Annotated in this window: 133 protein-coding genes and 1 other RNA gene (1 of these 134 only partly in view); 62 read left to right on the top strand and 72 right to left on the bottom strand. The window is 61.6% G+C overall.

What is annotated here, in order from left to right:
- Together IPP68_06920 and IPP68_06925 are read left to right on the top strand one after the other, a co-directional pair.
- Nucleotides 1–673, top strand: partial view of a HAMP domain-containing histidine kinase gene (locus IPP68_06920; GenBank protein MBL0350087.1) — the 3' portion only. Its footprint begins 221 nt before the window's first position; 673 of the gene's 894 nt are visible here — the last part of the coding sequence; the start codon falls outside the window, past its left edge; its stop codon occupies nt 671–673.
- Nucleotides 674–698: 25 nt separating this feature from the next.
- Entirely contained in the window at nt 699–2,081 is a 1,383-nt protein-coding gene (locus IPP68_06925; GenBank protein MBL0350088.1) for a hypothetical protein, read from the top strand.
- 4 nt (nt 2,082–2,085) lie between these two features.
- Here the strand turns inward: IPP68_06925 and IPP68_06930 are convergent, their stop codons facing one another.
- A complete protein-coding gene (locus IPP68_06930) occupies nt 2,086–2,448 on the bottom strand; it encodes a hypothetical protein (protein MBL0350089.1) in 363 nt (120 codons plus the stop codon).
- Nucleotides 2,449–2,546: 98 nt separating this feature from the next.
- Between IPP68_06930 and IPP68_06935 the strand changes: the two genes are divergently transcribed.
- The 12 genes from IPP68_06935 to csrA are packed head-to-tail and all read left to right on the top strand — an operon-like array spanning nt 2,547 to nt 10,752.
- Nucleotides 2,547–3,254: a flagellar hook-basal body protein gene (locus IPP68_06935; GenBank protein ID MBL0350090.1), complete on the top strand. Its 708-nt coding sequence runs from the start codon at nt 2,547–2,549 to the stop codon at nt 3,252–3,254.
- An 11-nt stretch (nt 3,255–3,265) separates the two neighbouring features.
- On the top strand, nt 3,266–4,051 hold the full coding sequence (gene flgG, locus IPP68_06940) for a flagellar basal-body rod protein FlgG (protein MBL0350091.1): 786 nt from the start codon (nt 3,266–3,268) through the stop codon (nt 4,049–4,051).
- The gene (flgA, locus tag IPP68_06945; protein MBL0350092.1) at nt 4,044–4,751 is read left to right on the top strand and encodes a flagellar basal body P-ring formation protein FlgA; all 708 of its coding nucleotides are present in this window, start codon (nt 4,044–4,046) and stop codon (nt 4,749–4,751) included. Before flgG ends, flgA begins: the two co-directional genes overlap by 8 nt.
- A complete protein-coding gene (locus tag IPP68_06950; protein ID MBL0350093.1) occupies nt 4,748–5,335 on the top strand; it encodes a flagellar basal body L-ring protein FlgH in 588 nt (195 codons plus the stop codon). Before flgA ends, IPP68_06950 begins: the two co-directional genes overlap by 4 nt.
- Before the next feature lie 12 nt (nt 5,336–5,347).
- On the top strand, nt 5,348–6,346 hold the full coding sequence (locus IPP68_06955) for a flagellar basal body P-ring protein FlgI (protein MBL0350094.1): 999 nt from the start codon (nt 5,348–5,350) through the stop codon (nt 6,344–6,346).
- On the top strand, nt 6,343–6,663 hold the full coding sequence (locus tag IPP68_06960; protein MBL0350095.1) for a rod-binding protein: 321 nt from the start codon (nt 6,343–6,345) through the stop codon (nt 6,661–6,663). The genes IPP68_06955 and IPP68_06960 overlap by 4 nt, the downstream gene beginning before the upstream one ends.
- Nucleotides 6,660–6,959 carry a flagellar biosynthesis anti-sigma factor FlgM gene (flgM, locus tag IPP68_06965; GenBank protein ID MBL0350096.1) on the top strand — a complete coding sequence of 100 codons (300 nt, stop codon included), beginning with the start codon at nt 6,660–6,662 and terminating at the stop codon, nt 6,957–6,959. The genes IPP68_06960 and flgM overlap by 4 nt, the downstream gene beginning before the upstream one ends.
- Before the next feature lie 13 nt (nt 6,960–6,972).
- The gene (locus IPP68_06970; GenBank protein ID MBL0350097.1) at nt 6,973–7,467 is read left to right on the top strand and encodes a flagellar protein FlgN; all 495 of its coding nucleotides are present in this window, start codon (nt 6,973–6,975) and stop codon (nt 7,465–7,467) included.
- 55 nt (nt 7,468–7,522) lie between these two features.
- Nucleotides 7,523–9,151: a flagellar hook-associated protein FlgK gene (gene flgK, locus IPP68_06975; protein MBL0350098.1), complete on the top strand. Its 1,629-nt coding sequence runs from the start codon at nt 7,523–7,525 to the stop codon at nt 9,149–9,151.
- 13 nt (nt 9,152–9,164) lie between these two features.
- On the top strand, nt 9,165–10,040 hold the full coding sequence (gene flgL, locus IPP68_06980; protein ID MBL0350099.1) for a flagellar hook-associated protein FlgL: 876 nt from the start codon (nt 9,165–9,167) through the stop codon (nt 10,038–10,040).
- Nucleotides 10,037–10,507, top strand: a complete 471-nt coding sequence (locus tag IPP68_06985) for a flagellar assembly protein FliW (protein MBL0350100.1) — start codon at nt 10,037–10,039, stop codon at nt 10,505–10,507. Before flgL ends, IPP68_06985 begins: the two co-directional genes overlap by 4 nt.
- Nucleotides 10,468–10,752, top strand: a complete 285-nt coding sequence (csrA, locus tag IPP68_06990) for a carbon storage regulator CsrA (protein MBL0350101.1) — start codon at nt 10,468–10,470, stop codon at nt 10,750–10,752. The genes IPP68_06985 and csrA overlap by 40 nt, the downstream gene beginning before the upstream one ends.
- On the opposite strand, the gene IPP68_06995 is transcribed toward csrA, so the two are convergent.
- The 3 genes from IPP68_06995 to IPP68_07005 are packed head-to-tail and all read right to left on the bottom strand — an operon-like array spanning nt 10,691 to nt 12,704.
- A complete protein-coding gene (locus IPP68_06995; GenBank protein MBL0350102.1) occupies nt 10,691–11,224 on the bottom strand; it encodes a response regulator in 534 nt (177 codons plus the stop codon). The genes csrA and IPP68_06995 overlap by 62 nt on opposite strands.
- A 57-nt stretch (nt 11,225–11,281) precedes the next feature.
- On the bottom strand, nt 11,282–12,403 hold the full coding sequence (locus tag IPP68_07000) for a chemotaxis response regulator protein-glutamate methylesterase (GenBank protein ID MBL0350103.1): 1,122 nt from the start codon (nt 12,401–12,403) through the stop codon (nt 11,282–11,284).
- Entirely contained in the window at nt 12,387–12,704 is a 318-nt protein-coding gene (locus IPP68_07005) for a PAS domain-containing protein (GenBank protein ID MBL0350104.1), read from the bottom strand. Before IPP68_07005 ends, IPP68_07000 begins: the two co-directional genes overlap by 17 nt.
- 276 nt (nt 12,705–12,980) lie before the next feature.
- Between IPP68_07005 and IPP68_07010 the strand changes: the two genes are divergently transcribed.
- From IPP68_07010 to tadA (IPP68_07030), 5 genes are all read left to right on the top strand, one after another.
- A complete protein-coding gene (locus IPP68_07010) occupies nt 12,981–14,150 on the top strand; it encodes a response regulator (protein MBL0350105.1) in 1,170 nt (389 codons plus the stop codon).
- A 4-nt stretch (nt 14,151–14,154) separates the two neighbouring features.
- Entirely contained in the window at nt 14,155–15,321 is a 1,167-nt protein-coding gene (locus IPP68_07015; GenBank protein ID MBL0350106.1) for a hypothetical protein, read from the top strand.
- Between the two features lie 388 nt (nt 15,322–15,709).
- On the top strand, nt 15,710–16,666 hold the full coding sequence (locus tag IPP68_07020) for a GHKL domain-containing protein (GenBank protein MBL0350107.1): 957 nt from the start codon (nt 15,710–15,712) through the stop codon (nt 16,664–16,666).
- Nucleotides 16,663–17,091, top strand: a complete 429-nt coding sequence (locus IPP68_07025) for a response regulator (GenBank protein MBL0350108.1) — start codon at nt 16,663–16,665, stop codon at nt 17,089–17,091. Before IPP68_07020 ends, IPP68_07025 begins: the two co-directional genes overlap by 4 nt.
- Nucleotides 17,088–19,439, top strand: a complete 2,352-nt coding sequence (gene tadA, locus IPP68_07030) for a Flp pilus assembly complex ATPase component TadA (GenBank protein ID MBL0350109.1) — start codon at nt 17,088–17,090, stop codon at nt 19,437–19,439. Before IPP68_07025 ends, tadA (IPP68_07030) begins: the two co-directional genes overlap by 4 nt.
- Before the next feature lies 1 nt (nt 19,440).
- Here tadA (IPP68_07030) and IPP68_07035 read toward each other — a convergent pair whose 3' ends face one another.
- The 28 genes from IPP68_07035 to IPP68_07170 form a co-directional block, all read right to left on the bottom strand.
- A complete protein-coding gene (locus IPP68_07035) occupies nt 19,441–20,187 on the bottom strand; it encodes a GGDEF domain-containing protein (protein ID MBL0350110.1) in 747 nt (248 codons plus the stop codon).
- On the bottom strand, nt 20,184–20,792 hold the full coding sequence (locus IPP68_07040; GenBank protein ID MBL0350111.1) for a carbonic anhydrase: 609 nt from the start codon (nt 20,790–20,792) through the stop codon (nt 20,184–20,186). Before IPP68_07040 ends, IPP68_07035 begins: the two co-directional genes overlap by 4 nt.
- A 41-nt stretch (nt 20,793–20,833) precedes the next feature.
- A complete protein-coding gene (locus tag IPP68_07045) occupies nt 20,834–21,661 on the bottom strand; it encodes a FliA/WhiG family RNA polymerase sigma factor (GenBank protein ID MBL0350112.1) in 828 nt (275 codons plus the stop codon).
- A gap of 16 nt (nt 21,662–21,677) precedes the next feature.
- Entirely contained in the window at nt 21,678–23,750 is a 2,073-nt protein-coding gene (gene flhA, locus IPP68_07050; GenBank protein MBL0350113.1) for a flagellar biosynthesis protein FlhA, read from the bottom strand.
- Between the two features lie 15 nt (nt 23,751–23,765).
- The gene (locus IPP68_07055) at nt 23,766–24,827 is read right to left on the bottom strand and encodes an EscU/YscU/HrcU family type III secretion system export apparatus switch protein (GenBank protein ID MBL0350114.1); all 1,062 of its coding nucleotides are present in this window, start codon (nt 24,825–24,827) and stop codon (nt 23,766–23,768) included.
- A gap of 3 nt (nt 24,828–24,830) precedes the next feature.
- Nucleotides 24,831–25,592, bottom strand: coding sequence for a flagellar biosynthetic protein FliR (locus IPP68_07060; protein MBL0350115.1), 762 nt, complete (start codon nt 25,590–25,592; stop codon nt 24,831–24,833).
- 5 nt (nt 25,593–25,597) lie between these two features.
- Nucleotides 25,598–25,867, bottom strand: a complete 270-nt coding sequence (gene fliQ / locus IPP68_07065; GenBank protein ID MBL0350116.1) for a flagellar biosynthesis protein FliQ — start codon at nt 25,865–25,867, stop codon at nt 25,598–25,600.
- 4 nt (nt 25,868–25,871) lie between these two features.
- Entirely contained in the window at nt 25,872–26,606 is a 735-nt protein-coding gene (fliP, locus tag IPP68_07070; GenBank protein MBL0350117.1) for a flagellar type III secretion system pore protein FliP, read from the bottom strand.
- Nucleotides 26,596–27,009, bottom strand: a complete 414-nt coding sequence (locus IPP68_07075) for a flagellar biosynthetic protein FliO (protein ID MBL0350118.1) — start codon at nt 27,007–27,009, stop codon at nt 26,596–26,598. Before IPP68_07075 ends, fliP begins: the two co-directional genes overlap by 11 nt.
- A gap of 22 nt (nt 27,010–27,031) precedes the next feature.
- Nucleotides 27,032–27,394 carry a flagellar motor switch protein FliN gene (gene fliN / locus IPP68_07080; protein MBL0350119.1) on the bottom strand — a complete coding sequence of 121 codons (363 nt, stop codon included), beginning with the start codon at nt 27,392–27,394 and terminating at the stop codon, nt 27,032–27,034.
- A complete protein-coding gene (locus IPP68_07085) occupies nt 27,391–28,287 on the bottom strand; it encodes a FliM/FliN family flagellar motor switch protein (protein ID MBL0350120.1) in 897 nt (298 codons plus the stop codon). Before IPP68_07085 ends, fliN begins: the two co-directional genes overlap by 4 nt.
- Entirely contained in the window at nt 28,284–28,823 is a 540-nt protein-coding gene (locus IPP68_07090) for a flagellar basal body-associated FliL family protein (protein ID MBL0350121.1), read from the bottom strand. Before IPP68_07090 ends, IPP68_07085 begins: the two co-directional genes overlap by 4 nt.
- A gap of 16 nt (nt 28,824–28,839) precedes the next feature.
- On the bottom strand, nt 28,840–30,861 hold the full coding sequence (locus tag IPP68_07095; GenBank protein MBL0350122.1) for a flagellar hook-basal body complex protein: 2,022 nt from the start codon (nt 30,859–30,861) through the stop codon (nt 28,840–28,842).
- A gap of 73 nt (nt 30,862–30,934) precedes the next feature.
- Complete coding sequence (locus IPP68_07100) at nt 30,935–31,282, bottom strand: flagellar biosynthesis protein (GenBank protein ID MBL0350123.1); 348 nt, start codon at nt 31,280–31,282, stop codon at nt 30,935–30,937.
- Nucleotides 31,279–31,686: a hypothetical protein gene (locus tag IPP68_07105; GenBank protein ID MBL0350124.1), complete on the bottom strand. Its 408-nt coding sequence runs from the start codon at nt 31,684–31,686 to the stop codon at nt 31,279–31,281. The genes IPP68_07100 and IPP68_07105 overlap by 4 nt, the downstream gene beginning before the upstream one ends.
- Before the next feature lie 24 nt (nt 31,687–31,710).
- On the bottom strand, nt 31,711–33,177 hold the full coding sequence (locus IPP68_07110; GenBank protein MBL0350125.1) for a flagellar hook-length control protein FliK: 1,467 nt from the start codon (nt 33,175–33,177) through the stop codon (nt 31,711–31,713).
- Entirely contained in the window at nt 33,174–33,845 is a 672-nt protein-coding gene (locus IPP68_07115; GenBank protein MBL0350126.1) for a hypothetical protein, read from the bottom strand. Before IPP68_07115 ends, IPP68_07110 begins: the two co-directional genes overlap by 4 nt.
- 1 nt (nt 33,846) lies before the next feature.
- Nucleotides 33,847–34,290, bottom strand: coding sequence for a flagellar FliJ family protein (locus IPP68_07120; protein MBL0350127.1), 444 nt, complete (start codon nt 34,288–34,290; stop codon nt 33,847–33,849).
- Between the two features lie 21 nt (nt 34,291–34,311).
- Nucleotides 34,312–35,625 (bottom strand): FliI/YscN family ATPase, encoded by a 1,314-nt coding sequence (locus tag IPP68_07125; protein ID MBL0350128.1) that lies wholly within the window; start codon nt 35,623–35,625, stop codon nt 34,312–34,314.
- The gene (locus IPP68_07130; protein MBL0350129.1) at nt 35,618–36,199 is read right to left on the bottom strand and encodes a hypothetical protein; all 582 of its coding nucleotides are present in this window, start codon (nt 36,197–36,199) and stop codon (nt 35,618–35,620) included. The genes IPP68_07125 and IPP68_07130 overlap by 8 nt, the downstream gene beginning before the upstream one ends.
- Nucleotides 36,200–37,249 (bottom strand): hypothetical protein, encoded by a 1,050-nt coding sequence (locus IPP68_07135; GenBank protein ID MBL0350130.1) that lies wholly within the window; start codon nt 37,247–37,249, stop codon nt 36,200–36,202. It lies immediately after the preceding gene.
- 1 nt (nt 37,250) lies between these two features.
- On the bottom strand, nt 37,251–38,798 hold the full coding sequence (gene fliF, locus IPP68_07140; GenBank protein MBL0350131.1) for a flagellar M-ring protein FliF: 1,548 nt from the start codon (nt 38,796–38,798) through the stop codon (nt 37,251–37,253).
- 45 nt (nt 38,799–38,843) lie between these two features.
- The gene (locus IPP68_07145) at nt 38,844–39,143 is read right to left on the bottom strand and encodes a flagellar hook-basal body complex protein FliE (protein ID MBL0350132.1); all 300 of its coding nucleotides are present in this window, start codon (nt 39,141–39,143) and stop codon (nt 38,844–38,846) included.
- Entirely contained in the window at nt 39,140–40,447 is a 1,308-nt protein-coding gene (locus tag IPP68_07150; GenBank protein ID MBL0350133.1) for a hypothetical protein, read from the bottom strand. Before IPP68_07150 ends, IPP68_07145 begins: the two co-directional genes overlap by 4 nt.
- Nucleotides 40,444–40,854 carry a flagellar basal body rod protein FlgC gene (flgC, locus tag IPP68_07155; GenBank protein MBL0350134.1) on the bottom strand — a complete coding sequence of 137 codons (411 nt, stop codon included), beginning with the start codon at nt 40,852–40,854 and terminating at the stop codon, nt 40,444–40,446. Before flgC ends, IPP68_07150 begins: the two co-directional genes overlap by 4 nt.
- A 4-nt stretch (nt 40,855–40,858) precedes the next feature.
- Nucleotides 40,859–41,230, bottom strand: a complete 372-nt coding sequence (locus tag IPP68_07160) for a hypothetical protein (GenBank protein ID MBL0350135.1) — start codon at nt 41,228–41,230, stop codon at nt 40,859–40,861.
- 59 nt (nt 41,231–41,289) lie between these two features.
- Nucleotides 41,290–41,643 (bottom strand): hypothetical protein, encoded by a 354-nt coding sequence (locus IPP68_07165; GenBank protein MBL0350136.1) that lies wholly within the window; start codon nt 41,641–41,643, stop codon nt 41,290–41,292.
- Nucleotides 41,644–41,694: 51 nt separating this feature from the next.
- Nucleotides 41,695–43,071 (bottom strand): sigma-54-dependent Fis family transcriptional regulator, encoded by a 1,377-nt coding sequence (locus IPP68_07170; protein ID MBL0350137.1) that lies wholly within the window; start codon nt 43,069–43,071, stop codon nt 41,695–41,697.
- 148 nt (nt 43,072–43,219) lie between these two features.
- Here IPP68_07170 and IPP68_07175 point away from each other — a divergent pair, with 148 nt between their 5' ends.
- The 4 genes from IPP68_07175 (at nt 43,220) to IPP68_07190 (ending at nt 46,924) form a co-directional block, all read left to right on the top strand.
- Complete coding sequence (locus IPP68_07175) at nt 43,220–43,993, top strand: flagellar motor protein (protein ID MBL0350138.1); 774 nt, start codon at nt 43,220–43,222, stop codon at nt 43,991–43,993.
- A gap of 1 nt (nt 43,994) precedes the next feature.
- Nucleotides 43,995–44,843, top strand: a complete 849-nt coding sequence (locus IPP68_07180) for an OmpA family protein (protein ID MBL0350139.1) — start codon at nt 43,995–43,997, stop codon at nt 44,841–44,843.
- On the top strand, nt 44,830–45,393 hold the full coding sequence (locus IPP68_07185; GenBank protein MBL0350140.1) for a hypothetical protein: 564 nt from the start codon (nt 44,830–44,832) through the stop codon (nt 45,391–45,393). The genes IPP68_07180 and IPP68_07185 overlap by 14 nt, the downstream gene beginning before the upstream one ends.
- A 64-nt stretch (nt 45,394–45,457) precedes the next feature.
- Nucleotides 45,458–46,924, top strand: a complete 1,467-nt coding sequence (locus tag IPP68_07190) for a hypothetical protein (GenBank protein ID MBL0350141.1) — start codon at nt 45,458–45,460, stop codon at nt 46,922–46,924.
- Nucleotides 46,925–46,985: 61 nt separating this feature from the next.
- On the opposite strand, the gene IPP68_07195 is transcribed toward IPP68_07190, so the two are convergent.
- Nucleotides 46,986–47,303 (bottom strand): hypothetical protein, encoded by a 318-nt coding sequence (locus IPP68_07195; GenBank protein MBL0350142.1) that lies wholly within the window; start codon nt 47,301–47,303, stop codon nt 46,986–46,988.
- A gap of 332 nt (nt 47,304–47,635) precedes the next feature.
- Between IPP68_07195 and IPP68_07200 the strand changes: the two genes are divergently transcribed.
- Nucleotides 47,636–48,250, top strand: coding sequence for a hypothetical protein (locus tag IPP68_07200; GenBank protein ID MBL0350143.1), 615 nt, complete (start codon nt 47,636–47,638; stop codon nt 48,248–48,250).
- 15 nt (nt 48,251–48,265) lie between these two features.
- Here the strand turns inward: IPP68_07200 and IPP68_07205 are convergent, their stop codons facing one another.
- Entirely contained in the window at nt 48,266–50,356 is a 2,091-nt protein-coding gene (locus tag IPP68_07205; protein ID MBL0350144.1) for a sodium-translocating pyrophosphatase, read from the bottom strand.
- Between the two features lie 336 nt (nt 50,357–50,692).
- Between IPP68_07205 and IPP68_07210 the strand changes: the two genes are divergently transcribed.
- Nucleotides 50,693–51,958 carry a M23 family metallopeptidase gene (locus tag IPP68_07210; GenBank protein MBL0350145.1) on the top strand — a complete coding sequence of 422 codons (1,266 nt, stop codon included), beginning with the start codon at nt 50,693–50,695 and terminating at the stop codon, nt 51,956–51,958.
- 67 nt (nt 51,959–52,025) lie between these two features.
- Here the strand turns inward: IPP68_07210 and IPP68_07215 are convergent, their stop codons facing one another.
- The 8 genes from IPP68_07215 to IPP68_07250 form a co-directional block, all read right to left on the bottom strand.
- Nucleotides 52,026–52,766 carry an FAD-dependent oxidoreductase gene (locus IPP68_07215; GenBank protein MBL0350146.1) on the bottom strand — a complete coding sequence of 247 codons (741 nt, stop codon included), beginning with the start codon at nt 52,764–52,766 and terminating at the stop codon, nt 52,026–52,028.
- A 34-nt stretch (nt 52,767–52,800) separates the two neighbouring features.
- Nucleotides 52,801–55,389, bottom strand: coding sequence for a hypothetical protein (locus IPP68_07220; protein ID MBL0350147.1), 2,589 nt, complete (start codon nt 55,387–55,389; stop codon nt 52,801–52,803).
- Between the two features lie 11 nt (nt 55,390–55,400).
- The gene (locus IPP68_07225) at nt 55,401–55,697 is read right to left on the bottom strand and encodes a Dabb family protein (protein ID MBL0350148.1); all 297 of its coding nucleotides are present in this window, start codon (nt 55,695–55,697) and stop codon (nt 55,401–55,403) included.
- A gap of 63 nt (nt 55,698–55,760) precedes the next feature.
- The gene (locus tag IPP68_07230; GenBank protein ID MBL0350149.1) at nt 55,761–55,997 is read right to left on the bottom strand and encodes a hypothetical protein; all 237 of its coding nucleotides are present in this window, start codon (nt 55,995–55,997) and stop codon (nt 55,761–55,763) included.
- Nucleotides 55,998–56,325: 328 nt separating this feature from the next.
- Nucleotides 56,326–56,829: a hemerythrin family protein gene (locus tag IPP68_07235; protein ID MBL0350150.1), complete on the bottom strand. Its 504-nt coding sequence runs from the start codon at nt 56,827–56,829 to the stop codon at nt 56,326–56,328.
- A gap of 198 nt (nt 56,830–57,027) precedes the next feature.
- Nucleotides 57,028–58,545, bottom strand: coding sequence for a hypothetical protein (locus IPP68_07240; GenBank protein MBL0350151.1), 1,518 nt, complete (start codon nt 58,543–58,545; stop codon nt 57,028–57,030).
- Nucleotides 58,546–58,569: 24 nt separating this feature from the next.
- Nucleotides 58,570–58,737, bottom strand: a complete 168-nt coding sequence (locus IPP68_07245; protein ID MBL0350152.1) for a hypothetical protein — start codon at nt 58,735–58,737, stop codon at nt 58,570–58,572.
- Complete coding sequence (locus IPP68_07250; GenBank protein ID MBL0350153.1) at nt 58,734–58,874, bottom strand: hypothetical protein; 141 nt, start codon at nt 58,872–58,874, stop codon at nt 58,734–58,736. Before IPP68_07250 ends, IPP68_07245 begins: the two co-directional genes overlap by 4 nt.
- 151 nt (nt 58,875–59,025) lie before the next feature.
- On the opposite strand from IPP68_07250, the gene IPP68_07255 reads away from it, so the two are divergent.
- Genes IPP68_07255 through IPP68_07270 form a run of 4 tightly spaced genes read left to right on the top strand, consistent with a single transcriptional unit; the run spans nt 59,026 to nt 62,668 of the window.
- Nucleotides 59,026–59,631: a penicillin-binding protein activator LpoB gene (locus tag IPP68_07255; protein MBL0350154.1), complete on the top strand. Its 606-nt coding sequence runs from the start codon at nt 59,026–59,028 to the stop codon at nt 59,629–59,631.
- Between the two features lie 27 nt (nt 59,632–59,658).
- Nucleotides 59,659–61,047, top strand: coding sequence for a hypothetical protein (locus IPP68_07260; GenBank protein ID MBL0350155.1), 1,389 nt, complete (start codon nt 59,659–59,661; stop codon nt 61,045–61,047).
- 24 nt (nt 61,048–61,071) lie between these two features.
- On the top strand, nt 61,072–62,094 hold the full coding sequence (locus IPP68_07265) for an LPP20 family lipoprotein (protein ID MBL0350156.1): 1,023 nt from the start codon (nt 61,072–61,074) through the stop codon (nt 62,092–62,094).
- 31 nt (nt 62,095–62,125) lie between these two features.
- Nucleotides 62,126–62,668 (top strand): LPP20 family lipoprotein, encoded by a 543-nt coding sequence (locus IPP68_07270; protein MBL0350157.1) that lies wholly within the window; start codon nt 62,126–62,128, stop codon nt 62,666–62,668.
- Nucleotides 62,669–62,737: 69 nt separating this feature from the next.
- Here the strand turns inward: IPP68_07270 and IPP68_07275 are convergent, their stop codons facing one another.
- Nucleotides 62,738–63,850, bottom strand: a complete 1,113-nt coding sequence (locus IPP68_07275; protein ID MBL0350158.1) for a HEAT repeat domain-containing protein — start codon at nt 63,848–63,850, stop codon at nt 62,738–62,740.
- A gap of 64 nt (nt 63,851–63,914) precedes the next feature.
- On the opposite strand from IPP68_07275, the gene IPP68_07280 reads away from it, so the two are divergent.
- Together IPP68_07280 and IPP68_07285 are read left to right on the top strand one after the other, a co-directional pair.
- Nucleotides 63,915–64,859, top strand: coding sequence for a DUF523 and DUF1722 domain-containing protein (locus IPP68_07280; GenBank protein MBL0350159.1), 945 nt, complete (start codon nt 63,915–63,917; stop codon nt 64,857–64,859).
- The gene (locus tag IPP68_07285; GenBank protein ID MBL0350160.1) at nt 64,852–65,886 is read left to right on the top strand and encodes a class II aldolase/adducin family protein; all 1,035 of its coding nucleotides are present in this window, start codon (nt 64,852–64,854) and stop codon (nt 65,884–65,886) included. Before IPP68_07280 ends, IPP68_07285 begins: the two co-directional genes overlap by 8 nt.
- A gap of 1 nt (nt 65,887) precedes the next feature.
- Here the strand turns inward: IPP68_07285 and ccsA are convergent, their stop codons facing one another.
- From ccsA to IPP68_07330, 9 genes are all read right to left on the bottom strand, one after another.
- On the bottom strand, nt 65,888–67,735 hold the full coding sequence (ccsA, locus tag IPP68_07290) for a cytochrome c biogenesis protein CcsA (GenBank protein MBL0350161.1): 1,848 nt from the start codon (nt 67,733–67,735) through the stop codon (nt 65,888–65,890).
- The gene (locus IPP68_07295; GenBank protein ID MBL0350162.1) at nt 67,726–68,814 is read right to left on the bottom strand and encodes a cytochrome c biogenesis protein ResB; all 1,089 of its coding nucleotides are present in this window, start codon (nt 68,812–68,814) and stop codon (nt 67,726–67,728) included. Before IPP68_07295 ends, ccsA begins: the two co-directional genes overlap by 10 nt.
- Nucleotides 68,815–68,894: 80 nt before the next feature.
- Complete coding sequence (locus IPP68_07300; protein MBL0350163.1) at nt 68,895–69,605, bottom strand: hypothetical protein; 711 nt, start codon at nt 69,603–69,605, stop codon at nt 68,895–68,897.
- A gap of 46 nt (nt 69,606–69,651) precedes the next feature.
- Nucleotides 69,652–71,583: an ABC transporter permease gene (locus IPP68_07305; protein ID MBL0350164.1), complete on the bottom strand. Its 1,932-nt coding sequence runs from the start codon at nt 71,581–71,583 to the stop codon at nt 69,652–69,654.
- A 47-nt stretch (nt 71,584–71,630) separates the two neighbouring features.
- Nucleotides 71,631–72,620, bottom strand: coding sequence for an efflux RND transporter periplasmic adaptor subunit (locus tag IPP68_07310; protein MBL0350165.1), 990 nt, complete (start codon nt 72,618–72,620; stop codon nt 71,631–71,633).
- Nucleotides 72,617–73,870, bottom strand: a complete 1,254-nt coding sequence (locus tag IPP68_07315; GenBank protein ID MBL0350166.1) for a TolC family protein — start codon at nt 73,868–73,870, stop codon at nt 72,617–72,619. Before IPP68_07315 ends, IPP68_07310 begins: the two co-directional genes overlap by 4 nt.
- A 75-nt stretch (nt 73,871–73,945) precedes the next feature.
- Nucleotides 73,946–74,596, bottom strand: a complete 651-nt coding sequence (locus IPP68_07320; GenBank protein MBL0350167.1) for a Spy/CpxP family protein refolding chaperone — start codon at nt 74,594–74,596, stop codon at nt 73,946–73,948.
- 13 nt (nt 74,597–74,609) lie between these two features.
- Nucleotides 74,610–75,074, bottom strand: coding sequence for a zf-HC2 domain-containing protein (locus IPP68_07325; GenBank protein MBL0350168.1), 465 nt, complete (start codon nt 75,072–75,074; stop codon nt 74,610–74,612).
- Entirely contained in the window at nt 75,064–75,675 is a 612-nt protein-coding gene (locus IPP68_07330; GenBank protein ID MBL0350169.1) for an RNA polymerase sigma factor, read from the bottom strand. Before IPP68_07330 ends, IPP68_07325 begins: the two co-directional genes overlap by 11 nt.
- 109 nt (nt 75,676–75,784) lie before the next feature.
- On the opposite strand from IPP68_07330, the gene IPP68_07335 reads away from it, so the two are divergent.
- Nucleotides 75,785–76,984: a CapA family protein gene (locus IPP68_07335; GenBank protein MBL0350170.1), complete on the top strand. Its 1,200-nt coding sequence runs from the start codon at nt 75,785–75,787 to the stop codon at nt 76,982–76,984.
- Here the strand turns inward: IPP68_07335 and IPP68_07340 are convergent.
- From IPP68_07340 to IPP68_07415, 16 genes are all read right to left on the bottom strand, one after another.
- The gene (locus tag IPP68_07340) at nt 76,946–77,266 is read right to left on the bottom strand and encodes a GIY-YIG nuclease family protein (protein ID MBL0350171.1); all 321 of its coding nucleotides are present in this window, start codon (nt 77,264–77,266) and stop codon (nt 76,946–76,948) included. The two genes, IPP68_07335 and IPP68_07340, sit on opposite strands and share 39 nt — an antisense overlap.
- 57 nt (nt 77,267–77,323) lie before the next feature.
- On the bottom strand, nt 77,324–78,346 hold the full coding sequence (locus IPP68_07345) for an acyl-CoA desaturase (GenBank protein ID MBL0350172.1): 1,023 nt from the start codon (nt 78,344–78,346) through the stop codon (nt 77,324–77,326).
- Entirely contained in the window at nt 78,330–78,836 is a 507-nt protein-coding gene (locus IPP68_07350; GenBank protein ID MBL0350173.1) for a DUF2062 domain-containing protein, read from the bottom strand. The genes IPP68_07345 and IPP68_07350 overlap by 17 nt, the downstream gene beginning before the upstream one ends.
- Complete coding sequence (locus IPP68_07355) at nt 78,826–79,161, bottom strand: DUF1475 family protein (protein MBL0350174.1); 336 nt, start codon at nt 79,159–79,161, stop codon at nt 78,826–78,828. The genes IPP68_07350 and IPP68_07355 overlap by 11 nt, the downstream gene beginning before the upstream one ends.
- A 1-nt stretch (nt 79,162) precedes the next feature.
- On the bottom strand, nt 79,163–79,726 hold the full coding sequence (locus IPP68_07360) for a chalcone isomerase family protein (protein ID MBL0350175.1): 564 nt from the start codon (nt 79,724–79,726) through the stop codon (nt 79,163–79,165).
- Nucleotides 79,723–80,766, bottom strand: coding sequence for a class I SAM-dependent methyltransferase (locus IPP68_07365; protein ID MBL0350176.1), 1,044 nt, complete (start codon nt 80,764–80,766; stop codon nt 79,723–79,725). Before IPP68_07365 ends, IPP68_07360 begins: the two co-directional genes overlap by 4 nt.
- Nucleotides 80,763–81,524 (bottom strand): DUF1295 domain-containing protein, encoded by a 762-nt coding sequence (locus IPP68_07370; GenBank protein MBL0350177.1) that lies wholly within the window; start codon nt 81,522–81,524, stop codon nt 80,763–80,765. The genes IPP68_07365 and IPP68_07370 overlap by 4 nt, the downstream gene beginning before the upstream one ends.
- A 14-nt stretch (nt 81,525–81,538) precedes the next feature.
- Nucleotides 81,539–82,822 (bottom strand): class I SAM-dependent methyltransferase, encoded by a 1,284-nt coding sequence (locus tag IPP68_07375; protein MBL0350178.1) that lies wholly within the window; start codon nt 82,820–82,822, stop codon nt 81,539–81,541.
- A complete protein-coding gene (locus IPP68_07380) occupies nt 82,819–83,577 on the bottom strand; it encodes a DUF1365 domain-containing protein (protein ID MBL0350179.1) in 759 nt (252 codons plus the stop codon). The genes IPP68_07375 and IPP68_07380 overlap by 4 nt, the downstream gene beginning before the upstream one ends.
- Nucleotides 83,574–84,830 carry an FAD-dependent oxidoreductase gene (locus IPP68_07385; GenBank protein ID MBL0350180.1) on the bottom strand — a complete coding sequence of 419 codons (1,257 nt, stop codon included), beginning with the start codon at nt 84,828–84,830 and terminating at the stop codon, nt 83,574–83,576. The genes IPP68_07380 and IPP68_07385 overlap by 4 nt, the downstream gene beginning before the upstream one ends.
- 4 nt (nt 84,831–84,834) lie before the next feature.
- Nucleotides 84,835–85,473, bottom strand: a complete 639-nt coding sequence (locus tag IPP68_07390; GenBank protein ID MBL0350181.1) for a DUF1109 family protein — start codon at nt 85,471–85,473, stop codon at nt 84,835–84,837.
- Entirely contained in the window at nt 85,460–85,930 is a 471-nt protein-coding gene (locus IPP68_07395) for a sigma-70 family RNA polymerase sigma factor (GenBank protein ID MBL0350182.1), read from the bottom strand. The genes IPP68_07390 and IPP68_07395 overlap by 14 nt, the downstream gene beginning before the upstream one ends.
- A 250-nt stretch (nt 85,931–86,180) precedes the next feature.
- Nucleotides 86,181–86,528: a transfer-messenger RNA gene (gene ssrA, locus IPP68_07400) on the bottom strand.
- Between the two features lie 335 nt (nt 86,529–86,863).
- The gene (locus tag IPP68_07405; GenBank protein MBL0350183.1) at nt 86,864–87,199 is read right to left on the bottom strand and encodes a PilZ domain-containing protein; all 336 of its coding nucleotides are present in this window, start codon (nt 87,197–87,199) and stop codon (nt 86,864–86,866) included.
- Nucleotides 87,196–87,630 (bottom strand): tRNA adenosine(34) deaminase TadA, encoded by a 435-nt coding sequence (gene tadA / locus IPP68_07410; protein MBL0350184.1) that lies wholly within the window; start codon nt 87,628–87,630, stop codon nt 87,196–87,198. Before tadA (IPP68_07410) ends, IPP68_07405 begins: the two co-directional genes overlap by 4 nt.
- 20 nt (nt 87,631–87,650) lie before the next feature.
- Complete coding sequence (locus IPP68_07415; GenBank protein ID MBL0350185.1) at nt 87,651–88,667, bottom strand: integron integrase; 1,017 nt, start codon at nt 88,665–88,667, stop codon at nt 87,651–87,653.
- Between the two features lie 152 nt (nt 88,668–88,819).
- On the opposite strand from IPP68_07415, the gene IPP68_07420 reads away from it, so the two are divergent.
- The 24 genes from IPP68_07420 (at nt 88,820) to IPP68_07535 (ending at nt 104,780) form a co-directional block, all read left to right on the top strand.
- On the top strand, nt 88,820–89,155 hold the full coding sequence (locus tag IPP68_07420) for a hypothetical protein (protein MBL0350186.1): 336 nt from the start codon (nt 88,820–88,822) through the stop codon (nt 89,153–89,155).
- Between the two features lie 33 nt (nt 89,156–89,188).
- Nucleotides 89,189–89,581: a DUF3192 domain-containing protein gene (locus IPP68_07425; GenBank protein MBL0350187.1), complete on the top strand. Its 393-nt coding sequence runs from the start codon at nt 89,189–89,191 to the stop codon at nt 89,579–89,581.
- 88 nt (nt 89,582–89,669) lie between these two features.
- Nucleotides 89,670–89,876: a hypothetical protein gene (locus tag IPP68_07430; GenBank protein MBL0350188.1), complete on the top strand. Its 207-nt coding sequence runs from the start codon at nt 89,670–89,672 to the stop codon at nt 89,874–89,876.
- A gap of 98 nt (nt 89,877–89,974) precedes the next feature.
- Nucleotides 89,975–90,454: a hypothetical protein gene (locus tag IPP68_07435; protein MBL0350189.1), complete on the top strand. Its 480-nt coding sequence runs from the start codon at nt 89,975–89,977 to the stop codon at nt 90,452–90,454.
- Between the two features lie 84 nt (nt 90,455–90,538).
- The gene (locus IPP68_07440) at nt 90,539–91,192 is read left to right on the top strand and encodes a DUF4145 domain-containing protein (protein MBL0350190.1); all 654 of its coding nucleotides are present in this window, start codon (nt 90,539–90,541) and stop codon (nt 91,190–91,192) included.
- Between the two features lie 538 nt (nt 91,193–91,730).
- Nucleotides 91,731–92,564 carry a hypothetical protein gene (locus IPP68_07445; GenBank protein MBL0350191.1) on the top strand — a complete coding sequence of 278 codons (834 nt, stop codon included), beginning with the start codon at nt 91,731–91,733 and terminating at the stop codon, nt 92,562–92,564.
- A gap of 425 nt (nt 92,565–92,989) precedes the next feature.
- Entirely contained in the window at nt 92,990–93,418 is a 429-nt protein-coding gene (locus IPP68_07450; GenBank protein MBL0350192.1) for a hypothetical protein, read from the top strand.
- A 33-nt stretch (nt 93,419–93,451) separates the two neighbouring features.
- Complete coding sequence (locus tag IPP68_07455) at nt 93,452–93,688, top strand: transposase (GenBank protein ID MBL0350193.1); 237 nt, start codon at nt 93,452–93,454, stop codon at nt 93,686–93,688.
- A 1,007-nt stretch (nt 93,689–94,695) separates the two neighbouring features.
- Complete coding sequence (locus tag IPP68_07460) at nt 94,696–95,256, top strand: RDD family protein (protein MBL0350194.1); 561 nt, start codon at nt 94,696–94,698, stop codon at nt 95,254–95,256.
- A gap of 24 nt (nt 95,257–95,280) precedes the next feature.
- The gene (locus tag IPP68_07465) at nt 95,281–95,928 is read left to right on the top strand and encodes a hypothetical protein (protein ID MBL0350195.1); all 648 of its coding nucleotides are present in this window, start codon (nt 95,281–95,283) and stop codon (nt 95,926–95,928) included.
- Nucleotides 95,929–95,960: 32 nt separating this feature from the next.
- Nucleotides 95,961–96,638, top strand: coding sequence for a CPBP family intramembrane metalloprotease (locus IPP68_07470; protein MBL0350196.1), 678 nt, complete (start codon nt 95,961–95,963; stop codon nt 96,636–96,638).
- 69 nt (nt 96,639–96,707) lie between these two features.
- Nucleotides 96,708–97,334, top strand: coding sequence for a hypothetical protein (locus IPP68_07475; protein ID MBL0350197.1), 627 nt, complete (start codon nt 96,708–96,710; stop codon nt 97,332–97,334).
- Nucleotides 97,335–97,982: 648 nt separating this feature from the next.
- Nucleotides 97,983–98,267 (top strand): BrnT family toxin, encoded by a 285-nt coding sequence (locus IPP68_07480; GenBank protein ID MBL0350198.1) that lies wholly within the window; start codon nt 97,983–97,985, stop codon nt 98,265–98,267.
- Nucleotides 98,260–98,532, top strand: a complete 273-nt coding sequence (locus IPP68_07485; protein MBL0350199.1) for an antitoxin — start codon at nt 98,260–98,262, stop codon at nt 98,530–98,532. The genes IPP68_07480 and IPP68_07485 overlap by 8 nt, the downstream gene beginning before the upstream one ends.
- A gap of 81 nt (nt 98,533–98,613) precedes the next feature.
- Nucleotides 98,614–99,009, top strand: a complete 396-nt coding sequence (locus IPP68_07490; GenBank protein MBL0350200.1) for a signal peptidase I — start codon at nt 98,614–98,616, stop codon at nt 99,007–99,009.
- Nucleotides 99,010–99,146: 137 nt separating this feature from the next.
- A complete protein-coding gene (locus IPP68_07495; protein MBL0350201.1) occupies nt 99,147–99,662 on the top strand; it encodes a hypothetical protein in 516 nt (171 codons plus the stop codon).
- Nucleotides 99,663–100,296: 634 nt separating this feature from the next.
- Nucleotides 100,297–100,590, top strand: coding sequence for a hypothetical protein (locus tag IPP68_07500; GenBank protein MBL0350202.1), 294 nt, complete (start codon nt 100,297–100,299; stop codon nt 100,588–100,590).
- Between the two features lie 73 nt (nt 100,591–100,663).
- Nucleotides 100,664–101,134 carry a hypothetical protein gene (locus IPP68_07505; protein MBL0350203.1) on the top strand — a complete coding sequence of 157 codons (471 nt, stop codon included), beginning with the start codon at nt 100,664–100,666 and terminating at the stop codon, nt 101,132–101,134.
- A gap of 28 nt (nt 101,135–101,162) precedes the next feature.
- A complete protein-coding gene (locus IPP68_07510) occupies nt 101,163–101,378 on the top strand; it encodes a hypothetical protein (protein ID MBL0350204.1) in 216 nt (71 codons plus the stop codon).
- A gap of 98 nt (nt 101,379–101,476) precedes the next feature.
- Nucleotides 101,477–102,067: a hypothetical protein gene (locus IPP68_07515; GenBank protein ID MBL0350205.1), complete on the top strand. Its 591-nt coding sequence runs from the start codon at nt 101,477–101,479 to the stop codon at nt 102,065–102,067.
- Nucleotides 102,051–102,323, top strand: a complete 273-nt coding sequence (locus tag IPP68_07520) for a hypothetical protein (protein ID MBL0350206.1) — start codon at nt 102,051–102,053, stop codon at nt 102,321–102,323. The genes IPP68_07515 and IPP68_07520 overlap by 17 nt, the downstream gene beginning before the upstream one ends.
- A 123-nt stretch (nt 102,324–102,446) precedes the next feature.
- Nucleotides 102,447–102,908 (top strand): hypothetical protein, encoded by a 462-nt coding sequence (locus tag IPP68_07525; protein ID MBL0350207.1) that lies wholly within the window; start codon nt 102,447–102,449, stop codon nt 102,906–102,908.
- A 277-nt stretch (nt 102,909–103,185) separates the two neighbouring features.
- Nucleotides 103,186–103,899 carry a hypothetical protein gene (locus tag IPP68_07530; GenBank protein ID MBL0350208.1) on the top strand — a complete coding sequence of 238 codons (714 nt, stop codon included), beginning with the start codon at nt 103,186–103,188 and terminating at the stop codon, nt 103,897–103,899.
- Between the two features lie 410 nt (nt 103,900–104,309).
- On the top strand, nt 104,310–104,780 hold the full coding sequence (locus tag IPP68_07535) for a hypothetical protein (GenBank protein ID MBL0350209.1): 471 nt from the start codon (nt 104,310–104,312) through the stop codon (nt 104,778–104,780).
- A 24-nt stretch (nt 104,781–104,804) separates the two neighbouring features.
- On the opposite strand, the gene IPP68_07540 is transcribed toward IPP68_07535, so the two are convergent.
- From IPP68_07540 to IPP68_07555, 4 genes are all read right to left on the bottom strand, one after another.
- Nucleotides 104,805–104,984 (bottom strand): hypothetical protein, encoded by a 180-nt coding sequence (locus IPP68_07540; GenBank protein MBL0350210.1) that lies wholly within the window; start codon nt 104,982–104,984, stop codon nt 104,805–104,807.
- Nucleotides 104,985–105,111: 127 nt separating this feature from the next.
- Nucleotides 105,112–105,300: a hypothetical protein gene (locus IPP68_07545; GenBank protein ID MBL0350211.1), complete on the bottom strand. Its 189-nt coding sequence runs from the start codon at nt 105,298–105,300 to the stop codon at nt 105,112–105,114.
- 109 nt (nt 105,301–105,409) lie between these two features.
- Complete coding sequence (locus IPP68_07550; protein MBL0350212.1) at nt 105,410–105,571, bottom strand: hypothetical protein; 162 nt, start codon at nt 105,569–105,571, stop codon at nt 105,410–105,412.
- A gap of 55 nt (nt 105,572–105,626) precedes the next feature.
- Entirely contained in the window at nt 105,627–105,848 is a 222-nt protein-coding gene (locus IPP68_07555; protein ID MBL0350213.1) for a transposase, read from the bottom strand.
- A 525-nt stretch (nt 105,849–106,373) separates the two neighbouring features.
- Between IPP68_07555 and IPP68_07560 the strand changes: the two genes are divergently transcribed.
- From IPP68_07560 to IPP68_07585, 6 genes are all read left to right on the top strand, one after another.
- On the top strand, nt 106,374–106,859 hold the full coding sequence (locus IPP68_07560) for a hypothetical protein (protein MBL0350214.1): 486 nt from the start codon (nt 106,374–106,376) through the stop codon (nt 106,857–106,859).
- A gap of 49 nt (nt 106,860–106,908) precedes the next feature.
- Nucleotides 106,909–107,604: a hypothetical protein gene (locus IPP68_07565; protein MBL0350215.1), complete on the top strand. Its 696-nt coding sequence runs from the start codon at nt 106,909–106,911 to the stop codon at nt 107,602–107,604.
- A 10-nt stretch (nt 107,605–107,614) separates the two neighbouring features.
- Nucleotides 107,615–107,974: a hypothetical protein gene (locus tag IPP68_07570; GenBank protein ID MBL0350216.1), complete on the top strand. Its 360-nt coding sequence runs from the start codon at nt 107,615–107,617 to the stop codon at nt 107,972–107,974.
- Between the two features lie 86 nt (nt 107,975–108,060).
- Complete coding sequence (locus IPP68_07575) at nt 108,061–108,612, top strand: SMI1/KNR4 family protein (protein ID MBL0350217.1); 552 nt, start codon at nt 108,061–108,063, stop codon at nt 108,610–108,612.
- Nucleotides 108,613–109,106: 494 nt separating this feature from the next.
- Nucleotides 109,107–109,385: a hypothetical protein gene (locus IPP68_07580; GenBank protein ID MBL0350218.1), complete on the top strand. Its 279-nt coding sequence runs from the start codon at nt 109,107–109,109 to the stop codon at nt 109,383–109,385.
- Between the two features lie 596 nt (nt 109,386–109,981).
- A complete protein-coding gene (locus tag IPP68_07585) occupies nt 109,982–110,839 on the top strand; it encodes a hypothetical protein (protein ID MBL0350219.1) in 858 nt (285 codons plus the stop codon).
- Nucleotides 110,840–110,983: the final 144 nt, after the last annotated feature.

Here is a 110,983-nt window from a genome sequence, read left to right on the forward strand (position 1 = left end):
CTACCACCGGGAGAGGGAACGAAGCCTGGCCGATTTGGGCCGGGGAATGATTCATCAGTTCCGCAACCAGTTGTGCGTCGTGACCGGCGGCCTGCACGCGGGACTGGCCCACGCCACCCCGGACTCGGCCCGGGAGCTCCTTCTCCTGGCCGAAAACGCCACCCGCAAAATGGTGCGTCTCCTGGATGATCTGATGACCCTGACGCAACGCCCGAACCTTCAATTGACACCGCTGGTGCCCCGCCTGTTTTTTGATCGCCTATTGAAAATCGTCGAACCCCGGTTGAAGGCGCGGTCCATTCATCTGGAACGTCGATTCGCGCCCGGGCCTCCGGCCTTTTGGGGCGATCCGGCGACTCTCACCGAAGCCTTCGAGGGGTTGATTCAGAACGCCCTGGAGGCCCTGCCCGCGGGCGGGCGGGTCCTGCTGGAAACCCGCTGGTCTCCCGGCGCTGGATTTCTGAACGTTCGACTTTCGGACAACGGCCGCGGCATGTCGGCGGAGGAGCGGGAGCGCGCCTTTCAACCCTATTTCACCACCAAAACCGGCGCGGGGGGGCTGGGCCTCACGCTGGCGCGCCGCGTCATGGAATTCCACGGGGGGACCGTGCGGCTGGACAGCGCGCCGGGCGAGGGAACCACCGTGTCGCTCTTTTTTCCCGTTCCCGGTTGACCGCCTTTTCCGTCCCGAGGATTCGATGAGCCGCCTCCCCAAGCGCCCTGGATTCTGGCGCCGGGGGGCGCTGGCCCTTTTGGTGTTCACCCTGGGCGCCGGACGGCGCCCCCACCGACTGACCCCCCGGGAATGGACGGCGCTTAAAGAAAGCGGCGCCTACCACACGGGCGAGGGCTGGGCGGAAATTCACGGCGACCGCGGCGCGGCCCGGGAGGAAGCCCAGAACCGGGCGCTGGCGGACTTGTCCCGGCATCTTCGGGTGGCGGTGCGCGCGTCGGTGATCGACCGCCTGGGCCAGTCGGCGGGCCGGACCGAGGAGCGTCTGGAATCCCGGGTGGAATCCTACACCGAACTGGTCTTGAAGCAGCCGCTGGATCGCCGGGAAATTTTCCTCAATTGGCCCAAAGGCGGCGTATTGACCGCCGTGGTCGCGCTTTCCAAGGCCCGTTACGCGGCCGCCGTCGACGCCGACCTCGAAGCGAAGAAAGAAGGGCTCCTGGCCCTCTACCGAGCCGGTCGAACGGCCGAAGACGGCGGGCGTCCGGCCGACGCCCTCCGGGCCTACGGGCGCGCCCGTCGGGACGCCCGAGCGGCCCTGGACGGCCTTCCGCTCCGCCTATCGGACGACGAAAGCGGGCAAGACTTCGTCGGCGCCCTGGAGCGGCGGACCGACGCCCTTTTGAGCCAATGGACGTTGGATTGCGGGGACGCCGGCCGGGCTTACGACGGCGACGGCGCCTCGGTGAACGTCCCGATCCGGTTGCGCTCCACCGCCGGGGCCCCGCCGGCGCCCAACGATTTTCCCCTTCGCGCGTTCTGGACTCACCGGCCGCGTCGCCCCGCCGCTCGGGCCCGAACCGACGGCCGGGGCGCGGCGACTCTGTCCGTACCCCTCGACGCCTTCGTCGACAATCCCCGGCTTCGGGTCGAGCCCGACTGGGACGAGCTGAACTTTCTCCCCCCCCCGCCGGGCCCCGCCTGCGAAGCGTCTTTCCACCCCCGCCGCGCCCTGCGGTTTTCGGTGATCGCCGAACGCGCCGACGGGGCGGAGCGCTTGGCCGGGGAATTGACGCGGGTCCTGGGCGCGCTCCCCTGGACGGTCGACCGAGCCACGGTGAATTTTCCGGGGGAAGTTCTCGGCGCGACCGCGAGAAGCGATTTCGGTTTGGAGGTGCGTTGCGCCGAGAAATGGCAAAAGCACCCGACGGCGGAATTCTATTTTGTCCGGCTTTCGGGCGCGGCGCGCCTCTACGATTTTCGGGAAAACCGGTGGGTCTTTCGGGAATCCCTTCCGGAGGAGCGGGGCGACGGCGCCTCGACGGACACCGCCCGGAACGCCGCCTGGAACCGTTGGGCGCCCGCCGTCGCGGCCCGTCTGCGGGAGAAATCCGCGGCGCTCCCGTGAGCCTTCAGGCGGCTTGGCGGGCGTTTCGGACGGCCTGGGAAATCTGAACCTGCAAATGGCCCAATTCCCGGGACAAAAGCTCCACGTGGCCGTGAAGTCGCCGGCACCGGTAAAGGGTGAGGGCGATGTCCGGACGGGTGTCCGCCGTGCCCACGCCGGCGCCCAGGGCCCGGGTTTCGGCTTGCCGCCGCAGCGTTTCGGCCTGGCTCAGTTGGCGGTGAAGCCGCTGCAATTTGGGTCCCAAACCGGGAACTTCCGCCTTTTGAAGAAGGGCGTCCCGCTCTTGTTTGGAAAAGGCGACCAGCCGGCGAAGAAGCCGGGCTTGAACGTGCAGGCATTGTTCCAGGGAAACCAGTTCAAATCGCATGGGCGTATCCTCCGGGGGAATTATTGGCGGGCGCGCTCGAAACTAAACGGGGGAAAGCTTCGCACGCTTTTTGCATCTGGAACGACGAGGAGGAACCCATGATTCGAGGCATCCAAGCGAACGCCCAGGCCATGAACGCCCTCATGCTTCAACAGGACGTGGAAGCCCACAATTTGGCCAACCAAAACACCACCGGTTTTAAAAGGGACCAGGTGCGCTTTGAACTTTTCAGTCAAATTCTTCGGGGGCAGGAGACCCTTGCGCCCAAGCCGGTGGTCACCACGGAACGCACCCAGGGCGCCTTAACGCGAACCGACAATCCCCTGGATCTGGCTCTGCAGGGATCCGGTTGGTTCTCGGTGGAAACCCCGGAAGGCGTCCGTTACACCCGGGATGGCTCCTTTAAATGGGACGCGGCCGGCCGCTTGGTGGACGCCGAAGGCCACCCGGTGCAAGGGGCCTCCGGCGTTTTAAAACTGGATCCAGAGGCCCCGGGCGCGGTGATGGTGGGCCGCGACGGGACCTTGACCGCCGGATCCACTCCCCTGGGCCGGCTTAAAATCACCCATTTCGCTCCCGACGCGCCCCTTCAACGGGTGGGCGGGGGCCGTTACGCCGCCGGCGACACGCCCGCCGTCGGCGGGACCAGCGAAGTCTGGCAAGGTTATTTGGAATCCTCCACGGTCAATCCCGTCGAGGGGATGGCGGAGATGATGAGCACCTTGCGGCTGTTTGAAGCCAACCAGAAGGCCTTCCGGATTCAGGACGAATCCCTGAGCCGGGCCCTTCAGGAATTGGCGCGATAAGGAGGAACCTCATGTTGCGCGCACTGTGGACGGCGGCGTCGGGGATGTCGGCTCAGCAATTGAACGTCGACACCATCGCGAATAATCTAGCGAACGTGAACACCGCGGGGTTCAAGAAACTGCGGGTGGATTACCAGGATTTGTATTACCAGACCCTGAAGGAACCGGGCGCCAGCGAAGAGGGCGGCGTGTCCCCCACGGGTTTGGAGGTCGGCATGGGAACCTACCCCGTGGCCACCCAGAAGATTTTCACTCCCGGGGACCTGGAGAACACCGAAAACCCCCTGGATTTGGCCATCGAGGGCACCGGGTTTTTCCAGGTGTCTCTGCCCGACGGCAGCAAAGCCTATTCCCGGTCCGGCACCTTCCGACTGGACGCCGAGGGCCGCGTGGTCACGGCCGACGGTTATTTGCTGGAACCCGCCCTCACGGTCCCGGCCGACACCCAGGAGATCAGCGTGTCCCTGGACGGGACGGTGTCGGCCAAATCGGCCGCTTCCCCCGTTCCGGCGGTCATCGGCAACTTGGAGTTGGCGACGTTCTCCAACCCCCCGGGCCTCAAATCCCTGGGACACAGCCTCTACGCGGAAACGGCGGCTTCGGGAACGCCCCTCACGGGCACGCCCGGCGCCCAGGGCGTGGGATCGGTCCGGCAAGGAATGCTCGAAATGTCCAACGTGCGGGTGGTCGACGAAATGGTCAACATGATCACCGCCCAACGGGCCTACGAACTGAGTTCCAAAGCCATTCAGACGGCCGACGAAATGATCCGCCTGTCGAACAATCTCCGTGGGTAGAAGACTCTTTTCATTCGGTTGGGCGGCCGTCCTCGCGGGGATTTGCCTCCCCCTGCGGGCCGCTTCCGTACGCCCGATTTTGGACGCGGCCGACCGGGCGTTGTCCCGGGCTTTTCCATCAACGTCGGGCGAGTGGCGTTGGGAGCTCCTGGGCCCCGCGCCGGTCGTTCCGGCGGAGGTTGTCGACGTCGCGGCCGAAGCGGACCCCGTGGACCCGACGCCCCGCGCCCTCGTGTCTTTGACGGTGCGGCTGACCCGCAACGGCCGGCGGGTTCGGACGGTGTTGCTTTCCTATCGGCTTCATCGGACGGCCGCGGTGTGGGTCACGCGCCGCTCCGTGGCGGCCGGCGCCCCCGTTTCGATCGACGACCTGATTCAAGAACGCCGGGAGATTTCCCCGGCGGAACGACTCCTGGCCCCCGCCGACACGCCCGACCATCTTTGGGCGCGGCGGCTCCCGGCCGGAACGCCGCTCGCCGCCTCGATGGTGGTTCCCCGCCCCCTGGTTAAAAACGGCGAAACCGTCCGCGTGACCGTGACGGCCGGAACCCTTCGACTGAGCGCCACGGGACGGGCTTTGCGGGACGGCCGCTCCGGCGACGCCATTCCGGTGTGGCTTGCCTCCACCCGCCGCCCCGTCACGGCCACCGTGCGCGGGCCCGGACAGCTCGATTTGACCGCCCCCGGGGCCGCCCAGTGAACCGCTGGGTCCCGCTGGCGCTGTTGTTCGTCGCGGGTTGCTTCGGTCGCCGACCCACGCCACCGGCGCCGCCGCCCATCGCCGAAACGCCGCTATTGTCCCTCTTTGCCGACACCCGGGCCGGTCGCGTCGGGGACCTGGTCACCGTGCAAATCATGGAAACGTCCAAGGGTTCCCGTCGAGTCACCTCCCGCGCCGACAAAGAGGGCGATTTGTCCGTGGATTTAAAAACGAACACCGGCGGCAAAGCCGCCCGCTCCTCCCTGGGTCTTAAGACGACCAACGACACCAACGCCGAATCGGGCCTGGAGCGCCGGGGGTCCTTGATCGCCAACATGACGGCTCGGGTGATCGACATTCTGCCCGGCGGTTTGCTCCGACTCGAAGGCGAGCAGACCATCGTTCTGGAGGGCGGCGAACAAACCATTCGGTTGAAGGGCCTCGCCCGGCCCGCGGACATTGGGCCCGGAAACACGATTCTCTCCACGCGGCTGGCCGACGCCCGCATTGAATACAAAAGCCGCCGGGAACCCTCCGTCCACCATCGGGGTCTTTTGGCCTGGCTGGTCGGGATCGTTTTCTAGCGGAAGGATGACATGAAACCAGGCTGGTTTTTGTTGTTGGGAATCGCGGGGGCGTTGAACCTCTCGGCGGCCGAAACCCGGGTGAAGGACGTCGCCCGGGTGGGCGGCGTTCGAGACATGGAACTGGTGGGGTACGGGCTGGTAACGGGCCTGCGCGGAACCGGCGACCGGCCCGGCTCCGGACCGGCGGCCCAATCCCTCGTCAATTTATTGAATCGATTGGGGGTCGCGGCCTCGCCCCAGGAACTCCAATCCAGCAACATCGCGGCGGTGGCGGTCACGGCCCGGGTGCCGGCGTACAGCCGGCCGGGCGCGGCGATGGACGCCCGGGTTTCGTCCTTGGGGAACGCCTCGCGGCTGGAAGGCGGGACACTGCTTTTGACGGCCCTTTTGGGCGTCGATGGAAAAGCCTACGCCACCGCCCAGGGACGATTGGCGGAGGAACCGGAATCGGGCGAGGACCGAAAAGGTTCCGCCTCCGCGGGCGGGGCGACCACGGCTTTTCTGCCCAGCGGCGTGCTGCTGGAGAAACCCCTGGGGGGGCCCGCCGCCGAAACCGACGGACATTTGGCCGTCACGCTGGATCGACCCGACGCGGTGACGGCCGAACGCATCGCCCAGGCGGTCCAGGAAACCCTGAAAGCGCCCTCCCGGGCCACGGACCCGGGCCGGGTGGACGTGGAAATTCCCGACGATTTTCGGGAGGACCCCGTGGGATTCGCGGCGCGCGTCGAGCGCGTGGCGGTCACCCCGGACGAAGCCCCCCGGGTGGTTTTGAATGAACGCACGGGGACGGTCATTGCCGGGCAGGGGGTTCGCATCGCGCCGGTGGCGATCTCCCACGGCGGCGTCAAAATCGAAATCGGCGGGGGGCCGGCCCGGGCCGAGGCCGACGTCACGTCGCTGGTGGACCTCTTAAGCGGGCTGGGCGTGCGCCCCCGGGACGTGGTCGTTATTTTCCAGATGCTCAAGCGTCTCGGCGCGCTCAAGGCCGAACTGGTGCTGATGTGAAACTTTCCCGAACCGCGCCCCCCGCCCCGCCGCCGACCCGTTCCAACGATCGCCTGAAACAGGCCTGCCGGGGTTTCGAGGGCATTTTCCTGCACGCGCTTTTAAAAGAAATGCGCTCCACGGTGGACGCGACCGCCCTCGGCGGGTCCGGTCCCGCCCGGGAGATCACCCAGGACATGTATGACCAGTCGCTGAGCGAGGAGATGTCCCGCGCCGGCGGCCTCGGCGTGGGTCCGATGCTCTACCGCCAGTTGAACCGGGCTCAAGTTCCCGCGCCCGGGGCCGATAAAGGAAGTGAGAGGAGGATACATCCATGATTCCATCCATTGGTTCCTCGGGGCCCCAGGGCTCCCGGGGCGCGTCCGCCGCCGATGAAACGGCCAAAACGGGCGCCGCCGCCAAAAAACGTCCCGCCGCCGCGTCGGAGGCTCAGGATCAGGTGACCCTGTCGCCCGTGGCCCGGGACCTGCAGGTTCTGCGGGCCCACGTGAACGACGGCGCCGCCGACCGGGCCGCCAAAGTGGCCGCGTTGAAAGAACGCGTCGCGCGCGGCGATTACCGCGTGAGCACCGATGACCTGGCCGCCCGAATCCGGGACGCCTGGTCCGCCTGACGCCTTGACGGCCGTGGCCGCCGACACCCCCCTCGCGCGGATGGAATCCGCGTTGGAGGAGATTACGCGTCTGTGCGGGGAACTCCGGGACATCATGACCGAGGAACGAACCGCCCTGGTCGCCGCCCGGCGGGACGCCCTGCCGGAACTTCTCCGAAAAAAGGCCGACGGCCTTCAGCGCTTGGCCGACGCCGACGAACGACGGCGACGGTGCGCCCTTCAATTGGAACGATCCTGGGGCTGGGCCCCGGTGGACCGCCCCCTCTCCCAACTCGCCTCGCGCCTGGACGCCCCCACCCGGGAACGTTTGGTTGGGAAAAAAGACCGCCTGCTCCAGGTCATGCGCGACTTGTGCGCCTTGAACGAAGCCAACGGCCGGTTGATCCGCCAAGCCGTCACGGTGGGCCGCCGCCTTTTGGACTGGGCCACGGCCCCCCGCGAATTCATTTACGGTCCGGCCGGGCTTGAACGCGACGCCGCCGGGCGCGTCGTCCACCAACGTGCGTGACCATCGACCCGGGGGGTTTGCCCCGGCCCCCGATCGCACGGCGGGGAATTGACCCGTGTCTCTTCTCGCCAGTTTTGAAATCGGCACCCGGTCCCTTCGCACCTTTCAAACCGCCATTCAGACGGTCTCCCACAACATTTCCAACGTCAACACCCCCGGATACTCCCGCCAACGAATCGTGTTGACCACGGAGCAACCCGATCTGACGGACCGCTTCGACGTCGGCCGGGGCGTCCGGATGATGGGCGTCGAGCGCCTGCGGGACGCTTTTTTTGAAGCCAGCTGGCGTCGCGAAACCACGGGACAAGGACAGGCCGAAGCCCTGGCCACGGCCTACAAGTCGGCGGAATCCCTTTTTCCCGAGCCCAACGGAGACGGTCTGTCGACCCGCATGGACAAGTTTTGGTCCGCCTGGCAAGAATTGGCCAACCACCCCACGGACCCGGGAATCCGCGCGGTGGTCTTGACCCGGGGCGCCGACTTGGCCGCCGGGCTCAACCAGACTCTTCAGGGACTGACGCAACAGCGGGCCGATGTGGACAGCGAAATGGCCGCCGTGATTCCCCAAATCAACGCCACCGCCCGTGAAATTTACCAGCTGAACGACGCCATCAAAACGGCCCTGCTGAACGGCCAAACCCCCAACGACGCTTTGGACCGCCGGGATTTCCTGGTGGGCCAATTGTCCCAGTGGACGTCGGTTCAGGTGGTGGACCACGCCGACGGCTCCGTGGCGGTTTACGCCGGAGGGGCGCCGTTGGTCGAGGAAGGCCGCGTGGGGTCTCTGGAAACGTTCCCCCGGGCGGGAGACCCCGAAGGCCACCTGGCGATCCGTTGGAAAGAAACCGGGGACGCCTTTGAGCCCGTGGGAGGGCGCTTGGGGGGCCTCGTGGCCGCCCGGGACACGGTGTTGACCGGGCTCACCCAATCGTTGAAGGACTGGTCCCGGACGCTCCGGGACGAAGTCAACGCCCTGCACCGAACCGGCGTGGGCCTGGACGGCTCCACGGGCCTACGGGGCGCGGTGAATTTCCCCGGAACTCTGGCGGCCGACGCCACGGTGTCGTTGAACGGCGTCGACATCGCCCTCACGGCCGGGGACGACCTGGCCACCGTCGTTTCCCGTCTCAACGCCCAGGAAGCCGCCACGGGCGTCCACGCCGCGGTGGACGGCGCGCGCCTGGTGCTGGCCCCGGGCGGCGCTTCCCCCCAAACCGTTCGAATGACGGGCGACCCCGACGGCGCCTGGAAAACCCTGGGCATCGTCAACGACTTTTTCGCCGGGGAACCCGGCGCCCTGGGGTTATCGGAGGCCGTCCAAAACAACCCGGACGCCGTCGCGGCGTCCGTGTCCGGCGCCCCGGGGGACAACGCCCTGGCCCGCGCTTTGGCCGGTCTCCGGGAGAAAAAGGTTTTTTCCGACGGCCACGCGAGTTTCGACGGCTCCTACCAGGGGTTTCTGGCCGACCTGGGCGCGCGGTCGGCCGCCGCCCAAGCCACCCACGACAACCAAACCTTTTTGGTTCAACAAATCGATCAACTGCGGGAATCCGTCTCCGGCGTTTCTCTGGACGAGGAACTGACGGATCTAATCCGCTACCAGCGGTCCTACGAAATGGCGGCGCGGTCCATCCAAACCGCCGACGAAATGTTGAGCACGTTGCTCGACATGGTCCATCGATAACCGGGAGGTTCCTGTGCGCGTCACCGAACGATTGATCCACCGCGGGGTCGTGGACGAAATCCACGGCCATCTGGCCGCCATGGCCAAACTCCAACAGCAAATCGCTTCCGGCAAGCGCCTCACGGGCCTGTCCGAGGAGCCCATCGACGCCGCCCGGTCGATCCGCCTCCAAGCGTCGGCCGCGGGGCTCGATCAATTCAAGAAAAACACCCAGGAAGCCCTGGCCTGGATGAACGCGACGCTCGGGGCCCTGAGCCGGGTTCGCGAAGTTCTCCAGGAAGCCCGGACCGACGCCCTGGAGGGCGGAACGGACTCCACCCCGACGGACAGCCGGCACGCGCTGGGCGAAAGCGTCGCGCGACTTCGGGAATCCCTGGTGGAATTGGCCAATTCCAAGTGGGAGGGCGCTTCCCTGTTCGGCGGCCACGCCACGACCGCCGCGCCCTTTGCCGCGGACGGGACGTACCGGGGCGACACCGGAACCATCGGACGCGACATCGCCCCGGGGGAAACCACCACGGTCAATTACAACGGCGACGAGGTGTTCCGGAACGGGACGAACCTCTTCGCCGCTCTGGACGCCCTTCAAACCGCCCTCCAAAACGACGACCCCGCGGCCGTTCGCGGCGCCGTGCCGGCCCTGGACGACGGAATCAAGAAAGTGCTCCGGATGGAGGCGTCCCTGGGGGCCGAAACGGAACGCGTCACTCTGACGCAATCCCGGTTGGACGAGATGAACGTCACCCTGACCAAACGCCGCTCGGAAAACGACGACACGGACATGGCCCAAGCGGCCATGGACCTGCAAAGCGAAAACAACGTCTACCAGGCCTCCTTGGCGGCTTCGGCGCGCCTGTTCGGCGCCTCGCTGCTGGACTTTCTCAAATGACCCGGCGCGCGCGACCGCCCCTGACCACCACGCGCTTCGGCGTCCTTCGGCCCGACGCCGCCTCGGTTTTGACGCTGGTCGGCGGCTTGGTGGGTTTCCCCGGCCAACGGCGGTTTCTGTTGTTGGACCACGCGGGCCGGGGCGATTTCGGCTGGCTGCAAAGCGCGGACGACGGCAGCCTGGCCTTTCCCGTCACCGATCCGCGGCGCCACCTGCCCGATTGCCGTTACGTTTTTGGCCCGGCCGACCTGGCGGGATTGCGGTTGGGCTCCCGCGCCCTCCCCGACGTTCTGGTCACCGTTTCCGTCACGCCCGACGGCGGCGTGCGACTCAACTTGTCCGGACCGCTCGTGTTTAATTTCCGCCGGCGCCTCGGGCGCCAGCTGGTCCAATCCCCGGTCGGCGACCCGATCCCCGTGACGCTCCCGTGCTCCTTCTCTCCCGTCGAAAAGGCGAAAGCCTCCTGATCGGCGACACCGTGGAAATCACGGTGCTCGCGGTGGAAGGCGGAAACGTTCGGTTGGGCATCCGCGCCCCCGGCGCGGTGCCCGTTTATCGGCGGGAACTCTACGACAGCATTCGAGCGGAGAACCGGGATTCGGCCGCCGCGGGGGTGGAGGATTTGTCCCGGGCCTTGGCCCGGGGCGGTTCTACGCCGACGTCGGCGGCGCCGTCACCGTTCCGGCGGCCCCCCCGGGGCGCTCGACCTTAACGGCTTTCGGTCGCCCCAATTCCTTTTTTAATTTCCGTAATTCGGCGTCCTTCAATTCCAATTCCTGCTTCATAAGGTCGTTCTCGCGCAGAAGCCAAAAGCGGTCCACCGCGTGGGACACGACCGCCAGCACCTCGTCGTCGTTCCAGGGCTTGGTGAGAAACCGGAAAATGCGTCCGTCCAACACCGCGGCGGTGAACACCGAGGAGTCCGTGTGCCCGGACAGCATGAGCCGCACCGTTTGGGGCCACCGCCGTCCCACTTCCTTGAGAAGTTCAACCCCGTTCATGCCGGGCATCCGGTAATCGGAGATGATCACGTGGGCGGGGCCGGTGTCCCGCAGGAGGCGCAGGCCTTCGTCGCCCGACAACGCCGTGAGCACTTCCACGTCTATTTTTTGGAGCAGACGGCGAAGGGATTTGACCACCCCCTGATCGTCGTCAACGCACAACACCCGTATGTTGGACACCATGGACATCCTCCCGTCAGACTCCGCGACTCAAATCGTTTCCGGGGTCCCGGCCGCGTTTTAGCGCGGCGGATCCGTCTCCAGGCACGTCACCGCGTTTTCCAAAATCCAGGCCGGCAATTTGGACAGGGGCACGGCGTCCCGGGCGGCCCCGCTTTCGACCGCCAGGCGCGGCAATTCGGCCGCGAAACAGGTGGAGCCCTCCTGCGCCGCCGTGCGGGCGCCCCCCGCCCGCAGGACCGCAAGGCCCGCCACGCCGTCCTCCCCCAGGCCCGTCAAAAGAACCCCCACCGCCCGAGCCCCCGCGGCCAAGGACGCCGATCGAAACAAGACGTCGAAGCTGGGCCGATGGCCCCCCACCAACGGTCCCTCCACGATTTCCACGTGGGGGGCCTTGGCCGAGGCGGCCAGCAGGGCGTGGCGGTTGCCCGGAGCGATCAGTATCTGCCCCGGGCGAAGGACGTCGTTGGGCACGCCTTCTTTGACTTCCATGCGGCAAACGCCCGCCAGCCGCCGCGCGAAGGCGCCGGTGTGGGATTGGGGCAGGCGCGTCGCGACCAACACCCCGGGCGTGTCTTCGGGCAGGGCCTTGAGAATTTCTTGAAGCGCGGGCGTGCCCCCTTCTCCGGCGGCCAGGACGATCACCGGCGAACCGCTCCGTTTCGCGCCGGTCCGCCACAGGTCCCGCGGGAGCGCCTCGATGGGGGTCCGCTTTCGAAAACAATCGAACGACAGGCTGGCGGCCGCCGCCCGGTGAATTTCGCCGATCAAAAGGGTCGGGACGTCGCTCAAATCGTCGCCCGACCCGGTGGAAGGCGACGGCAAGGCGGCCACGGCGCCGCGTTCCAAGCAGCGCAGAACCGAATCGCCCTCGTCGTCGCCGCCGCAAAGGACGACCGGCAGAGGGTCCGTGTCCATTAGGGTTTCCAAGAAACGGGACCCGTTTCCGGCGGCGGTGCCCATGGTGAGGACGAGGACCTGGGGGTCGAAGTCCCGGCGAAGGGGGTCCCACCCCTCGGGACCCGCCAGGGATTGAACCCGAACCCCTCCCTGGCGTTGAAGGAGGTCGGCCAAGCTCCGCCGACCGGCGGCCGAGGCGTCCATGACCAGCACCCGAACCGGTCGCGGCGGAATCAGGGACGCCGACCCGGTCGATTCCGTTTTTTCAGCGGGTGGCGACACACGCCCCCCCGTCGCTCGAACGAACCGATCGATCCACATGAAAAACGACGGCGCTTCGCCAGGGCGGCCGCGGGCTCACGGCCCAGCGGGCCCGCACCACCTCCCCGGTGGGGGTGGTCAGGGGGGTTTCCCATTGTCGTCCGACCACCGGACACCCCCCGGCGGCGGCCGCGTCTTGGAGGTCTTTGATAAAAGACGCTCGGTTGGCGGGTTCCACCAGGGTTTCAATAAAATCCCGCCCCAAAAGGTCCCGACGCGGCCAACCGAAAAGACGCTCGGCTTCGTCGTTCCATTCAAGCACGTGACCTTCCCGTGAAATCAGCGCCCAACCCCGAAATCGTCCGGCCAGTTCAAACATCGCTCGGCCTCCCTTTTTTCACACTATCGGAAGGAATTCAAAGAACCACAGCCCCTTCCGGGTTGGCACACTTTTTGCATATGGGTATAGTGTGAACAGGATTTACCGTAAAAGTAAAAATGTGTATTATAAATATCCTTCAACACTGCGACGTGCTGAAGCGCACCTCGAGGGTCACGGCTCGTTCGGAACACCGGAAACGATTTTCGGGAGGCCCCATTGAGCGACACCACGCCGTCGTTGATTGAAACGCAGTCCGCGTCTTTCACCACCCGGGCCCGCCCCTTGGCCATGGACGTGGCCCACGAGCTGAGCAACGTGTTGGGGTGCCTCACCATCCTTCCCGACGTCATGATGCGCCACATCCCCGCGGACAGCCCTCTGCGGCGGGATTTGGTTGAAATGCGTCGCGCCGTCCAACGCCTGGACGACTTGGCGACCCATTTGTCTCTTTTGTCCTCGGACCGAACCAACATCGGGCCGCTCAACCTTGGGGATCTCGTGCGGGTGACGCTCGCCAAAGAACCCCTCCGCCAAATCCTCCAGGACTGCCCCTCCGTTCGATCGGATTTTCAATTTGAAGAAGGGATTCCCCCGATTCAAGGTTCGGCGGATTGGATTCCCGTCATACTCCGAAACCTGGCGCGCAACGCCCTGGACGCCATGATCGGCGGCGGGCGATTGTCCGTCGCCGTGCTTTTTCGGCGGCTCTCCGCCGACCACCCCGGGCTGGACCGGGTGCCGGGAGGCGATTACGTTGTTTTGAGCGTGGGCGACTCGGGCCCCTTGCTGACGGCCGATCAGCGGGCCAGCCTGTTTGAACCCTATTTCTCCCAAATGGTCCTGGCGCGTCCTTCCGGGGGCGGGTTGGCCCTCATGGTGGTCCGGCGGCTGGTCCGCCGCCAGGGCGGCTTCGTGGACGTTCGCTCCGGTCCCGGGGGTTCCTTTTTCGACGTGTATTTTCCCGCCCTGCGGGATTCGGTGCAAAAACCGGACCCCCCCCCCGTCCCGCGGCGGTCCCGTTTGGTGATCGTCGACGACCGACGCGACCAGCGGGAACTGTTCGGGCGGCTGCTGGAAAACGCCGGCCACGACGTGGTCACCGTGGCCAACGAATCGGAAGCGCTGGAGGCCCTGGCCCGCCAGAACGCCGACGTCGTTCTGCTGGACATCTCCCTGCGCAAACAACACGACGGACTCGACCTTTACCAAACCCTGCGGGCCCGTTGGCCCGGGCAAAAAGTGGTCTTCGTGAGCGGCCACGGCCGCGAGGAATACGCCGAGGCTCTGCCGGATTTGATGGAGGCCCCGTTTTTGAAAAAACCCTTTACGGCCAAAACCCTCTTGGCCACCGTCGACGATCTCCTGGCGGCTTCCGACCCTCGGTGATGCGATGACCCCCGGCCCCCGCCTCACCGGTTCCGCGGCGCCTCGAACGCTTCAGCGCCTCATTCCCCGCCTGAAGCTGGCCCATTTGATGGCCTTGCCCGAAGAAAACTTCGGCAAATTGGTCCTGACCGTGGAGCGTCATCCGCTCTTTCAAAAATATCTCTACACCAGCGACCCTCACCGGCAACTCTTCTCCTACGGACGTTTTCAGCGGAGCGGGGTGGCGCCCCGCTTTCTCCAGATCAACGAGGACATCGCCCCCGCCGCGGGGGGGCTGGACGTCGAGTCGCTCCTGGACGAAAAACGGTCCCTGATCGCCCTCTGCCGGCGCATCGGGGAGAAAAACTTCGAGCGCTTTTTCCTGTACGGCGAGGGGGGCCGCTCCCTGGACGACATCGCCCGGGAATGCGGCGTCAGCTTGGAGGACGCCCAGCGGGCTCTGGATTTGGTGACCCGGGTGGGGGTTCAGTCCGAATTTTACGAGCCCCCCTCCCCGGCCATGTCCCCCACCAACACCCGCATCGCCCACATCGAACCCGACGGGGAGGGGTCCTTCGCGATCCGCTACACCTCCCTCAAATACGCCCGCGGCCGTTACGTCATCCATTACGACCGGCTCAATTCCCTCAAACGCCTCCCGGGAATGACCCTCGAAGAATTTCGCCAAGTTAAAAAACTGGTCAAAACCATGGAATTCGTCAACGCCCGACGCTCCACCGTGAGTCGCGTGCTGGAAACCATCGTCCAACGGCAGGACGGGTTCCTTCGCTCCGGCCACCAGGAAGATTTAAAGGACCTCACGCAGGAAGAATTGGCCCACCAATTGGGAGTCCATTCCAGCACCATCAGCCGCATCGTGGCCTCCAAATCCGTTTTAACGCCCTGGAACGAAGAACGCCGAATCAAGGATTTCCTAGGCCGACGGTCGGTGGAGGGCGTTCTGGCCAAAATCCAGGACCTGGTGGAGGAGGAAACCCGGCTGATTCGTTCGGGCGCCCGTCCGACTCCATTTCGCGACGAGGAGCTTTGTCGCGCCCTGGCCGAGCGCCAGGGACCGCGAATCGCCCTTCGCACCATGTCGAAATACCGTTCCCTGCTCCACATCCCCAACGTCTACGACCGGGCCCGCGCCATGGCCCGGCCGATCCCCCCCCCGCTTAAGTCTTCTTAGCCTGAACCGATAATTCCCCTGACTACGCGGCCTGGGCCGTCGTCGTCTATTCGTCGGCCGATCCGGACGAACGCGCCGATTTCGAGGGGGAAGGATGTCCACCACACCGGTTCCGATCCTGCTGGTCGACCACGACGAAAAAGATTTCAACGACGCGCGGGCCCTTTTGGAGCAATTTGAATCCGCCACCTATTGCCTGGACTGGGCGGCCGATTACGACGCGGGTTTAAAAGCCCTTTCCAAGGGAGCGTACGCCTTGGTCCTCGTGGAATACCATCTGGGCGACAAGACGGGCCTCGATTTCCTTCAGGCCCTAAAAGACCGGGGCCCCGAGTCTCCGGTGATCGTTTTGACCGAAAAAGGCGACCGGGAAGTGGATCTGCAGGTCATGCGGGAAGGCGCCTACGACTTCCTCGTCAAAGGCGAATACGACGCCTCGCTCCTGGAACGCACCCTCCGCTACGCCCTGAGCCGGCGAAAAACCGAAGAACATCTGCTCCACACCGCCCGGGAACTCGAGCGAATGAATTCGACGTTGAAGGAAACCCAGTCCCGCATTATTCAACAGGAAAAGATGGCGTCCATCGGCCAATTGGCGGCGGGCGTGGCCCACGAAATCAACAACCCCATCGGGTTCGTCTCCTCCAACCTGCGCACCCTCGCCAAATACGCGGACAGCGTCACCGGATTTTTCAAAGACTTGCAGCGTCTCCTGGCCGAGGCCCCGGCGGGGACTCCGCTCCACGCCCTCAAAGACCAGTGGCGGGACCGCCAACTGGATTACGCCGTGGAAGACATGATCGACTTGATTCAAGAGTCTCTGGAAGGGACGGACCGCGTCGTTAAAATCGTCAAGGACTTGAAGAATTTCTCCCGGGTGGACGAGGCGGAACACCAGCACGCCAACATCAACGATTGCCTGGACAGCACGATCAACATCGTCTGGAACGAATTGAAATACAAGGCCCAGCTCACCAAGGAATACGGGGCCCTGCCGCGCATCAAATGCTTCCCGCGGCTGCTGAACCAGGTGTTCATGAACCTGCTGGTCAACGCCTCCCACGCCATTGAGAAACAAGGCGTGATCACGGTTAAAACCTGGCAAGACAACGGCTCCATCGTCGCCTCCGTTTCCGACACGGGGTGCGGGATCCCCGAACCGATTCGCAAGAAGATTTTCGAACCGTTCTTCACGACCAAAGAAGCCGGCAAGGGAACGGGCTTGGGCCTTTCCATCGCCTACGACATCGTGGCCCGCCACAAAGGCGAAATCTCGGTGGACAGCGAAGTGGGCCGGGGGACCACCTTTACCGTGCGCGTTCCCGCCCTGGAGCCCCAGGCATGACCTCCATTCGCCTCCTCTGCGTCGACGACGAACGCAACGTCCTGCGCGCCCTTCAGCGCGTGTTTCGTTCCGAGCGATTCCAATTGACCACGGCGCTCTCGGGCCCCGAAGCCCTGGCGCTCCTCGAAAGGGGCCCCGTCCCCGAGGTGGTGTTGGCGGACTACCGCATGCCCGGGATGAACGGCGTCGAACTTCTCCATCAAGTCCACGAACGATGGCCCGAAACCATCCGCATTATTTTGTCGGGATACGCCGAAGCCACCGCCGTGGAAGAAGCGCTCCGGGAGGGGAAGGTTTTTCGTTTTTTCGCCAAACCCTGGGACGACCAGGAACTGATTGCCGCCATTGAGCAGGCCGTCGACCACCCCGTGTGCCGTTTGGATTGGCGCCGGGGCCGCGCCGGGGTCCCGCCCCCCCTCCCATGACCACCGCCCCGGCCACCCTGCTGTTTGTGGACGACGAAGTCAACACCTTGAACGCCCTGCGGCGGGTGTTCGCCGATCCGGGGTATCGGGTGTTGGTGGCGGCCGGTCCGCCCGAGGCGTTGGACGTGCTGTCCCGGGAGCCCGTGGATTTGATCTGCAGCGATCAGAACATGCCGGGCCGCACGGGGCTGGACCTTCTACGGGAGGTGCGCGAGCGGTGGCCGCACATCAAGCGCCTGATGCTGACGGTGGTCACCGACGCCAAGGTCATGCGGGAAGCGGCGGAGCGGGGCGCGGTCTACAAATACCTGAACAAACCCTGGGACGACGACGATTTAAAAATGACCGTGCGGCGGGCCCTGGAACACGGCACGCTCGAATCGGCCCACCACCGGCTGCAAGACCGGTCCTGCGCCCAGGACGAATTGGTCGAAAAAATCGACCGCTTGTGGGACCGGCCCCGGGGCACCCTCGGCTTCGTCCTTGAGAAAGCCGGGCTCGTGACGGCGGACCAGGCCGCCGCGGCCGGACGGGAACGCCGGGCGCCGGAATCCCTGATTGAAACGCTCGTACGGATGGATCGGGTGACCGAGGCCCAGGTGCTCCGGGTGGTGGCCGACGCCCAGCACGTCCCCACGATCGAACTGGACGGCGTGGCCCTGGCCGCCGAGGCCGTTAAAATGGTGCCCCGGGAGATCTGCGAAAAAGGGCGTTTGGCCCCCGTCCGGATCGAAAACGATCGACTGGTGATCGCCTTCGCCGACCCCACCGACGTGGTCAAAATCGAAAACCTCGCCATCGTCACCGGACTGCCCGTCACGGCCCTGGCCGCGACGCCTTCCGGCATTTTGAAAAGCTTGGACCGATTTTTTGGGGACTCCCCGGCGTACACGTCGCTTCAGGATTTTGAAAAGCAGGTCCAATACGACCAGGGCGGCCGGTTCGACCTCGTGGTGGAGGAGGAAGAACCCAACGCCCTGGACAAACTGTTCTCGGGAACCGACGAAGCCTCCGTGGTCCGCCTGGTGAACGCCATCGTCTTCGAAGGGCTTAAAAGCCGGGCCTCCGACATTCACATCGAACCCAAGGCCCGGGTGTCCCTGGTCCGCTACCGGGTGGACGGCATGCTGCAGACGCGGTTAAAAATCCCCGGACCCCTCCACGCGCCCACGATGTCCCGCCTCAAAATCCTGGCCAAGCTGGACATCGCCGAACGGCGGCGCCCCCAGGACGGCCGGCTGACGCTCAAGGCCGGACCCCGGTTGATCGACGTGCGTCTTTCGACCATGCCCACCGTCGAAGGGGAGAAAATGGTCCTCCGCATTCTGGACACCTCCGGGGCCGTCAAGAAAGTGGCGGACGTGGGCTTTGCGGCCGCCGACCTTCTTCGTCTCTCCCCCCTGCTGCGCCGCCCCCAGGGCATCGTGCTGTCCACCGGCCCCACGGGGTCGGGAAAAACCACCACGCTCTACGCCATTTTGAACGAAACCTTGAGCCCCTATAAAAATTACGAGACCATCGAAGATCCCGTGGAATACCGGCTGGAGGGGGCCAATCAAGTGCAGGTCCGGGAGAGCCTGGGGTTGTCCTTCGCCGCCACCCTCCGCTGCACCCTGCGACAGGACCCGGACGTCATTTTGCTCGGCGAAATCCGCGACGAGGAAACCGCCGACGTGGCTTTCAAAGCCGCCTTGACCGGCCACCTGGTTCTTTCGACGCTGCACACCAACAGCACCGTGGCGTCCCTCACCCGTTTGATCGACATCGGCGTCAAACCCTACCTGCTGGCGTCGGCCCTGGAAGGGATCATCGCCCAACGGCTCGTTCGCCGGATTTGCGAAAGCTGCCGGACCCGGGTGGAGCCCGCCGCGGATACCCTGGGGCTCCTCCGCCTGCGGCCCGAAGATTTTCCGACCGTTTTCGCGGGAACGGGCTGCGATCGATGCGACCACTCGGGCTACCGGGGCCGGACGGGGCTTTTTGAAGTTTTGGTGGTGACGGACGAGCTGCGGCGGGGAATCGCCGGCGGGGTGGAGGAATCGGCGGTCGCGGGCCTGGCCCGGGCCGCCGGAATGCGAACGCTGTTGGAGGACGGGTTGGAAAAAGCCCGCGCCGGAATCACCACCCTGGAGGAGGTTCTTCGGGTGATGGGGCCCCCCACCCGCTACGAAGAACCCTGCGGATCCTGCCGACGCCCCTACGAGGTCACCCACGGGTTCTGCCCATTTTGCGGCGCCGAGCGCCGAAACCGGTGCGGGGGGTGCCACCGGACTCTGGAGCCCCTGTGGAGTCATTGCCCCGGGTGCGGCCACAAACGGACCACGCCCGCGGCGCGGCCCGTTCTCTAATTTAAGCGACGGCCGGGGCCACGTTCGCCCGCAGGGGACGACCCCAGGACGGCCAGTCCAGTTCCACCCGGTTTCGCCCCCGGGCTTTCGCCCGATAGAGGGCCTGGTCCGCGGCGGCCATCAGATCCAAAGGCGCGGCTCGACCGTCGGGAATCCACGAGGCCACGCCGACGCTGACCGTCAAGCCGGCCCCTTCGATCGACAACCTCCGCACCGTTTTGTGCACGGCCTGTCGAAGGCTTTCGGCGACCAAGGCGGCCCCGGGCACGTCGGTGTGGGGCAGTACGACGGCGAATTCCTCTCCGCCGTAACGCGCCACCAGGTCGCCGGGCCGTCGCGCCGTTTCCATCAACGCCCGGGCGACGTTTTTAAGCGCGTCGTCCCCCGCCAAATGGCCGAACCGGTCGTTGAAGGCTTTGAAATAATCGATGTCGACCAACAGCAGGGCCAGCGGGTAGGAACCGCGCCGCGCCCGGAACCACTCGGCCCGCAACCGTTCGTTGAGGGCCCGCCGGTTGGCCACCCCCGTGAGGCCGTCCAAAGACACCAACGTGCGCAAACGCCTGTTCCGCCGCCTCAACCGCCGCACGGCGTGAAACAACCGTTCCTCCCGCTCCCGACGACGGGCCCCCCGCGATCGGCCCGCCCAAGGCCAAAACGTCCATCGGCCCGGACGAAGCCATTGGGCCAAGGCCCCCCCCGTCCACCACCGCCCCCCCAACCGCGGCCAAAGGACGCGGACGTTCACGGCAGTTTCTCCACGCGGCCGGTGGTCAAATCGTAGAGGGCGGGAATGACCAGGAGTTTCCCCGACGCCACCCGCTCCCGAAGGAGCGGACTTTCCAAAAGGATGTTTTGAACCGCCTCCCGAACGTTGGATTCCTCCGCCAATCGGGCCCGGTCGCCGGCCTTGGTTTTGGCATCGGGCAAGGCGGGGCGGATGCGTTTAACGATGGCGTCCAGATTCGGCGTCGGCATCGGCTCGCCGGACAGGGCCGCCGCCACGGCCCCGCACTTCCGGTGCCCCATCACCACCAAGACCCCCACCCCCAAATGTTCGGCCGCGTATTCCAGGCTGCCCAGAGCCACGGGGTCCACCACTTCCCCGGCGCTTCGGACGACGAACAGATCCCCCAACCCCTGGTCGAACAACAACTCCGGCGGGGTGCGGCTGTCCGAGCAGGACAACACCATGGCGCGGGGGTGCTGCCCTTCGACCAACTCCCGGCGGCGGGCGACGGTGACCCGCGGCCGAAGGACGCCTTTGACGAATCGATGATTTCCATCGGACAACGCGCGCCAGACCCGGTCGGCCGACGCGGGCGCGCCGGCGGGCTCCCCCGCGTGTACCAGGGCGCCGGCGAGGATCAAACACCCCCCCAGAACCCGGACGTTCACGACGGACACCCCGCCGGGGTGGCCCGGGGCGACGCCAGCCAGTGCTCGATGATCTTGACCGCCCGCGCGTGGATCTGGCACACCCGGGACTCCGAGACCCCCAGCACTTCGCCGATTTCCCGAAGGGTCAGTTCTTCGAAATAATACAGGGACACCACCCGCCGTTCCTTCTCCGGCAAGGCGTCAACGCCTTCGCGCAGACGTCGGATCACTTCCTCTTTTTCCAGGCAGGAGAGGACGTCCGGTTCGGCCCGGGCCGCCAGCAGGTCGGGACCGCCGCCGTCGCCGTCTTCGTTTCCTCGGGGGCCGCCGTCCAGAGACATTTCGCCGTCGTGCACGACCTCCTGGTGCAACCCGCGCATGTCCGCCGGGCTCAATCCCAGCGCCCCGGCGATTTCGAGATCCGAAGGGTCCCGCCCCAGGCGTTCCCGCATTTCGTTTTTCGCGGCTTTGTAGCGCTCCACGCGCCGCCGGCCTCCGCGGCTCAAGGGGTCCAACCGGCGCAAATGGTCGAGCACGCTTCCCTGGATCCACCGGTAGGCGAAGGTGTCGAATTTAACGTTCCGGCCGGGATCAAAACGGTCCAGCGCCTTCAACAGGCCGATGGCCCCCGCGCTTTCGAGGTCGTCCCGATCCACCTGGGGGACCAACGCCACCGGCATGCGGCCGACCACGTGGCGCACCAACGGCGCGAATTGCGCCAGAATGGTTTCCCGCGCCGAAAGATCGCGGTCCACCAAAAACCGCCGCCAGGCGTCCTCCAAAACGGCGGGCGTGGCGGAGGCGCGACCCGCGATTCCTTTTTCCGACGTTGCGTTCCTCATAACGTTCCTCCCGGGATCACGACGCCACCGGCAGGGGCGACTCGACGCCCACCACGCCGATGGATTTCACGCGCGTGTCGGCGGTGATCTCGTTGTAGGAGAGCACCGTCAACCGCGGCACGAACCGTTCAAAATGCCGACGCACGACCGCCCGCAGGGACGCGGAACACAAAAGCACCGGTCGGTCGGCCGCCCCGGCCGGGGCACTGAACAATTCCAGGAGCCGGCGGGCGACGTCGTCCGACAAGGCCGGGTCCAGCACCAAGCGCGCGGTGCGCTCCCCTTTCGGCATGGAATCGTGCAGCCGCCGCTCCAGGTCCGGCGAAAGCGTGGCGCCGTAAAGCGTGCCTTCCTCGTCCCGATACTGTTGGGAAATTTGCCGCGCCAGGGACGCTCGGGCGTATTCGGTCAACAGGTCGGGGTCTTTCGTCAGGCCGGCCGCTTCGCTCAGGGCTTCGAGGATTTGCAGAAGGTTTCGAATGGACACTTTTTCGTTCAACAGATTCTGGAGAACCCGATGCACCGCGCCCGCCGAAAGAACCCCCGGAATCAATTCGTCGATGACGGCCGTTTGGCCCCGGGCCTTCAGGTCGTTCAAAAGGGTTTGGACCTCCTGGCGGCCCAATATTTCGTGGGCGTGGTCCCGCAGGACTTCGGTCAAGTGCGTCGCCACCACCGACGCGTTGTCCACCACGGTGAGACCCTCCATTTCGGCGGTCCGGCGGTCGCTCTCGGCCACCCACAGGGCCGGAAGCCCGAAGGTCGGTTCCTTGGCCGGCAACCCCCGGACGTTTTTGATGCCGTCCCCGCCCATGGCCAGGCAGTATCCCGGCATCAAATCCCCACGGGCGACTTCGGCCCCTTTGATTTTAATGACGTAGGTGTTGTTGTAGAGGGCGCTGGAATCCCGAATCCGCACCGGTGGGAGGACAAACCCCAATTCCCGCGCGCACCGGCGCCGAATCGACACGACGCGGTTCAACAAATCCCCGCCTTGGCCCGTGTCGACCAAAAACAAAAGCCCGTACCCCAATTCCAATTCCAAGGGTTCGACGGCCAAAAGGGACGAAAGATCTTCGGCGGCGCGTCCGGCGTCTTTTTCCCCGCCCGCGGGGGCGGCGGCGGGCGTCGGGACGGGCCGGGCCCCCGGACGGGTGACCCAGGCCATGGCCGCGAGGGTCCCTCCGACCACCAAAAAAGGCACGACGGGCAATCCCGTGAACAGCCCCGTCACCCCCAACAGCGACATGGTGAAACCCGCCATGCCCAGGGCCCGGGGGTTGGCGGATATTTGGCGGGCCCACTCCTGCCCCAGCGGCGATTGAGTCGCCGACCGCGTGACCAAGACGCCCGAAGCGGTGGAAACAATCAACGCCGGGATTTGATGAACCAGGCCGTCGCCGATGGACAAGACGGTGTAGGTGCGCAACACGTCGGCCAGGTCCATGTGCCGGCGCCAAAATCCCAGGATCGCTCCGCCCAGGATGTTGATGCCGACGATCATCATGGCCGCGATGGCGTCGCCGCGGACGAACTTGGACGCGCCGTCCATGGCGCCGTAAAAGTCGGCCTCCCGTTGGATGTTCTGCCGCCGTTGGGTGGCCGTTTTCTCATCGACCAGCCCGGCGTTCAGTTCCGCGTCGATGGCCATTTGCTTGCCGGGCAAAGCGTCCAACGTAAAACGGGCCGCGACCTCCGACACGCGCTCGGCGCCTTTGGTGATGACGAGAAACTGAACGACGACCAAAATAAGGAACACCACGAACCCGACGACCGCGTCCCCCCGCACCACGATTTGACCGAAGGCCTCGATGACGGCGCCGGCGTCTCCCGACATGAGGATGCGCTTGGTCGACGCCACGTTGAGCGCCAGGCGAAACAGGGTGAGACCGAGCAGGACCGACGGAAAAATGGAGAAATCCAGGATTTCCCGGATGTTCAGGACCACCAACAGGACCGTGACCGACATGGCCAAATTGAGAATCAACAGGAAACTGAGCAACCAAGTCGGCAGCGGCAAAATCATGGTCGCCAGGACGCCCAAAATCCCGAAGGCGGTCAGGACGTCCAAGGTTCGTTTTTGAATCATGGCTTCGGCCACGCGTTACCTCCGAGGATTCTTCAAGCGGTACACGTAGGCCAACACTTCGGCCACCGCCTGGTAGAGGGCCACGGGCACGGGGCTCCCCACATCCACTTTCTGATACAAGAGTTGTGCCAAGGGTTTGTTTTCAAGGAGCGGCACCCCGTTCGCCCGGGCCAATTCCCGGATGCGTTGGGCCACCAAATCGGCGCCCTTGGCGACCACCTCCGGCGCGCTGGTGCGGGGCCGGTAGCGGAGGGCCACCGCCAGGTGGGTGGGGTTCGTAATCACGACGTCGGCTTTGGGCACCTGGCTCATCATGCGGCGGGAGGCCCATTTTTTGCGCAAGCTTTTAAGGCGCGACTTCACCTGGGGGTTGCCTTCCATTTCCCGGTGCTCTTCCTTCATTTCTTGCTTGCTCATGCGGAGATCGCTTTCCCAACGACGGTGCTGTTGGTAATAATCCCAGGCGGCCAAGGCGGAAAAGAAAAGGACGGCGTCCCAAAGAACTTCCGAGAACCGGGCCCCCACCTGGGCCGTCATGGCGGGCAATCCCCGGCCCAGGTCCGCCGGCGATTTGACCGCCAGCGACCACACGGCGCGGCCGGCGATCAAGGCGAACCCCGCGGCTTTCAAGAACGTCTTCAAAGCGTCCGCGCCGTTGCGGGGGCTCAGAAGCCGTCGGGCCCCGGACAAGGGGTTGGAACGGGACCAGTCGAATTTCAAGAGAGTCGGCGCGAAAAGGCCCCGGGTTTGGGCCGCTCCCAGGGCCAACGCGCACAAAGCCGCGGCCGCCAGTACCGGCAGGATCAACACCGCGCCCCCCTTGAGGGCCAACATCGCCGCGGCGTTTAACGGCACGCTTTCCGTGGCGGATTTTCCCGCCAACGACACCGTTTCCCGCCAGAGCGCCCCCCAGCGGGCCCCCCACTGGGGCCCCTGGGAAATCAACACGCCGGCCGCACCGACCAGAGCGGCCACGGCCGGCACGTCCCGGCTCTGGGCGATTTGCCCTTCGCGTCGGGCCTTTTGAAGTTTGTGGGGAGAGGGCTTTTCGGTTTTCTGATCGGACCCGGGGGCCACGGCTTAGCCCCCCAGGTTTTTCAAAAACCAGGACAGTTGGTCGAAGGCGCCCGCGGCGGTTCCGGGGAAAAACCGAATCAAAGCGGCCACCCCGACCCAGAGGGACGCGAACCCGATCAGGGCCCGGGCGGGGAAATCAATGGCGGCCAGATTCATCTGGGGCGCCGCGCGAACCAGGAACCCGATCAAGAGGGAGGACAGCCACAGAGCCCCCACTGTCGGGGCCGCGGCCGCGGCGGCCAGGGCCATGGAGCGACCGACGCTCTCCACCCACAGGCCGGCGAGGCGTCCCGTCCACAAGGCTTCCCCCGGTCCGATTTTCTCGAAGCTCCAAACCGTCAGTTTCAAAAGCCGCCAGGGACCGTCCAAAATAAAAAAAAGCAGGAGGGCGAGGCGGTGGTAGAGTTCCGCCAAATCGTCCACCGATTCGTTCGTGCGGGGGTCGAAAAAACCGGCCCAGCCGAACCCCATTTGATTCCCGATTAAATGGCCGGCGGTTTGATACGCCGAGAAAAACAGCGCCAAAAGGCCCCCCAGGGCCGCTCCAACGCCGGTTTCGGAGATCACGGCCAACCCGACCCCCCAGGCGTCGGTCGCCAGGGGCGGCGCGCCCCGAGCCCAGGACACCACCAAAGCGCTCACCCCCAGGGCCGCCGCCAAACGCGCCACCGGAACGCCGCGCCCCGCGAAGGGAGGCGCCACGGCGAAAAGGCCCAACACCCGGGCGAACACCAAGACGAATCGAAGGGGATCGGGGATCGCCACGGCGTTTAACGGGCGGCCTGGGGCAGGGCGCTGATCATGCGCTCGGCGAATCGAACAAGAGCCGCCCATTGCCAATGGCCGAGCACGGCCGTCACCAGCGCCACGAGGAGCAGTTTGGGAACGAACACCAGGGTCATTTCGTGAATCTGCGTCGCGGCTTGAAACAAACCGATCACGATGCCCGCCGCCAAGGCCACAAGCAAAACGGGCCCCGCCGCCAGGAGGACCGCCCAAAAAGCCTCCCGCAACAACGACGCGACGGTGTCCGCGCTCATCCCGTCACCGAACGCTTTCCACAAGCCCTTGGACCAACAACGCCCAACCGTCGACCATGACGAACAACAGAAGTTTGAGCGGAAGCGCCACCATGTTGGGCGGGACCATCATCATTCCCAGGGACATCAACACGCTGGAGACTCCCAAATCGATGACCAGAAAGGGGATGAAGAGCAGAAACCCCATTTGAAAAGCCGTCTTGAGTTCACTCAGCACGTAGGCCGTGGTCAAAACGTGAAAGGGCACGTCCGCCTCGGTTTTGGGTTCCAGGCGTGCCATTCGGACCGCCAACGAAAGTTCCCGCCGGCGGGTTTGCTTCAACAGAAACACCCGAAGCGGGGCGGCCCCCTTTTCCAGGGCCTCTTCAAAACCGAGGGTCCCCTTGCGGTAGGGTTGCACCGCGGTGTCGTTGATGGTTTTGAGAGTCGGTCCCATGACGAAAAATGTCAACACCATCGCCAGGCTGATCAACACGTGGTTCGGGGGCGTTTGCTGGAGGCTCAGGGCCTGCCGGGCGAAACCCAGGACGAGGGAGAACCGGAGAAAACAGGTGGTGAGGATCAGGACCGACGGGATCAGGGACAGGAGCGTGAGGACGACGACGGTTTCCATGGCGGACGACAGGCGCTTGGGTTCGCCCAAGGTTCGGAGAAGACCCTCCGCCGGTCCCGCCGCCGCGAGGGCGGGGCCGGCCGCCAGAAGGAGCAGAAGGACCCAGGGAAACCGCTTAACTTTCATGAAAAAAAACGTTCGGAACGTCGACCCGAAGCGCCGGGGTCCGGGAACGGATCGGCGCGGCGTCCGGGGGCTCTTCCCATCGGGCGATGGGATGAACCCCGTTTTCGCCGAACCCGACCAAAAAGCGCCGGGAACCGACGGCCACAAACCCGACGCCGCTTTTGGGACCCAACGGCAGTTTCCCCAGGAGGGCCAACGCCTCGGGGCGGTTTCCCGTCCGGGCCCGCGATCGCCCCAGCCGTTTGGCGGCCACCACGAAACCGACCGTGATCAGCAAAAGCGCCGCAAGACGGAACCACGGGAACGGGGTTTCCGGGACCGGCGGGGTCGAAAGCCAATCGCCCTCCGCCGCGCGGACGGCGGACACCCACCCGCCGATCGCGGCCCACGCCCCTCCTTTCATTTCCCGACTTATCGACACGGTCTTAAGCCGCCGAGGTCTTGGGCGCGGCCACCAGCTCCACCACCCGGACGCCGAAGTCTTCCCCGACGGCCACGATTTCCCCCCGAGCGTAAAGGCGGTCGTTGACCAGCACGTCAATCGGTTCGCCCGCGCTGCGGGACAATTCGATGACCGAACCGGTGCCCAGCCGGAGCAAATCCCCCAGGGACATACGTGTTTCGCCCAACAGCACGCTCACTTTCAAGGGCACGTCCATCAACGGGGCAATGTTCACCGGCAAAGGTTCCACGGGTCCGGCTTTCGGCACCTCCCCCAATTGCACCGGCCGGGCTTCCGGCGCGGCCCCCGGGGTCGAGGGTTCGGGGGGTTTTTCAGAATCCGTCACGTCGCGCTCCTTCCGTTTCCCGCCAAGGCCAGCACGCGCACGGCCAACCGGCCGTTGAACACGCCGGCTTTGGCGTGGAACAAGGGAATCTCACCGATTTTGACGACGGCGCTTTGGTTCACGCTGCCCAAGCGCACGACGTCGCCCACTTCCAAATCCGCCATCTCCCGCACCGGGATGTCCGATTCCACCAAACACACGCGCAGGGGAAGGGACACCCCCTCCGCCCGTTGGCGGAGCACCGGACGCATTTTGGGGTCGGTCCAGAGCGCGTTGGATTCGCCCCGGGCTTTTTCGAGTTCGCCCAAAAAAGGGCGGGCAAAAGAGAGCGGCAGGCCGGCCTCCAGGCGCCCCGTGGTTTCGCCCACGGACCAGTCGAAGGACGTCAACAAATGGGGTTCCCCGGCGGCGTTGGCGAAATGGGCGCCGGCGCCGCCGATCTCGTCGGCGTTAAAGGCGCATTCGCCGAAGGCCTCCCAGAGGGCGTTCCATTCGCTTAAGAAAACACGCAGGGGCCAGACCGCGGACCGCCGCTCGACGTCGGTCAGCGGGGCGCCGGCGGTGTCCGGTCGTCCCGGCCCGCCAAAGGAAACATCGACGAAGGCCCGGGCCCCCTCGGCCGAAAGCCGCAGAAAACCGAACCCGTCGCCGGGGGTCAGGGAAAAAGGGAGAATCGCGGCGTTGTCCTTTTCCCCCGGTCGGCATTGGGCCCAGGACACCGTCGTCAATTCCCGGAAAATCAGGCGCAGGGAAATCCCCAAGCGGTCCGGGAAGATCGAAGCGGATTTTTGGGTGAATTCTTTGTGAATGCGGGCGAGTTGGTCGCGGGTGCCCTTGACGAGGCCTCCGCCTTGCCGCGGGTCAAACCGTGGGAGACCCGCGGGATCGGTCATTGGACGAGGAACTCGGTGAGGTAAACGCTTTTGACGCCCGCGCTGTCGGGCAGGAGCCGATTAAGTCGCTCGCGGATGGAGTCTTTGAGCCGTTCCTTGCCTTCGTCCGTCGCCACGTCCTGGGCCCGGACGTTTCCGAGGATCTCGATCAACGAGTCGTACACCTGGTGGTCCATTTCCTTCAACCGGTCGACGGTCGCGGCGTCGTGGCCTTCCAGCGTGATGGAGACTTTGGCGAACCGGTGGTCGGAGTCGCTGGCCAGGTTGACCACGGTGGTCTTCAGCGGGTAGGCCACGCCCGTTTCGGCGCCGTGGGCCGGCGCCGCTTCGCCGTGGCCGCCCCCGCGTTCCGCCCCCTGACCGCCGCCGTGGGCCGGCCCCGGGGCCGCCGCCGCGGGGATCGGCGCGGCGCCGATGGGCGCCAACGCCCGGGCCACGACGACCCGGGACGCGGCGATGCAAAGAACCCCGGACACGGTCATGAGCAGGACTTCCCCCACCCCTTTGACGATCGTTTCTTTGCTTACCAGCGCCACGACGACCCTCCCGGTGCTACCGTTTTAAATTGACCAACTCTTCCAAGAGCTGATCGGACGCCGTGATCACCCGCGAATTGGCTTGAAAGCCGCGCTGGGTCACGATCATGTCCGTAAATTCCCGGGCGACGTCGACGTTGGACATTTCCAACGTCCCCGAGACGATGAGCCCCCGCCCGTTGATCCCCGCCACGCCGGCCGAAGCCACCCCGGAGTTGGGGGATTCCACGTAGAGATTCCGTCCTTCCCGGAGGAGCCCCGACGGGTTCCGGAAAGAGGCGATGGCCAATTGCCCCAGCGCCACGTTTTTCCCGTTGGAGAACACGCCGGTGACATCGCCGGCCTGGCCGATGGAAAACCCGTTCAAGGTGGAGCTCGCGTAGCCGTCCTGGCTTTTGAGGACCACCGAGGAGGTGCCGGCGAATTGGGTCGTGCCGGCGAAGTCCACCCCGACCGCCAGGGGCGACGCGGCGCCGTTGGTCAAGGGAATCGACACGCTGCCCGTGGGGGTGGTCAATTGGCCGTCGGTGCCGAAATTCAAGACCCCGCTGCCGACCGCGTTGCCGCCGTAGGTGGCGTCCCATTGCCAGGAATTGTTGGCGGTCTTGGTGAACCGGAAATCGACGTTCAAGGCGTTGCCCAGGGAGTCGAAGATTTGGGGCGCGGTGCGGAAACTCGTGGCGTCCAAAGCCTTCTGCGTTTCGGCGAAGGACTGGGACGTCGAAAACGCGGACCGCTGGTCATCGCTGGGGTTCGGTCCCGCGCCGAGAACAATGCCCGTGACGGCCTCCGACGCGCCCGCGGCCCCGGTGATTTGAAGGGCGCCGTTCGCTTGAATGGTCACGTCCTCCCCCAAGGCGGGCGAGGCGGTGAAAAGAGCGTCCCGAAGCGCGTCGCGGTAGTCGGCGTAGGTGGTGGCCCCGGTGATGTCGGCCAGGAGGGCCACGTCGGACAAAATCGCGCCTTTGGCGCTCGCGGACACCAGGGTCACGTCGTCCCCGACCTGCAGGCCCAGGGCCGTGCCCGTCGAATCGTACAAATCCACCATCGCGTCCGTCGCTTGAGCCGACCGGCGCAGGGTGTCGGAATCGCCGGTCAAACCGCCGCCCGCGATGTTGACGGGGAAACGCAGGGCGTTGTTGAACAGCGTGTTCCCGGCCACCGTCATTTGGAGATTCGCCACGTTGTTCGTCCCGTCCGAGGTCACCCGGAGCGACCCGTCGCTTTGCACGGCGACCGTTTCGGTCAAGTCCCCGTCGGGCACGGACCGGAGGGCCGCCTGGAGGGCATTGGCGACGTCGGTCAAGGTGGTTCCGGCGTTCACCGTCAAGGTCGCACCGGCGATCAGCGTGCCGCCCACGCTTCCCGAAATGGCGATCACGTCGCCGGCGTTCAAACCCAGAGTGCCCCCCGTGCTGTTTTTCAAGCCGGTCGCCAGCGTGCCGCCCGCGGCGGCCGCCAACAGCGCGTGGCTGTTTGAAATCGTTCCCTGGGCCACGTTGCCGGTGGCGTTCAGGTTCCCGTTGAAGGTCAGGTGGGTGGTTTGCTGAGCCGGCAAGACGTCGCCCACCGGAATGTTGATGGTGGTCAGCGGCCCCGAATTGTCCACGACGCCGTTGACCGCGTTCCACCCCATGAAATTGAGGCCGTCGGCCGGATTGACCAGGGAGCCGTTCAGCCCCATGACCATGATGCCCGCCCGGGTGTATTTGTTCTGAGCGCCGTCGTTCAAAACGAAGAATCCTTCCCCTTGAATGGACAGGTCGGTGTTTCGCCCGGTGGATTCCAAATTGCCCTGGGTGTTCACGACGTCGACGCTGTGGACCAGGGACCCCAAACCCATTTGAACCGGGTTGGATCCGCCCACCGACTGCGGCGCGGAGGCGTCCCGAATGGTTTGATAGACCAAATCGCTGAAGCTGACGCGGCTGTATTTAAAGCCCACGGTGTTCACGTTCGCCAAGTTGTTTCCAATCACGTTCATTCGGAACTGGTGGTTACGAAGTCCTGAAACTCCTGAGAAGAGAGCCGGCATCATCGGGGGATTCCTCCTAATTTAGAATGCGCTTCGCGGTGTGGCATTGTTCCAAGTTGCAAAAGCCGTGCCGTTGTCAAAGAACGACGGCGCTGTCGATGCGCGTGAACACGTTTTCCTTGAGTCGATCCCGGCTCATGGAGGTGATCACGATTTTTTCTCGAACGTTGGCGATGAAGGCTTTGTCGTCCAAAAGAAGGAGCGCCTCCTTGGCGCCCTTGGCCGCCGCGCGGTCCATGCCGGACTGCAGGCGTTCCCGCTCGCTGTCGTTTAAGGCGATGCCGTCCCGCACGAGACGGTCCTCGGCGTGCTTGGAAAACCGGACGGTCTCCTGTTTTAGGATCGCGTCGAACCCGTCCCGGGGGCCCGTGAAGGAGGGGCGGTCGACGGGGCGTTCACCGACGCGGCCGATCCCGGGGGTCACGCGAGCACCTGAACCAAATTGGCCAGCGCGACGTCGTGGGTGCCGACCCGCAGGCGGAGCGCGTCGCCGTCCCAGCCAAGGCCCGTGACCACGCCCGAAACGGCGGCGCCGCTGTCGTCCACGGCCTGAACCGTGCGGCCCATGAGCGACAATCCCTGATTCCAGGCGTTGGTTTTGGAGAGGGACGTCAGCTGACCGACCATCTGGGCCGACTGTTCCAGCGCCGTGAATTGGGCCAAAGTCGCCACCATCTCTTCCTGGGACGACGGTTTCATGGGGTCCTGATTTTGAAGCTGGGCGGTGAGCAGTTTGAGAAAGTCCGACTTACCAATGTTTCCGAGGCCGCCGTTGTTGGCGGTGTACTGCGTGGGATCCGTGCTGTCGACGCCGGAGGTGGTGGTCATGGGGGTTCTCCTTTTTAAGATGCGCTACGCAACCAAATCGACGAGATATCGGGAGGGCCGTCGGGTCGCCTCCTCCCGCCGCGGGGACGGCGTCCGCGGGTCGGCCGGTGGACGGAAGGGGGACGGGGAACCGTCGGCCGAAGGTCGGCCGCCGGAATCGGGGGACCCGGCGCCCGCGCCCGCCAGGGCCACGCGAACGTCGTCCACCCGCCAACCCAGCTCCCGCAGGGATTGGGTCAGATCTTCGGAACGGTGGGCCAACCCGGTCCGGGCGGCCTCGTTGTCCACTTCGAACCGAACGGTGACGGCGTCGTTGAACGTTTCCACGCGGACCGACACCCGGCCGAATTCCCGGGGATGCAGGGCGATGGTCACATCGCCCTTGCCCTCCCGCCAATGCCAATCTACGCGCTGGACCAACGTGCGCCATTCCACGGGCAGACGCGACGCCGCCGGTCCCGGGCCTGGCGTGGACGGGGGGGCTTTTCCCTCCGCCGGAGCGGCCGGGGGCGCAATCCCCACGTCCGCCGGGGCGTTTATCTCTTTTGAAACAGAAATCTCAAGCGCGGCGGTGTCCTTTGTTTCCGGACGGGAACGATCGTTGGGTCCGAGGGACGGGACAACTTCCCCCCCCCGGTTCGGATTCGAAGGGGAAGCGGTTTCGCGCCCGCCCGCGATCGGGGAGCCGTCCACCGATAAACCGACCGGAACGGCGGCGTGACCATTTTTGGCGGAGTCCGGCGTCGCGCCGGGGGCCGTGGACGCCGGACCGGAGAGGACGGCGCGTTCCTCGGGTTTTTCGGGGATTAACGGAACCGCGAAAGCGGCCTTTTCGGTCGCGGCGTTCACCGGGAGAGCCTTGGCCGGGGGTTCCGACCTCGGAGCGGGGACCCGCCGTTCGATCCCCGGCGTCGATCGTTTCTCAAGCCATGGCCCTGTTTTGGGAATCTCGGAATCTCCGGGAGGATTCGGTTTTCCCGCCATCGGAACGGTTTTTTCCCGCCAAAGAGATTTCGAGGCCGGGGCGGAAATCGAACCCGCGGGGTCCGTCGGGTCCGGAACGGCTTTCGCGTCCGAAGCGACCATCGGGTTCTCGAAACCCCCGAACGCCGACGAAGGGTCCGGGGAAGGAACCACCGATGCGCCATCGATTTCTTTTGAAGCCTCCGGGGCTTCCGGCTCGACTTTTTCCGAGAGAAGAGGCGGCGGGGCGGCCGGCGGGAACGCCAAAAGCGTCCAGGAAATCGCCGGGACATCCTCCGAAGTCGCCTTTTTGCCGGACGGCTCATCCGTTTCGGCCGGTGGGTTCGCCGGGTCGACCGAAAGGGACGGTGAGCGTTCTCCAGTCGGTGTTTCAATGGAGGGAATCAATCGAGCCAGGAGCGCCTCGAACCCCGCCACGTCCAACGGCGCGCCGTTGATCGCCCCCTCGGGAGCGATCGGCGCGAACCCCGGCGTGGGGGAAGGGGCGGCGGGGTCGATTGGATTCACGGGGTTTTCACGCGAAATTCGGCCATGCGCTCGGTCAATCCGGCGGCCCGTTTCGGCGGTAGAAGAGCCAGAACCCGGGCCACGTCGGGCTCCTTCATTTGGGTCAAAAGACCGACGGCCGCCACATCGTCCAATTCCTGAAGCAAATCCGCCGCCTTGCCGGCGGGCATGTTGGCCACCATTTTCCCCATTTTCTTGGCGGCCAATTTTTCCGCTTCCTGCCGCGCCTTAAGAGCCGATTCCACGGTTCGCACCTTTTCGGACAAGGATTGGATTTCCGCTTTCAACCGCAAATCTTCCGCTTCCGTTTCCGTGTGCTTTTTTTCCATGTCGTCCACCCGTCTGCTCCACCGTTCCTGGGACTCGCTCAACCCCACCAAAACGCGGGATTGTGCCGCCAACGTCGTCCCCAACCGCCGATCGTTCCCCCCCCCGCCCGGGACGTCCTTGGGGGCTTCGGGAAGGGCTTCAAGCGACGGCGCTTCTTTTTTCAGCGTTGCAATGTCCGTGCCAAGGCGGGCGGCAAAAGCGGTTTCTTCGGCCTGCCGGGCCGCCGCTTCGGCTTGGTCCCGTTGCACTATTTTTTCTTGGATGCCGACGGTCAAAAAATAGGTCGTGGACAAGGACGTCACGACGGCAGGCCAGAGGAGGGATCGGGCGATCGACACGTCAAACGCCCCGGCGAACCGCCGTGGCCCCGACAAAATCAAAAAAAGACGTTTCGGCCCGGCGTCGCAGGGCTTGATGCTCCAAATGCTTGATGTCGCGCAGCCGTTCCAGGGTTTTGCGTTCCCGGGCCGCGTCGTGGTATTTGCGCAGGCGCGCGGTGAGTTCGGTTTCCAGGAGCCGCAGGTCCGTTCGGCGCAGGGAAACGGCGGTCAGAAGTCGGCCAAGATGATCCAACCGATTTTCCGTCCGCGGCAAATCAAGGTCCCCGGCGAGGGCGGTGGCGGTCACTCGGGACTTTTCGCGCCATTCCTGATCCAAACGCTCCAGGTCCTGCCGGGCCTGAGCCACCCGGCGCTGGCACTGGGACAGCGCTTGCGCCTGCTTTTCCTCCTCCCGAACCCGGAGTTTCAGGATGGTTTCCAGCCGATAGCGAAACTTCTTCATGGTGTCGCCTCCCATCCTTCTCTATGCAAAAAGCGCGCCAAGCTTCTCCCGGGTGGCTGAAAATCCGCATTTTTCGTTCAATTCCTGCTTGAGAAAGGCTTTCACCTTTTCCAAATGGGCCAAAGCGAAATCGATTTTGGCGTCGCTCCCCCGGGCGTAGGCCCCCACCCGAAGCAAATCCTCCGCTTCCCGGTGGGCCGCCAGGACTTCCCGAAGAATGCCCGCCGCCCGTTTTTGGGGGGCCTCCGTCACGTCCACCATGAGGCGGCTCAGACTCTCCAGAACGTCCACGGCCGGGTAGTGGTTCTGGGTGGCCATGCGACGGGACAAGACGACGTGTCCGTCCAAAATGGACCGCAGGGTGTCCGCCACGGGGTCGTCCATGTCGTCGGCCTCCACCAGCACGGTGTAAATGCCGGTCACGCTCCCTTTGGCAAAATTCCCCGCCCGCTCCAGGAGCCGGGGGAGGAAGGAAAACACGGAAGGGGTGTACCCCTTGGTGGTGGGCGGCTCGCCCAAGGCCAGGCCGATTTCACGCCCCGCCATGGCCAAACGGGTGACCGAATCCATCATGAGCAGAACGTCTTTGCCTTGCTCGGCGAAATACTCCGCCACGGCGGTGGCCCCGAGCGCCGCGTGCAGGCGGGCCATGGGCGGCTGGTCCGAGGTCGCCACGACGACCACCGACCGGGCCAACCCCTCGGGCCCGAGGTCTTTCTCAATAAATTCGCGGACTTCCCGGCCCCGCTCCCCCACCAGCGAAATCACGTTCACGTCGGCCTGGGTGCCCCGGGCGATCATGCCCAGCAACGAACTCTTTCCAACGCCGCTGCCGGCGAACAGCCCCAGGCGCTGCCCTTTTCCGCAGGTCATCAGGCCGTCGATGGCCCGGACCCCCGTGGCCAGGGGTTCGGAAATGCGCCGGCGGCTCATGGGGTCCGGCGGGGCGGTGCGGAGCGAGCGCCGCTCCCGCAGAGTCAAGGAACGACCGCCGTCCAGAGGCGCGCCGCGGGCGTCCACCACCCGTCCCAAGAGCGCGTTGCCCACCGGGACCGACACGGGGCCGATCCCGTCCATCCAAAAACTGCCGGGGCCCAGCCCTTCCACGTGCCCCAGGGGCGCCATGACGATGCGGTCGTCTCGAAACCCCACGGCTTCCGCCCAATAGAATCGCTGGCCGGCCTTGTCCCACACCCGGCAGACTTCCCCCAAACTCACGTCCGGCCCGATTCCCTCCAGGAGACCGGCTGTCACCCGGGTTAAACGGCCCACTTCCCGGGCCAGGGACCGGCCTTGAAGCGCTTCGCCGTATTTGGCCCAGTCGATCTCACTCACCGGAACCGCCTTCGGAAAGGGCGCGCAGCGGCCGTTCCACCTCCTCCAACCGCGTGGCCAGCCGGGCGTCGAACCGCGTCGTCGGCGTGTCGATCACGGCGTCGCCCGGTTCCCGGTCGGGGTTTTCCTCGACGGTCACGCCCGGGCGGCGAACGTCGTCCAGGGCCCGAACGGCCTCGGCGTCCCGGGGATGCACCGAGACGACCCGCGGCCCGGCGCCCCCCAATCGCTGAAGCCCTTCCCGCACCCAGGCCGTGGCGATCGCCGCCCGCTCCGCCGATTCGGTTCGACAGATCTTGGCCACGAGGGTCAACACCAGTTGAACGAGCGACGGCTCCTGTTCGGCCAGCCAACGCCGACGTTCCTCCTCGAAGGCCCCCTCGGCCGCCCGCCGGTCCCGGGCGACCCGTTCTTCGAATTCGGCGGTCAACCGTTGCCGGAGGTCTTCCTCCATTTTTTTGAGAACCTCGGGGGGCACGACGGGGGCGGCCGCTTCACGGACGGGCGGCGGCGGTTCCTGGACCCGGAGGGTTCGGGTGGAGACGGCCGGTTTTTTAAAAACCCGGGGGGACATTTAAACGAGCTCCTCCGCCGGGGCGCCGTCGTTTTTGGACGCGGCGACCCGCTGGGGCGTCACTTCGCCCTTTTGAACCAAATCCCGGATGAAGACCGCGATTTTCCGCTGGGCCTCCTCGATGACTTCTTTTTTTTGCGGGGGGGTGTTTTGAATGTCTTCTTTGAGGGCCGCCGACATCCGATCCGACATGTTTTTAAACACTTTCTCGCTGATCTCGGCCGGGCATTTGCGAAGAGCCATTTTCAAATCGACGCCGTTGAGCTTCGGGAGAATTTTTTGCACGTCGCGGTCTTCCAAGCGCGTTAAATCCTCAAAGGTGAAGAGGGCCTCGGCGATCCGCTTCCCGACCACCGGGTCCCGCTGGGTCAGGTCGTCCAAAATTTTTTTGGCGGTTTCGGCCGGCAATTGGGAGATGAGTTCGGCCGTGGCGGCCAATTCCACGGGGTCCAGGGGCGGGGCGGCCCGGCGGCGTTCCTCCAAACGGGCCCGCAACCCGTCCCGCACGCGTTCGGCCATTTCGGGCCGGGGTTTGGCGGCGCGGACCCGGGCGATCATGACTTGGGCCCGCGCGGCGTCGGGCATCGCCGCCAGCAATTTGGCGGCGGTGGCGGGCGGAAGCTCCGCCAGGGCGAAGGCGGCCACGGCCGGCAATTCCCGGGCCATTTCCTCCGCCGCCGCCGCGATTCCCACCGCGTCGATCAAGCCGGTCAAGGACGGGGGCGGGACCGCGGATTCCTTCATGCGGCGAATGATCTCCCCCGAGCGCCGCACGCCGTAGAGCCGGGCCAGGACCCCTTCAATGTTTTCCACGGGCGGGCGGACGGTCGCCGCGCTCAAATGGTCGTTGAATTCTTTCAGAAGTTGAACCCGGGTTTCTTCCGATACGACCGGGGGGTTCATCATTTCCCGGCAAATTTGCTCCACGTCCCCTTCGGCGTAGTTCTTGAGGACTTCCACGCACTGGTCGTCGGGCAAGGCCCGCAACAGCACCGACACCTTTTGAAAAGGCGTCAGGGTCGGAACCGCGAGGGGGGTTTTGTCGGCCACGTCAGGAAGCGTTCGTCAGGAATTGGCGCTGCATGAGCTTGGCCAGGTCCGCCGGATTCTGCCGGGCCGTTTTGAGGATCAGGGCCTCGGCCTCCGCGTGATTAAAGGGTTTTTCCGTTCGAGCCGGCGGCGTTTCCACCGGCGGCGGGGGCGGGGGCGACGCCGCGGCGGGCAGCGGGGCGGGGACCGGAACGGGGCGGGATTCGCCCTTCACCAGACGGAACAGCGCCAGCACGATCAATCCCATCCCGAGCGAGGTTCCCAGGTGCTTGGCCACGTCCACGTACTGGGCCCGCTGGCGGTCGCGGCGCATCTCTTCCTCGTTTAGGCGCCGCTCCTTCATCGTTTCGTCGTTTCGGCTGGTGTCAAAAGGGATGTTGCGTATTTCCAGCTGATCCTCCCGGTCCTCGCTGAACCCCACCGCTTCCTTCACCAGCTGGGCGATGGTTCGCAGTTCTTCTTCCGATCGGGGCTTGTAGACGCGTTCTCCGGGCTTGTTCGGATCCTCCACGAAAGTGCCGTCCACCGCCAGGCTGATGTACATCCGGTTGACGGCCCCGGGGCTGGCGACGATTTCCTTCATTGTGCGCCCCACTTCATAGTTCTTGACGGTCGAGGGCCCCGTCCCGCCGCCCGCCACCGTCTGCTCGCTCCGAACGGGACCGGTGGGGTCGTAACGCTCCGTTTGTTCTTTGATGATTTGCGCGTCCATATCGACCCGGATGCGGACCAAGGAGCGGCCCGCGCCCAGCAATCCATCCACGAGCGACGACGCCTTCTCCTCCAAGTAATGTTCGGCTTCTTTTTGCAATTCCAACAGGTCGTTGCCCTGGGAGAACATGCTGTCGCTGGCCCGCCCCCCGGCGAGCAATCGTCCCTGGGCGTCCACGATCGACACGTTTTCGGGTTTCAGGCCTTTGACCGCGCCGGAAACCAAGTGCACGATGCCCCGGATTTGGTCCTTTTCCAAGGTGGACCCCGGATGGAGCGTCACGACCACCGACGCCCGGGCTCCGTCGGGGGAGTCCAAAAAGGGCGAATCTTCCGGAAAGACCAAGTGGACCCGAGCCGACGACACGTCGCTCAGCGCCGAAATCGTCCGGGCCAGTTCGCCCTGCAGGGCCCGCTGATAGCCGACCCGCTGAACGAAATCGCTGGCCCCGAGGGCCGCTTTATCGAGCAGTTCCAACCCCTGATTGTCGCCTTTGGGCAGGCCCTCCTGGGACATCTTGAGGCGTAGGTCGTAGACCTGCCCGGAGGGCACGCTCACGGTTTGGCCGTTGTTGGACAAGGCGTAGGGAACGCTTTCGTTGCGGAGTTTCTCGACCACGGCGGCGGCGTCTTCGGGGGACAAGCGGGCGTACAGGGGTACCAGGTCGAGTCCGCGCATGGGGAGCGAGAGGCGATGCAGGAAGAGGGACGACACCCCGATCAACGCCACCGCCAGGAATTTCTTCCCCGTGGGCCAGGCCAAAAATGAGTCTTTAAACCGGTTGAGCGATTCCAAGGCGTCCTCCCGTTGCGCGTTGCGTGGGGCGCCCCGGGTCACGGGGCGTCCGCGGCCTCCTCACAGAGGTCCAGCCGCCGAGCGCTTTTAGAGAGGCATGCGCATGATTTCGTTGTATGCGTCCATCACCCGATTGCGGACTTGAACGGTCCACAACAGGGCCAAATGGGCTTCCTCCATTCGAATCATCACGTCGTGGGGGCTTTCGGCCTTGCCCGCCATGAGGGTGTTCACCGATTCTTCCGCCGAACGGGCCGGGGCGTCGGCCCGGGCCAGGGCTTGGCTCAAGGTCGCGGCGAATCCGGAATCCTTTCGGGGCGCGGAAAGGGCGGGTCCGCCGCTCCCCCCCGCCTGGAGGGCGCCGCCGATTTGATCCAGGGGCATCACGCGGGGGCCCCCTCCGAATTCGTCCATTGGGCCTGGGCCAGAACGGCGTCAAAGACCCGTTCGGTCAAAAGCGCCGCGCCGATTTCCTCCCGCCGTTTTTCGAAAGGGATGCGGGCGCGCTCGCGCCACTCGCTGGGAAGGGCCGCGACCTCGCGCTCAAAAGCCTCGGCGGCGTCCGCGGGCGTCACCCGAAGACCCTCCTCCGTCGCGATGCGCGACAACAAAAACGTCAACGTCAGGTTCCGGGCGGCTTCGGCCCGCACCGCGGCGGCGTCGGCGGACGCGGCGGCGCTCCACGGCGCCGACGGGCCCCGAAGCGCGGCCCACAACCGGCGGCATTCCTCCTCCACCAAGGTCGGCGGAAGCTCCACCGGGTGGGTTTCCAGCAACCGGTCCGACATTTGTTTTTCCAGGGAGCGCCGCCGCCGCTCTTCGGCGGCCCGGTCCAAGGCCGCGCGGGCGGCGGCCCGCAACGCCGCCACGTCCGCAAATCCCAGTCGTTTGGCCCAGGCGTTGTCCATCGTCGGCCGAACCCGCTGGCGAATCGCCCGCACCGTCAACGCCACGGCGTGGCTTTTGTTTTTCCCTTCGCCGTCGGAACCGGGGATCGCCACCGCCACTTCCCGGGCGTCCCCCACGCCGGCCCCGGCCAAGGCTTTGCGAACCGCGGGATCGGCCCGGGTCGTTCCCAAATCAATGTCCCAAGGGCCCTGGCCGGCCAACGCCGCTTGAGCCGCGGGCGTTTTGCCCCGCGCTTCCACCGTGACCACCTGGTCCGCGCCGGGCACCACCACGGGGGCGGGCTGCAAATCCGCCGAAGCCCGGCGTTGGTCTTCCAGCAACGACTCCACCGCCTCCCGCTCCACGCGAACCCCGGGGTCCGTCAAACGGAGGCCTTTCCATTCCACGGACGTCAAATCCGGAGCGCATTCCACGGAAATTCGAAAACGCACCCGGGTCTCCTCCAAAGCGACCTCGTCGACCAGGGGGAGGCCCACGGCCTCGATGGCGTGCCGGGCGAGAACGTCGGGCGTCCGATCCTGAAGCAGTTGGCGGAGCCCCTCCTCCCGCGCCTGGGCGCCGAACCGTTGGCGGACTTTGTCCAGGGGCACGCCGCCGCGCCGAAATCCGGGCCAGCGGGTGTTTCGACGGAATTGCTCCAGGGCGGCTTCCTCCGCCCGCTGAAAATCACTCAACGGCAGCTCCGCGTGAAGGACGGCCACGCCGCCCGCCCGGCTTTGAACGCGCGAAATCAATTCGATTTTTTCTCGGCGGAGACCGGCGTCCGATCGCGCGGGGGTCATCGTCCGACCTCCAAGGCTTTCACAAACATGGACTTGGCCACCCCGAAAGCGGCGGCGTTGGCCTCGTACGCCCGGGAGGCCACGGTCAAATCGGCCATTTCCTGGACCGGATTCACGTTGGGAAGGGCCAGAAATCCCCGGGCGTTGGCGTCCGGATGGGCGGGATTAAAAACTTGAGGAAACGGGGCCGGGTCGTTGGCGACGGTCGCCACTTTGACTCCCAGGGGGTCCGCCGTCCCGGCGGTTCGCAGGGCTTCGGCGAAGACCACGGCTTTTCGCCGGTAGGGTCCGCCCGTCGGCGTCCGGGTCGTGTTGGCGTTGGCGATGTTCATCGCCGCCGTTTCCATCCATTTACGATGGGCCGTCAGGCCCGAACCGCTGATGTCCAAACCGTCGAAAACGCCCATCGCGTCACCGTCCTTCCAAAGCCGTGCGCGTCAATCGATCCCGACGGTTCACGACTTCCAACAAGGTTTGATAAAACATCTGATTCTTGGAAAGCTCGGCCATTTCCGTGTCCGGCGACAAATCCTCCACCGGCACTTTCTGAAAATCGGATCCCGCGTCCTCGGGAAGCAGGGACAAGTGGTTTTCGTTCGTTCGCTCCAACTCCTGGCCCAGCAAATCGGCGAAATCTTCGGTCGGGTCCGGGGCCAGGCGGTAGCCGCGGTAACCGGGGGTGTGGAGGTTGGCCAAATTGCGCGCGGCGGATTGTTCGTTGAACCACGATCGGTCCAATTCCCTTTCCAGCCCGCCGGCGATGTTAAAAAAGGATGAAGTCATTTTTGTCCTCGCCTTCCCAAGATGCAAATCCCGTGCCGACCAAAGCGTCGGAGGAGATCTTAAGAAGAAGACCCGCCATAAGCTCGACGGGCCCGGCCCAGACGCCTTTCCCGGTCCAATCGATCGCGGACCTCCTGGGTCAGCGTTTTCAGCCGGGCGGCGTTTTCCTCGACCCGGCGCCGGATCCGCGTCAAAGCGGCTTGGCCGTCCGGGGATTGAAGATAGGCCGGGTGGTTGGCGAGGCGGGTCCAAAACCGGGCGATTTGACGTTGAAGGGGAACCAGCTTATTCCAGGATTCCCGGCGGAGGACGGCGGCCTCTCCATCGAGCAAATCTTCCAAACGGGCCGCGGTTTTTTCCGGCGAATCGGACTTTGCGGGAATGTCGGTGGGGAGAGGGGACGGAGAATCCATGGCGCTTTCCCAACAGCAGGAAACGTGCCAGGCGTCCCGAAAGAGGCGGCGCTAATTCAAGGGCGAGGGAGGGAGGGGGGCGGAGTCCCGGTAGCAGGCCAATCTCGCTTGCAGATCCGCTTCCGTGATTCCCAGGGTTTTTGTCGTTTGATGGACGTCGCCACCCAAGGCGGCAAAAACGCGCTCCACGTGACGGCGTTCCACCGCCGCCAGAGGTTCCAAACAGGCCACGCGGCGTCCGGCCAACACGTGGGGGGGCAGATCGGACGGGGAAATCACTTCCGCGTCGGAAAAAACGACAACGTGTTCCATCACGTTGTGCAATTCACGGACGTTGCCGGGCCAGGGGTAGGCGGTCAAATGCTCCAAGGCGCCCGGCGAAAGGGTTTTGGCGGTTCGCCCGGCGGTCAATCCTTTCAGGAAGAAATCCGCCAAAGGGGCAATGTCTTCCCGGCGCTCCCGGAGCGGCGGCAAAACGAGCGTAAACACGCTTAACCGGTAGAACAAATCCTCCCGAAACTGCCCTTTTCGAACCATCTCCTCCAGGTCGCGGTGGGTGGCCGCCAAAAATCGGACATCGACGGCGTGCTCCACGGTGCTCCCGAGGCGGCGGAAGCGCTTGGTTTCAACGACCCGCAAAAGCTTTGCTTGAAGGGCCAACGGCATATCGCCGATTTCGTCCAAAAACAGCGTCCCCCCACCGGAGACTTCCAGGAGTCCCCGTTTCAGCCCCGTGGCGTCCGTGAAAGCGCCTTTTTCGTGGCCGAAGAGCTCGCTTTCCAGCATGGTCTCCGGCAGGGCGCTGCAATTCACCGCGATGAAGGGACCGTCGCGGCGGGGGCTGCGGTTGTGAATGCCGTGGGCGGCGATTTCCTTGCCGGTGCCGGTTTCCCCCCGGATCAAGACGCTGGAGGTGACGGACGATATTTTCTGAATGAAGGCCGAGATCCGCTTCATCCCCTCGCTTTGCCCCATCAAATCGGGCACGGTGAAAAGCGCGGACAGCGGCCGGTCTTTTCCGGGCCCTTTGGATTTTTGGCGTTTTTGCCGGAGGCGGCCGATCACGTCCTCGAGCGCCTGCCATTGAATGGGTTTGGGAAGGAAATCGAAGGCGTCCAGCTGGAGGGTGCCCAGGGCCGCCCGCATGCCGCCGGCGCCGGACATGGTGACCACGTCGATCGCGGGATGGCGGCTTTTGACCTGGCGGAGCATCTCGGTCCCGTCCATGCCGGGCATGACCAGGTCCAGCAGAACCACGTCCACGGGGGCTTCTTTCAGGCTTTTGAGGCCTTGCTCCGCGGAAAAAGCGTAGGCGACTTCGTGGCCGTTTTCCGTGAGCGCCCGGTCCAGGGCGTAGGCGGCGGAACGGTCGTCGTCGACGATCAGGATTTTCAGGGCGACGTCGGCGGGGGTCTTGGTGGCGGTCATGGTGTTCCTCGGGGTCCGGGCGGCCCGTTCCCTCGCGCGGGCCGCGGTCTACAAGAACCTATATACCCCCCCGGCGCACCGCTGTCAAGGCGGCGCCTCAATAACGGCGCCGTACGGCCGATAGTGTGGGGCAAGGACAGGAGGCGGCATGCAACCGGATTTGGCGTCCATCATCGGCGTGCTCGCGGGGTTCGGCCTCATTTTGTTGGGCCAAATCCTGGAGGGCGGTCACGTCTCCTCGATTCTTCAACCCACGGCGGCCCTCATCGTCTTTGGCGGTACCTTGGGCGCGACGATGACCTGTTTTCCCCTGTCGGTGGCCATCGGCGCGTTGAAGCGGTTCATGTCCGTTTTCTTCGGCGCGCACCACAACGCCGCGACCTTGGCCAAGGAACTCCTGGAATACGCGGCCTTGAGCCGAAAAGAAGGCCTTCTGGCCCTCCAAAAATTCCAGCCGAACATCAAAGAGGAATTCCTCTCCAAAGGGCTTCAACTGGTGATCGACGCCGTGCCGGAAAAGGCCCTGCGGGAAATGATGGAACGGGAAATGACGGAAGCCGAACAACACGACGAGCACCCGGTCAAATTCTTCGAGGCCGCGGGGGGGTTCGCGCCGACGGTGGGCATCATCGGGGCCGTGCTGGGGCTCATTCACGTCATGGAAAACCTCGCCGACCCGTCCACGCTCGGGGCCGGCATCGCCGTCGCCTTCGTGGCCACCATCTACGGCGTGGCCTCCGCCAACCTGCTCTTTTTGCCCGCCTCCGCCAAACTCAAGCACCACAAAGAAGCCAACAACCGGCGCCGGGAGTTGATTTTGGACGCCTTGGTGGCCATCCAACAGGGCGAAAATCCGGCCCAACTCAAGGAACGGCTAAAAGGCTACCTGTCCCACGCCGAACGGGCCGCCCTGGAGAAATGACGTGGCCCGAAAGATCAAACACCCGGAACACGTCAACCACGAGCGCTGGCTGGTGAGTTACGCCGACTTCATCACTCTCCTCTTCGCCTTTTTCACCGTCCTCTACGCCACGGCCCAAACCGACCAGGGAAAAGTGAACAAATTGGTGGGGGCGGTGGAAAAAGCCTTCACCGCGGGCATTTTTTCGGCGGGGAGCGACCAACTGATGTTCAACGACCAGGGCACCGCCCGGGGAAGCGGCCTGATGGACTTGGGCATGAACCTGCGGGAAATCGAGAGCCAATTGCGCCTTTCCATCGGGAAGGAAGGCGGCGGGGGGGCCCTCCGCCTGGAGCGTCACGCCGACGGATTGACGCTGATCCTCCAAGCCCGGCAATACTTTTCCCCCGGCTCCGCCACCCTCCGCTCCGAAGCGCTGGAACCCCTGCGGCGGGCCGCGCGCATCCTGCGATTGATCCGTCATCGGCTTCGGGTGGAGGGGCACACGGCGTCCACGGGCGGGTCGGATCGAACCCGGTTGAATTGGGAATTGTCCACGGCCCGGGGGCTGTCCGTTCTCCGCTGGCTGGAGGAGCAGGGCATTTCCCCCCAACGCCTTTCCGTGGCCGGTTACGCGGAATTTCGGCCCCTTCAGCCGAACACGACGGCCGCCGGACGGGCCCGCAATCGGCGGGTCGAAATCGTCATCCTGGACGAAAAACCCTCGTTCTGGAGTTCCTTAAAACCAACGACGGACGCGGCGACCCGCCCGGAGGAAGGGTGGCGTCCCTGGATCTCCGAACGTCGGGTCGTCGGGTCGGCGCCGGCGGTGGCGCCCCCTCCGGCGGAGGCCCCCCATGTCGGCCCGTGAAACCCACGGTCTGGAAGTGACGGCCCACCTCCCGGGGGAACTCCGGCGACTTTCGACCGTCGAGGCCGAGCGGGTTCGATCCCAAATTCTGGACGCCGCCGTTTGCCGGGCCCAGGCTTCCCCGATGGATTCCCCCCTGGAGGTTCCCGAGGGCCTGGAGTCTTTCGCCCACCGGCTCGCCCAATTGGAGGAACGGATCCGACGATTGGCCGAGCGTTTGGAAAAACCCAAAGACCGGCCCCTCCCGCCGTTGCCCCTGCGCCTTCGCCCCGACGGATTTTCCCCCTTGGGGGGGGAATTCAACCCGCCCCTGGGGGACGGGGATTGGGTGGAGGTCAAATTGATCCTCCCGCCCGGCCACGAGGATCCGCTTTGGATTTTGGGTCAGGCGACCCGGGGCCCGGAGGGGTCCAGCGTGGCGTTTCGGTGCGTGGCCCAGGATCAAGCCGACCTTTTGGTGCGGTACCTGCTTCACCGCCAGCGATTGGATCAAACCCAGCCCGCGTTCACCGAACCGGCCCGGACCGCCCCGGGGGGTTCAGTTCGATGATTTTCGGCCGATACCATCAGAGACGCTTTGGCGTCGGATCCGATTGGTTTGGGGAGGAACGCGTATGTTGAATCGTCGTGCCGCCGTCGCCGTTGTGTCCCTTTTGCTCGCCCCCGCGCTCCGGGGCGCCGTCTCCACGTCGACGTTCACCGTGTCGCCCTACGCCTCCTTCGAATATTTGGGCCAACAGGCCAAAAACGAAACCGATTTCGACAACGCCGAAAACGACGAACGGGGCAACACCGTCGACCGCATTCGCCTGGGATTGAACATCGGATTTTCCGACCAGCTTCGGGGCGGCGTCGAAGTCGTCCGGGCCCCCTTCATCGCGGGGACCGCCAACCAGGACGCCCAATTCGGGAACCCCCCGCGCTCCGTTAATTCGGAATTGAGCAATTTCTATTTGGAAAACGCTTTTCTCGAAATGGACAATATCCTGGGCTTTGATTCGGTGCGGGTCGGGCGGCAATACATCGGCCGGCCGGGGGATTTCATCGCCTATTACGGCCCCCTGGAGGACAACCAGCTTTCGGTGCGTTCCCTGCAAGGGGTGTCGGTCCGGGAACAGATCGGCTTGGTGTGGGGCCAGTTCGCCTTCGGCACCCCCGTGGACGACGACGCCATCCCGCAGGCGGGCGCCGCCGGAGACGCGGCGACCAACAAAGACGACTTCGTCGACGGCGGCGACGTGAGCTTAACCTACGGGTTCTTGAACTCGGACGGGTTGTTCAAAAAGGGCTGGGGCAAATTCGAACTGGAAGCGGGCTTTTACCAGGCGGTGGACCAGAACTCCGGGCTTTCCCGGGACTCCAACAAGCTCCAAATCTACGATTCCCGAGCGCGTTTTTACGTGCCCGTCGACGGGCGGGACGCGGTGTCCCTCTCCTTGGAATGGGCGGTCAACGGCGGCGCGGACCGGGGTCCGCTGTTCGACAATTTGGGAACCTTGATCAGCAGCGGCGTGGCCCGGGATTACAAGGGCCAGGCCTTTGTGGCCAAAGCGACCTACGATTGGCGGGGCATGATCCAGACCCACGCCCTTTACGCCTGCGCTTCCGGAGACGACGACCCGACGGACTTGAAAGTGTCGGCTTACCGGGATTTTGCCTCGGTGGGGTTTCCCGGGTCGGATTTTCGCCACGGCGAGATATTCCACGGAAGCGCCAATTTGGGATTCACGGCCGGGTTGGACACCCACGCCGTGGGCGATTTGGGCACCCGCCTGTTGAACGTGGGTTTCGCTTTTTCGCCGGTGCTCTGGGGAAAGCAATTCGCCTTTAAAACGGATTTCTTTTCCGCCTGGACCCAGCACTCCATCAACGACGTCAGCAAGAATTTAATGAACGAGTTGGATTGGACTCTGCGTTACGACCATTCGGAACCGGTGTCCATCGAGATCGGCTACGCGCGCCTCCACCCCTTGGAACAACTCCGCCTCATCCGGGGCGTGGCGGGGAACGACGACATCACCCAGAGCCACATCAAGCTCAACATCCGCTTCGGGATTCCGCGGCAGGTCGAAATTTACTAATCGGGCGGGCCGACGCGGAAGGCGGGCCGATCTCTTTATTCGATGTTGTTGCCGAAAAAATCTAACCCGCGTGCCGGGCGAAGTAATACCAACCGGCCACCGCGGCCAACAGCAAAACCAAAAACACATCCAAAATATACCGGGTCACCCGCACTTCCGTCCGAAGCTTTTGAAGGCGCCGCTCGTGGGCTTGGAGAATCGTCAGGGCGTCGACGCGCCATTCCTGTAAATCTTCCACCTGGCGGGTCACCGCGCCAAGGGATCCGGCGGGGGTTTCCCGAACCAGAGGCGGGGGTTTGCGGTTCATCCACTTCTTAAACACGGTGCCCGCGCCGGCGCCCAATATGGGCGACACCACAATCGACAACCATTCAATCAAAGGGAACCTCCCAAATTCCCCTCCAGTATGCGGTGTCTTTTCGCGGTTTGCCAGCCCCATCGCGGAGCAATGGGGCTGGGGGATGACACACACACAACCACGGCCCCCCCCGCAGCGTACAGCCCTGGGACCGGGGGGCTGCCGCACAGCGGCGGAAACCCCCCCCGGCCCCATTGCACAGCCCTGGGACTGGGGGCGGCCGCACAGCGGCTGAATTCCCCCCTGCCCCTTGAATTTCCGACGATGGGGGGGTAGGCTTAAGGCGGAGAAAGACTCGACACCGCGCGCGGCTTCCCGATGGGGGATCAGCACCCCGATCGGGGGATCGTGCCATGAAAAACGCCAACCGATGGACCGTCGTTCGAGCCCGTGGGCCGCTCGGAGCCCTGGGCGCCGGACTTCCCTTGTTGCTTTTAACTGGGACTCTTTCGGCCGAACCAACCCCGACCGACGCCCCTCCCCCCGTTCCCACGGACGAAACCGCAACGCCGTCGCCCGACGCCGTCCGCGTCGAGCGCCCTCAACTGTTGCCCGGGGCCTTTTCGCCGCTGGAAAAATCCGCCGACGTCATGGTCACGGCTCTCTTTCGCCTGATGCCGGGGCGGCGACATCTCCCGTCCCACCTTCAAAAACGGGAGCACGACGATTATCCGGCGGTTTTCCGCTGGATGCCGCGCTCCTGGACTTCTTTCGGTTGGGGTCGGCCGCAACTGCTGGTCGGCAATCAAAACACCTGGTATGAAGGAGCGCCGAAACCCGTCGGTGAAAAGGGCACGTTCCAAATCTCCCGCTATCCCGATTTGCCGCCGCCGCTCTGCTGGCTTCCCCTCTATTTTGCGGTGACGACGCCCAACGGGATTCACCTGCGCTTGGGGGCCCGCTGGGACGACGTGGACGCGTACGTGCAATTTCCCTCCATTGCCTGGAAATTGGACGTGAAGGAATGAACCCGGACGATGGGGTTAAACGAAGAGCGGGGCGAAGACGAGGGTGATGGTGGAGAGGAGTTTGATCAGCACGTGAAGGCTGGGACCGGCGGTGTCCTTGAGCGGATCTCCGACGGTGTCCCCCACGACGGCGGCCTGGTGGGCCAGGGAGCCCTTGCCGCCGTAAATTTCGTTGGTTTCGACAAATTTTTTCGCGTTGTCCCAGGCCCCGCCGCTGTTGTTCATGAAAAGCGCCATCAAAATACCCGTGATGGTCCCCACCATAAGGAAGCCGGCCACCGTCTCCGCCCCCACGCCGAACCGCTTAAAAATCAACCCCACCGCCACCGGCATGCCGACCACGAGGACTCCGGGCCACACCATCTGTTTTAAGGCGCCCGAAGTCACGATGTCCACGCAGCGGGCGTAGTCCGGGTCCTGGGTGCCCTGAAGGATGCCGGGGCGTTCGGAAAATTGGGAGCGCACTTCGTTGATCACGTAGGTCGCCGCTTTTCCCACGGCCCGGATGGCCAGAGCGCTAAAGAGCAGCACCAGCATCGCGCCCAACAGGGCCCCGACGAAAACTTCGACTTTGGCGATGTCCACCGTTTGGAAGGGTTTACCGATCAAATGGGAGATTTCGTCCAAATACGCCGAAAAAAGGAGAAAGGCGGCCAGGGCGGCCGACCCGACGGCGTAGCCTTTGGTCAAGGCCTTGGTGGTGTTGCCGACCGCGTCCAACCGGTCCGTCCGGCGCCGGATGGAGTCGGGCTGGTGGCTCATTTCCACGATGCCCCCGGCGTTGTCGGTGATGGGGCCAAAGGTATCCATGGCCAACACGTAGCCGCAGGTCGAGAGCATCCCCATGGTGGCGATGGCGGTGCCGTAAAGGCCCGCGGCGGTGGGCGTGGCCGCGGTCCCCGCCAGGGCGTGTACGCCGCAATGGTAGGCGCCCACCAGGGCCGCCGCAATGGTCAAGACGGGAAAAGCCGTGCTTTCCAGCCCGATGCCGAGCCCGGAAATGATCAGGGTCGCGTGCCCGGTCAGGGACGACCGGGCGATTTCCTTAACGGGTCGGTACCGGGATTCGGTGTAGTACTGCGTGATCCAGACGAAAAGGTAGGACGCCGCGATGCCGATCAAGCCGGCCACGAAAAGCCAGGGGTTGTTCTTCAGCAGGATTCGCACCGTCAAGTAAAACCCCCCCACGGCCAGGAGGCTCGTCACCATATAGCCCCGGTTTAGGGCTTTCATGGGGTCTTCGGTTTCGCTTTTAAGCCGCACGGCGAACACCCCGCCGATGGCCGCCAATAGCCCCATGGCCCGGGCCACCAGGGGAAAGAGAATTCCGTAGACGCCGAACACGGGATACAAGGAGGCCCCGAGTATCATGGCGCCGATGTTTTCGGCGGCGGTGGATTCAAAGAGGTCGGCGCCGCGGCCCGCGCAATCGCCCACGTTGTCGCCCACCAAATCGGCGATGACGGCGGGGTTCCGGGGGTCGTCCTCGGGAATGCCGACTTCGATTTTACCGACGAGATCGGCCCCCACGTCCGCCGCCTTGGTGAAGATCCCCCCGCCCAGCTGGGCGAAGAGCGCCACAAAGCTGGCGCCGAAACCAAACCCCACGATTTTCAGAGGAACGGTCTGGGGGTCCGTCAACCCCCCCATGAACCAGAAAAGCCCCCCCACCCCGATCAGACTTAAAGTCACCACGGCCAACCCGCTCACCGCCCCGCCTCGAAGAGCCAACACCAACGCTTCCGAAAGACTTCGGCGCGCGGCGGAAGCCACCCGGATGTTCGTGCGAATGGACACCTGCATGCCGATCAAACCGGCCAGGAGGGAGGTGCAGGAACCGAACAAGAAGGAAAAAGCCGCGTCCAATCCTTCGGAGGCGTCCCGACGAATCAGGGCGTAGAGGGAAAAGATGCCGCCCGCCACAATGAGGAAAAGGAGGGTGATGGTTTTGTTTTGACGGTGGAGGAAGGCTTCGGCGCCGGTGCGGATGGCGTCGGCGATGCGGCGCATTTCGGGAGTGCCCGTGTCCCGGGCCAACACGTATCGGGTGAGGTAAGCGGCCACAACCAAGGACAACGCGCACACGCCAAAGACGAAGGTCATCATGGTGTGGCGCATTTTAGCATTTCACGCGTCGGCGTCCGCAAGCCTCGCCGCGCGGGGCCTTCTCGGCCGTCCAACCGGCCCGCGGCGGCGATGGGGGTGGACACGGGTTGGGCCGGCCGGTCGGACGGGCCGAAATCCCGCTCGGCCCTCGGGCACAGCCCGAGGACGGCGCCGACAGGTGCCGTCCCAGTTCGTCGGATGGGACGGCGCTCCCGCCCGATGATTGGCGGGACCCCCCGCGCCGCCGTTTCCGGAGACTCCAACGACCGCGCTCGCCCCAGAGGGTCGACCCCCCGCGCCGTTGACAGTCACCGACGAGGGCCCTATAATGTCGCGGTGCGGGAAAAATTAAATCAGTTGTTGGCCTCGCCGGGCGGACAGGAAGCCCTACGCCTGGCGGCCTGGGTGTTGGGTCTTTCGGCCGGGGGCGTCCTCCTTCTCTGGACCTTGTCCACCCGGGGCCGCTTGACCGTGCCGATTCCCTTGGTCACGGAAGCCCCCCGTCTTTTCCCCTCGTCGGCCCCCGAGCGCGTGACCGAAGGCCGGTTCACCCGCGGCACCATGCTCTACACCGTCTTGAACGCCGCCTCGCTCCCCCCTCAAAAAGCCCAGGCCGTGGCCAGCGCCCTGACCGGCGTGCTGGATCCCCGGACCCTCAACGAGTCCGACCGCTACGAATTGATCCATTCCACCGCCGGGGATTTCGCCCGGCTTTCCATCGTCCGCAAATTGGAGCGGTTCGTGGTCGAATCGGCGCCCCAGGGCCTGGTGGCGCGCAAGGAACCCCTGCCCCTGGCCGCCCGGGAAAAATCCGCGGCCGGAACCCTGAACGATTCGCTTTGGGCCAGCATGACCGCGGGCGGGTTGGAGCCGGCGGTGATATTGGCTTTTTCGGATATTTTCGCCTGGAACATTGACTTTCTGACGGAACCCCGCCAGGGCGACCGCTACGCCCTGGCCTGGAAAGAAGAGCGCACCCCCGACGGGCACCTGACGAACGTGACGATCACGGCGGCGATTTACGACGGAGAGGAAACGGGCCGGCACACGGCCACCTTCTTCGCGGGGGACTACTACGAAGAAGACGGGGCGTCCCTGCGGAAGGCGTTTCTGCACGCGCCGCTCAATTTCCGGCGTATTTCCTCGGGCTTCACCAACCGGCGATTTCACCCCATCTTGCGGAAATGGCGCGCCCACCACGGCACGGACTACGCCGCCGCGATCGGGACGCCCGTGGTCAGCATCGGCGACGGCGTCGTGATTTCCCGGGGATGGAACAACGCCCTGGGAAACCTGATTAGAATCCGCCACAACGGGATGTATACGACTTACTACGGACATCTGTCCCGCTACGCCCCGGGACTGGCGGTGGGCAACCACGTCAAGCAGGGGCAGTTCATCGGCCGCGTGGGTTCCACGGGCTACTCCACGGGGCCGCACCTGCACTTTCAAATCATGAAAAACGGCTCCCTCGTCAACTTCCTCACCCTCAAGATGCCTTCCATCGGCCGACTGGCCCCGGGGCGCATGAAGGCCTTCCTCGAGCGCCGCAACAAAGTTCTTCCCCCCTTGGAAGAACTTCGCCCCGCCCCCGCGGCCTGACCCCCGCCCTAAAAAAATCCCCCGGAGCCGCGTCGCGGCTCCGGGGGACGAAAACCCGTTATCGGGACTAGTCGTACCGCTCGAAGTGAATTTGTTCCTTGGGAACGCCCAGGGCGAGGAGCCGGTCATTGACCGCGGTGATCATGTTGTTTAAACCGCAGATGAAAAAATTCTTTTCTTTCAACGCCGGAACGAACTTCTCGATTTTCTCCTGCACATACCCCCGCTCGCCTTTCCAGTTGGTGTCGCGGCTCAACGAAAAGAGGACGTGAAAATTCGGGTGCTTTTGGACCGTGGCTTCCCATTCCGACCGGTACAAAAGGTCCGGTTCGTAGCGGTGGCCGTAAATGAGATACAGGTTTTTCTTCGTCCCCTTGGCGAGTTGGTCCTGGATGATGCTTCGGAAAGGCGCCACGCCGGACCCCGTGGAGATGAACACCATGTCCCGGGATTCGTCTTTGAGCGTGAAGGTGCCCAGAGGCGCCATGGCCTGCACTTTGTCCCCGGGTCGGAGCTTGTGAAGGAAAGTCGACGAGACCCCGCCGTCCACCAGGGTGACGCACAGTTCGAAGTAGTCGGTGTGCTGGGGGCTGGAGGCGATGGAATAGCTCGTCCGCCGGATCTTGCCTTCGTGGGGCACGAAAATCTGGGCGAACTGGCCGGCTTTGAATTCGAGTTTTTTGCCCCCCTGGATGTCGAAGCGGATGTGCCGGTTTTTCGGGGTGATTTCCTCGGTGGAGATCACCAGCAAATCGTAGGTATCAAAGGCGCGTTTTTTCTCGGGGCTGGGGGCGGGGGCGTCGGACATGAAAGTTCTCCTTGGGTGGCGTGCCTCTATTTAACTATTTTTTACCACCGGTGTTCCAGCGGGGGGCCGTTGAAAAAATGTAAAGGAACCGGTGGCGCACCCGCCCGCCCCGGGCGTCCCGGGCGTAGAGCCCGCCCAGCACGTCGAAATACCGGTCCCCGTCGGTCGTGCGGGTCGCGGAAAAAAGGGGCGCCAACCCCACCGTGCGGGACCCGCCCGCCGCCCCGGCGGTTTTCACCCGAAACCAGGGGCCGTAAACCGCCACGTCCTTGGTGGATTGGTCCGCCCGGGGGGCCGTGACCACCCGCCAATAAAACGGGAAGAAAAGTCGGAATTTTCCCCCGGCCGCGGTGTCGGCGCTCCACCCGAGGGGCGTCACCACCCGGAACCGGCGATGGCGATCGGCGGTGCCGGTGGAAACGGTCTCATCGAAGCGCCCGTAAATCGGCGGCACAAAAGCGTAGGACCGGGTGGCGTTGGCCCCGCTCCAGTAAACCGGGAAAAAAGCGCTGGACCGTTCCGTGAGCGCGCCCCGCCGCGGGACGGTCCCTTCCTCCACCGCGTAATGGGCGGACCGGTACCAAAGCGGAAAAACGAAATCCCAATCCAAGGCGGCCGTTCGCCGCCAACCGTAGGGGAAAAGATATCCGAGCCGCGACTCCCCCCGCCGTTCCCAGGCAATGAGAGGCAAAATCCGGGGCGCCCAAAAGTTTCGAAAGCCCCCCTCCCGGGTGAATTGGTAAAGCGGGAAGAACCCATGGGAAAGATCCGGCCCTTTGTGGTGCACGGAGCCCAGTATCAAGTAGTTGACGTGGCGCTCCCGGTCCGGCGTGCCGGTTTTGCTCTGGGCGACCGAAGTCAGCAGCAGCGGAAGAACCAGGGAACCGTTGCCTTTTCCATCCCCGGAAGACCAATAGAAAGGCAGCAGATAACTGCCCGAAGATTTTTCGGAAAAAAACCGCCCCCATATTGGGAAAAGGCCGTAGGTCCGTCCCTCGGCGTTTTGATGGTGGTAGCCCAGGCCCACCACGGTCCATCGGCTCTCGGGGGTGCGCGCGTGGCCGTAGAAGGGCACCACGAAGGTCCGGGCCTTCTCCCGGCTGGCGTACCAATAGGCCAGGGGCAGGGCGCCTTCCCGGGACGAGGCGCTTCGCCGGGACCAGAACACCGGGGTGACCACGGTCCACCGCCGGGGCCCCCGCTCCCGGTAGTAAAAGGGAAAGAGCAGGTCGGCCTTCCTGGGGCCGAAATCGTTCCGCCAATAGAGGAACAGCCAACTCCAGCTTTCCTTTCCTTCTCGACGGGCGTGGACGAAAAAGGGCGAGGCGGTGAGGGAGAGGGGCCCGTCCCGGTAGTGGAAGTAAAGCGGGAAAGCCAAATCCATTCCCCAATCCGGGGGGCGTTTGTAATGCCAATACAGGGGGAACAACACCCGGGTTTCGTTGCCGAGGCTGTCGTTTTTCCAGTGGTAGAGGAAGGCCCATCCGCTGGTCGAGGTCCCCCGGGAAATGCCCTCCGCCGTCAAGAGTTCGGTCCGACGACGCCAGATTCCCCAGGAAAGAAATCGCGACCCCCCCGAATTTCGCCACCGCCCGTACAGGGGGAACACGGTTTGAAACCGGTCGTCCCCCTCCCGTCGATCGTAAAAATTCAACACCTGGGTGGCCCGGGAAAAACCGTCGGCGCTGGTTCCATGATAAAAAACGGGGAAAACACCGGCGCCGCTCTGGTCCGGGTCCCGATCGTAGTAATAAAGCAACAGATGGCCACGGCGGCGATCGGCGATTTTCTCCCGGCTGGCCAGGATCGTCAGCCAAAGGGAGTGATTCGGCTCCCGATCGTAAAAGTAAACGGGGAAGAGGTAGTGGCTGCTTACGGCGGTGGAGGCCAACGTCCCCCCCGCGCCCGCCAGGGGGAAGAGACCGGCGTAACGGCGGTCACCGTCTGGGCGGGATTCCCATCGGCGGTAAAAAGGGCCCGCCACGTCCGTCCGCCGTTCGGGAGAATGGGTGTGCCAATAGAGCGGGAAGAGCGTTCGAAACCCTTCGTCCGGCGCCCGGGCCCAAACGTAGTTTAAAATCCATCCCCGGGTTTCCGTGCCCCGAACCCGGCGAAAACCCACCGGCCAAACCTGGTCGATTTTGGACCGGTCGGCGTTCCGGTAATCGTAAAAGAGAAAGGGCAAAAACGTCGTCGCCCGCCCGCCGCCCAACCGGGTTTGTTGCCAGTACACCGGGAAAAGGGCCGTACGGGCGAAAACCGCCCCGCGGGATCGATACCAGGGCCCGGCCGCCAGCCAACGTTCCGCGCCCCGCCGATAGGCGGCCACAAAGGGCAGGGACACCAGGAGGGAGCGGTCGGTTTCCCGGCCGCTGTAAAAAAGCGGGAAAAGGAGTTTCTGGGAGGCGTCGGTGTCCTTCCAATCCCAGTAAATCAGGGACGCCATCAGAAACCGGCGGTCGCCCTCCCGTTCCCACCAAAAGAGCGGCGGAAAGCGAATGGGCCTCTTTTCCCACAACGTGGCGTCGGCGGTCGTGGAGTCAACGGCGGGGACGGAGGGTTCGACGGCGCCCAGAAGGGCGGGAAGGGAAAAGAGGAAAACGAGAATCCCGCGGGCGCGCACCGGCGGGGGCCTTACTGAAATTCGTAATCGAGGGCCAGCACGCCCTCGCTGATGGGGCGCACGTGGTTTTCCACCACCGCCTGATGGGCGGGGTGGGGCAAATAGGCGTCCAGCGCGGCGCGATCGCGAAAGCGCACCACAAAACCGTGGGTGTAGCCCTGGGCGCGGGCGCTGAAATTGACGCCCGCCGACACCCCGAGAATGCCCGGAATCCGGTCTTTGAGCCCCGTCAACTGCCGGAGCATTTCGGCCTTGCGCTCGTCGGGCGCCTCGGCCTTGAGTTTAAAGAGGACGACGTGTTCGATCACGGCCACACTGTACCATAGACCGATGGCCGACGCCAAGGGCGCCGCGTTCCCGCGCCGCCGGCCTCACGGTTTCCACCGCCGGGGCGTTTCGCCCCGAACCGGGCGCGCGGGGCCCGCCGTCGCGGCCAAAGCCACGGCCGCCCGGGGCACCGCCAGGGCTTCGTTCAGGGTCCTTCGCAGATAAAGCGCCTCGGTCTCCAATTCCCGGATCCGGGTGTCTTTTTTCTCCAGCGCTTCTTTCAGGATGGCCTGTTCGGCCAATCGCAATTCCCGCACGTTTTTTTCCAGCTCTTCCTCCACGTTAATCTCCTTTTTACTGAGGGGGTTTATCCCCCCTTCCGACTGACAGGGGCGTTGCCTTTCCTCTTGGCCCCTTCCGACTGACAGGGGCGTTGCCTAGCGGCAACGAAAAAACCCACGATCCGTTGGGACCGTGGGCGCTTGAACTTCGGTGATTCGAAGGATGGCTTAGGAGGCCGATCCTCCGACGCCAAGCGCCCGGGTCCCGTGGTCCCGACGGGTCGACACCCACGGGGCCATGGACGAGCAAAGATAAATAGCCTTGGCGAAATTGAATTTCATAACGAGGTCATTATACCACAAAAATCGGAACGGCGGACGGGGCCGCTCACCCGCCTGTGTCCACGGACGGCGACCGCGACACGACCGACTCTCCAATCCCGGCCCACCCGCCGGCCGGCGCTTCCGGGGAGGAAAACACGCCGCTCCCCGTCGACGCGGCGCGAAAATAGGCGGCCAGAGCCAGGTCGTGCTCCAGGATGTGGCCGGTGATCCACCGGGAGATCAGGTCCGAAATCTCCCGCCACAAATCCCGTTCCCCCCTTTGAAAGCGTTTGCTGAGGGCCCTGATTGTTGACGAAAAATCGTCGTGCAGGTCTTTGTGGGCGTCCCGGTGGGGGTAGCCGACGCCGGCCATGGCGTCTTCTTCGCATCGGAAATGCATCAAGGTGTATTGGATCAGGAAAGCAAGGGCCTCCCCGGTCAATTCCGGACGATTTTGGGTGGCGGCGGCGTCGTGCAGGTCGTTCAACCGCTGAAAAATCCCCCGGTGCTGCTCGTCCACTTCCGGATAACCCGTGAGGTATTTATCGTCCCAAAGAAGGCGCGCCATGGTTTAGCTCCTGAAGGTCCCTGGATTTGGAATTTATCCCACAGAAACGAAAAACCCACCGTCGAACCGCATCCCAACCCGCACCGGGAGCGAGACGGGTGGTCCCGCCGATCGTCCCGGCGAAACGACCAAACCCTACTTCTATTATCGGCACAAATCCATGATGCCCATCATGCCGGGGAATCCTCGGGATGGCGGCTACGGTCGGGAACGACGCTTCAACAAACGCGCCTTGTCCAGCTCGACGCGGAGGACTTGGCGGAGGCGGGGGAGGGATAAACGTCGAAGCCGATCGGGGGGCATTCCGCCGTCATAGTAGGACGGCGCGAATCCTTCGTAATATTCAAGAATCGACCGGAGAGTTTGGGTCAAGGGAATCCGTTTCTTGGCCCAGGGGGCCCGGGCGAAGGCCCGGAAATCGCCGTCGACGACAATCGTGTGTCGAAGGAAAAACCGGATCATCCAGGCTTCGGCCTCGGCCCAACGGCCCAATCGGGCGCAAACGTCCACCAAATTCCGGTAAGGCGTCGAATAATACCCTTCGCCGGCTTTTTCGGCCTTTAAACTCATCTCCAATCGCCGCCGATCCCAGGGGGTCGACGGGTCCTCGGCCAAAAGAACGTCCCGGTTCTTTTCCAGGAATTCGACGGCCAAATTCAACTTGGAAAACCACGTCGCGGACTTGAGCTTCAATGGGGTGGAATACGGCACCGGCTGCTTGACCGTCGATTCGATGGCGGGCCATTGCTCCCGAATCATCCGCCGGTAACGATTTTCGCTTTCCGGCCGACTCCATTCCGCCAGGGCGGTTTTGGTCCGGTTCAAAGAATAAAGAGCGCCGGCAGGGGCTTTATCCCACTGTTTTTGGTAACACCCTTGGGCGCCGATCAAATAGCGGACGTCTTTGAAGTGATCGTACGCCCGCCGAAAAACGTCCCCCCGTCGGTACAGAACCTGGGGCGTTTCCGCGTCCCGGGGCCAATCGGAAAGGCAACGATCCAACCAAAACCGGCGCTCGGCCCGCCACCCGGCGGGGACATCGGCCCCGTGGGCCAGTTCGTGGAAGGCCTCCGCCAGGACGAAGGGGTTCAGTCGACCCGCGGACCACTCCCGCCCGGCCAGGACGCAAAAATCTTTTTCGCCCCGTTTCAGGATCAATTTTTGCGACGCGGGAATTCCTTTGGCCACGCGTTTCAAGTGCGAGAGCCAAAGGCCCCAAAAGGCCTTGGCGCCCAACCGACCCGCCGTGACCCGATGAAAATCCAGGAGACGCCGGAGGGCCGCCGTCTTTCGATCCACGAGGCAATCCCGGCAAAGCGCTTCGGCCTTTTTCTGGAGGGCGACCGGGTCGCCGGGACGGCGGGCGAGCCAACGGTCCGCCAGGGACCGGAGAATCCCGGCCCGTTTTCGACGAAGGGCCCGGGGGGCCCGGGGAAACATTCCCAAGGTCAGGAGTTGGATGTCCCAGCGGCTCTCAAAATCCGACCGATCCCACAACCGATCGAGCGTCCGGGCCACCCGATCGAACAAAAGATCGGCCCGGGGCCACTTCAATTTCCCCTCCGCCAGGGCCATGGCGATGTCCTGATAGATCGAGTAAATGGCATCGACGAGGATCTTCCGATGGGCCGCCGGGGCCCGTGGAACGGCGTCGATCAGACCTTCAATATCGTTTTGTTGAATGAGCGCGGCGTAGGGGCTCGAAGGGGCTTTCACGGGACCATCATCGGTTTTTTTGATTCAAAGTTCAACGCCGCCTTTCGCCGAGCGGTCTTTAAGCTCGTCGGGGGTGTTTTCGGGGTCCAGCGTGTCGACAATGCACGGACCGGGCGCGTTGGGCTCGAAAATGATTTGGTAAGCCACCAAGACGGCGGCCCGCTCTTTCTCGTCCCGGGACGGGCGAATCACCACGTACCGCCCGGAGGGAAACCCCCGGAAGAGGCCGGGGCCAGGACTTCGCAGGATCCGCAGGCGATGCAACAGGCGGTGGTGTAAAAACGCCCGGGAACGTTCCTCCCCGCTTTTCGCAAATCGACGTTGGTCATGGCCTTCTCCTCGCCCGGGCGAAACCTCGGGCGCTCTCCTTTTACTTTTGGAAGCCCGCCGCAAGAGCCCGGGGAGAAGGCGATCGCGTCCGGTCCTTGCGCCCCGGGACTTCATGAACTAGACTTTCCCTATCCCTTTTAGGAGGAACTCATGAACGACGTTCGCCTTTCCATCGTTTTGTCCGCCGCCCTGGTGTTTGGGGTCGGCTGCGCCACCGCCCCCAAGGTCCAACGCACCGAGGTGGACCAGACCATCGATCTTTCCGGGGACTGGAACGACACCGACTCCCGCATGACGGCCGAGGAGATGGTGAAGGATTCCCTCTCCCGCCCCTGGTTGGGCGAGTTTTCGGGCGCCAAGGGCGTCAAACCCCGCGTCATCGTGGGGACCGTCTTGAACAAGAGCCACGAGCACATCAACACCGAGACCTTTGTGAAGGACCTCGAACGCGAACTCACCAACTCGGGCCAGGTGAAGTTCGTCGCCGCCAAGGATCAACGGGACGAAGTTCGCGAGGAGCGCCTGGATCAGGCCAGGAATTCCTCGGTCAAAACCGCCAAAAGCATGGGCCAGGAATACGGCGCCGACTTCATGCTCAAAGGCCAGATCAACACGATCATGGACGGCGCGGGCAAGCAGGAAGTGAAGTATTACCAGATCGAGTTGGAAATGATCGACATGTCCTCCAACGAAAAAGCCTGGATCGGCCAGAAGAAAATCAAGAAACTGGTCACCTACCGCAAGAAAAAGTTTTAACCCGGAGGATTCGGGAGGCCTTTCCCCGTGCAACGGCGAGGGGCGCTTCCGCTGCTTCTGTTGGCCGCCGGCTGCGCGGCGGGGTTCGGCGTTCGCGAGTTGAACGGGATGGTCGGCCGGGGCGAGTTCGCCCAGGCGGCGGCCCGCGTGGAAGGCGCCAAGGATTCCTACGGCGCCAAAAACGCCCTGCTCTTTGAATTGGACCGGGCCTTTCTTCTTCAACTCGCGGGCGACTGGGCGGCCAGCAACAACGTCTTTGAGCAGGCCAAGCGCACGGCCAAGGACCTCCTCACCAAAAGCGTCACGACCGAAGCCTCCACGTTCCTCGTCAGCGACAACATGCGGCCCTACTACGGCGAGGATTTCGAGCGGGCCCTGATTCACGTGTTCAGCGCCGTCAATTACGCCCTTCTCGGCCAGCCCGCCGAAGCCCTGGTCGAGTGCCGTCAGGTGGATTTCTACCTCAAAACCCTTCAGGTGGATTTCGGCCGGAAAAACGCCCACACCGAAGACGCCTTCGCCCGCTACCTCGCGGGTCTTTTCTACGAAGACGCCGGGGAAATCAACGACGCGTACGTCTCTTTTTTTAAAGCTCTGGAAGCGTACGACGGTTACGCGAAGAAATACAAAACGCCGCGACCCGAGGGCCTCGTGGCCGACGCGCTCCGGACCGCCAAAGCCCTGGGCTTCCGGGACGAAATGGCCGATATCAAGAATCGGTGGGGCGACGCCCCCCCGGCCCGAACGGGGAACGAGGGCGAACTGATCGTGCTGGACTACAACGGCTTCGCCCCGCAAAAGATGGACTCGTTTTTTGAAATCAGCGTCACCAACGGGTGGGTTTACGTCGACCAGCTTAAGGCGGGCAGCGAGGCCGACGCCAAGGTGGACGAAGCCCGCGCGGTTCTCCGGGGCATCGCCGCCGACAAAATGATTCGTCTCGCGGTGCCGGTGTACCAGGACACGCCCTACACCGTCCGCGGCCTCCGGGCCTCGGCCGTCGGCGTCCAGGCCGCCGGCGCGCTGGTCGAGGACGTCGGCGCCATCGCCAAGCAGAATTTGAAGGACCGCATCGCCCGCACCCGGGCCAAGGCCATCGCCCGGGCGGTCGTCAAATATTTGATCACGCAGAAAGTGTCCGAAAAGGTGGAGAAAAAAAACAACGGCGGCGCCGGGCGGCTGGTCAAGGCGCTTCTTCAAGCGGCCGTGGCGTTGACCGAAACCGCGGACAAGCGGTCCTGGCGGACCTTGCCCGATCAAATTTTAATGGCGCGACTGCCCCTGCCCGCGGGGGACCACGACGTGACGGTGGATTTTCTGAATGGATCCGGCGGGGTGGCGCGGAGCCGAACCCTGGCCGGGGTCAAAATCACCGCCGGACGCCGGACCTACGCCATGGTTCGATCCGCGGAATAATTTTCTAAGATGGAGGAGGCATTCATGACGAAACGCATTGGGACACGATCGTTGATCGCTTTGGGTTTGTTGGGGGCCGCGCTGGCGGCCTCGGCGGCCAAGGTTCCCGCCTGGGTGCGGGGGTCGGACCGCGCTTACCCCGAATCCAAGTATGTGGTCGGCGTGGGGGTCGGGTCGGATTTGGACGCCGCCCGCACCAACGCCCGGGCCGAAATTTCAAAAACCTTTCAGGCGCGCGTTCAACAAACCATGAAAGACACCCAGACGGAGCAATCCTCCGCCGCGGGCAAACGCCGGGGCCCCGCCCTGGGCACCCAAAAAAGCGAACTGAACACGACGGTTTCCACGGACAACTTATTGGAAGGCGTCGTCATCAAAGAAACCTGGTTCGATAAGAAGGGCAAAAAATATTACGCCCTGGCCCTTCTGGACAAAGTCACCGCCCAACGCTCGCTGAGCACCCAGATCACCGACCTCGAGGAAACGATCAACGCCCGCCGAAACGAAGCCCGCCGGGCCACGACGCCGTTGGCCAAATCCCGGGCGTTGGCCCAGGCCCTCACGGTGTCCCGGTCCCGGGACGAACTGGCCGCCCGGCGCCGACTGGTGGACCCCGCGGGCATGGCGGACTTGAACGGCAACACCTCCACCGCCCTGGAGCAGGATTTGAACGCCGTGGTGAGCGGCCTGCGGGTCACGGTCGACGCCGAGTCGGCCAAGGAGTCCCGCCTGAAAGAGAAAATCACGGAGAAGGTGACGTCCCTGGGCTTCGCGGTGGCCGACGGCGCCGCCGGAGCGCTCCGCCTCAAGGCGTCCTTGGCGGTCGAGCCCTTCGACCGGGGCCATCCCCAATGGAAATTTTACCAGTGGAAAGGCAACGTGCAGTTGATCGACTCCGACGGAAAGGTGCTGGGCGGGTCCACCCCCTCGGGCCAGGAAGGGCAGTTGATCGATGAAACGGCCCGGGCCAAGACCACCGAAGCCGGCGAGGACGGGTTGGCCCAGGAAGCCGGGCGCCTCTTGTCCCAATACGTTTTTGGACAGTAAGCTTTCTTATTCTTTGTTCAGGAGGATCGAGATGAAACGCGCGTTGACATGGGCGGGGGTCGCGGTGGCCGGACTGGCGTTGTTCGCCTGCGGACCGAAGCGGCCGGACTGGATCATGAAGGGCAGCGGCGCCTTCAAAAAAGACAGCAAAGTGTTTTACGGCGTCGGCATCGCCGAGGGCATCCACTCGGAATCCCTCCGCCGCCAAACCGCCGACAACCGCGCCATCGCGGAAATCTCCAAGCAGCTCTCGGTCGTCTCCACGAACCTCATGCGGGACTACATGTCCAACACGAGCATCCCCGCGGACCAAAAAGCCAACGAGGAGCAGTTCATCGAGAACACGATCAAGACCTTCACCTCCAACGTCGTCAGCGGGGTCAAGGTTATCGACCGCTACCAGGACAAAAGCGGCGCCTTGTATTCCCTGGCGTCCATCAACCTGGAAGACCTGAAAACCCTGGCCGGCGAGGCCAAGGGCCTCTCCGCGGAAGTCCGTCAGCACATCAAAGCGAACGCCGAAAAAGCCTTCGACAAGATGAGCGAGGAAGAAGCCAAGAGTTCCGGAAAATAGGTCCCGTCTTAAAATATAAAAACGGCCCCCGCTTTTCGGCGGGGGCCGTTTTTTTTCGTTCATTGAAATCTATTTTTTCCTGGCGGGGGGTTTGTCCTGGTGGGCCTTGCGGTCCAGGTAGGCTTTGCGGGTGTGGCCTTCCGCCGCCCGGAGCGACTCAAAAGTGCCGATGTTGTTCAGGGCCTCCACGGCCTCTTCGCTCATGGGGTCCGCGGGGTCCGACATGACCGCCACCAGGGCGTCCACGGCGGGGGCGCCGGCCGTGCCCATGGCCCCCAGGGCTTGAATGGCTCCCCGGCGGGTTTCCAATTCCGGGGACTTGAGGAGGGGGGTGAGACGCGCCAAAACGGCCGGATTCTTCTGGCCCATTTTGCCCAGCACGACGGCGGCGCGAAGGCGGAGGGTGGTTTCCGAATCCCGGAAAAGTCCCGCCAGGGCGTCCACCACGGCGGGGCTGGAATCGCCCACTTCGGCCAAACCGTCGAGGGCGCGGTGGCGCAAGTCCGAATCTTTGTCCCAAAGCAATTCCAGAAACACGGTGACCGCGGCCGGCCCCATGGAGGTCAAACGCTGGGCGGCTTCGCCCCGTTCAAATTCGTCTCCGCCCCGAAGCGCCGGCAGGAGTTCCTCGGCGGCCCGGCGTTGGACCGCGGGACCCATTTGAATCAGCGCTTGGGCCGCCAAGCGGCGAACGGCGGTGTTTTCATCTTTAAAGGCTTCGAGCAACGCGGGGAGGGCCGCCTCCCCCACCTTACCGAGGGACTCGGCCGCTTTCCCGGACACGCAATAGTCGTGGTCCGACAGCGCCCGGGCGAGGGCCGGCACGGCCGGGGCGGCGGCGGGGCCCGCCAATCCCAGGGCCTCGGCGGCTCGGCAACGCACCCAGCTGTCCCGGTCCGACAAGGCGGCGGCCAACACGTGAACGCCTTCGGGGCCCGCTCCCGCGATGGCTTTGGCCGCGGCGTCGTGCAAAGGTTTGCGCGTGTCCCGGAACATGGCGAGAAGGCCGGGAAGGGCCGGTTCGGCCTGGGAACCCAGGCCCGCGAGAATGGTCGCGGCCTTAATCTTGACCGCGGAATCCGAGCTCCGCAATTGCTTGACCAAGGTCGACACTTTGGGTTGCCCGCCCGCGCAGGCGAAAAAGCCGACGGCGATCAGGGCGGCGTAGGGGGGGCGCGTCATGGCGGGATATTATCATTTTGTCCCCGAGACCCGGGACACCCCCCAAAAGTTGGATAATACCGCGATGAAACAAACCGCCCCCCTCCGCGTCGGAATTTCCGCCTGTCTCCTGGGCCAAAAGGTCCGCTACGACGGCGGCCACAAACGGGACGCCTTCGCCGCGGACCTGCTCGCCCGGTTCGTGGAGTTCGTGCCCGTCTGTCCAGAAATGGAGCTGGGCCTGGGCGTGCCGCGGGAGTCGATCCGCCTCCAGGAGGTCGACGGCGACGAACGCCTTCTGGCGCCCCGGTCGGGCCGGGATTTGACCGACGACATGCGGCGCTACGCCGAAAAACGCGCCGAGGCCCTGGCCCGGGAAGATCTGTGCGGCTTCATCCTTAAAAAAGGCTCGCCCAGCTGCGGATTGGAGCGGGTGTCGGTGCACCGGTCGGGCCCGCCGACCAAATCCGGCGTCGGATTTTTCACCCGGGCGCTCCTGGCCCGCTGGCCGGACCTGCCCCTGGAGGACGAGGGTCGATTGAACGATCCCCGCCTTCGGGAAAACTTTTTGGAGCGGGTCTTCGCCACCCACCGCCTGCGGGGGTTGGAGAAGGGGCTCGGCGCCCTGGTGCGCTTTCACACGGCCGAAAAACTGCTCCTCATGGCCCACGACCCGGCGAGTTACCAAACCCTGGGCCGCCTGGTGGCCATGGGCAAGGGCCGCCCCTGGGGCGAATTGTTGGCCGACTATCGGTCGGGTTTTCTCCGCGCCCTGGCCGTCCTTCCCCCCCGCTCCCGCCACGTCAACGCGCTTCAACACGCCGCCGGGTATTTCCGGGACAAGGCCTCGGAAGCCGAGCGACGGGAATTGGCGGGCGCGATCGATGATTTCCGTCGGGAATTGGTGCCGTTGATCGTTCCCATGACGCTGCTCCGTTCGGCGGCCCGCGTCCACGGCGTGGACTACTTGACAGGTCAAACCTATCTTTCCCCTCACCCCAAAGAGCTGATGCTCCGCAACCATGCCTGACGAATTTCTGTCCGACTTCGTCGCTTTAAACCGCCGCCTGGGCGGCGACCCCCTGCTGTCCCAAGGGTCCGGGGGCAACACCTCGGTCAAAATCGACTCCCGCACGATTCGGGTCAAAGCCACCGGGGTTCCCCTGAAAGACGTTTCGGAAACCCGCGGATGGGTGGACATGGACCTGGAGAAATTACGGGACGGGGTGGATAAACTTTGGGGTTTGACGGGCGCGGAGCGCCAACAGCGGGCCTACCGGGACCTCCTGGCCAAGGCCCAAAAAACGCCGATCCCCCGCGTTTCCATCGAAACGAACCTGCACGTCTTATTGGCGGACCGGTGGGTGGCCCACGTTCACAGCCTGGGCGGGCAGTTGCTCGGCCTGCTGCCCGGGGAGGAGGCCCGAACGTTGGTTCTGGAAACCCTGGGGAGCGGGGCGGAGGTTCGATTCGCCCCCCCGGCGACCCCGGGGTACGAATTGGGCCGCGCCGTCGCCGAGGAGCTGAAAAAAAATCCCCGGCCGCCGGCGGCCGAGAAGTCGGTCCGCCTCTGGATTCTCCAAAACCACGGCCTGGCTTGGGGCGCCACGGACATTCAGTCGGTCTTTGCGGCGTCGGACCGATTGGAGGAATTCCTGCGGCGGCGTTTTGAGTTGCGCCGTTTTCCCCCCGCCGCTTCCCGGCCCGCCACCCCGGCCGAAGCCCCCGGCCCGGCGCCCGCCGGAAAGTTCTGGGCCCGGCTCGAATTTCCCTGGCCCCGGTGCCGGTTCGACGACCGCGCCTTTTTTCCCGATTTCGCCGGGCACTTCCACGGCGACCCCGGGGCCAACCTGGTGGTGCGGGACGAGCGCGTGGCGTATTTTTTAACGGGGGACGGCGACCGGGAAGGGCGGGAGGAAGTGCTGTTCGCCCAGGCGCTGATTTCGACGGTGGCCCACGAGAGGGGGTGCCACCGCCCGATGAGCTCCGAGGCCGTTCGTTTGATCCAGGATTTCGTGTTGGAAAAACCCGCCGCCGGAGGGACGCGGGCTTACTGATTTAAGAAAGCGCGGCGGGTTCCGTGGGCCAAGGGCGGCTGCCCCAGAAACGGTCGGGCAAGAGACCCAGGAGCATGACGAGGAGTTGGGATCCGACGAACACCGCCAGCCAGGGGAACGCCTTGTCCATGAAGCCGTAGGAGTGAAGGCCGATTCCCAGCATGTTGACCCCGAACCAGGAGAGGGCCGTCACGATGTTGCCGAAGACGGCGGCCACCATGAGACCCCGTTGGCGGACAAAGCCCCCCCAGCGGAAATGCAGAATCAACGCGTTCCACAGGACGATCAGGAGGGCGCCGTTTTCCTTGGGGTCCCAGCCCCAGAAACGGCCCCAGGATTGGTCGGCCCAAATCCCCCCCAGCACCGTTCCCACAAAGCTGAAAAAGACGCTGAAGCACACGATCCCGTAAACCATTCGGGCCAGCGTCCGGCCCGCTTCCGGCGAAAGTTTGGAACTGAAGAGGCCGCGCAGGATATAGAACATCGCCAAAAACCCCGAAAGGAAGGTGGAGCTGTACCCGATGGTCACCGTGACCACGTGGGTGGCGAGCCAAAAATTGGAATCCAGGACGGCGCGCATCATTTCCATGGTGTCGCCCTGGGTCGCCAGGTGGTGGGCGATGATCTGGGTCAAAAAGCCGATGCCAGCGGCCCCCAGGGCCCCCAGGCCGTTTTTGTAAAGACGTTCCAGAACGATGCCCAGGAGCACGGCCACCCACCCCACAAAGACCGCCGACGAATAAAGGTTCGTCACCGGCGGCCGCCCCTGCAGGACGATGCGGGAGACCAGGCCGAAGGTGTGGACGAGGAAGGCGATCCACAGAATATGGAAAGCCGTCTTTCGAAGGGACTCGGGCCAGGCCAGAAAGGAAACAAATATCAGAAGCGCCACCACGCCGTAAAGCACCAAGGCCTTGTAGAAAGGAGCGAACCGGTTGAACAGGACTTCCGAGGGGACTCGCCGGGTGGGCGCGGGAACGTTTTCCAGCAGCCAGGCGCGGTAGGCGTCCACGGCCCCGCCGAAAGCGGCGTTGTCGCCCGCCCGGTAGGCGTCGCCCATGCGGGCGTAGGCCGGAACCCCGGGGTGCAGAACCGGGGCTTCAAATCGAACGAGCAGGGTGGCCCCGACGCTCACCCAGTGAACCGGGTCCGGACCCGGGACGGGAAGCGGGAAAAATTCCGCCGCCTGGGACAGGAAGGTGTAGCGATCGCGAAAAGAGGCCAACATCGCCGCGCCGCCGTGGGGATCCGCTTTCTTCTTGGCGCGGGGGGCCGGATGGCTTTTTTCCGCCAAGGCCGCTTCAAAAGCGGCCACTTCGCTTTGCCATTCCGCGACCGCGGAAATCTGGAGCGTGTTTTGAAGTTTCTGGTAGAGGATCAACTTGCCCTGAAGGGCTTCGACCGAAGCCTGAAACCGGGAGCGATCTTCGGACCGGACGCCCTCGGCGTGGCGCGCCTGGGTTTCGATGGCTTCCAAATGGGGGGCGAGGTCTTTAAAGGCATACCGTCGCTGGGGGCCCTGTTGAATGCCCAGGAGTCCGAGGACGTCCGGATCGTTGATTTCAAAAACGGGGTGCGCGTCGGCCGCTTCGGGACGAAACAGGGTGTCCAAGAGCCATTGGGTGGCCGGCACCGGGCGGCCCGCGACGCGCAGGGTTTGCTTCCCCGATAACAACAACAGGGAATTTCGCGCCAGGGAATCCATGGGCTTCACCCGGCCGCCGTTCAAAACGGGAAGCCGACCGAAGCGCTCCACCGGCGACGGCATGCCCGACGGGAAGAGGGAATAGACCAGGCCCACGGCCAAAAGCCCGGCGGCAAAAATCGGCAAGTTCTTTTTCATGATAATTTCCTTCGGAATCCGGCCAAGTGGGTCAGAAACTGAATGGCCAAGCCCAGGGAAACCAGGACACAGGACACGTAGGGCGTGACCCAGACGGGGTTTTTAACGACTTGGAGGACCGACATCGTGTCGCCCTTGCCGAAACTGGCCTGGAAAAACGTCAGTCCCCGGTACCGCAGGGGGTGGTTCATGTATATCAGGGCGTCCCGGTCTTCGCCGGTTTGGGGGTCCGTCAAACGGACCAGGCTCGAAAAGTTCTTGGGGATGTCCGTCCCGGGATAAACGTCGTGGGTGAAATCCTTGAGGTGGATCGAAAAGGGGACGTAATGGCGCCGGGGGCGAAGGGCCAGGCGGTATTCGCGCCCGTCGGCGGCGACGCTCTGGGGCGCGCCCAGGCCCGTGGACACCAGCCAGGTGCCCAGGGAATCGGCGCCTTTCTTGAACTCGACCAGAGCCGACACGTTGTTGGCGTCGTCATCGGAAGAAACGGGGGGCGCTTCCTCGACCGCGATCCCCGTGCCGATCCCGCGGGTGGCCAGGGAGCCGCCGCCCCGCCGCAGAACCGCGTTGGCGAAAAACCGCTTGACGGTGACGGCGAAGGGCAGGCCGGCCGGCGCCAGGGTTTCTTCCTTGGCCAACAGGGAAGCGGGAATGGCGACGACGCGGTCGACGGCCGGGTCGGACCCGTCGATGATCGCGAGTTCCGAATCCCGGTAATCCTCGGAATAATTGCGGGTCGTTCCCTCGTCAATGGCCATTTGGCTTTCCACCGAAAACATTTGGGTCAGCCCCTGGCCCAAGAGCAGCAGAAACAATCCGCCGTGGATCACGCTGATGCCGATGCGCTTTTTGGACCAGACAAACCGCTCAAAGTGGGCCGCGGCCAAATTGACCAGCCACATCCCGCCGACGAGGTAGCCCCCGGGGAAAACGGGGAATCGGGCGCCGGACTCGGTTTCCAGAAAAATGAACCAACTGCTGAAATATTTTTTTTGGGCCGCGAAGGTGCCCAGGTGCACCTGGTCCAAGGTCCCGAAAACGACCAGCAGAATCATCAGGCCCATGAGCGTGAGGGTCAGTTCCATGGAACCCAGGAGGCGCCGGACCGAGTGAAGCGGCGGCGCGGCGGGAGGCGGAGGAGCGTCCAAGACCTTCTTGTTTTTTTTCACAGGCCCTTCAGGGTGGCCAAAAAGGCCCGGAAATCCTTGTCGGCCCCGGCGACCAAGGCGTCGTCGCCGGTCAACTTAAAAAACCACGTGCGGCCGTCGGACGTGCACAAGGCGGCCCGGAGGCGCTTCTTGAATTTGCCGTCGATCATGGGTTCGGCGCTCACGAAATTGACCACGGTCATGGGGCGGCCGCCCAAGGTCGCCCGCTCCGTCTGGGCGCCCAGTTCGGGCTCCGCGAGGGCGGGCAGGCCGATTTGGTCCCGCCACCGGTTGACGTTGGACAAGAGGCCGCCCGCGTCGCCGTCCAACACGGTCACCGACAGGTCGCCGACGCGACCGCCGGGGCCGGGAACAACGAAGGTGGCGTACCGAAAACCGGAACCGGGTTTTTCGATCCAGCCCCGGGGGGTTTTCCAGGTCACGCGATTTTCGGGCCCGGCGCTCGGGGCGATGCCCGCCGCCTGGGCGCCGCCCATGTCCATGCCGGGGGAACTGGATATGTCCGGGTGGCCCGGGGGCAAGGCCATCGCGGGGGTTCCGGCGGTCGGGGCGGGGAGCGGAGCGGCCACGGGGGCCGTGACCGCGGCGCCCGGTCCGTCGGATTCCTTGGGCACGGTGTAAATTGAAATTTCGTCCCGGCGGCAACCGGCCGCGGCCAGGGCCAAGACGATCAGGAGCGCGCGCGGGGGGGTGGAAGAAGAAATCATGGGACCCGATTATAGGAATTTCGAATGGCCGGCACCAGACGACGGATCACTCGTAGCGCAGGGCTTCGATGGGGGAGAGGCGGGAGGCTTTGCGGGCGGGCCAGAAACCGAAGACGATGCCGACGCCGACGGAAAAAAAGAACGCCAGCGCCACCGAGGGCCACGTCACTTCCGCGGCCCACCCCGCCGCCCGGGACATGGCGAAGGAAATGCCCCCGCCCAGGGCGATGCCGATCAGCCCGCCGAGGGTCGAGAGCACGGCCGATTCGATCAAAAACTGGGAGAGCACCATCCATTGGGCGGCGCCCACCGCCTTCCGAAGGCCGATCTCCCGGGTCCGCTCGGTGACCGACACCAGCATGATGTTCATGATGCCGATGCCGCCGACCAAAAGCGAAATCGCCGCGACGATCCCGAGCAAGAGGGTGAAGGTCTGGGTGGTTCCGGCCAGGGCCTGTTGGATGTCGGCCATGTTTCGCAGGGCAAAATCGTCGTCCTTGTGGGCGGGCAGGCGGTGGCGTTTTCGCATGAGGGCCTTCACGTCGTCCATCACCCCGGGCATGCCGTCGGCCGAATCGCATTCGATGGCGATGGAATTCAAATATTTTTTCCCCAGGACGCGGTTCATCGCCGTTCGGAGGGGCACCAACACCATGTCGTCCTGGTCCCGAAACCCCCCCGCGCCCTTGGCCGGCAAAACGCCGATCACCCGGAAATTGACCCGGTTGATCTTGATCGTTTTGTCCACGGGGTCTTCCCGCCCGAACAAGTTGTTCACCACCGTTTGCCCCAAGAGGACCACCCGGGACTCCGCCTCGTCGTCGACGTCCGTAAAAAACCGCCCGTAATAAGGCGCGGCCGCGCGCATGGGCGCGTAAAGCGGGGTGGCGCCCGTGAGCTGGGTGCTGGCGTTTTGGTCCCCGGCCACCACCTGCACCGATCCGTTCACGTTTCCGTCCACCCGCAACACGTGGGGATTGACCTTGGCGATCGCCTTCACGTCCTCGATGGTCAGGCGGGTGGCGCTCCCCGCCTCGCCCCGCACCCCGCCCGAGGACGGGGCCCCCGGCATGAGCATGATCAAATTGGACCCCAGGCTGGACAATCGCGCTTCCACGGCTTTCTGGGCGCCCCGGCCCAAGGCCAGCATGGCGATCACGGCGGCCACGCCGATCAGAATCCCCAGCATGGACAGGACGCTCCGCACCTTGTTGGCCACCACGGCCCGCAGGGCCGAGAGCGAAAATTCCCGAAACCCCGTGAGCCACTGGCCCGCGGCGCCGGCGGGAGCCCCCGCGGCTTTTTCGGCCGGCGGCGCCGGAGCGGCGACGGGCCGACCGGCGGCGGGGGCGCGTTCGTCCCCGACGATCCGCCCATCTTTCAAGCGAAGGATCCGGGTGGCGTGGGCGGCGATGTCCGGTTCGTGGGTGACCATGACGATGGAAATCCCCGCGGCGTGGAGACGGTCCAATTGGGCCAGGATTTCCTCCGCCTGGTCCGAGGCCAGATTGCCCGTGGGTTCGTCGGCGAAGATCAGGCGGGGTCGGTTGGCCAGGGCCCGGGCGATGGCCACCCGCTGTTGCTGTCCGCCCGACAATTGATTGGGCCGGTGGTCCAGGCGGTCCCCCAGACCCACCGAGGTCAACAGTTCCCGGGCGCGTTCCTCCCGCCGGGGCGCGTTGGCGTAAATCATCGGCAGTTCCACGTTGGCCAGGGCCGAGGTGCGGGGCAGCAAATTAAACATCTGGAAAATAAAACCGATGGTCTGGGAGCGAAGCGCGGCCCCCTCGTCGTCCGTCAAACGCGACACGTCCCGGCCCAACAGTTTATACGTGCCGGTGGTGGGGCGGTCCAAGAGGCCCAGGATTTGGAGGAGCGTGGATTTGCCCGACCCCGAGGGCCCCATGATGGCCACAAATTCGCCTTCCTGAATGGTGAGGTTGAGGCTTTTCAACACCTCCAGTTCCTCGCCGTCCATGCGGTAGCACCGCCGGATGTCGTGGAGCTCGATGAGCGGGAAGGCGGTCAGCGGGCGCTCCCGGACCGCGCCGACGACGCTCCCGACCGGCGCCCCGGCGATAGGACGAGGGGGCTCGACGATTCGCCTTTCTGCGGGGTGTACTTTTTGCGAACCACGAGGACGGAATCCCCCTCGTTCAGGCCCGTCAAAATTTCAACGCTTTCGCCGTTTTCAAGCCCGGTGGTCACGTCCCGGGTCGCCGGTTTTCCGTCGGCCCCGGGGATCAACACCCGCTTGACGCCGTTCCGATCTTGAACGGCCGCCGCCGGCACCAGCAAAGCCGATTCCTTGCGCTGCAGGACAAAGCTGACGGTGGCCGTCATTTGGGAGCGGAAAAAGGGCGGCGTTTTTTCCGGCGACACTTTGACCCCGTAGGTGATGACGTTGGAGACGTTTTTCCCCTCGTGCAAAATATTGAACACCTTCCCGGGGATGGACAAATTGGGGTAGGCGTCCAGAGTCATGCGGGCGGGAAGCCCTTCGGTCACGCGGCCGATGTCCACCTCGTCCACCTGGGCCAGGACGATGAGCCGGTCCGAGAGGGCGAAGAGCACGGAGCTTTGGTCCACCGTCTGTCCCACGACGATGTTTTTCAAAATGATTTCCCCCGCCAGGGGCGCCGCGATCGGCGTGGGTTTGTAGACGTCGTCCCATCGTTTAAGCGCCTCCGGGCCCTGGGCCCGGGCGGCGTCCAAAATGGCGGCCCGGTCGGTGGTGCTCATCCAAGCCAACACCTGGGCTTTGTCCACGCGGCTGCCCTCCGCCACCCGGATGTCCTCGATGCGGCCCGCAATGGGCGGCTTGATCTCCACGCGGTTCAAAGGCGAAACGACCCCCGTGGCGTCCACGGTGAGTTCGATGGGACCCCGGTGGGCCTGGACCACCCGTTGGGTCGTGGCCTCCGCCGGGGTCGAACCGCCGCGGCGGGCGGCGACGTAAATTCCGGCGCCCGCGGCCAAAAGGCCGGCGATGATCAAAATTCTTTTCTTCTTCATTGGTCCTCCAAGGGGACGCCCCGGGCGTTCCGCCAGGCCGCCTCGGCCACCGCCGCGTCCCGTTCCGCCTGAAGGGCGCTGCGTTCGATGTTCACCAGATCGGTCACGACCTGCTCCCAGTTTTCAAAGCTCATGAGGCCCGAGGCGTAGCGAAGGGACGCCTCGCTGTTTTGTTGTTCAATGGCCGCTAAAAATTGATTCTGCACCGCCACCCGGTCCGCGCGGGCGGCCCAATCGGACCAGGCGCTTTCCAGGGACCGGCGAAGTTCGAAGCGGGCGGCCCGAAGGTTCTCTTCCCGGGCCTTCCAATCGCGCCGGGCGGCGACCGCGTCAAAAAAAGCGCCCGTCAACCCCTTGCCGAAAATCGGCCAACTCACAAGCCCCGAGGCGCTCCAGTGGGGCGTGTCCGGAAAAAAGTCGGGGCCGTCGTAGCGCCGACTGTAGCCCACGCTCAAGGTGGGCGCGAGGGCGCTCCGGGCTTTTTGGTGGGCGGCCCGGGCGGCGTCGACGCCGGACTCGGCCAATCGAACGCGGGGGTGGTCCGCGATCAAGGCGTTCCAATCGGGGCGGACCGACGCGGAGGGGACCGCCAACGACCCCGTCGCCGTCCAGGCCTCAAACGCCTCGTCCCCCAGGCGTCGACCCAAGGCGCTTTGGGCCGACGACAAATCCCGTTGCGCCTGGGCCAAGTCGGCTTCGGCCTGAGCCAGTTCGGCGGCGGCCCGAAGGCGGTTTCCCTTGTATTCGCGGCCCGACCGGTATTTGAGGTCGACCATCTGGGCGTTGTCGCTTCGGAGATCGCGAATTTTCCGGGCCACGCCGATTTGGCGTTGGGCGAACAGCAGTCCGGCGTAGGCGGTGAACAGATCCAGGCGGAGGTCGGCGGAAACCAATCGACGCTGAAATTGGGCTTCGCGAAGGGCCGCGTCGGCCGCGCCGTACCCGGCCCAGGCGCCGCCGTTGTAGAGATCCCACGAAGCGTCCCCGGAGGCGCTCCAGGTTTTCGCCGCGCCGTCCGATCGGGAGAGCCGCTGGGACAGGGCGACCGAGGGCAGAAACCCGTTGACGCTGGAGGCGCGCCGGGCCCGGGCGGCGTCTTCGCCCGCCCGCGCGGCGGCCAGCTCCGGGTTCCGCGCCGCCGCCCGCCGGACCGCGTCGTCCCAGGTCAGGGGATCGGCGGCGCGGGCCGCCGATCCAATAAGAAGGATCGCTCCCAAGCCCGCCGCCGTCCGAACGCCGCCGCTTCTCACCAAGGGTCTCCTTCGTTCAAGAACCGCCCCCAAAACACGACGGCCCCGGCGGGACTCGCCGGGGCCGTGCGCGCCTCAATACTCTTCGCCGCCCGGCTGACCGGGACCGCCGCCCTGGTCCGGACCGGACTCCTCACTGGGCCCCGCCCCCCCCTGTTCTCCTTGATTCCCGGACCGGCCCCCGAACCGGCCGCCGCCCCGGCGTCCGCCGGCGCCGCGGGACCCTTGAAATCCGCCGCCCCGGCGATTGCCCCATTGACCCCGTTTTTCCTTCATGATGGTCTGGAACTTGGCGAACTGCTCGGGCGTCAGAATTTTCTTCACATCGATGATGCCCTGGAGCCGATGGTCCTGCAATTTCTCCTGGGCCGCCCGGGCCGAGGCCTGGAGCGACTTCACTTTGTTCTCATCGAAGTTCGGCTTTTCCAGCTCGGCCCTGAGGGCTTCCCGTTTGGCGCGGGCGTCCTGCCAAAGGGCCAGGCCCGCCTGGCGATGGGCCTGGCGGTGCTCCCGAAGTTTGGCGGCTTGCTCATCGGTCAGTCCCAGTTCGGCTTTGATTTTCTCAAAGGGCCGTTCCCGATCTCCCCCCGTCCCGCCCCCCATTTCCCCGCGGGGTCCGCCGCGCGGGCCCGAATTTTCCGACGGTTCGGCCCGAAGGGACGACCCGGCCAAGACCAGCGCCCCGAGCGCCAAGGACAACCAACGTGCGTTTTGAATTCGTTTCATGACCGTTCCCCCCTTATAGAAAATACGTTTCGATATCGTTGGCGACGTCGTCCGTCCCGCCGTCCGTCTCGTCCACCGTCGGCAACAGCTCCGCCACGAATTGCGCGGTGTCCAGGGACACCGGCGCGGGCGGCCGGACCGGCGCCAAAACCATCACGGCCAGGGCCGCGGCCGCCGCTCCCACGGGCCACACCCATTGGGGGCGGAACAGACCCCCAATCCGAGCAGCGACCCAGACGCCCAGTCCCGCCCGGGGCGCGGGCTCGGCCCGCACGCGGGCCATGACCCGGGCGGCAAAAGCCGGCGCGGGCGCCGATCGGGCCGCGGCCAGCGCGGGACGCAAACGGGACCAGCCGTCCCGAAAAGCGCGGCATTCGTCGCAGGCCGCGAGGTGGGACTCCACCCGCGCGGCTTCGGCGGGCGAGGCCGCCTCGTCCAGGTAAAGGGCCAACAGATTTTTCAGCGCGTCATGGCTCATTTTGGGTCTCCAAACGTTGGACGACGCCGGGGGCGTCGACGTGTCGCGTCGATTCCAGCAGGGTTTGGCGCGCTCGCCGCAGTCGGGCCTTCACCGAATCCACGGTGACGCGCATGATTCGGGCGATTTCGCCGTAATCGAACCCCTGGACCTCCCGCAAAACGAGGACGGTCCGGTAGTCGGGGGATAAATTTTTGAGAAGTTGATGAACGTCCAACGCCCGACCGGGGGCGGGGGATCCGTCGGTCCGCCCGGCCAGAATTCCATCCCCTTTTTCCAACAGCGCGTCCAGGGATTCGGCGGGCCGACGTTTTCGGGACTTAATAACGTCCAAGCAATGGTTGTGGGCGATTCGGTGGAGCCAGGTGGAAAAAGACGATTCGTTCCGGAACCGGCCCAGGGCTCGGTAGGCTTTCAGAAACGCCTCTTGGGCGGCGTCCTCGGCCTCGGCGGCGTCCTGAAGGAGGGCCACGCACAGGGACCGAACCCGGGCTTCGTGGCGGCGCACCAGGGGCTCAAAGGAATCGGGCGTCCCGCCCAGAACCTCCTGGACCAGGGCCCATTCTTCGCGGCGAAGGGTGTCGTCGATGGGGTTCGCCATGGCTGTTGGACGCCGCGGGGGGGGTGGAAAGTGTCGCCTCCGGGGCGTGGATCCCATTGTAACAGACCCGGCGCGTCCGTGTTGACAGCCCGGAAATGGGGGGACATCCTTGAAGGGCTTCCTCCTTCTCCCCCTTTTTATGGTCCGCCGCACGCGATGGTCGGCCGTTGGTCGATTCTTATTGGTGAGCGGCCTTTCCCTGGCCGCGACCCCGCTTTATTTATTGGACCGGGCGGACCGTCCCCCCGCGGCGCCCTCCGTCGTTCTGTTGGCGGGCGGCGACGTCATGGTCGCCCGGCACATCGGCGTCCTCGCCGGACGGCGGGGCCTTCCCGCCTTGTTCGAAGGCCTTCGGGGGCTGGCCGGGCCCCGGGACATTTTTTTCGCCAACCTGGAATCGCCTTTGGGACCCGCCGGGCTCTCCCCCGCTTTCCCGGAAAAACCCTTTAATTTTCTGGGATCCACCGGCACCGCCGCGGCCTTAAAGGAATCCGGTTTTACCCTTGTGTCCATGGCCAACAACCACGGCATGGACTACGGTCCCGAAGCCATCGCCCACACGACAAACGCCCTGACCGCCGCCGGCGTGGCCTGGGCGGGGGTCGGCGCCGACGCCACGGACGCCCGGGCCCTGCGCGTCCTTGAACGCCGGGGGATCCGCTTCGGCTTCCTGGCCTACGCCGACGCCCATTCGCCCCGGGTGTTCGCCGATCGCGATCGGGCCGGCGTGTCGGGTCTTCGTCCGGCCTGGATTTTGGAGGACATCGCGCGCTGGCGCTCCCGGGTGGACGTGCTGGTCGTGTCCCTTCACTGGGGCATCGAATACGCCGATCGGCCCACCGACCGGCAGCAACGGCTGGCCCGGCGGATCATCGACGCGGGCGCCGACGTGGTGTTGGGCCACCACCCCCACGTCTTTCAGGGTCTGGAGGAATACAACGGCGGGTTGATTGTTTACAGCCTGGGGAACCTGCTTTTCGATCAACGGGGCGACCGGCGGGACCAAAATTACCTGGTGCGTTGCGTCTTTCGAGGAGGGCGCCGGGAGAGCACGGCGCTGGTGCCCCTGGCCCGCCGGGATAAATTTATTCCCGTGCGCGCGGCGTCGGAAGAGGCCGCCGATATTTTGGCCGAGGCTTCCCGGCGGTCCGCGCCCCTTCAGCGAACGATGCCGGCCTGGCTGCCGATCCCGGCGGCGGGGCCGAGGCCGAAAGGACCAATGCCGTCGCGCGGTCTCGAAGCGCCGGCTCCGCCGACCGTGGCGCCCCGCCTACTGGCCCGCCGGGAGGACCCGCCGCCGACGCCGTGAGGGCTTTTTCTTTTGGCTCCCCGCGGTTTTGAGGAATTTTTCCTTTTGGGGCCGGTCCCAGGATTTAATTTGGGCTTCCCGAACCAGGGCCTGGGACCGGGTAAGGCCGTCTTCCCGAAAACGAAGGTCGACCGGCCGCCGGGACCGGGTGTAGGCGGCGCCTTTCCCCGCGTTGTGCTGGCCCAGACGCCGTTCCACGTCCTTGGCCACCCCCGTGTAAAACGAACCGTCCACGCACCGCACAATATAAACGCTCCACTCGGACGGTCCCCCGTCGGCCATCCGGCGGATCATGTTCAAGTAGGTTTTTTCCACGATGGAATTCTTACCCTCGGACCTTCAACGGGAAGCCCGAAAAGGTCCGACCGCGGCATTGAAGGAAGGAGTCCGGACGAATTCGACTTGCTTGGCGACGGGACGAATCCGCGCCCCCGCTTCAGCGCCGGGCAAAACCAGAAGAGCCAAAACAAGCGCGGTCGCTCGAACGACCGGGACAACGACGGCGGGAAAACCAATCTTCCCCCGCCCCCGGGCCAGGACGCGGGCGGGCGGACGCCGGAGATCCCACACCACGCCCAATGCCTTCAGAGCCCGCAACAGATAAAAAGTCACGTCGAATTCCCACCAGTAGAAGCCTTGATTGACCGATGACGGGTAATAGTGGTGGTTGTTGTGCCAACCCTCCCCCAAGGTGATCAAGGCCAGCAGGCCGCTGTTGCGGCTGGTGTCGCGGGTGGGGAAACGACGCCGCCCGAACAGGTGACAGGCGGAATTGATCAGAAACGTGGAATGCCACAGGACGGTCGTGGCGACGAAGAACCCCCACAGCAGGCCGGGCACCCCACCGAGGACCAAACACGCCGCCGCCCAAAGAATCGGCGGTACTAAAAAATGCGCGTTCAGCCAGCGCAATTCCGGGTAGCGGGCGAAATCGGGAATGACGCGCCAATTGGTCTCGTCGTATTTGGAGTCCAGAACCCAGCCGACGTGGGCCCACCAAAATCCGTCCCGGACGGCGGAGTGAATGTCCCGGACCCCGTCGGACTCTTGGTGGTGAACCCGGTGATGGGCCGCCCACCATAGCGGGCCCTTTTGGGAAGCCGAGGCCCCCAGCCAAGCCAGGACGAACTGGAAGAACCGGCTCGTTTTGTAGGACCGGTGGGAAAAATACCGGTGATATCCGGCGGTGATTCCGAATTTGCGAAGGAGAAAAGAAGCGGCGGCCAAGACCAAGGCCGTTTTTGTCACCGGGCCCCAGAGCGCCGCCAGGGCGACCAGGTGGACGGCCCCGAAGGCCGCCAGATTCGCCCTCCCCCGGTAACCTCCCGGCGGCGGCGTATTTAAATTATTCGGTCTTTCCATTCGATTCACGTCCTTTGCGCTCCGCCAAATGCCGAAAAACCGTTTTTAGAATTCGAGCGCCCAAAAACCCGGCGGGGACTCCCAGGACCAGCCACACCGCGATCCCGGCCAAACCCGACCCGCCGAATTTTCGAAGAAACACCACCGGCCCGGTCAAAAATTCCTGGACGAGCGTGATCGGGTTCAAGGGCACCGGATCCAATCGGAAAACCCATTCCCCCAAACGCACGAACCCCGGCAACAAAATCAATTCCAAGGGATACACCAAATGGTTCGCCAATTGGAGGGCCACGTGGTTCAAACGCCCCAGGGCCCCGGCGGCGAGGCAGAGGACCGTCGTCGATCCCAAAATCGGATTGACCCCGATCACCACGCCCACGGCGCAACTGGCCGCGAGCCCTTCGGGCGTCGCCCCCTGGCGAAGCTGTTCAAGGAGCGGGCGCAACACCCGCCGGCGAAACCACCCCTCCGCGAGGACTTTAGGATCCACGGCGAAGCAACAGGTCCGCCGGGCGCGCCTCGACCGGCAAGCGGAAGGTCTCGATGAGCACGTAAAGGGACATCGTGATGTTCCCCCCGGCCATGATGAGCGCAAACCAAAGCACCCGCTTCGCCCAGGACACTTCCTTGTAAAACACCCAGGCGTAAAACGTCAGGAACCCGCCATAAGCGTCGGCGAGGGTCGCCAGGGCCCAGGGCTCCGCCGACAGGCCGGGCCAAGCTTCCCACAGCGGCCGCTTCAAGCTGGCCGCCACCGTGACCCAAACCATGAACAGAAAAATTCCGCCGAACAGCGCGCGCAACGATCGAATCATGCTAGAGGACTCCCAACAAGCCTTTTTGTAAATTCCGCTGCTCCCGTTTATCGCTGGCCCATATGGAAAGAAAGGACCGCTGAAATCCCTTGCCGGGAATCACGCACTTCAGAACGCCGCCCTCGTAAAAACGCGTTTGGTCGCCCGTTAATTCAAAGCTTTGGACCGTGCCGCGATGGAGGGCGCCCAGGGATTGTTTAAAAACCGCCAAATCCCGGGCGCTTTCCGCGTAGGGACGATCGTTGAATTCCCGGAAATGGTAGTCCCAGGCCCGGGCGTTGTTGTGGGCGTCCACCCGACGGAGAAACGTGAAATCCATTCGAAGGGGGCCCGCGGCCTCCCGAAGCGATTGGGCCGAACGAAGGGGCGACTCCGTGTATAGGGCGGCCACAAACACCTTGAGCCCCAGAAACGTCGCCTTGCCGATTCCCGTGCCCTGGAGGCGCAGGGTTTGTTCTCCCATGCGGTGCTCCTCGGGGATGTTCATTTTCTCCACGCGCCGGTCCGCCGACGCGGGCGAGGCGATCGCCGCCAAGGCCAACGCCGAAAGGAGGAATCGTTTCATCCCCGGCCCCCGTTTTTGAACCGGTAATGGCCCACGCCCCATTGGGCGCCGTTTTGGTAACCGAACAGTTCGGCGCAGGCCATAAAGAAAATCCGCCAGCGTTGGAACCACCGGTCCCGCGCCGCGCGCCCGTAGACATTTTCCAGAATGGGACGGATTTCCCGCCGGTGGGCGTCCAGGTTGTCGAGCCACGCCTCGGAGGTCCGGGCGTAGTGGGTGCCGTCCCACCGCCAATCCTTTTCCAGCGTCAAATGTTTTTGGAAGCGGGGCAGTAGGCCGTGGCCGGGCATTTGGCCGCCCGTGAAAAAATACCGCCCCATCCAGTTGTCCTCCCCCTCGGCCTCGAAGGGGTAGGAGAACGCCCGATGGGTGAACACGTGGACGAAGAGCTTGCCCGCGGGCGTCATCCAACGCGAGAGCCGCTCAAAGAGAGTCTCGTAATTCTTTAAGTGTTCGAACATTTCCACGCTGACGATTCGATCAAAGAGAGGATACTCCTTTTCCAAATCCGCCACGTCCGCGATGTTGCGGGTGATCACCCGCAAATTCGTCAATCCCCGGGAGCGGGCCGCCTCTTCGATGAACTCCCGCTGGGGCGCCGAATTGGACAAAGACAGAATTTGGGCCCGGGGGAACCGTTCCGCCATAAAGAGGCTCAAGGAGCCCCAGCCGCAGCCGAGTTCCAGGATTTTCTGCCCGTCCATCAATTCGGCCCGGGCCGCGGTTTCCGACAGCGCGGCCTCCTCGGATTCGTCCAGGGTCGTGTTCGCGGCGGGCCAGTAGCCCGAACTGTATTTCCGGTGGCGGCCCAACACGAGGCCGAAAAACGCCGGGGGCAATTCGTAGTGCTGGCGGTTGGCGTCAACGGTGTGAACCGCCAGAGGTCCGCGGCGAAGGTCCTCGGCGTAGCGTTCCTCGGCGTCGGCGGGCCGGGCGCCCAGGGCGTCCAGCCGTTGGCGGCAAAGGCGGCGAATGCCCGCGCGAACGACGGCATCGGGCAACCAGCCCCGCTCCATGGCGTTGATCAGGGCGGCGATCATGGGCGGGCCCCCGTGCGGGGAAACCAGGGGACGAAGGCGCTGGTGGTCCGTTGGTAGTCCCGGTAATCGTCCCCCCGGGAAACCAAGGCCTGGGCCTCCGTCGGCGGAATGCCGGAGACTTTGGTCAGCAGGACCAGCAAAAGGAGGGGCCCCGCCAGGGACCACGCCCCGCCCGGGGCCCCGAGAGACATCGGGACGTAGGCGCACCAAAGAAGCCATTCAAAAAAGTAATTGGGATGGCGGGAGGTCCGCCACAGCCCGACCCGACAGGTTTTGCCCCGGTTGGCCGGGTCCGCCCGGAACCGCGCCAACTGGCGATCGGCCAGGGATTCCCCGAGGAGCGCCACCGCCCAAAGCCCGAGGCCGACGGCGTCCCACCGCGACGGAAAAGGGGCCCCGCTTCCCAGAGCGGCCCGAAAGGTGAGAGGGAGAAGAAAAACCAGAAGTCCCTGGACCATGTAAAAAAGGTAAAAGACCGCCGGGTTCCATTCCCGTCGGAAACGGGCGTAGCGGCCGTCCTCGACGCCCGTGCGGACTCGATTGAAATACAGATACCCCGCCAGTCGGAGGGACCAGATCCCCACCAGGCCGGCGATCACAACCCGACGAAGGGGCAATCCACCCGAGCTCCAGGCCAAAAAGGCCGTTTGCAGGCCGATGCCCAGGGCCCAGGCGGCGTCCACGGCGGTGGCGTTTTGGGTTCGCCGCTGTTGAAGCCACAAGAGGCTGAAAACCGCCCAGATTAAAATTGCGCTCATCCAAAGTCCCGGCGTCAAAGGTCCCCCAGGAGCGCCGCGCCGCGGAAATCGGGCTTGGTGAAAAGAAATTGCCCCACGCCGATGCTTTTTTCCTGAAACCCGCCCTCGCAGTAGCCGAAATAAAATTGCCAAAGGCGGTAGAGGGTTTCCGGATAACCCAGGGCCAGCACCTTTTCCCGATTGGCCGCGAGGCGGTCGCTCCAGGCCTCCAGCGTCCGGGCGTAGTGGGGGGTCAGGTCCTCCTGGTGGGCCAAAAACAGATCGGTCCGCCGGGCCACGGCGCCGGCGATGGCCGACACGCTGGGAATGCCGGAGCCCGGGAAGATGTGCTTTTGAATGAAGTCCACGGCGTTCCGGGCCGCGTCGTAGTATTGATCGCGGATCAGGATGGATTGCAACAACATGCTCCCGTCGGGTTTGAGGCGGTCCGAGCAGGTTTTGAAATAAACCTCCAGGTTGTCCAATCCCACGGCCTCGATCATTTCGATGGACACCAGCTTGTCGTATTGTCCCCGAAGGTGGCGGTAGTCCTCCTTGAGCAGGGTGATTTTCCCCTCAAGCCCGGCGGCCTTGATCCGCGCCCGCGCCCGGTCGTGCTGGGCCGTCGAGATGGTCGTGGTGGTCACGCGGCAGCCGTAATTCCGCGCGGCGTGGAGGGCGAACCCGCCCCAGCCGGTGCCGATTTCCAACAGGTGGTCAGCGGGCGCGAGCCGGAGCTTCCGGCAAATCCGGTCGTTCTTCTCGGTGGAGGCCTCCAGAAGCGTGCTGTCCTCCCGGGGGAATATGCCGCAACTATACATCCAGGTCTCGTCCAGGAACTGGGCGAAAAAGTCGTCGCCCAGGTCGTAGTGGGCCCGGATGTTTTCCCGGGACCCTTCGATGGAATTGCGGCGCAGGCGGTGAAGCGCCCGCTCCAGGGGCCGTCGCACCGCGCCCCAGCCGCTGTCCAGGGCGTTCAAGGCCTCGCGGTTCGCCACGAAAATGCGAATCAAGGCGGTCAAATCGTCCGCCGTCCAATCGCCTTCGGCGTAACTCTCCCCCGCCCCCACGCTGCCGCCCAAAAGCGCCCGGGCGTAGAAACGGGGACGCCGGACCGTGAGCCGCGCCTGGGCGAAGGCCCGGTCCGCCGCTTCGCCAAAGACCCGGGAAGTCCCGGCCGCCTCGTCGACCAATTCCAATCGGCCCCGGCGAAGCCCTTCCAGTTTCCCGGCCAACACCCGGCCCAGCCAACGGTCCAGGGCGCCGACCCCGAATCCCCGGCTTTCCACCCGGGGCCGCTCCAACAAACCTTCGTTCATGGTTTTACTCCGGCGGGGTGGGGAAAAAAAGGAGCCCGCTTCAGCCACAACCGCATCGCCTGCCAATGGATCATCAAAACCGTCTTGAGCGTCGACGCCGGGTAAAAAAGCAGGGAGGCGGCCACGGCCCCGGGGCTCCAGGGCGTCCGCTTCAGCCGGAGCGTCGCGTCGAACATCCGGTCGGCGCCGCCCAAGGGCACGTTGTCCATGTGGACGAACAGGTCCGGCCCGGGCGCGCTGAAGTTCCACCGGTAGCGCTGGGCCATGTCCATGAACGGCGACACGTGAAAGGCCTTGTCGAACTCGAATTGCTGGGTCCCCTCCGCCCCCGAGCACCGGAGAACGTAGGCGTGGCGCTCCTTCCAGGGCGTGTTGGTGATCTCCGCGACGACGAAGTCCACCCGGGCGCCCGCCGCGTCGAAGCAGTAATAGAAGCTCACGGGGTTAAAGCAGTGGCCGAAGGTTCGAATTTGGGTCAAAAGCCGGATGGGCCCCGCGGGACGCCGCCCGGTTTCTTTTTCCACCCGGTCCCGCACTTCCGCGTCCAGGGGCCGGGCCGGGTCGCCCAAATAATCCGCCCGGTGAAAAGCGAAGAGCCCCCGGCGGTTGAAGGAAAAAAGACCGGGGAGCCGGAAGAGCGACGGTATTTCCGCCAGATCCAGATAGAAATAGAAAACCGAATAGGCGAATTCGTTGCCCACGGGCTCAAACCGCCGGTGGCGCACCCGGCCGTGGTAAAGGGCGCTTTGGATCATGGTACGATGCCGAGGCTCTCGCACACCCGAAGGCCGCTTTTGACGCCGTCTTCGTGAAAACCGTAGCCCCAATAGGCTCCCGCGTAGTGGGTGCGCAAATCGGGGCCGCTGATTTCCGCCCAGCGCTTTTGGGCGGCCACCGCCGCCGTGGTGAAGACCGGATGGTGGTAAAGGATCTTCCTGATCACCGACGCCGGGGCCAGTCGATCGTCCATGTTGAGCGACACGCAAAAAGTCTCGGGGGACTGGATCGTCTGAAGAACGTTCATGTCGTAGGTCACGGCCACCCGGCCCTGGGCCCGGGCGGGCACCCGGTAGTTCCAACTGGCCCAGGCGGCGCGGAGCTCGGGCAGAACCGCCGTGTCCGTGTGAAGGGTCGTGCGGTTTTCCTGGTAGCCGAAGACCGACAGGATTTCCTTTTCCCGGTGCGTCGGGTCGGTCAGGACCTGGAGCGACTGGTCCGAATGGGACGCCAGAATCACGTGGTCGAATTCCTCCGACCGCTCGCCGGCCGGGCCGCCGGTCGTCACGACCACGCCCTGGGGGGTCCGCCGCACCGCGGTCACGGGGGTGTTGAGTTCCACCGGGTTTTTGAGCCGGGCCGTGATCGCCTCCACGTACGTCCGGGACCCGCCCCGGATCACCCGCCACTGGGGGCGGTCGTTCACCGACAACATGCCGTGGTTCTTGAAAAATTGGATGAAGCACCGGGCGGGAAAACTCCGCATTTTCTCCACGCTGGAGGACCAGACCGCCGCCCCCATGGGCACGATGTAATGATTGACGAATTCCCGGGAGTATCCCCCTTGAGACAGGTATTGCCCGAGGGTGATTTCCTCCCCCGGGCGGTCCAGGAGCGTCGGCGCCTCGCGGTTGAAGCGCACGATGTCCCGAATCATGCCGTAAAACGACGGGCGGAATAGATTGCGCCGCTGGATGAACAGGCGGTTCAAGTCCGTGCCGTTGTATTCCAGCCCCGTGGATTCCACGTGCACGCTGAAGCTCATGGAGGACGGCTGGGATTCCACCCCCAGCTCCTGGATCAACCGGATAAAGTGGGGGTAGGTCCAGTCGTTGAACACGATGAACCCCGTGTCCACCCGGTGGTCGCCCGACGCGCGGTGAAGGGCGATCGTGTTCGTGTGTCCGCCGACGTAGTCCCCGGCCTCGAACACCCGCACCTCGTGCCGCCGGGACAAATAATGGGCGCACACCAGGCCCGAAATGCCGGAACCGACAATGGCGATTTTCATCGGGTCACCACCGCAGCCAGCGGTTTCCCCAACGGGGGAGAATCCCGATCAACAGGAACACCGGAGCGAAATGCCACAACAGGAGGTGGAAGGCGTTTTCCAGATAGCACACGAAAAATTGGGTAACGAACAATCCCAGCCCGCCCGCCGCCACGGCGATCCAGGCGGCCGTAAGGCCCAACCGGGTGGGAGCGCCCCGCCGGGCCAAAAACAGGAGCAGGCCGGATTCCAGCAAACCGATGGAAAAAATGACCACGCCGCAGCCGCCCCGGCGATAGGTCAGTTCCCCCGCGAATTCCGCGGCGAAGGCGGAGGGCGTCAGACGGTAAAGCACCAGGGCCAACAACAAAAGCGGCGGCACCCACCCCCAAAGGATGTCCCGGCGGGTCAGCCGCGCGGGGAAGGAACTGCGGTAGGCCACCGCGCTGGCCACAAAAAAGGCGAAGAAACTGAGCACCGTCTGGGCCCGGTAGGCCCCGTCCGCCATTCGCACGTGAAGGTCCTGCCGAAAGGGAAGGAGCGCCAGGGACAGGGCCAGGACGAGGCCGGTCCCGCCGATCCAAACGGCCAGGGCCCAGCGCCGGACGTCCGGAGCGGGGAACGATTGGGCCGAAAGATCCTGAATCAACTCATGGGTTTGCATCGTCGTCCTTTTTCGCCTTTCGGCGCAGGGCCCCGAGGGCCCGGTGGATCGTCACTTTGACCGCGGACAGGGAAAGGCCCAGCCGGGCGCCCACCTCGGCCAGGGGCCGTCCCTCCAATTTGGCCAGGATCACGGCCCGCCGCTGGTTCTCCGTCAGGCCTTCCAACAGCTCCTCCACTTCCAGCCCCCGGTCCAACACCTCGTCGCCCGCCAGGGCGCTTTCGGGAATGTCCTCCAGGGTCGTCGCCGGCGGTCGGGCCGAGAGCGCCCGGGCGTGGTCGATCAACCGGTAGCGGGCGATGGCGAAAATCCAGGGCAAGGCCGGCTGGGACGGATCGTAAAGATGTTTTTTCCGGTGGACGGCCACCAACACGTCCTGAACCAAATCCTCCACGGTTTCCACGGGGATGGCCCGGGAACGGGATTTCATCAAGTAGCCCCGCACCAGGCGGGCCACGACGGCCAGAAAGGCCCCGTAGGCCGGGCCGTCGCCCTTCAGCGCGAGGGAAAGACCCTGTCGAAGTTCCCGCTCCAGTTGGTCCCGATTCTGAATGATGGAAAGCCCTCGCTGTCAATATATATACGCGGGCCGCGGTGGAAAGGTTACAGGCCCGACCGCTTCATTTTACTGAACGCGGGGGGCCGCCGGGGCGCCGCGCCAACGAAAAAGGCCCGACCGCGTTGGCGGTCGGGCCTTTCCCTTCGATTGGTGGAGGTGGCGGGAATCGAACCCGCGTCCGAGGATGTGTCAACCCGGTCACTACAGGCTTAGCCTAGGTTTGATCTCGCGCAAGGGTTGTCCCTAGACAGAACCACCCAAGCGCCAGCTCCGTTGTTGTCTCACCGTTCCCGACGAAACGCGCGGGAGACGGCCAGCCGGCTAATGACGTCCGTTCCCTCCAGCCGGCGTCAAGGGACGAACGTCACGGCGTGTTAGGCCGCGAGGGCGAACTCAGTGTTCGCTTGTGTGTTGGTGCCCGTTTTTTAACGAAGCTCGAGCGACTTCGACCTGCGACCAGGGCCTCCAGCATCTCCGTCGAGCCCTGTTCACCCCCGTGCGGGAATTCGGGCACTATGTGCCCGCCGCACGCACTCGCGCTATGCGCAAGTGCTATGAACTCACTTCGGGCACTATGTGCCCGCGCCTTTCCACAAACAGGCACGGTGCGTATCCGCACCGCCGCACGCACTCGCGCTATGCGCAAGTGCTAAAAACCCAATTCGGCGCCTATCGCGCCGCCCCAGGCACTTGCACAGTCCCATTCCACAAACTGGGACGATACCTAGCGGCATCCTGTGCAAGTTCCAGATCCTCAAATATTTCGGGCACAACGCGCCCCGCTCAACCACCCTTCTTATTATACCCTCTTTTCCCGTCGAAAAAGGGCGGTCAGCTGGAGCTTTCGATGGTGAAGGTGAGGGCGTGGCGCACTTTGCGGCGGTCCTCGCCCCGGTGGAAGTTGAGTCCCGTCACGTAGCTTCCGCCGTTTTTGGTGCTTCGGGCCACCACCACCGGCACCCGGCGGAAGGCGAAGCGGCCGGCGATCTCAAAATCCAAATAAGCCGTCTGCCCGGAATCCCAGGGCTCCAGGGTTTCGATGCAGAGGCCGCCGTAGCTGATGTCGCGGATGATGACGCGGCCGATCTTTTCCCCTTCGCTTTCCTTGTAGATGTCCCCCCCGACGAAAAAGCTCACGCGGTTGTGCGATCGTTGATCCGAAATCATTTTGGCCTCCGTGCCTTGAAAAATTGCCGCAACAAACGGCGGGACGTCCCCGCCAACAATCCCCCCGAAACCTCCATCCGATGGTTCAATTTCGGATGGCGCAACAAATCCATGACGGACCCGCCCGCCCCCGCCTTGGGGTCGTGGGCGCCGAAGACCACGCGCTTGACCCGCGCCAGCACCAGGGCCCCGGCGCACATGGCGCAGGGTTCCAAGGTGGTGTAAAGCACGGCCTCGATCAGCCGCTCCCGTTTGAGCTTCTCCCCCGCCGCCCGCAGGGCCAGGATCTCCGCGTGGGCCGTCGGGTCCCGGCGGCCGCGAATGCGGTTCCGGCCCCGGGCCAGGATCTTCCCGTCCTGCACCACGACGGCGCCCACGGGCACTTCCTCGGCCTTGTAAGCCCGACGCGCCTCCAGAAGGGCCGCCCGCATGAAGGGGGCGTCCGCCTTTTTCACAGCTGGTCCAAGGGGCTCCGAACGGCGGTGCCTTGGTTCAAAACGTGGGTGTAGATCATGGTGGTGGTGACCGACTTGTGGCCCAGCAATTCCTGCACGGTGCGGATGTCGTAGCCGCCCTGCAAGAGGTGCGTGGCGAAACTGTGGCGAAGGGTATGGACCGAGGCGGGCTTATCAATGCCGGCCTTTCGCACGGCGGCGCTCACGGCCTTTTGCAGGCCCGTTTCGTGCCAATGGTGCCGACGCTCTGCGCCGCTCCGGGGATCCAAGCTTCGGGATTTGGCGGGGAAAACGTATTGCCAGCACCATTCCCGTTCGGCGTTGGGGTATTTCTCCGCCAGGGCCTGGGGCAAATAGACGCGGCCGAATCCCGCGGCCAAGTCCTGCTCGTGCAGAGCTTTCACCCAGGCCAGGTGGCGCTCCAGGAGGGGCCGAAGCTTGGCGGGCAACACCGTCACCCGGTCTTTCCCCCCCTTTCCGTCGCGGACGATGATTTGGTTCATCCCGAAATCCACGTCCTTCACCCGCAGGCGAAGGCCTTCCATCAACCGCATGCCCGTGCCGTAAAGGAGCTCCGCCATGATCCGCGCGGGCCCGTCCAGACTGTTGAGCAAGCGGGAGACCTCTTCGCGGCTCAACACCAGGGGCCGGCGCTGGGGCCGCTGGGCCCGGGCGAATTGGCCGAAGTCCCCCAGGTTGATCTTGAGGACGTGCTTGTAAAGAAAGACCAGGGCGTTCAAGGCCTGGTTTTGGGTGCTGGCCGAAACGTGTTTCTCAATGGCCAAGTGGCTCAGGAAGGCGCGGATTTCCCCTTCGCCCATGTCTTTGGGATGCTTTTTTCCATGGAAAAATTCGTAGCGTTTGACCCAATCCACGTAGGACTGTTCCGTGCGGATGGAGTAGTGGCGAAGGCGAATTTCGGTTTTCAGTTGATCCAATAGTTTGGGCGGTTGGCCAGGAGTGGCCGGTTGTGCCGGGTGGGGATTGATAAGCGAAAGGGCGATTTTATCCATGGAATGACCGGCCTTTTTACACCAACATTGATGTCCACCCCCATAATGGCAAAATATTGTTATTCTGTAAATATAAACGTTTACTGTCTTATGATATGATTACTAGGCAGATTTAATGGAATCTAATTAAAAGGTTGGGCATAGGAGGCGATATGAATTCCGATCTTAAAGAGACTCTCCCTGTCACTTTTGGGATTGCAACCCGTATTTGGTGGGCTGTTACTTGGCGAGGACTGGTTATTGTTTCCATCTTAGGATTGGTTATTTATAAACCCATTGTCGCTGGCCTCGAAATGCGTGGGACCAAGGAACTAATCCCGCTGATTACGGCTTTATTTCAACTGATTGCTTTTATTCCCGTTGGCATTACCGCTGTTTTCTGGGTGCTCCGAAAAGGAACCTTCGGCGATATCCACTTAACATTAGTTTCTGTCGAGCCCAACCAGGCACTCAAGCCGACGCCACCACCAAACGGTGGCGCGGCTTAGTTTCTTCGTTAGACATCTTAAAAGGGAGAACTAATGTTCAAACTGTCAGGACTTGTTCTTGCTTTTCTTGTTTGCACCGGCTGCATTGACGCTGCAATCCGTAAGCACGATCAAGTTTCATCTGCGATACAGCTGGGATCATCAAAAGAAGAAGTTTTGTCTATCCTTGAACCTATCCAACAAACCCTATCCAGAAAAGCACGTAAAATGCCTGACCGTTATCTCAAGGATGGGAAAGAATATTTCATCTATTATGCCCGTTCTGCCAGACAACCTGATGATTTAACTACAGACGATGAATTTACACCTTACGTTTTTGTCGATGGTAAGCTTACAGGAATAGGATGGGCTGCACTCGGTGGCCCCAGAACTCAAGGTCAAGCGCCTGCACAAATCAATGTCCAGCAGAAGATGGAGATTAGGTAGCTTTATGTCTAACCAATCGCTGCACCGGACGCGCGCACGGCGCGCGCCGGTGAGCTAAATTCGTTGGGCGTAATAATAGGGGGAACCAATGGAGAACCTGTTGGGCATTGTCATCGCCCTGGCGGTCATCATTTTTATTTTTCTTATTTCACGTGCCATTGTGTTGTGGTATTGGAAAATCGATAAGATCGTAGAGTTACTTGAAGAAATTGAGTGGCACCTAAATCCAAATAACTCAAATTCGCAAGAATTGCCTGAAGGTTCTCCAAGGCAGAAAAAAGACATGCATGATTAGTGGGATGTCTATTTGCGCCTAACAAGTCGCTCCAGCCGAGGCCTCCACGCCCCCTTGCGGCGTTCCAGCCCGGCTGAGCTTAATCGTTAGGTGCTCGTATGAAGAATATTTTAACTTTATCACTGATTATAATTTTATCAGCCTGCAGTACTTTCCACTATCCCCGGCGCTTAGTTTCAGACGCAGAGAGAGGTGTTACCCTTTTTCGATGGGTAGATTCAATTAAAGACAGCCTGGATCAGCCTTTGCCTATTACGATTAACGGGTTTAAAGCGGGGGAAATCATAGAGGAATCTCGACCATACACCAGTGGGATGAGAAAATTCTTTGGCGCTGCTTTTTCTCACGAAGTTGCATATACAGATTCTAAAACTAAGAAACGGCATATCCTATGGACTTATGCAGACTATGCATGGCTTGGAAAACTAAGCCAAGGCCCAGAGCAGGAAATTATTCGTCTTTATCACGGGCATCAATTAATATTCCTTCGGTTTTATGTAACTGAGTTAAATATCCAAACCGGTAAAATACGGGGATATCGTTTGAGTCGAAGTGAATACGATAAGCTAGCTAAATAGCACCTAACAAGTCGTTGCAGCCGACGCCGCCACCAACCGGCGGCGCGGCTGAACTCGTTCGTTGGGCAATATAATGGTGAAGATATGATAATCGAGTGCCAGGATTGTGAATCGAAGGTTGACGGGAAAGTTCTTGCGGAAAAGAAGTTTGATGTAGAGGGTGAACTCCCATATCGCTATTCTTTCCTTGAATGTCCCGTTTGCCATTCTGTAATGGTTGGTGTTTCGGAATTGTTTCAGGTTACATTAGAGGATTATGAGTGGAGCATTGCGTCCAGGGTCTGGCCAAACCCTCACCGCGATATTGATCTCTCAGTTCCTGACATTGCTCGACGTTCACTTGTGAATGCTCGCAAGTGTTTCCTTGCGAAGGTTTACGATGCCTGTGCCGTAATGTGCGGAAAAACCATGGAGGCGATTTGCGTTGAGAAATCGGGGGAACGGAATTTGAATCAGGGTTTGAAATTGCTGTTAGAAAAGCAAGTTATCGATCGGAGGCTCTATGATTGGGCAGAGGTCTTGAGAAAAGAAAGGAATCTCGGTGCTCATGCCACGGAAGTAGAGACATCCAAGGAAGATGCTAAGGATCTTCTTGACTTCGCTACCGCGATGTGTGAATACATTTATGTTTTAACTGACAAGTACAAAACGTTCGTCGAGCGCAAAACAAAAAAGACCAACAACATTTCGCTTGCCCAACAAGGCAATCAAGCCGAGGCAGTCACGGGTGGCTCGTAGCGCCGGTGGGTTCGTTTTTCTGTCGAGTATCGTCGTTGCTCCGATCCGCCGTCGTTTGAAGTGGCTGCCCGGCTTATTTTGACACGTTGGGCCAGGAGAATTTAATGGATATGAAGAAGGTGGCAGAGCATCGAATAAATTTTGCAAGCATGTCCAACGATGAACTTTATGGACAAATGCACCAATGGGTTGAACGTTCGAAATGCACCTGGCCGCGAAACTGCTGTTAAAAGAACGGGCGGAAAAATTGGAACGCAAGAGATTTCATCTAATTTTTTGGCCGTCTCTAATAGGCGGAATAGCTGCGATTTTGGCAATCTTTTTAAGATGATGCGCCCAACAATTCATTCCAGCGGACGGGCCACACGGCGGCCCGCCGCTGAATTTTGACGTTAGGCATATGGCTGTAGGCGCCTTCGATGATAGTTACTGCACAATCTTTTATTGGGATTATTTGAACTGTGAGATTCTCAGACTTTCAGCTTAGAAAAATCGACCGATAGAGACACGATTCCTTGACCTAAGAAATTGTGATGCTTTGCTGCCGAATATCGGCAACCTTCCCCTAGTCAAGCAATTAGAAAACTGTCTTTGTGGAATTAACGACGATAATCTTAACTACCTCGGGTTTTTCCATAAGCTGTTACAGCAGAATTTCAAATCTATTAACGCATCATCATCGTCGCGCCGGCAACTTATTACACAACTCAACCTGGTTCAAATCGCATATGCAGCTGATCGTGCTATCAATACGCAGGCTATCGAGTTTCCTTATCCGGGTCCTTGCAGTTTGCACCTTGGGCTGAATCTAAACAATGACTTGTCTTGGAAAGTTATTGTGCCGCTCCAATTCCTTTTAAAAGAGTGGGGCGATGCCAACAAAGGGTTCCAAGGCTACGTCCACTCGATAACTCATAATATGCCGCGTGACGAGACCCCGGAGCAGTTGCATGAAAAGCAAAAGAAGGACCAAGACAGTTACTACTATGTCGGCATTACTGGTCGGAATTGGTTACAACGATTAAACGAACACGTTGGTGAAATTCATCGTGGTTCTCGAAAGAAATTTCATCAGGCTTGGCGAGAGAGCTTAGGCATGAAGAATGTTGGGATTATCTCATCATTGATGGCTGTAAACATGACCTACGATGAAGCAATGAATTGGGAAGAGAAGGCTGTGGATGGAATTTCAAGTGATCAGTACGGTCTAAATATGATTCCTGGTGGGTTTAAGGGACTTAAGCTCCTTCATGAGCATCGTTTCACAAGTCGCGTCCGAGTGTCACTGGACGAAAGGGAGCGGGCAATCGAAGAATATGCTCGACAAAACCCCAGGAAGGGAATTCCCAATCCATTTATGAAAGCCCTTTAGAAAAATGACAATCACTACCTCAAAGTGATTGGTAGTCGTGAAAAAACTCTGACCCCTGATCAGGTGAGGAATATCAGAGCACTTCATCAATCAGGGGATTCTGTGGAGGAAATTACAAGAAAAGTTGATGCTCTCCATGAAAAACAGGTCAAGGATGTGTTGGCAAACAGAACGTATAGTCGGGTTCATTAGTTAGGATTTAAAACTCGATATGCCCAACCAGGAGGAATGAGGGACGGTGATGAGTTAATAACTTAAGCGCCCAACCCGGCGCTGCAGTGGACCGGACCCGGTGCGAATCGTGGGGTAAAGCCCGGTCCATTCAGTTTAATTTGTATCGCCAGCGGTCGTCGCTCGCGCATTTCGGGTCCGGCCACTGAGCTTGGTTCGTTATGCGGCTTAGATCACAGCTTCAGAGGTGAATCATGGATGAGTTAAGTCCCACCCAATCCCCAACTAATGCACTGCCTTCACAAGAAACATTAGTCAAACGCATTCGCAGTGGCGCTTCATGGTTTGTATGGATCGCATTACTCTCTGCAATCAATTCCATCGCAACGATGTTGGGAAGTGCCTATAACTTTGTCATCGGCCTTGGTATTACCCGTGCAAATGACGCTCTTGCGATTACTAGACAAAGTCATCTCGGTCCACTCTCAACGGATTTGTTTGCACTTATTGTGGACGGGATATTTATCGGAATGTTTTTGTTCTTCGGTAAGGTTGCTAGAACAGGAAAGCTGTGGCCGTTTATTGTAGGAATGGTTATCTACGTCCTCGACAGTTCGGTTGTAATTCAAACCAAAGACTTTATGCTGCTCCCCATTAAGGCCGGGGTCCTGCTAAGAGAGTAAAATGGGGCTGAGACCCAACCGAGAGACTCAGCCATGAAACGAAGAGAATGGGAACCGAAGAAAGCCATGATCGTCCTCCAAGGACTACGCGGTAAAGCCATCGCGGACCTGTGTAGCGAACACCAAATCAGCCAGGCCCAGTATTACCAGTGGCGTGCTTTTTGGCCAATACCGACCGCATCTTTGACAAACACCCCGACAAGAAACAGTTTCGACTCCAGGAGGGAACGCCCGGCTCAACACATGATCGGGAGCTCACGATGGAGTTAAAAAAACGAAATCGAGCTCAAGGAGCTCGGGCTTGAGCGACCGTCCTGTTCCGTCACCCAGCGCAACCAGGACATCGTTAAAAGATCAGAACCTGAAATCGGATCACCCCTTCTGGGGATACCGCGGATCTGGGCCCAGCTCAATACGATGAGCACGCGAACATCAACAAAAGCGCGTCCTGCGTTTGATGCGTCGCCATGACCTCTTGGTGAAGCCCAACCTGCGCCTTAAAGCCAAGAGGACGTCGTCGAGGAGCAAGCCCATCGCCGTCCGCCCCAACGAATGGTGGATCGATATGACCAAGGTCCTGATCAATCCTGCGGCTGGATCTACGTCGTCTTGGTGTTGGACTGGTATACCAAGACGATCGTGGGTTATTACGCCGGACCCCAGGCCAAAACCCAGCACTGGTTGATGGCGCTAAACATGGCGGTCAATCGGCGGTTCCCCAATGGGAGTCGCGGTCAGGACGTCAAGCTCATGAGCGACAATGGCTGCCAGCCCACGTCCTCGGGTTTCAGAGGCCTGCAACGCCTTAGGGATTACCCAGGCGTTCACCAGCTGCAACAACCCCAAGGGCAACCTTGACACCGAGCGGGTCAATCGGACCCTGAAAGAGGTCGTTTGGCTCCGGAGTGTGGACAACCCGTTTGTCTTTGTCAAAGAACACAGAACTGGATCGAAATCGATTGCAACCAGCGGCACCGGCACTTGACCCTCGGCCACCGAACACCGGCCGAGTTTGAGGCCCTTGCCATCAACCAACCAGCCCCGGCACTCTCTTAGGAACCCCTTGACTAATGGGGAGCATTACAACTTTATTGGAATTGGGTTCCATGCTTGGGCACTCTTTGGACTCTATTCAGGCTTTCGTGCGTCGCGGCAATTAAAGAAAGGAATTGAGTGATGGCGCCGCATAACCAATCGTTGCAGCCGACAAATGCCACGGCTATCGCCGTGTCATTTGCAGCTGAACTCTATTCGTTAGGCAACAAAGGAGAATCTCGATGACTGACAGTGAACTAGCCAGCCCTAATGAAAAGAATGCGTTAGCCTCCTTTGGAGAAAGGCTGCTTGCCGTCATTGCTGACAATTTCCTCGTTGTCCTCATCCCTGCCGCAATTCTCATTGCAGTCTACATCGGTATTACGAGTGCCACTCTCGCTCAAATAAAGGCTGGTCAATCCCCGGGGTATAAATATTTCATCCTGATTGACGTGATCTATTTCATGTCTGTCCCTGCCTTCTATTACGCACTTTTTTGGAGTAAATCGGGCATGACACCCGGAAAGCGCCTGGCCGGAGTAAAGGTGGTCCGCCTTAATGGCGAAAGATTAACTTACCCTCGGGCTCTTGCCCGGGCCTATTCGATGCTTCTTTATCGGATCCCCGTATTCCAAGTTCCTCTTCTGATTGTTTCCGCCGTGATGATCGGCTTTGAAAAAAATAAGCGGGCCCTACATGACATGATTGCCGAAACCATTGTTGTAAAAAACAATGTTTTCGGTGGCGCCCAACCCGGCGCTCAAGCCGACCGAGCCACGGGCAGGCCCGGCGGCTTACCTTAGTCGTTGGGCGAGCATGAGGAACGAATGCGAAAAATAAATCCGCACACGTTGTTTCTATTATTTTATTTGATTGCCGGGTTTTTCCATGAGCCAGACGTTCGCGCTGAAATTCAAGAGAAGGAACCGGCTAAAAACTCCAATTCGGCTCAACCATATGAAGAAAAGGCAATTCTTTCCGCGAAACATTTTTCTAAAGTTCTTGGAATAGGAATAGGAGATCCAATTAAGGTGAGAATGGATTCACTTTACGATGGTTTCGGCACCCGCTTTCTGGTTTCGTTTAATATGAAAAAGGGTTCTGTCTCAAAAGTCGATTCATGTGATATTGGCGTTTTGTTTGCGATTAATGAAATCACCGGCAATATCACTGACAATTCCTGTTTTAACTTTGCCAGCCCGCCAAAGGACTCCGGAATGTTCCTCTTACGACAATATTTCAGAAACCACGATCTGGAATGGGAAGATCCCGTTCAGATTCTTATCCAGGGCCCAAGACTTCTTTTTCAATTTCCGTCAAATGGGATGCAAGTAGATCCACGTTACGTCGCGGTATTTCCAAATCGCGGGGAAGTAGAAATTGGGAGAACTTTCAGAAAAACCTTGCGATCGAAACCATCTACCGCCCAACAAAACGGTCCAGCGGACGTGGGCACGATCGGCCCGCGTCGCTGACCTTGGGTGTTATGCCCCAGGCGGAAGGCAAAATGCTGAATCATAAAATCAGACTATCGCTAATCATTACCGCCTCCTATATGGCGATAAGAGCTCTGATTTATTTTCTATACCCAGTAAGCTCTTTGGATGACTGGTTCTACCGCGACATTCTTATGTGCGGGCCCAGACTTTTGGGCCTATTTCTTGCTGTTTGGCTTTTTCGTTCTGAGCCAGAGGGAGATATTTCACGTTCAGGATGGGCATACCTGTACGCCGTCCTATTGTTAATTTCCCATCTGCCCGATTTCCTTCAGAAAGGCTGGGAACCCTGGCCGATCCACATGGTCTATGTAGGAATAGCAACCTCGTTGGTTGTTGGCCTTTTCGAAGAGTATCTCTTTCGTGGTGCTCTTCTGTCGGGATTAGTCCGCCAGTTGCCGTTGCCATGGGCCATTGTTATTTCATCGTTAATCTTTACTGTTTATCATGTTCAGGCTCAGTCACTGATTGGGTGGCCAGGGATTTTTCTCGTCGGTATCGTTTTCGCAAATTTGCGCGTACTTGGTTTTGGCCTGCTGAGCCTTTCTATTCTCCACGGGCTAATAGACTGGGGTTATTTCCTCGTGGCCCCGGAGAGCGGTGTCAGTTTTGCGTTCCTTATTGCTGCGGGTATCCTAGCCGTTCTATCGCTCAGCCATGTTTTGCTTACTCGCAAGCGGGGGGCATAACCCGGCGCTCAAGCCGACCAGGCCACGGGTCGGCCTGGCGGCTTACCTTAGTCGTTAGGCATACTGACCATGGCCGTGTCTGACTGGTTTCGGAACCACAACTGGAATGCCGAGATTGAAAGGCAGTTCTTCTCCAAGCTCGCCCGTTCGCGCACTCAGCGCGACCAATACCTCGTAATTCAAGCACTCACAATTGCCAAGACTTGTCCGAACGTCACGCTACAACTTGTTGAGCACTACTTTGCAACAAAGAAAGGCAATTTCGAGGACATACGTGCTTTAAGCGCGCGAGCTACTGCATACATTACGCTCGGAGATCTCGCCCACGCGGTGGCGGCGATGAAAGACGTCTTGGCAATTGAGCGTGAAAGGCCACAGCACAAAACCACGATGTACGTGGAATATCCGTACCTGGTCGCCTCCAACGGGTTGGAACCAGAATATCCATCCGCCCTTGCAACACTGAAAGAAAGGGTGGGTGACCTCATGTTTCCGCTCGACACTTTCAAATGGCACGCGTCCTTCAGCATCATTAGCCTCGCCTTAAACAATTTGGCGATGGCAAAGAAACACGCTGGCTTAGCGCTCGATGCTGCACAGATCAAGAAGTCCGGTTTTCGGTTCCATCAATCGCTTGGGCTTGTCGGCAATGATCATCGGTCCACGATATCCAAGCTGCACAGCATCTATGCATAACCCGGCGCTCAACCTCGCTCCCTTCGGTCGCTGGACGCTGCGCGATGAAGCCGCGCAGCGCCGGTTAGCTCTACGTTGGGCAGTTCTAATCACCATTACCTCCTCGCAGTTCACAGACAGAGCCGTCTGTGATACGCTACCCAATACAGGTAATTCTGTCTGTAAATGTGGCACTTGGAGGAAAAATGGAACCAATAATTTCAAATAGCGCCTATGGCATCTTGCGAACATTAGTGGCCAGGGGGCGCAGGGTAGTCACCACAAAGGAAATTCGAGAAGCCGTCGGTTTCGACCCCCACCCAATGCTAGGGCGGGATATCATCGGGCGCTGCTGGGCCAATCCGTGGGACAGCCCTACCATGCCGGAGAAACGCGGCGTACAGATTACCGAGCTAGGGGAGGCGGCTTTCGAGTTGGGCCGCCTAGAGCGTGAGGATAAGATGCCCGTGCCGGTCGGGGTTCCCATCATTCGGACGGGAAAGCTACGTGATGTGTAATGGTGGGACGTCCATTTGAAAGAGGACTGCCTAACAAGTCATTGCAGCCGCGTTGTCCGCCCGCAAACCGGGCGGCCAACGCGGCTGAATTAGTTCGTTAGGCCCAAATTTACTTGTTGACATTAGGCACACATTGGCATACAATTAGATCATGAAGTTCTTCTCCTGGGATCCCGACAAAAATGAATGGCTGAAGGTTCACCGCGGAGTTTCCTTTGAAGAAGTCGTTTTTCATATTGAAAAAGATGGGTTATTGGCTATTGCTGAACACCACAACAAAGCAAAATATCCAACCCAACAGCTTTTTGTCGTCAATATCGATGGATATGCTTTTCTCGTGCCCTTCGTTGAAAATGAGCACGAGATATTTCTTAAAACGATTATCCCAAGCCGGAAAGCGACCCGAGACTATTTAGGAGGCGAACCACATGTCTAAATTGGAAAAAGAGGAACAGGACATCCTTAGGTCTTACGAAGCAGGGGAATGGACGCCCCTCGGGAAGAAGGCCGATCTTGGACGTTACCAAAAGTACGCTCGGGCTACTTTTCAAAAGGATAGGCGGGTCAACATCAGAATTTCCTCCAAGGACCTGGCGGGCGCCCAAAAGAAGGCGATGGAGGAAGGGATTCCTTATCAAACCCTTATCTCCAGCGTTATTCATAAATATGTTGCAGGAGTTTTGGTTTCAAAGCGGGCCTAACCAGTCGCTCCAGCCGAGGCCTCCACGCCGCGTTGCGGCGTCTCGGCCCGGCTGAGCTTAGTCGTTGGGCAGGAGATAATTATGGAAACCCTTAAATTATTTTTGTTACCACTCGCCATTTATCTGGTTGGTGCAGGAATTTTCTGGAAACTTTTTTTAAAGGCAGGGCGTTCTGGTGCTTCGGCTCTTATCCCGATCTATAACCTATTCGTTGGATTGAAATTGTCTGGGTGTCCCGGCTGGTGGGTTATCTTAATGTTCATCCCCTACTTGAATTTTATCTTTATGGCCATATGGACATTTAAACTTGCTAAGAGTTTCGGGAAGGGTGATGACTATGCTCTTCTATGTATTTTTTTTGGTTTTGTTCTAATCCCCGTTATTGCATTTGGTAATTCTGTGTATGCCGGTCCGTCAGGCCGTGCCCAACAAGGCGCTGAACCCGACGCGGGCACGGGTCGCAAGTTGACGCCATGATTTGCTTTTCGGTTCAATACAGTTATCGCTTCGGGGCCACGTTTTCCGTTGTGCCCGCGCGGGTTAGCTGATTTCGTTAGCCAACTATATTTCACATGCGAAATAAAATAATTGAGGAGTGGAGTTATACTGGCCTCGTGCTGGACGAGTTTAATCGGATTGAGACCCAAATCAAAGACATTATCATTCACTTCATTCACCCATCCCCTGAAATGATGGATTTTTCTCGAGTATTTCTGATGGATAATTCAATTATTTCATTTGCATCCAAGGTTAAAATCCTGCTCGCCATTAATGCACAGACAAATTTTGTTAGAATCCGGCCAGATGAGTTTCATGAGTTGCTTCGTATACGTAACGCTTTTGCCCACAATCAAGTCCTTCCAAAATTTAATAAATCGGATCAATTAACTTTTCTCAAAAGCGAAGTCACTAAGAATATTCCGAAAAGGAAAAAACACCGTTTTTACTATTACACCTTAGACACTATTCAAAACAATGGAAAAATAAAGATGTTAGAGCGCAATTCCGCATTTTTACGATTTTCTGAATTATCAGAAACTATTCAAAAGACATTGAAAAATATGAGTAAGATAATATTGGCTAACCAGTCACTTAAGCCGACGCCGCCACGCATCGGCGGCGCGGCTTAGTTTATCGTTAGACGGCGCGGATCGCGTTTCAGTGGGGGACGCCGCGGATGAATTTGAACAGAAGGATAAATCTGGCGGTTGTTGAGCACGTTGGTGGGCAGCGCCGTCTAACGGCGGAGTTGCTTCTCCAACGAAGGGTTAACCCAGCCGGCGCTCCGCGCCGTCTAACCCTTCGTTGGAGCAGACACCCCGGCACATTCGTGCCCGGGCAAGCCCCGGCAGAATCAGCCGGGGTGCTGCTCAACTCCGCCGTTAGGGGCTACCATGAAACATAACCTTCATATTTTTATCGTAATTGTTGGCGTATTTTTGTTGGGATGTCATCAACCAGCCGTAAGTACGAAATTCCATCAACGTTACACCAGGGCAAACCAAAGAAGAGGTCGTTTCCATTATGGGAACTCCTAAAGATCGACAATTCCAAGGAAAAAGCGAGGCATGGCAATACTGTGCTACTGATTACAGTGGGTTTGGAGCAGATCAATATATTGTGGTCTGGTTTTACGAAGGCAAAGTATTTGGAATGACCTCCTATAAGAACCATATGGTGGGAAATTGTGAAAGCTTTTTTAGAACCATCAAGTGGGAAGATGCTCCTGATCGATCAATTGAATTCCGCAACCGTTAATTGCTTATGAAAAAGGTCTCCCTAAGTTATGCATTAAGTTTTTTTTACGTTGGCCTCAACTTTGGGCTTGCTTGGCTTGTTTCTACCCTGATCAAACCACCTTCTGTTCAGCTTTTTCCCCTGATTGGCATCATTGTTTTAGGGGCCGCTGGCCTGGATAAGATTGGTCGTTCCCCGCAAACCTGGGATGGTAATACCCCTCCTGAAAAATTTGACCGCTGCCTTTTTTACTGTCTCTCTCATTTTGGTCTATTCCTCACATTCTTTGGTTGGATTAGCGAGTTTGGAAATCGCCCCTAACCAGTCGCTCCAGCCGACGGCGGCCACGGGCCGCCGCGGCTGAGCTTAATCGTTAGGCCGAGGACTATCCCCCATGAATACCAAACTCACTTTGTATTTGGTTCTGGCAATTCCCATAGTGGCTTTTGCCCGTGCTCGAGAAAATGTAAAAGTTGAATGGGAAGTATATGAAGATGGACTACTTAATTTTTCTGTTCGTCAACCGGCGTCGTGGGACCGTGAAATCCATGGGGGTTCAATGATTATTAGACCGAAGAATTCCTCAAAAGGTGTCCGGATAGACGGTCAGTATTATTGGAAGGATCTCCCCAATAATGGAAAAGAATGCAAAAAGGTTCAATTGCCATCAGTCGAAGCCTACGAATGCCCGGGTCCCGATGGATATTCACAGCACGTTCTCTATATCGACCAACCTTGGGGATTAATTATTGACGACCAAATTAAATCAAAAGTTTCCAAGGAAATTGTCAATAGTTTTCGATTGCAAAAGTTGGATTCAGCCCAACCAGGCGCTACACCGGACGCCAACAGCGGGCGCCGGTGAGCTTCATTCGTTGGGCATAGGAGAACACATGAAGGACGAGTTACAAAATCTCATGGCGGAGTTTTCTGATGGTAGTGGCTTCGGTGACCCGGAAGCGCGGCGAAACGCCGAGCTCCGCTTACAAGTAAAGTTGGCTCAACAACAGAGCAAAACTGCCGACAGATTAAATTTTTTAACCTATCTGCTCGTTCTTGTCGGTCTGCTTAACGTGGCAATCTTAGCGTTTCAGGTATGGGGCCAATAGTTATGCCCAACAAGTCGCTCCAGCGGACGGCGCACACGGCGCGCCGCCGCTGAGCTCAGTCGTTATCCGGAACTTACTTAGAAGGTCACGAATAATTCATGGGAACAAAGCGGATCAAAGCGCAAGATCTTAGCGAGGCCGCCATTGTTGAGCGGTCAAGATCGTTAGGCAACAGCTGGATGTTTGCAGTTGGATTAGAACACGCCAGGATCACTAAGCCACGACCGCAAGACAAGGCGTTCCATCCATTCGATACAGATTCATTTAACGAGGCTGATGTTCATTTTCTGGCCATAGCATTGCGACGGCTTCGCACGGTCGCTTCCACGCTCGAGCATGTACCGCCAGTATGGGATTCTATTCGAAATGCGATTCAAATATTCGATGAGAAACTCCCCTGGATAAAACACGTTAGAGACGTTTTTGAACATCTAGTAGACTATGCGGTCGATTCTAATCTTCGGCGAACTAAAACTTCTCGGCGAGAGTTGCAGGTTTGGGCAAGTTCTGAGACAGGTATGCAGTGGATGGGATACGATATTGATTGGAAAGTAGGGCTCTTGGCAGCTAATGATTTATTTAATGCCATCAAGGCGGCCTACGACTCTTTCTTCAAGCGCAATGTCCCGGATAACGAGGCGTTCCAGCGGACGTTGTCCACGCACAAACCGCGTGGCCAACGCCGCTGAATTCGTTCGTTGGGCACAGATGAAAGGTTTAGCCGAAATCGCACTATTTGTTTTTGAGTGGTTCATTGTTCCCTTCCTACTCTACATGGTAGTTCAGGGAACCGGTTACATTTTGGGAAATTTTGTATTTTTTCGTGGACGCAAATTAGAGTTTTGGAGCTTCCGATTAACTGTTATTGGGGCGATAGCCGTTGGTTTGATCGCTCTAGCGTTTATAGCTTGGATGCTTGACGGCATTGCTAAAGCGGGTGTTTGAGAAAATAGCATGCCCAACCAGTCGCTCAACCGGACGTTACCCTGCCGGCCTTCGGCCCAAACCGGGTAACGCCGGTTAGCTGCTATGTTGGGCGTTTAATACGGGAGGTTTGGCTCAAATATCATGAGTACCCTTAACATCATACTTGGCCTGCTTGGTGTTGTCGGAATTGGTGGAATCATTACTACCATGATGGCCAAGCAAAAAGAACTTGATTTTAAGGTCTTAGAAAATAAAGAAAAGCGATATAAATCATGCCTCCTCTATATGGACGTATACTTTGAACCAAAAAACATTAAGTACCTCTCTAGCAGGCAGCCCGATATCGACACATCAAATGATGTGATCAAATATCTTCAAGCCGAGTACCACGAAATGATTCTTTACGCGTCCAAAGAGGTCATTCTTAATCTCAAAACATTTATTGAGTCGCCCAATCGAGAACAATTTCTTGCAACGGTTTTGGCTATGAGAAAAGATTTGTGGTCTAAGAAGGTGGACTTGTGGTCGATAGAAATCAGTCTTTCCGAAAAAATCGCCCAACAAGGCGGTGCAGTGGACGCGGCCACGAGGCCGCGCCACTGACCTTGGGCGTTGGACGGCGCGGATCGCGTTTCAGTGGGGGACGCCGCGGATGAATTTGAACAGAAGGATAAATCTGGCGGTTGTTGAGCACGTTGGTGGGCAGCGCCGTCTAACGGCAGGAATTGCTTCTCCAACGAAGGGTTAACCCAGCCGGCGCTCCGCGCCGTCTAACCCTTCGTTGGAGCAGACACCCCGGCACATTCGTGCCGGGGCAAGCCCCGGCAGAATCAGCCGGGGTGCTGCTCAACTCCGCCGTTCGCCAAGAGGAAACGATGGTATGACAAAATTGCGACCACTTTTGATGATCATTTTGCTGAATGCTTTTTCCCCAGTTCGTGTCTTTGCCGCCGACCTCAATGGCCTGTATGTCACTTGTCCCACAGAAAGAAACAAGGAATACAGTGTTTTTATTTATGATTCAAATAGCGAAAGGCGCCGCGACTTGATTTCCCATTGTCAATCGAACCTGCCAATTTGGGCGCTCGGAAGCACTGAGCCACTCGCGTGTGACCAAGCTACCGAGGTCGTAGATGGAGGAGTCAAACTTTGGCTCACACCGAACTTTGAAAAAGAATTGGCACTGCTTTCATTGAAACCATTCCCTAAGCAATCCTGGAGTAAACGGGAAGCCACAGATAAAGAGATTCAAATTATCCAACGGCTATCTAAACTCGCTTCGGTTTCCGGTTCAGATGTTAGCGTAGTTCAGGCCGATGGCCGGTTGTTCGCCTCCTTCCCATCAAAACAGATCCAGCGCGATGACGATGACGATGGTGCTGGGAGCGAATTGCTTTACGCGGTTGCCCAGATATCGGGCACCGAACCATTGTTGGTATATGAAACCGTTGGACCACCTGATTTCATCGATGATATCGATGGAGACGGAATTCCCGAAATCGCCCATAGACCTTATTGTGACGGATACTGCGTTTATTTCACGGCCTTTTTTCCTAAAAAGCGCATTCTGGCATCCGCGAATCAACATGATTAGCGAAGTCTCCAAATCGCCGGCGAACAAAATGCTCCAGCCGAGCCGGCTACGCCGGCCGGCTGAGCTCTAACGTTAGGCTGCTTGAATTTTAGGGGGCAGTAATGGAAATGGGGTTCGCCGTTGGATGGGGAACGTTAGCGCTTATCAATGCAGGGCTCGCTCAAGGTAAAGGCCGTAGTGGTCTCGTATGGTTCCTCGCATCGCTAATTTTTGGCCCTGTGGCGACATTTTTAATTGTCATTCTTAGCACTGTGTATCAGGACGAAGAGGATGAATAGGAAATTGTGAAAATCACACTATACCTTACGCGAGTAAATGATCAGCCGCCTAACAAATCATTCCAGCGGACGTTGCCCTCCGGGCAACGCCGCTGAATTTTGTCGTTGGGCACAGATCATGAAGGAGCTTCTATGGTGTGGCAATTTCTTCAAACCAATTGGGAAGGGTTCATCGCTTTGCTCGCGCTTCTTTTGGCGGTTTATGAAGGAAAGGCGAATAGGGACCACAATCGCCTCAGCGTAGCTCCTCACTTGGACACAGAAACAATTGCCGACTCTGAAAACGCATCAATTTCTTTAAAAATTCAAAATAACGGCTTAGGTCCAGCAAAAGTTTCAGGATGGACTATCTGTCTCGATGGAAAAGAATGCCCGGGCAACAATTGTAATCAACAATTTGAGTGGGCTTGCGCTAAATTGCTTGCCCCATATTCAACGAAGAGGGTCTCTATTTTGATTCCAGCCTCTGGTTCTTATATTCCTGCTGGCTCAGAAGTCTGCATTTTGGAATGGGCGTTTGATTCGCCAACCAAACCTTCATATGACGAAATGCATTCATTGATGAATAGGGTCGATTTTATCCTGAAGTATGGATCTTTGTAATGCTCCCCATTAGTCAAGGGGTTCCTAAGAGAGTGCCGGGGCTGGTTGGTTGATGGCAAGGGCCTCAAACTCGGCCGGTGTTCGGTGGCCGAGGGTCAAGTGCCGGTGCCGCTGGTTGTAATCGATTTCGATCCAGTTCTGTAGTTCTTTGACAAAGACAAACGGGCTGTCCCACTCGCGGAGCCAAACGAGCTCTTCTTTCAGGGTCCGATTGACCCGCTCGGTGTCAGCGTTGCCCTTGGGGTTGTTGTAGCTGGTGAACGCCTAGGTAATCCCCAAGGCGTTGCAGGCCTTCTGGAAACCCAGGACGTGGGCTGGCAGCCATTGTCGCTCATGAGCTTGACGTCCTGACCGCGACTCCATTGGGGAACCGCCGATTGACCGCCATGTTTAGCGCCATCAACCAGTGCTGGGTTTTGGCCTGGGGTCCGGCGTAATAACCCACGATCGTCTTGGTATACCAGTCCAACACCAAGACGACGTAGATCCAGCCGTAGGATTGGATCAGGACCTTGGTCATATCGATGCCCCACCATTCGTTGGGGCGGACGGCGACAGGCTTGCTCTCGACGACGTCCTCTTGGCTTTAAGGCGCAGGTTGGGCTTCACCAAGAGGTCATGGCGACGCATCAAACGCAGGACGCGCTTTTGTTGATGTTCATGTGCTCATCGTATTTGAGCCGGGCCCAGATCCGCCGGTATCCCCAGAAGGGGTGATCCGATTTCAGGTTCTTGATCTTTTTAACGATGTCCTGGTTGCGCTGGGTGACGGAACAGGACGGCCGCCTCAAAGCCCGAGCTCCTTGAGCTCGATTTCTGTTTTTAACTCCATCGTGAGCTCCCCGATCAGTGCTTGAGCCGGGCGTTCTCCTCCTGGAGTCGAAACTGTTTCTTGTCGGGGTGTTTGTCAAAGATGCGGTCGGTATTGGCCAAAAAGTGGTCACGCCACTGGTAATACTGGGCCTGGCTGATTTGGTGTTCGCTACACAGGTCCGCGATGGCTTTACCGCGTAGTCCTTGGAGGACGATCATGGCTTTCTTTTTCGGTTCCCATTCTCTTCGTTTCATGGCTGAGTCTCCTCGGTTCGGGTCTCAGCCCCATTTTACTCTCTTAGCAGGACCCCGGCCTTAATGGGGAGCAGCATATCTTTATATGAAGAAGAGCTGGACTCCATCGATACCAAGAAGGATCGAAAGGATGCCGGGCATATCTAGCCCAACAAGTCATTCCAGCGGACGTTGGCCACGAAACGGCCAACGCCGCTGAATTCTTTCGTTGGGCCTATGAGAAAACAAGCACATGTTGATGGCAGTGATTGCATTGCCGGGACCCGTCAAGTGCCCCGTGGGTTTTCGCCATGCTGCAAAGGATTCGATGCTGCCACCAAGAATTGCGAATTCGACATCCGGTTCGAATGGTGGTCAAAGTCAAAAATCTGGGTGGTCCGGGTGCCGGATGGTGGCTCTAGCGGTATTCGCATGAATTTCTGTCCCTATTGCGGCAAAGCACTGGGGCCCAACCCTTCTCTGCCGCCGACGCGGCCACGGGTCGGTCGTGCGGCGGAGCATTGACGTTGGGCACGAGGGGATAAGGTGAACATGTCGACGAGCGGGGTTTTGAGATCCGTTGCGCTCATCGTATTTGTTGCTCTTCTCCCATTATCGGCCCGTGGCGAGACTTCCTCAGAACAATGGTTCATTGGCCCTCGTATCGGCTTAAGCGGATTTACTGGTTTCATTGGGCTGGAAACTCAGAGGAATCATTGGGGATTTGCGCTTGGCTTCCCCTATACCATTGGGCTCAGATACTATTTCCAAATCCCTAAACACTCTTGGTTTACCGGGGCCTTCCAAAGGACTTATTATTCCTATTACGACAGTCCCACAGGACTATCGAAAGAAAATAAATACCATGAGAATGGAATCGGCGGCGGTCACCGGTGGAGGTGGAAATCGGGATGGGATCTCGAACTCGATTTCACGGTTGGATATGGAACGGAACAGGAGCTAATTGGGCTTCGTCGAAAAGGGACCTACCTATCCCTGCGCCCCGGCATTGCTTTTGGATATTCATTCTAACCATTCGTGCCTAAGAGGAAAATCGTTTACGGATTCGGGGGATTCTAGCGTGAAAATGTTCGCCAGAGTGTTTTTAGTCCTGCTTTCCATTGCCGCCGTCTTTCTAATCATTTCGGGTTTGTACTTCTCCATCGCGCTCTCGGGAGTGCGCGCTGCCCCTTTAATCAGGGTTCTTTTCCTTTTTGTTCTGCCCCTAACGATGGCATGGCGGCTCGAGCGCAAGGAGAAATTCGGCGCGGCCATCGCCATGGGAGGCGTCGTGGCGGCCGTCATTCTGCTTAGCCCCCGCGTCCGGCAGATCGAAAACAACTTAGCCTATCGTTATGAAAACAATCGGCCTTCGGCGCCAAAAGGGTTTTTAGTCCCCGACAAAGATTCCCTCCCCGCAGGCTTCGAGTTAAAAAGGGAATCTTATTCTCGCCACGGTTATAACATCGCCTACGAAGGAACTCAATTGGCAATCAACGACGCCCATCCCATGATTTCCGTTGACTCGGGGGGCAGTTATGAAGAGGTTATCAAAGAGGTCGGTTCCGGCGATCGAACCTTCGAAGTCCTCGGGCGAAAAGGCGTTCTTGTTTCCAAAACAACCTCTTGGCCGGGAAAGGGAGATACCGTCGTTTATTACGCTTTCTTGAATGACGATGGGCAAGTTTTAAAGCTCACTGCGCTGAATTTTGACGGGACCGCTTTTCCTCCGGAAAAGATCATCGGCCTTCTCAGCACCTTCAAAGAGAAACGGTAAAAGGAATCCAATGACGCACTTGGGCATTCGAGAATTTGGGTTTTGGCTGCCGGCCCTGAGCTGCGCGCTGGCCTGGTTTGCTTTAACTTTCCTCATCGGGGACGCATCCAACGGCGGTGGCGTGGTGTCCTTAAATTATCAGGGCACTCTTCAAGCCGCCTATTTTATTGGAATGGCGTTGTTGGGATTTCTCACTCTGCTCAGCTTCCGCTTTTCGCCTTTGAAATGGGCTCTCCTCGCTCTTGACCTTGCCTGGCTCGCGTTCGTACTCTTTATGACGGTCAAGTTCCGCGGTTACCGTGAAATTAATATCCCTTTTATTCTCTCGATGACTCTTGGGATCGTTTTCTCACACTTCAATCGATCCTAAGAGGATCTGAAATTCCGGGAGTGCTCATACGGTCCCGGTATTTCACGCATTTCCTTCGTTGGTCTGTGCGTTTTTAGGAGAAACGGGTGTCATACACTTTTGACCATGTTTATAGGCCCTTTCAATCCGGGCAACCGGCCGCGCGGCGCGATATCGAGGCCCTGGAGGCGGCCGCCCATTGCCGGCTGCCGGCCGACTACAAGTCGTTCTTGCTCAAATGCAACGGCGGCAGCCTTCGTCCTTTCGCCTTTAAATTGGATCTCCCGGGCTCGGACTTTAACGAAAGCGTTCACGCCCTGGACTATTTTTACGAGCTAAAGGAGATCCATCAGGACGGTCAACTTGAAACGGCGCCAAACCTACGAAACATCCCGCCCGGCCGCCTGGCGATCGCCACGACGGTCAGCGAATTGACCATCACGTTGAACATGACCGAGGGAGCCCACGGCGAGATTGAGGCTTGGGTTCGCGATACGTTCAATGTTTGGGGCGAGGGCGCTAACAGAACGATCGTTCCTTTGGCCGAGAATTTCACCGCCTTTCTCGGCATACTTCACGACGAGCCGGAAGCTTATTCGTCCTTTTGGGCCCGGTTCGGGCGGGACGGCGAAACAGCCCGGAGAATTTCTTTGCCCTGACCAAGGCGACACGACAACGGGCGGAATCCCCTCGGGCCGACACGGGACTCGTTCGATTCGTTTCGCGGGTCAAAGGGCTTCCCAGCAACGAACCAAGGGCGACTTCACCGATTTTTACCCTTGAGGACAAAATGAAAATGGTTAAACCGATTATTCTGGTTGTTGTTTCGGCGGGTTGGATTGTCCCTCTTTATTTGGGGATCGATTCCATCATTTCCTTTCTCCGTCTAGAGGTTTATCCCCGCCTTCTCGGGCAATCGCCCCTCAATAGTTTTCCGTTCCTCCGGTTTTCAAGACAAATGGTTATTATTGGCTTTGCGTGGTTGGCCGTTGTCGCGCTTTTCTGGTCCACCGTGTTGGCGCGCCATCTTATTCGGTCCTGCCCACCGGGCGCTGCCGCCGCCCCGACCACCGATTGACCGGGAAACTATTTTTTTCGTCAGGGGACACCCGCGGAAACGCCAGCCGCCCGAACTCGAATTACGGAGTCGCCTTTGCCCGAGAACGCTTTCAGAGAAGTAACAAAACCCGAGTTCAAGGAGATTTACTTCCGCCTTGGCGGAGCCCCCGATTCCGGCTGGACGGCCGACCACTGGCAAACGTTCTTCGAGGGAAATGTCACGCCGGGCTGGAAGTTCATGGTTGAGGATCCCGCCGGCCCGGATCACCACCAAATGTGGATCGTGACCGACAACGCAACAAAGGAGTATCGTTTATTTTTTCTAAATGAAAAACACACGGAAGACGTTTTTGACTTTCCCGGCAAGGAATGACATTATGATCGCGCGACCGACGGTGCGTTTAAAAAATCGAACGGGGATCGCCGGCCTCTCCATTCGCATCGCGCACGACAATCCAAGATCGCCCCATTCGGTCAATCGATTTCACCCCTCAACTCCGTGGAGATGAATTTTGTTCAGAAAGCAGTGAAAATGAGTCTGCCGATCCTCCTCCTGTTTCCGTTTCAGGCACGGAATCTGTATCGGAACGGGTTACCAAAGGACTATTGGCCGCTGAACGGAGAACGCCAATTTTCCATTCGGGTAGACTCCTATTCCCGGATCACCCTCCACGACCACGCCGCCGGCCGCCCGGTGGAGCTTCCGACAAGCGCCACCAAGCTGTCCTGGCCGATCCGGGGGTCCATCCGATTCAGCCAAGACGGACGTTATCTATTAATCCCCTACGAAAAAACGGAATTTTCCATTGAGGCAAAATCCTACTTTTTGCGGGTTTGGGATATACGCAAAGGAGCGTTTATTCGAAAGGTTCGCATCAAGAAAAGCCTTTTGGCAGAGACCGCTCCTCTCCGCCCCCCGACCGACGCACCTTAGAACGCCCGGCCTTAAACGTTGGTACCCCGCCGAAAATGCGTTTGAAAATTAATTCCTTTCCAAATTTCCTCTTAAAAACCCTGACCTTTCCGCTCCTTTTCCTGGCGGTCCCTGGCCGGACGGCGGAGGAACCCCGGACGCTTTTGACGGAACGGTCGCTTCATCCCGGCGATATTTTGACGGGGGAAGTCCTCCACGCCGGGGAGTGGGTCTACGGCCAGCCCCCCTTCTTCGCTCCGGGGTGGTTCCGGTGGGGGGTGACCGAGCGATGCACCCTCCAATTTGACGCGATGGCCTGGTTGGGCGGCCTCCCCGACGCCAACGTTCGGTTCGGGCTGGGGTCCTTGGCGGAGGGGCGGGTTGCTATTTCCTGGGAAACCATGGTTTTGTATTTCGACGCCACCCACGACAACCTGAAAGACCTCGCGGACGAGGACAAGCACTTGTTTGTGCGGCGCGCGGGCGGGGGCGGATATTCCCGGTTGAATGTGGACGTGCCGTTGCCGTCGCGGTGGATCGGCCATGTTTCCCTGGGCGCCTCCTATTCCCATAAACTGGCCATTCGAAACGAAGACCGGTCCGTGTTCCATGGGAGAGTTTTCCGCTCCTTGTGGGACCCCGCCGTCACCCTGGGGCTGGAAAAACGGGCCTCGCCGAAATGGGCCTTTCACGCCGGGATCGGATACGGGGAAACCTTCACGTTCCAGGAAAACCGTCCCCGAAAATTTCAAGCCACCTACGGTTTCCGGTTCGCCCCCTGGGTGAACCATCGAAAGGCCTTCTGGCGGAACGCCCGTTTGGAAATCAACGCGATCATGGTCCGGTACAACGACGCGCGGGAAACACGCAGTATTCCGATTCCCCTCATTCCCTTTGCCTATTGGCAATGGTGACGGAAATCCCAGCCCCCAATTCGACAGGCCAATGCCGGGGCCGGAATTTTATCGGTATACTGTCCCTGTCGTGGGCCCGCCGGGCGGGACATTTGAATAGGTCGCGGTTTTAAAGGACGGGTTGCGAACGCCCGGAGACGGGCT

This window comes from Elusimicrobiota bacterium (assembly GCA_016722575.1).
In the GTDB taxonomy this organism is placed as follows: domain Bacteria; phylum Elusimicrobiota; class Elusimicrobia; order FEN-1173; family FEN-1173; genus JADKIY01.

Bases quoted from the DNA above. Each gene is read 5' to 3' on its own strand.
- IPP68_07435 (MBL0350189.1), top strand. From the start codon at position 89,975: ATGAAGAATATTTTAACTTTATCACTGATTATAATTTTATCAGCCTGC.
- IPP68_07470 (MBL0350196.1), top strand. From the start codon at position 95,961: ATGCTGAATCATAAAATCAGACTATCGCTAATCATTACCGCCTCCTAT.
- IPP68_07420 (MBL0350186.1), top strand. From the start codon at position 88,820: ATGAATTCCGATCTTAAAGAGACTCTCCCTGTCACTTTTGGGATTGCA.
- IPP68_07465 (MBL0350195.1), top strand. From the start codon at position 95,281: ATGCGAAAAATAAATCCGCACACGTTGTTTCTATTATTTTATTTGATT.
- IPP68_07170 (MBL0350137.1), bottom strand. From the start codon at position 43,071: ATGACCGCCACCAAGACCCCCGCCGACGTCGCCCTGAAAATCCTGATC.
- IPP68_07440 (MBL0350190.1), top strand. From the start codon at position 90,539: ATGATAATCGAGTGCCAGGATTGTGAATCGAAGGTTGACGGGAAAGTT.
- IPP68_06925 (MBL0350088.1), top strand. From the start codon at position 699: ATGAGCCGCCTCCCCAAGCGCCCTGGATTCTGGCGCCGGGGGGCGCTG.
- IPP68_07275 (MBL0350158.1), bottom strand. From the start codon at position 63,850: ATGACGCGCCCCCCCTACGCCGCCCTGATCGCCGTCGGCTTTTTCGCC.
- IPP68_07505 (MBL0350203.1), top strand. From the start codon at position 100,664: ATGAATACCAAACTCACTTTGTATTTGGTTCTGGCAATTCCCATAGTG.
- IPP68_07380 (MBL0350179.1), bottom strand. From the start codon at position 83,577: ATGATCCAAAGCGCCCTTTACCACGGCCGGGTGCGCCACCGGCGGTTT.
- IPP68_06995 (MBL0350102.1), bottom strand. From the start codon at position 11,224: ATGGTGTCCAACATACGGGTGTTGTGCGTTGACGACGATCAGGGGGTG.
- IPP68_07330 (MBL0350169.1), bottom strand. From the start codon at position 75,675: ATGGCGAACCCCATCGACGACACCCTTCGCCGCGAAGAATGGGCCCTG.
- flgM (MBL0350096.1), top strand. From the start codon at position 6,660: ATGATTCCATCCATTGGTTCCTCGGGGCCCCAGGGCTCCCGGGGCGCG.
- IPP68_07130 (MBL0350129.1), bottom strand. From the start codon at position 36,199: ATGTCCCCCCGGGTTTTTAAAAAACCGGCCGTCTCCACCCGAACCCTC.
- IPP68_07375 (MBL0350178.1), bottom strand. From the start codon at position 82,822: ATGAACGAAGGTTTGTTGGAGCGGCCCCGGGTGGAAAGCCGGGGATTC.
- IPP68_07095 (MBL0350122.1), bottom strand. From the start codon at position 30,861: ATGATGCCGGCTCTCTTCTCAGGAGTTTCAGGACTTCGTAACCACCAG.
- IPP68_07190 (MBL0350141.1), top strand. From the start codon at position 45,458: ATGTTGAATCGTCGTGCCGCCGTCGCCGTTGTGTCCCTTTTGCTCGCC.
- IPP68_07345 (MBL0350172.1), bottom strand. From the start codon at position 78,346: ATGGAAAGACCGAATAATTTAAATACGCCGCCGCCGGGAGGTTACCGG.
- IPP68_07355 (MBL0350174.1), bottom strand. From the start codon at position 79,161: ATGATTCGATCGTTGCGCGCGCTGTTCGGCGGAATTTTTCTGTTCATG.
- IPP68_07535 (MBL0350209.1), top strand. From the start codon at position 104,310: ATGGTGTGGCAATTTCTTCAAACCAATTGGGAAGGGTTCATCGCTTTG.
- IPP68_07085 (MBL0350120.1), bottom strand. From the start codon at position 28,287: ATGACCGATCCCGCGGGTCTCCCACGGTTTGACCCGCGGCAAGGCGGA.
- IPP68_07325 (MBL0350168.1), bottom strand. From the start codon at position 75,074: ATGAGCCATGACGCGCTGAAAAATCTGTTGGCCCTTTACCTGGACGAG.
- IPP68_07265 (MBL0350156.1), top strand. From the start codon at position 61,072: ATGACGAAACGCATTGGGACACGATCGTTGATCGCTTTGGGTTTGTTG.
- IPP68_07430 (MBL0350188.1), top strand. From the start codon at position 89,670: ATGGAGAACCTGTTGGGCATTGTCATCGCCCTGGCGGTCATCATTTTT.
- IPP68_07450 (MBL0350192.1), top strand. From the start codon at position 92,990: ATGGATGAGTTAAGTCCCACCCAATCCCCAACTAATGCACTGCCTTCA.
- IPP68_07510 (MBL0350204.1), top strand. From the start codon at position 101,163: ATGAAGGACGAGTTACAAAATCTCATGGCGGAGTTTTCTGATGGTAGT.
- IPP68_07530 (MBL0350208.1), top strand. From the start codon at position 103,186: ATGACAAAATTGCGACCACTTTTGATGATCATTTTGCTGAATGCTTTT.
- IPP68_07360 (MBL0350175.1), bottom strand. From the start codon at position 79,726: ATGAAACGATTCCTCCTTTCGGCGTTGGCCTTGGCGGCGATCGCCTCG.
- IPP68_07475 (MBL0350197.1), top strand. From the start codon at position 96,708: ATGGCCGTGTCTGACTGGTTTCGGAACCACAACTGGAATGCCGAGATT.
- IPP68_07485 (MBL0350199.1), top strand. From the start codon at position 98,260: ATGTCTAAATTGGAAAAAGAGGAACAGGACATCCTTAGGTCTTACGAA.
- IPP68_07585 (MBL0350219.1), top strand. From the start codon at position 109,982: ATGCGTTTGAAAATTAATTCCTTTCCAAATTTCCTCTTAAAAACCCTG.
- IPP68_07365 (MBL0350176.1), bottom strand. From the start codon at position 80,766: ATGATCGCCGCCCTGATCAACGCCATGGAGCGGGGCTGGTTGCCCGAT.
- IPP68_07370 (MBL0350177.1), bottom strand. From the start codon at position 81,524: ATGAGCGCAATTTTAATCTGGGCGGTTTTCAGCCTCTTGTGGCTTCAA.
- IPP68_07300 (MBL0350163.1), bottom strand. From the start codon at position 69,605: ATGATTTCTTCTTCCACCCCCCCGCGCGCGCTCCTGATCGTCTTGGCC.
- IPP68_07295 (MBL0350162.1), bottom strand. From the start codon at position 68,814: ATGGAACTGACCCTCACGCTCATGGGCCTGATGATTCTGCTGGTCGTT.
- IPP68_06930 (MBL0350089.1), bottom strand. From the start codon at position 2,448: ATGCGATTTGAACTGGTTTCCCTGGAACAATGCCTGCACGTTCAAGCC.
- IPP68_07570 (MBL0350216.1), top strand. From the start codon at position 107,615: ATGACGCACTTGGGCATTCGAGAATTTGGGTTTTGGCTGCCGGCCCTG.
- IPP68_07525 (MBL0350207.1), top strand. From the start codon at position 102,447: ATGAGTACCCTTAACATCATACTTGGCCTGCTTGGTGTTGTCGGAATT.
- IPP68_07280 (MBL0350159.1), top strand. From the start codon at position 63,915: ATGAAACAAACCGCCCCCCTCCGCGTCGGAATTTCCGCCTGTCTCCTG.
- flgC (MBL0350134.1), bottom strand. From the start codon at position 40,854: ATGGGCGTTTTCGACGGTTTGGACATCAGCGGTTCGGGCCTGACGGCC.
- IPP68_06935 (MBL0350090.1), top strand. From the start codon at position 2,547: ATGATTCGAGGCATCCAAGCGAACGCCCAGGCCATGAACGCCCTCATG.
- IPP68_07185 (MBL0350140.1), top strand. From the start codon at position 44,830: ATGTCGGCCCGTGAAACCCACGGTCTGGAAGTGACGGCCCACCTCCCG.
- IPP68_07460 (MBL0350194.1), top strand. From the start codon at position 94,696: ATGACTGACAGTGAACTAGCCAGCCCTAATGAAAAGAATGCGTTAGCC.
- fliP (MBL0350117.1), bottom strand. From the start codon at position 26,606: ATGAAAGTTAAGCGGTTTCCCTGGGTCCTTCTGCTCCTTCTGGCGGCC.
- IPP68_07020 (MBL0350107.1), top strand. From the start codon at position 15,710: ATGCGGGAAGGCGCCTACGACTTCCTCGTCAAAGGCGAATACGACGCC.
- IPP68_07545 (MBL0350211.1), bottom strand. From the start codon at position 105,300: ATGACCAAGGTCCTGATCCAATCCTACGGCTGGATCTACGTCGTCTTG.
- IPP68_07500 (MBL0350202.1), top strand. From the start codon at position 100,297: ATGAAAAAGGTCTCCCTAAGTTATGCATTAAGTTTTTTTTACGTTGGC.
- IPP68_07390 (MBL0350181.1), bottom strand. From the start codon at position 85,473: ATGCAAACCCATGAGTTGATTCAGGATCTTTCGGCCCAATCGTTCCCC.
- IPP68_07320 (MBL0350167.1), bottom strand. From the start codon at position 74,596: ATGAAACGAATTCAAAACGCACGTTGGTTGTCCTTGGCGCTCGGGGCG.
- IPP68_07310 (MBL0350165.1), bottom strand. From the start codon at position 72,620: ATGAAGAAGAAAAGAATTTTGATCATCGCCGGCCTTTTGGCCGCGGGC.
- IPP68_07455 (MBL0350193.1), top strand. From the start codon at position 93,452: ATGAAACGAAGAGAATGGGAACCGAAGAAAGCCATGATCGTCCTCCAA.
- IPP68_06955 (MBL0350094.1), top strand. From the start codon at position 5,348: ATGAAACCAGGCTGGTTTTTGTTGTTGGGAATCGCGGGGGCGTTGAAC.
- fliQ (MBL0350116.1), bottom strand. From the start codon at position 25,867: ATGAGCGCGGACACCGTCGCGTCGTTGTTGCGGGAGGCTTTTTGGGCG.
- flgG (MBL0350091.1), top strand. From the start codon at position 3,266: ATGTTGCGCGCACTGTGGACGGCGGCGTCGGGGATGTCGGCTCAGCAA.
- IPP68_07025 (MBL0350108.1), top strand. From the start codon at position 16,663: ATGACCTCCATTCGCCTCCTCTGCGTCGACGACGAACGCAACGTCCTG.
- IPP68_07255 (MBL0350154.1), top strand. From the start codon at position 59,026: ATGAACGACGTTCGCCTTTCCATCGTTTTGTCCGCCGCCCTGGTGTTT.
- IPP68_07515 (MBL0350205.1), top strand. From the start codon at position 101,477: ATGGGAACAAAGCGGATCAAAGCGCAAGATCTTAGCGAGGCCGCCATT.
- IPP68_07480 (MBL0350198.1), top strand. From the start codon at position 97,983: ATGAAGTTCTTCTCCTGGGATCCCGACAAAAATGAATGGCTGAAGGTT.
- IPP68_07150 (MBL0350133.1), bottom strand. From the start codon at position 40,447: ATGACCCCCGCGCGATCGGACGCCGGTCTCCGCCGAGAAAAAATCGAA.
- IPP68_07305 (MBL0350164.1), bottom strand. From the start codon at position 71,583: ATGGACGGCGAGGAACTGGAGGTGTTGAAAAGCCTCAACCTCACCATT.
- IPP68_07120 (MBL0350127.1), bottom strand. From the start codon at position 34,290: ATGAAGAAGTTTCGCTATCGGCTGGAAACCATCCTGAAACTCCGGGTT.
- IPP68_07215 (MBL0350146.1), bottom strand. From the start codon at position 52,766: ATGTCCGACGCCCCCGCCCCCAGCCCCGAGAAAAAACGCGCCTTTGAT.
- tadA (MBL0350184.1), bottom strand. From the start codon at position 87,630: ATGCGGGCGGCCCTTCTGGAGGCGCGTCGGGCTTACAAGGCCGAGGAA.
- IPP68_07165 (MBL0350136.1), bottom strand. From the start codon at position 41,643: ATGGATTCTCCGTCCCCTCTCCCCACCGACATTCCCGCAAAGTCCGAT.
- IPP68_07385 (MBL0350180.1), bottom strand. From the start codon at position 84,830: ATGAAAATCGCCATTGTCGGTTCCGGCATTTCGGGCCTGGTGTGCGCC.
- IPP68_07105 (MBL0350124.1), bottom strand. From the start codon at position 31,686: ATGACCACCACCTCCGGCGTCGACAGCACGGATCCCACGCAGTACACC.
- IPP68_06985 (MBL0350100.1), top strand. From the start codon at position 10,037: ATGACCCGGCGCGCGCGACCGCCCCTGACCACCACGCGCTTCGGCGTC.
- IPP68_07200 (MBL0350143.1), top strand. From the start codon at position 47,636: ATGAAAAACGCCAACCGATGGACCGTCGTTCGAGCCCGTGGGCCGCTC.
- IPP68_07205 (MBL0350144.1), bottom strand. From the start codon at position 50,356: ATGATGACCTTCGTCTTTGGCGTGTGCGCGTTGTCCTTGGTTGTGGCC.
- IPP68_07415 (MBL0350185.1), bottom strand. From the start codon at position 88,667: ATGGATAAAATCGCCCTTTCGCTTATCAATCCCCACCCGGCACAACCG.
- IPP68_07250 (MBL0350153.1), bottom strand. From the start codon at position 58,874: ATGACCAACGTCGATTTGCGAAAAGCGGGGAGGAACGTTCCCGGGCGT.
- IPP68_07175 (MBL0350138.1), top strand. From the start codon at position 43,220: ATGCAACCGGATTTGGCGTCCATCATCGGCGTGCTCGCGGGGTTCGGC.
- IPP68_07075 (MBL0350118.1), bottom strand. From the start codon at position 27,009: ATGAAAGGAGGGGCGTGGGCCGCGATCGGCGGGTGGGTGTCCGCCGTC.
- tadA (MBL0350109.1), top strand. From the start codon at position 17,088: ATGACCACCGCCCCGGCCACCCTGCTGTTTGTGGACGACGAAGTCAAC.
- IPP68_07490 (MBL0350200.1), top strand. From the start codon at position 98,614: ATGGAAACCCTTAAATTATTTTTGTTACCACTCGCCATTTATCTGGTT.
- IPP68_07425 (MBL0350187.1), top strand. From the start codon at position 89,189: ATGTTCAAACTGTCAGGACTTGTTCTTGCTTTTCTTGTTTGCACCGGC.
- IPP68_07555 (MBL0350213.1), bottom strand. From the start codon at position 105,848: ATGAAACGAAGAGAATGGGAACCGAAAAAGAAAGCCATGATCGTCCTC.
- IPP68_07270 (MBL0350157.1), top strand. From the start codon at position 62,126: ATGAAACGCGCGTTGACATGGGCGGGGGTCGCGGTGGCCGGACTGGCG.
- IPP68_07045 (MBL0350112.1), bottom strand. From the start codon at position 21,661: ATGAGGAACGCAACGTCGGAAAAAGGAATCGCGGGTCGCGCCTCCGCC.
- IPP68_07285 (MBL0350160.1), top strand. From the start codon at position 64,852: ATGCCTGACGAATTTCTGTCCGACTTCGTCGCTTTAAACCGCCGCCTG.
- IPP68_07340 (MBL0350171.1), bottom strand. From the start codon at position 77,266: ATGGCCGACGGGGGACCGTCCGAGTGGAGCGTTTATATTGTGCGGTGC.
- IPP68_07160 (MBL0350135.1), bottom strand. From the start codon at position 41,230: ATGACTTCATCCTTTTTTAACATCGCCGGCGGGCTGGAAAGGGAATTG.
- IPP68_07235 (MBL0350150.1), bottom strand. From the start codon at position 56,829: ATGGCGCGCCTTCTTTGGGACGATAAATACCTCACGGGTTATCCGGAA.
- IPP68_07405 (MBL0350183.1), bottom strand. From the start codon at position 87,199: ATGATTTCGGATCAACGATCGCACAACCGCGTGAGCTTTTTCGTCGGG.
- IPP68_07015 (MBL0350106.1), top strand. From the start codon at position 14,155: ATGACCCCCGGCCCCCGCCTCACCGGTTCCGCGGCGCCTCGAACGCTT.
- flhA (MBL0350113.1), bottom strand. From the start codon at position 23,750: ATGATTCAAAAACGAACCTTGGACGTCCTGACCGCCTTCGGGATTTTG.